General features: G+C 34.3%; 94 protein-coding genes, 1 tRNA gene and 1 pseudogene (1 of these 96 only partly in view). 52 read left to right on the forward strand and 44 right to left on the reverse strand.

Going from position 1 to position 109,152, the window contains the following annotated elements; genetic code table 11:
• The 6 genes from Q0951_RS13480 to Q0951_RS13505 form a co-directional block, all read left to right on the forward strand.
• Nucleotides 1-1,974 carry the 3' portion of a hypothetical protein gene (locus tag Q0951_RS13480; protein ID WP_299337756.1) on the forward strand. Its footprint begins 372 nt before the window's first position, so the window shows 1,974 of its 2,346 coding nt (coding positions 373-2,346); the start codon falls outside the window, past its left edge; it ends in the stop codon at nucleotides 1,972-1,974.
• Nucleotides 1,975-2,170: 196 nt separating this feature from the next.
• Nucleotides 2,171-4,579 (forward strand): hypothetical protein, encoded by a 2,409-nt coding sequence (locus Q0951_RS13485; protein WP_299337759.1) that lies wholly within the window; start codon nucleotides 2,171-2,173, stop codon nucleotides 4,577-4,579.
• Nucleotides 4,580-4,626: 47 nt separating this feature from the next.
• Nucleotides 4,627-5,466 carry an AraC family transcriptional regulator gene (locus tag Q0951_RS13490; protein ID WP_299337762.1) on the forward strand — a complete coding sequence of 280 codons (840 nt, stop codon included), beginning with the start codon at nucleotides 4,627-4,629 and terminating at the stop codon, nucleotides 5,464-5,466.
• Between the two features lie 372 nt (nucleotides 5,467-5,838).
• A complete protein-coding gene (locus tag Q0951_RS13495; protein ID WP_299337765.1) occupies nucleotides 5,839-6,387 on the forward strand; it encodes a carboxymuconolactone decarboxylase family protein in 549 nt (182 codons plus the stop codon).
• Between the two features lie 37 nt (nucleotides 6,388-6,424).
• Nucleotides 6,425-6,829 carry a cupredoxin domain-containing protein gene (locus Q0951_RS13500; RefSeq protein WP_299337768.1) on the forward strand — a complete coding sequence of 135 codons (405 nt, stop codon included), beginning with the start codon at nucleotides 6,425-6,427 and terminating at the stop codon, nucleotides 6,827-6,829.
• A 157-nt stretch (nucleotides 6,830-6,986) separates the two neighbouring features.
• Nucleotides 6,987-8,303, forward strand: a complete 1,317-nt coding sequence (locus Q0951_RS13505) for a T9SS type A sorting domain-containing protein (RefSeq protein ID WP_299337770.1) — start codon at nucleotides 6,987-6,989, stop codon at nucleotides 8,301-8,303.
• A gap of 76 nt (nucleotides 8,304-8,379) precedes the next feature.
• Here the strand turns inward: Q0951_RS13505 and Q0951_RS13510 are convergent, their stop codons facing one another.
• On the reverse strand, nucleotides 8,380-8,712 hold the full coding sequence (locus Q0951_RS13510) for a single-stranded DNA-binding protein (protein WP_299337773.1): 333 nt from the start codon (nucleotides 8,710-8,712) through the stop codon (nucleotides 8,380-8,382).
• A 164-nt stretch (nucleotides 8,713-8,876) separates the two neighbouring features.
• Between Q0951_RS13510 and Q0951_RS13515 the strand changes: the two genes are divergently transcribed.
• From Q0951_RS13515 to Q0951_RS13525, 3 genes are read left to right on the forward strand one after another with little or no spacing between them, the layout of a single operon-like run.
• On the forward strand, nucleotides 8,877-9,401 hold the full coding sequence (locus tag Q0951_RS13515) for a DinB family protein (protein WP_299337775.1): 525 nt from the start codon (nucleotides 8,877-8,879) through the stop codon (nucleotides 9,399-9,401).
• Between the two features lie 3 nt (nucleotides 9,402-9,404).
• Entirely contained in the window at nucleotides 9,405-9,755 is a 351-nt protein-coding gene (locus Q0951_RS13520) for a hypothetical protein (protein ID WP_299337778.1), read from the forward strand.
• 57 nt (nucleotides 9,756-9,812) lie between these two features.
• The gene (locus Q0951_RS13525; RefSeq protein ID WP_299337781.1) at nucleotides 9,813-10,502 is read left to right on the forward strand and encodes a hypothetical protein; all 690 of its coding nucleotides are present in this window, start codon (nucleotides 9,813-9,815) and stop codon (nucleotides 10,500-10,502) included.
• On the opposite strand, the gene Q0951_RS13530 is transcribed toward Q0951_RS13525, so the two are convergent.
• Nucleotides 10,503-10,970 carry a CBS domain-containing protein gene (locus tag Q0951_RS13530; protein ID WP_299337784.1) on the reverse strand — a complete coding sequence of 156 codons (468 nt, stop codon included), beginning with the start codon at nucleotides 10,968-10,970 and terminating at the stop codon, nucleotides 10,503-10,505.
• Nucleotides 10,971-11,079: 109 nt separating this feature from the next.
• Between Q0951_RS13530 and Q0951_RS13535 the strand changes: the two genes are divergently transcribed.
• Together Q0951_RS13535 and Q0951_RS13540 are read left to right on the forward strand one after the other, a co-directional pair.
• A complete protein-coding gene (locus Q0951_RS13535) occupies nucleotides 11,080-11,886 on the forward strand; it encodes a hypothetical protein (protein WP_299337786.1) in 807 nt (268 codons plus the stop codon).
• A gap of 70 nt (nucleotides 11,887-11,956) precedes the next feature.
• The gene (locus Q0951_RS13540) at nucleotides 11,957-12,649 is read left to right on the forward strand and encodes a hypothetical protein (RefSeq protein ID WP_299337789.1); all 693 of its coding nucleotides are present in this window, start codon (nucleotides 11,957-11,959) and stop codon (nucleotides 12,647-12,649) included.
• Between the two features lie 66 nt (nucleotides 12,650-12,715).
• On the opposite strand, the gene Q0951_RS13545 is transcribed toward Q0951_RS13540, so the two are convergent.
• Both Q0951_RS13545 and Q0951_RS13550 read right to left on the reverse strand, forming a co-directional pair.
• Nucleotides 12,716-14,779, reverse strand: coding sequence for a M13 family metallopeptidase (locus Q0951_RS13545; RefSeq protein ID WP_299337792.1), 2,064 nt, complete (start codon nucleotides 14,777-14,779; stop codon nucleotides 12,716-12,718).
• A gap of 113 nt (nucleotides 14,780-14,892) precedes the next feature.
• On the reverse strand, nucleotides 14,893-15,417 hold the full coding sequence (locus Q0951_RS13550) for a hypothetical protein (RefSeq protein WP_299337795.1): 525 nt from the start codon (nucleotides 15,415-15,417) through the stop codon (nucleotides 14,893-14,895).
• A 155-nt stretch (nucleotides 15,418-15,572) separates the two neighbouring features.
• Here Q0951_RS13550 and Q0951_RS13555 point away from each other — a divergent pair, with 155 nt between their 5' ends.
• From Q0951_RS13555 to Q0951_RS13570, 4 genes are all read left to right on the forward strand, one after another.
• Nucleotides 15,573-16,538: an NAD-dependent epimerase/dehydratase family protein gene (locus tag Q0951_RS13555; protein ID WP_299337798.1), complete on the forward strand. Its 966-nt coding sequence runs from the start codon at nucleotides 15,573-15,575 to the stop codon at nucleotides 16,536-16,538.
• A 69-nt stretch (nucleotides 16,539-16,607) separates the two neighbouring features.
• Nucleotides 16,608-16,808 carry a hypothetical protein gene (locus Q0951_RS13560; protein ID WP_299337800.1) on the forward strand — a complete coding sequence of 67 codons (201 nt, stop codon included), beginning with the start codon at nucleotides 16,608-16,610 and terminating at the stop codon, nucleotides 16,806-16,808.
• Nucleotides 16,809-16,949: 141 nt separating this feature from the next.
• On the forward strand, nucleotides 16,950-18,269 hold the full coding sequence (locus tag Q0951_RS13565; protein ID WP_299337803.1) for a vanadium-dependent haloperoxidase: 1,320 nt from the start codon (nucleotides 16,950-16,952) through the stop codon (nucleotides 18,267-18,269).
• A gap of 1 nt (nucleotide 18,270) precedes the next feature.
• The gene (locus tag Q0951_RS13570; protein ID WP_299337806.1) at nucleotides 18,271-21,633 is read left to right on the forward strand and encodes a VCBS repeat-containing protein; all 3,363 of its coding nucleotides are present in this window, start codon (nucleotides 18,271-18,273) and stop codon (nucleotides 21,631-21,633) included.
• A gap of 49 nt (nucleotides 21,634-21,682) precedes the next feature.
• On the opposite strand, the gene Q0951_RS13575 is transcribed toward Q0951_RS13570, so the two are convergent.
• On the reverse strand, nucleotides 21,683-22,258 hold the full coding sequence (locus tag Q0951_RS13575; RefSeq protein ID WP_299337808.1) for a hypothetical protein: 576 nt from the start codon (nucleotides 22,256-22,258) through the stop codon (nucleotides 21,683-21,685).
• Between the two features lie 201 nt (nucleotides 22,259-22,459).
• Between Q0951_RS13575 and Q0951_RS13580 the strand changes: the two genes are divergently transcribed.
• Nucleotides 22,460-23,332 (forward strand): AraC family transcriptional regulator, encoded by an 873-nt coding sequence (locus Q0951_RS13580; RefSeq protein WP_299337811.1) that lies wholly within the window; start codon nucleotides 22,460-22,462, stop codon nucleotides 23,330-23,332.
• Nucleotides 23,333-23,341: 9 nt separating this feature from the next.
• A complete protein-coding gene (locus tag Q0951_RS13585) occupies nucleotides 23,342-23,515 on the forward strand; it encodes a hypothetical protein (protein ID WP_299337814.1) in 174 nt (57 codons plus the stop codon).
• 81 nt (nucleotides 23,516-23,596) lie between these two features.
• On the opposite strand, the gene Q0951_RS13590 is transcribed toward Q0951_RS13585, so the two are convergent.
• From Q0951_RS13590 to Q0951_RS13600, 3 genes are all read right to left on the reverse strand, one after another.
• The gene (locus tag Q0951_RS13590) at nucleotides 23,597-24,256 is read right to left on the reverse strand and encodes an HD domain-containing protein (RefSeq protein ID WP_299337816.1); all 660 of its coding nucleotides are present in this window, start codon (nucleotides 24,254-24,256) and stop codon (nucleotides 23,597-23,599) included.
• Nucleotides 24,256-24,996 (reverse strand): 1-acyl-sn-glycerol-3-phosphate acyltransferase, encoded by a 741-nt coding sequence (locus Q0951_RS13595; protein WP_299337819.1) that lies wholly within the window; start codon nucleotides 24,994-24,996, stop codon nucleotides 24,256-24,258. Before Q0951_RS13595 ends, Q0951_RS13590 begins: the two co-directional genes overlap by 1 nt.
• 84 nt (nucleotides 24,997-25,080) lie before the next feature.
• Nucleotides 25,081-25,491, reverse strand: a complete 411-nt coding sequence (locus Q0951_RS13600; RefSeq protein ID WP_299337822.1) for a BrxA/BrxB family bacilliredoxin — start codon at nucleotides 25,489-25,491, stop codon at nucleotides 25,081-25,083.
• Nucleotides 25,492-25,843: 352 nt separating this feature from the next.
• On the opposite strand from Q0951_RS13600, the gene Q0951_RS13605 reads away from it, so the two are divergent.
• On the forward strand, nucleotides 25,844-26,638 hold the full coding sequence (locus Q0951_RS13605) for a TerB family tellurite resistance protein (RefSeq protein WP_299337825.1): 795 nt from the start codon (nucleotides 25,844-25,846) through the stop codon (nucleotides 26,636-26,638).
• Nucleotides 26,639-26,642: 4 nt separating this feature from the next.
• Here the strand turns inward: Q0951_RS13605 and Q0951_RS13610 are convergent, their stop codons facing one another.
• Nucleotides 26,643-26,783, reverse strand: coding sequence for a hypothetical protein (locus Q0951_RS13610; protein WP_299337826.1), 141 nt, complete (start codon nucleotides 26,781-26,783; stop codon nucleotides 26,643-26,645).
• Between the two features lie 89 nt (nucleotides 26,784-26,872).
• Between Q0951_RS13610 and Q0951_RS13615 the strand changes: the two genes are divergently transcribed.
• From Q0951_RS13615 to Q0951_RS13630, 4 genes are all read left to right on the forward strand, one after another.
• Nucleotides 26,873-27,196 (forward strand): TraR/DksA C4-type zinc finger protein, encoded by a 324-nt coding sequence (locus tag Q0951_RS13615; RefSeq protein WP_299337829.1) that lies wholly within the window; start codon nucleotides 26,873-26,875, stop codon nucleotides 27,194-27,196.
• Nucleotides 27,197-27,292: 96 nt separating this feature from the next.
• The gene (locus Q0951_RS13620; RefSeq protein WP_299337832.1) at nucleotides 27,293-27,838 is read left to right on the forward strand and encodes a sigma-70 family RNA polymerase sigma factor; all 546 of its coding nucleotides are present in this window, start codon (nucleotides 27,293-27,295) and stop codon (nucleotides 27,836-27,838) included.
• Between the two features lie 5 nt (nucleotides 27,839-27,843).
• The gene (locus Q0951_RS13625; protein ID WP_299337834.1) at nucleotides 27,844-30,003 is read left to right on the forward strand and encodes an energy transducer TonB; all 2,160 of its coding nucleotides are present in this window, start codon (nucleotides 27,844-27,846) and stop codon (nucleotides 30,001-30,003) included.
• 2 nt (nucleotides 30,004-30,005) lie between these two features.
• A complete protein-coding gene (locus Q0951_RS13630; RefSeq protein WP_299337837.1) occupies nucleotides 30,006-30,431 on the forward strand; it encodes a hypothetical protein in 426 nt (141 codons plus the stop codon).
• A gap of 2 nt (nucleotides 30,432-30,433) precedes the next feature.
• Here the strand turns inward: Q0951_RS13630 and Q0951_RS13635 are convergent, their stop codons facing one another.
• The 10 genes from Q0951_RS13635 to Q0951_RS13680 all read right to left on the reverse strand — a co-directional run bounded on the left by Q0951_RS13635 (nucleotide 30,434) and on the right by Q0951_RS13680 (nucleotide 42,320).
• The gene (locus tag Q0951_RS13635) at nucleotides 30,434-31,594 is read right to left on the reverse strand and encodes a metal ABC transporter permease (protein WP_299337839.1); all 1,161 of its coding nucleotides are present in this window, start codon (nucleotides 31,592-31,594) and stop codon (nucleotides 30,434-30,436) included.
• Nucleotides 31,587-32,717: a metal ABC transporter permease gene (locus Q0951_RS13640; protein ID WP_299338013.1), complete on the reverse strand. Its 1,131-nt coding sequence runs from the start codon at nucleotides 32,715-32,717 to the stop codon at nucleotides 31,587-31,589. Before Q0951_RS13640 ends, Q0951_RS13635 begins: the two co-directional genes overlap by 8 nt.
• 13 nt (nucleotides 32,718-32,730) lie before the next feature.
• Nucleotides 32,731-33,105 (reverse strand): four helix bundle protein, encoded by a 375-nt coding sequence (locus Q0951_RS13645; RefSeq protein WP_299337842.1) that lies wholly within the window; start codon nucleotides 33,103-33,105, stop codon nucleotides 32,731-32,733.
• A 41-nt stretch (nucleotides 33,106-33,146) separates the two neighbouring features.
• A complete protein-coding gene (locus Q0951_RS13650) occupies nucleotides 33,147-33,884 on the reverse strand; it encodes a metal ABC transporter ATP-binding protein (protein ID WP_299337845.1) in 738 nt (245 codons plus the stop codon).
• 4 nt (nucleotides 33,885-33,888) lie between these two features.
• Complete coding sequence (locus tag Q0951_RS13655) at nucleotides 33,889-34,806, reverse strand: zinc ABC transporter substrate-binding protein (protein ID WP_299337847.1); 918 nt, start codon at nucleotides 34,804-34,806, stop codon at nucleotides 33,889-33,891.
• Between the two features lie 10 nt (nucleotides 34,807-34,816).
• A complete protein-coding gene (locus Q0951_RS13660) occupies nucleotides 34,817-35,629 on the reverse strand; it encodes a transporter (protein WP_299337850.1) in 813 nt (270 codons plus the stop codon).
• Nucleotides 35,613-36,269, reverse strand: coding sequence for a metal-dependent transcriptional regulator (locus Q0951_RS13665; protein ID WP_299337852.1), 657 nt, complete (start codon nucleotides 36,267-36,269; stop codon nucleotides 35,613-35,615). The genes Q0951_RS13660 and Q0951_RS13665 overlap by 17 nt, the downstream gene beginning before the upstream one ends.
• 102 nt (nucleotides 36,270-36,371) lie before the next feature.
• Nucleotides 36,372-37,508 (reverse strand): efflux RND transporter periplasmic adaptor subunit, encoded by a 1,137-nt coding sequence (locus Q0951_RS13670; RefSeq protein WP_299337855.1) that lies wholly within the window; start codon nucleotides 37,506-37,508, stop codon nucleotides 36,372-36,374.
• A gap of 10 nt (nucleotides 37,509-37,518) precedes the next feature.
• Nucleotides 37,519-41,850, reverse strand: coding sequence for a CusA/CzcA family heavy metal efflux RND transporter (locus Q0951_RS13675; protein ID WP_299337858.1), 4,332 nt, complete (start codon nucleotides 41,848-41,850; stop codon nucleotides 37,519-37,521).
• Between the two features lie 71 nt (nucleotides 41,851-41,921).
• A complete protein-coding gene (locus Q0951_RS13680; RefSeq protein ID WP_299337860.1) occupies nucleotides 41,922-42,320 on the reverse strand; it encodes a hypothetical protein in 399 nt (132 codons plus the stop codon).
• Between the two features lie 121 nt (nucleotides 42,321-42,441).
• On the opposite strand from Q0951_RS13680, the gene Q0951_RS13685 reads away from it, so the two are divergent.
• Nucleotides 42,442-42,867, forward strand: a complete 426-nt coding sequence (locus Q0951_RS13685; protein ID WP_299337863.1) for a hypothetical protein — start codon at nucleotides 42,442-42,444, stop codon at nucleotides 42,865-42,867.
• Here the strand turns inward: Q0951_RS13685 and Q0951_RS13690 are convergent.
• The 4 genes from Q0951_RS13690 to Q0951_RS13705 form a co-directional block, all read right to left on the reverse strand.
• On the reverse strand, nucleotides 42,864-43,007 hold the full coding sequence (locus tag Q0951_RS13690; RefSeq protein WP_299337866.1) for a FeoB-associated Cys-rich membrane protein: 144 nt from the start codon (nucleotides 43,005-43,007) through the stop codon (nucleotides 42,864-42,866). The genes Q0951_RS13685 and Q0951_RS13690 overlap by 4 nt on opposite strands.
• A 30-nt stretch (nucleotides 43,008-43,037) precedes the next feature.
• A complete protein-coding gene (feoB, locus tag Q0951_RS13695; protein WP_299337868.1) occupies nucleotides 43,038-45,137 on the reverse strand; it encodes a ferrous iron transport protein B in 2,100 nt (699 codons plus the stop codon).
• A complete protein-coding gene (locus Q0951_RS13700) occupies nucleotides 45,130-45,363 on the reverse strand; it encodes a FeoA family protein (protein ID WP_299337871.1) in 234 nt (77 codons plus the stop codon). Before Q0951_RS13700 ends, feoB begins: the two co-directional genes overlap by 8 nt.
• A 72-nt stretch (nucleotides 45,364-45,435) precedes the next feature.
• Complete coding sequence (locus tag Q0951_RS13705) at nucleotides 45,436-46,104, reverse strand: SCO family protein (protein ID WP_299337874.1); 669 nt, start codon at nucleotides 46,102-46,104, stop codon at nucleotides 45,436-45,438.
• Between the two features lie 114 nt (nucleotides 46,105-46,218).
• Here Q0951_RS13705 and Q0951_RS13710 point away from each other — a divergent pair, with 114 nt between their 5' ends.
• From Q0951_RS13710 to Q0951_RS13725, 4 genes are all read left to right on the forward strand, one after another.
• A complete protein-coding gene (locus Q0951_RS13710) occupies nucleotides 46,219-48,153 on the forward strand; it encodes a M1 family aminopeptidase (RefSeq protein ID WP_299337877.1) in 1,935 nt (644 codons plus the stop codon).
• A gap of 79 nt (nucleotides 48,154-48,232) precedes the next feature.
• On the forward strand, nucleotides 48,233-49,558 hold the full coding sequence (gene rseP, locus Q0951_RS13715; protein WP_299337880.1) for an RIP metalloprotease RseP: 1,326 nt from the start codon (nucleotides 48,233-48,235) through the stop codon (nucleotides 49,556-49,558).
• A gap of 85 nt (nucleotides 49,559-49,643) precedes the next feature.
• A tRNA-Asn gene (locus tag Q0951_RS13720) sits at nucleotides 49,644-49,717 on the forward strand.
• A 630-nt stretch (nucleotides 49,718-50,347) separates the two neighbouring features.
• Entirely contained in the window at nucleotides 50,348-52,093 is a 1,746-nt protein-coding gene (locus Q0951_RS13725) for a T9SS type A sorting domain-containing protein (RefSeq protein ID WP_299337883.1), read from the forward strand.
• Nucleotides 52,094-52,358: 265 nt separating this feature from the next.
• Here Q0951_RS13725 and Q0951_RS13730 read toward each other — a convergent pair whose 3' ends face one another.
• The gene (locus Q0951_RS13730; protein ID WP_299337885.1) at nucleotides 52,359-53,384 is read right to left on the reverse strand and encodes a LacI family DNA-binding transcriptional regulator; all 1,026 of its coding nucleotides are present in this window, start codon (nucleotides 53,382-53,384) and stop codon (nucleotides 52,359-52,361) included.
• A gap of 166 nt (nucleotides 53,385-53,550) precedes the next feature.
• Between Q0951_RS13730 and Q0951_RS13735 the strand changes: the two genes are divergently transcribed.
• The 4 genes from Q0951_RS13735 (at nucleotide 53,551) to Q0951_RS13750 (ending at nucleotide 59,661) form a co-directional block, all read left to right on the forward strand.
• Nucleotides 53,551-56,184 carry a TonB-dependent receptor gene (locus tag Q0951_RS13735; protein ID WP_299337888.1) on the forward strand — a complete coding sequence of 878 codons (2,634 nt, stop codon included), beginning with the start codon at nucleotides 53,551-53,553 and terminating at the stop codon, nucleotides 56,182-56,184.
• 184 nt (nucleotides 56,185-56,368) lie between these two features.
• The gene (locus Q0951_RS13740) at nucleotides 56,369-57,628 is read left to right on the forward strand and encodes an MFS transporter (protein WP_299337891.1); all 1,260 of its coding nucleotides are present in this window, start codon (nucleotides 56,369-56,371) and stop codon (nucleotides 57,626-57,628) included.
• A 43-nt stretch (nucleotides 57,629-57,671) separates the two neighbouring features.
• Entirely contained in the window at nucleotides 57,672-58,754 is a 1,083-nt protein-coding gene (locus tag Q0951_RS13745) for a hypothetical protein (RefSeq protein WP_299337894.1), read from the forward strand.
• Nucleotides 58,755-58,764: 10 nt separating this feature from the next.
• Nucleotides 58,765-59,661: a carbohydrate kinase family protein gene (locus tag Q0951_RS13750; RefSeq protein WP_367179764.1), complete on the forward strand. Its 897-nt coding sequence runs from the start codon at nucleotides 58,765-58,767 to the stop codon at nucleotides 59,659-59,661.
• 38 nt (nucleotides 59,662-59,699) lie between these two features.
• Here Q0951_RS13750 and Q0951_RS13755 read toward each other — a convergent pair whose 3' ends face one another.
• The 8 genes from Q0951_RS13755 to Q0951_RS13790 form a co-directional block, all read right to left on the reverse strand.
• Nucleotides 59,700-60,632: a hypothetical protein gene (locus Q0951_RS13755; protein WP_299337900.1), complete on the reverse strand. Its 933-nt coding sequence runs from the start codon at nucleotides 60,630-60,632 to the stop codon at nucleotides 59,700-59,702.
• A 10-nt stretch (nucleotides 60,633-60,642) separates the two neighbouring features.
• Nucleotides 60,643-62,904: a hypothetical protein gene (locus Q0951_RS13760; protein WP_299337903.1), complete on the reverse strand. Its 2,262-nt coding sequence runs from the start codon at nucleotides 62,902-62,904 to the stop codon at nucleotides 60,643-60,645.
• An 11-nt stretch (nucleotides 62,905-62,915) separates the two neighbouring features.
• Nucleotides 62,916-63,815 carry a hypothetical protein gene (locus tag Q0951_RS13765; RefSeq protein ID WP_299337906.1) on the reverse strand — a complete coding sequence of 300 codons (900 nt, stop codon included), beginning with the start codon at nucleotides 63,813-63,815 and terminating at the stop codon, nucleotides 62,916-62,918.
• Between the two features lie 82 nt (nucleotides 63,816-63,897).
• On the reverse strand, nucleotides 63,898-65,055 hold the full coding sequence (locus Q0951_RS13770; protein WP_299337909.1) for a hypothetical protein: 1,158 nt from the start codon (nucleotides 65,053-65,055) through the stop codon (nucleotides 63,898-63,900).
• A gap of 31 nt (nucleotides 65,056-65,086) precedes the next feature.
• On the reverse strand, nucleotides 65,087-66,151 hold the full coding sequence (locus Q0951_RS13775) for an HBL/NHE enterotoxin family protein (protein WP_299337912.1): 1,065 nt from the start codon (nucleotides 66,149-66,151) through the stop codon (nucleotides 65,087-65,089).
• Nucleotides 66,152-66,372: 221 nt separating this feature from the next.
• Nucleotides 66,373-69,132, reverse strand: coding sequence for a CHAT domain-containing tetratricopeptide repeat protein (locus Q0951_RS13780; RefSeq protein WP_299337915.1), 2,760 nt, complete (start codon nucleotides 69,130-69,132; stop codon nucleotides 66,373-66,375).
• Between the two features lie 137 nt (nucleotides 69,133-69,269).
• Complete coding sequence (locus Q0951_RS13785; protein WP_299337918.1) at nucleotides 69,270-70,544, reverse strand: S8 family serine peptidase; 1,275 nt, start codon at nucleotides 70,542-70,544, stop codon at nucleotides 69,270-69,272.
• Nucleotides 70,545-70,630: 86 nt separating this feature from the next.
• Nucleotides 70,631-72,979: a T9SS type A sorting domain-containing protein gene (locus tag Q0951_RS13790; protein ID WP_299337921.1), complete on the reverse strand. Its 2,349-nt coding sequence runs from the start codon at nucleotides 72,977-72,979 to the stop codon at nucleotides 70,631-70,633.
• Between the two features lie 162 nt (nucleotides 72,980-73,141).
• Between Q0951_RS13790 and Q0951_RS13795 the strand changes: the two genes are divergently transcribed.
• Nucleotides 73,142-73,690 (forward strand): sigma-70 family RNA polymerase sigma factor, encoded by a 549-nt coding sequence (locus Q0951_RS13795; RefSeq protein WP_299337923.1) that lies wholly within the window; start codon nucleotides 73,142-73,144, stop codon nucleotides 73,688-73,690.
• A 3-nt stretch (nucleotides 73,691-73,693) separates the two neighbouring features.
• Nucleotides 73,694-74,506: a tol-pal system YbgF family protein gene (locus tag Q0951_RS13800; RefSeq protein WP_299337926.1), complete on the forward strand. Its 813-nt coding sequence runs from the start codon at nucleotides 73,694-73,696 to the stop codon at nucleotides 74,504-74,506.
• A gap of 34 nt (nucleotides 74,507-74,540) precedes the next feature.
• Here the strand turns inward: Q0951_RS13800 and Q0951_RS13805 are convergent.
• The 8 genes and pseudogenes from Q0951_RS13805 to Q0951_RS13840 all read right to left on the reverse strand — a co-directional run bounded on the left by Q0951_RS13805 (nucleotide 74,541) and on the right by Q0951_RS13840 (nucleotide 85,156).
• A pseudogene (locus tag Q0951_RS13805) lies at nucleotides 74,541-75,613 on the reverse strand (PA0069 family radical SAM protein).
• A 404-nt stretch (nucleotides 75,614-76,017) separates the two neighbouring features.
• The gene (locus tag Q0951_RS13810) at nucleotides 76,018-76,800 is read right to left on the reverse strand and encodes an enoyl-CoA hydratase-related protein (protein ID WP_299337928.1); all 783 of its coding nucleotides are present in this window, start codon (nucleotides 76,798-76,800) and stop codon (nucleotides 76,018-76,020) included.
• Nucleotides 76,801-76,814: 14 nt separating this feature from the next.
• On the reverse strand, nucleotides 76,815-78,269 hold the full coding sequence (locus Q0951_RS13815; RefSeq protein WP_299337931.1) for an ATP-binding protein: 1,455 nt from the start codon (nucleotides 78,267-78,269) through the stop codon (nucleotides 76,815-76,817).
• A 45-nt stretch (nucleotides 78,270-78,314) separates the two neighbouring features.
• Nucleotides 78,315-78,863, reverse strand: coding sequence for a CopD family protein (locus Q0951_RS13820; protein WP_299337934.1), 549 nt, complete (start codon nucleotides 78,861-78,863; stop codon nucleotides 78,315-78,317).
• Nucleotides 78,863-81,973: a glycosyl hydrolase gene (locus Q0951_RS13825; protein ID WP_299337937.1), complete on the reverse strand. Its 3,111-nt coding sequence runs from the start codon at nucleotides 81,971-81,973 to the stop codon at nucleotides 78,863-78,865. Before Q0951_RS13825 ends, Q0951_RS13820 begins: the two co-directional genes overlap by 1 nt.
• Nucleotides 81,974-82,022: 49 nt before the next feature.
• Complete coding sequence (locus tag Q0951_RS13830; protein WP_299337940.1) at nucleotides 82,023-83,375, reverse strand: MATE family efflux transporter; 1,353 nt, start codon at nucleotides 83,373-83,375, stop codon at nucleotides 82,023-82,025.
• Nucleotides 83,375-84,418: a ferrochelatase gene (gene hemH / locus Q0951_RS13835; protein ID WP_299337942.1), complete on the reverse strand. Its 1,044-nt coding sequence runs from the start codon at nucleotides 84,416-84,418 to the stop codon at nucleotides 83,375-83,377. Before hemH ends, Q0951_RS13830 begins: the two co-directional genes overlap by 1 nt.
• 138 nt (nucleotides 84,419-84,556) lie before the next feature.
• Nucleotides 84,557-85,156, reverse strand: a complete 600-nt coding sequence (locus tag Q0951_RS13840) for a hypothetical protein (protein WP_299337945.1) — start codon at nucleotides 85,154-85,156, stop codon at nucleotides 84,557-84,559.
• 156 nt (nucleotides 85,157-85,312) lie between these two features.
• Here Q0951_RS13840 and Q0951_RS13845 point away from each other — a divergent pair, with 156 nt between their 5' ends.
• The 4 genes from Q0951_RS13845 to Q0951_RS13860 are packed head-to-tail and all read left to right on the forward strand — an operon-like array spanning nucleotide 85,313 to nucleotide 87,897.
• Complete coding sequence (locus Q0951_RS13845) at nucleotides 85,313-85,915, forward strand: DUF6705 family protein (RefSeq protein WP_299337947.1); 603 nt, start codon at nucleotides 85,313-85,315, stop codon at nucleotides 85,913-85,915.
• 43 nt (nucleotides 85,916-85,958) lie between these two features.
• On the forward strand, nucleotides 85,959-86,582 hold the full coding sequence (locus Q0951_RS13850; RefSeq protein WP_299337950.1) for a DUF6705 family protein: 624 nt from the start codon (nucleotides 85,959-85,961) through the stop codon (nucleotides 86,580-86,582).
• Between the two features lie 38 nt (nucleotides 86,583-86,620).
• Nucleotides 86,621-87,229, forward strand: a complete 609-nt coding sequence (locus Q0951_RS13855) for a DUF6705 family protein (protein ID WP_299337952.1) — start codon at nucleotides 86,621-86,623, stop codon at nucleotides 87,227-87,229.
• A gap of 44 nt (nucleotides 87,230-87,273) precedes the next feature.
• The gene (locus Q0951_RS13860) at nucleotides 87,274-87,897 is read left to right on the forward strand and encodes a DUF6705 family protein (RefSeq protein WP_299337955.1); all 624 of its coding nucleotides are present in this window, start codon (nucleotides 87,274-87,276) and stop codon (nucleotides 87,895-87,897) included.
• 35 nt (nucleotides 87,898-87,932) lie between these two features.
• Here the strand turns inward: Q0951_RS13860 and Q0951_RS13865 are convergent, their stop codons facing one another.
• Nucleotides 87,933-88,853: a helix-turn-helix transcriptional regulator gene (locus tag Q0951_RS13865; protein ID WP_299337957.1), complete on the reverse strand. Its 921-nt coding sequence runs from the start codon at nucleotides 88,851-88,853 to the stop codon at nucleotides 87,933-87,935.
• 170 nt (nucleotides 88,854-89,023) lie between these two features.
• Between Q0951_RS13865 and hemA the strand changes: the two genes are divergently transcribed.
• From hemA to Q0951_RS13915, 10 genes are read left to right on the forward strand one after another with little or no spacing between them, the layout of a single operon-like run.
• A complete protein-coding gene (gene hemA, locus Q0951_RS13870; protein WP_299337960.1) occupies nucleotides 89,024-90,286 on the forward strand; it encodes a glutamyl-tRNA reductase in 1,263 nt (420 codons plus the stop codon).
• Nucleotides 90,279-91,853, forward strand: a complete 1,575-nt coding sequence (gene hemC, locus Q0951_RS13875; RefSeq protein WP_299337962.1) for a hydroxymethylbilane synthase — start codon at nucleotides 90,279-90,281, stop codon at nucleotides 91,851-91,853. Before hemA ends, hemC begins: the two co-directional genes overlap by 8 nt.
• Nucleotides 91,854-91,895: 42 nt before the next feature.
• The gene (locus tag Q0951_RS13880) at nucleotides 91,896-92,255 is read left to right on the forward strand and encodes a four helix bundle protein (RefSeq protein WP_299337965.1); all 360 of its coding nucleotides are present in this window, start codon (nucleotides 91,896-91,898) and stop codon (nucleotides 92,253-92,255) included.
• 42 nt (nucleotides 92,256-92,297) lie between these two features.
• On the forward strand, nucleotides 92,298-93,320 hold the full coding sequence (hemE, locus tag Q0951_RS13885; protein WP_299337967.1) for a uroporphyrinogen decarboxylase: 1,023 nt from the start codon (nucleotides 92,298-92,300) through the stop codon (nucleotides 93,318-93,320).
• A 12-nt stretch (nucleotides 93,321-93,332) separates the two neighbouring features.
• Entirely contained in the window at nucleotides 93,333-94,100 is a 768-nt protein-coding gene (locus tag Q0951_RS13890) for an EI24 domain-containing protein (RefSeq protein WP_299337970.1), read from the forward strand.
• Nucleotides 94,100-94,633, forward strand: coding sequence for a GNAT family protein (locus Q0951_RS13895; protein WP_299337972.1), 534 nt, complete (start codon nucleotides 94,100-94,102; stop codon nucleotides 94,631-94,633). Before Q0951_RS13890 ends, Q0951_RS13895 begins: the two co-directional genes overlap by 1 nt.
• Before the next feature lie 6 nt (nucleotides 94,634-94,639).
• Nucleotides 94,640-94,987 (forward strand): 5-carboxymethyl-2-hydroxymuconate Delta-isomerase, encoded by a 348-nt coding sequence (locus tag Q0951_RS13900; RefSeq protein ID WP_299337974.1) that lies wholly within the window; start codon nucleotides 94,640-94,642, stop codon nucleotides 94,985-94,987.
• A gap of 2 nt (nucleotides 94,988-94,989) precedes the next feature.
• On the forward strand, nucleotides 94,990-95,898 hold the full coding sequence (hemF, locus tag Q0951_RS13905; protein ID WP_299337977.1) for an oxygen-dependent coproporphyrinogen oxidase: 909 nt from the start codon (nucleotides 94,990-94,992) through the stop codon (nucleotides 95,896-95,898).
• Nucleotides 95,899-95,926: 28 nt separating this feature from the next.
• Nucleotides 95,927-96,916 carry a porphobilinogen synthase gene (gene hemB, locus Q0951_RS13910; protein WP_299337980.1) on the forward strand — a complete coding sequence of 330 codons (990 nt, stop codon included), beginning with the start codon at nucleotides 95,927-95,929 and terminating at the stop codon, nucleotides 96,914-96,916.
• A 2-nt stretch (nucleotides 96,917-96,918) separates the two neighbouring features.
• A complete protein-coding gene (locus Q0951_RS13915; RefSeq protein WP_299337983.1) occupies nucleotides 96,919-97,305 on the forward strand; it encodes a cytochrome c in 387 nt (128 codons plus the stop codon).
• 28 nt (nucleotides 97,306-97,333) lie between these two features.
• Here the strand turns inward: Q0951_RS13915 and Q0951_RS13920 are convergent, their stop codons facing one another.
• Together Q0951_RS13920 and Q0951_RS13925 are read right to left on the reverse strand one after the other, a co-directional pair.
• A complete protein-coding gene (locus Q0951_RS13920; protein ID WP_299337985.1) occupies nucleotides 97,334-98,545 on the reverse strand; it encodes a hypothetical protein in 1,212 nt (403 codons plus the stop codon).
• A 2-nt stretch (nucleotides 98,546-98,547) separates the two neighbouring features.
• Nucleotides 98,548-99,000: a hypothetical protein gene (locus Q0951_RS13925; RefSeq protein WP_299337988.1), complete on the reverse strand. Its 453-nt coding sequence runs from the start codon at nucleotides 98,998-99,000 to the stop codon at nucleotides 98,548-98,550.
• A gap of 247 nt (nucleotides 99,001-99,247) precedes the next feature.
• On the opposite strand from Q0951_RS13925, the gene Q0951_RS13930 reads away from it, so the two are divergent.
• From Q0951_RS13930 to Q0951_RS13950, 5 genes are all read left to right on the forward strand, one after another.
• A complete protein-coding gene (locus Q0951_RS13930; protein WP_299337991.1) occupies nucleotides 99,248-100,384 on the forward strand; it encodes a CNNM domain-containing protein in 1,137 nt (378 codons plus the stop codon).
• The gene (locus Q0951_RS13935) at nucleotides 100,384-100,857 is read left to right on the forward strand and encodes a methylated-DNA--[protein]-cysteine S-methyltransferase (RefSeq protein WP_299337994.1); all 474 of its coding nucleotides are present in this window, start codon (nucleotides 100,384-100,386) and stop codon (nucleotides 100,855-100,857) included. Before Q0951_RS13930 ends, Q0951_RS13935 begins: the two co-directional genes overlap by 1 nt.
• Before the next feature lie 62 nt (nucleotides 100,858-100,919).
• Complete coding sequence (locus Q0951_RS13940) at nucleotides 100,920-102,080, forward strand: serine hydrolase (protein WP_299337996.1); 1,161 nt, start codon at nucleotides 100,920-100,922, stop codon at nucleotides 102,078-102,080.
• A gap of 74 nt (nucleotides 102,081-102,154) precedes the next feature.
• A complete protein-coding gene (locus tag Q0951_RS13945; RefSeq protein WP_299337998.1) occupies nucleotides 102,155-104,386 on the forward strand; it encodes a S41 family peptidase in 2,232 nt (743 codons plus the stop codon).
• Nucleotides 104,387-104,416: 30 nt separating this feature from the next.
• The gene (locus Q0951_RS13950; protein WP_299338001.1) at nucleotides 104,417-105,130 is read left to right on the forward strand and encodes a 3'-5' exonuclease; all 714 of its coding nucleotides are present in this window, start codon (nucleotides 104,417-104,419) and stop codon (nucleotides 105,128-105,130) included.
• Between the two features lie 5 nt (nucleotides 105,131-105,135).
• On the opposite strand, the gene Q0951_RS13955 is transcribed toward Q0951_RS13950, so the two are convergent.
• Nucleotides 105,136-109,152, reverse strand: a 4,017-nt coding sequence (locus Q0951_RS13955) for a GEVED domain-containing protein (RefSeq protein ID WP_299338003.1), incomplete at its 5' end; no start/stop codon positions are given.

Consider the following 109,152-nt stretch of genomic DNA (forward strand, 5'->3'; position numbering starts at 1 on the left):
CAAGTATTTAATGTGTTAAACGCCGATAAAGAAACCGAAATTGACAATCCTATTGTTGATAATAATATTGATATTCAAATCTTAGGTGAAGGCGGACATTTAATTTACAACACACTCAATACTGCTGGTGTAATCGTCAAAAACAAATACGGCAAAGGACTAAAGAATGCTAAAGTTCAAATAGTGGATGATACCGAACAGGTCGTCAACGAATTTAGACTCAATCAATTTGGTATCGCCAAAGTATTCTTAAATCCAGAATCAGATAGAACCTATTTTGTTAGAGTATTTCGTTATGATAACTATGATCAAATTGAAATTAAGAATATTAAACCCATTGGATTCAATGTCTCAATCAATGAACTTAAAGATAAACTCTCATTACAGTTTTCTACAAATGAAGCCTCTATGAATGTTTTAAAAGCCAAAACTTTTAATTTGGCAATTCATAACGGTGGAGAGATTAAAGTGATTCCCTTTACGATGACCGATCTTAAAAAAACAATGCTAATCCCTAGAGAAGAGTTGTTTTCAGGTATAAATATCTTTACTGTTTTTGATGAAAAAAATAGTCTTGTTCTTGAACGACTTGCTTTTAATCATATAAATCTTGAAACAACAACAACTATGCTTGTTTCAACTACTCCCAAAAAAGATTCTTTACTGGTTAAATTAAGAGTTGAAAACCACAAGCCTGAGAGCTTTCAGAATGTAAGTATATCTGTGTTACCTAAAGACACTAAAAGTTATAATCATCAATATGATATTATTTCTCAAATCTATCTACAACCCTATATTAAAACACCTATTGAAGATGCTGGGTATTATTTTAAAACCAATGATAGAAAAACGCGATATGATTTAGACAATATGTTGCTTACACAAGGATGGAGTTCGTATGATTGGACTAACATTTTTAATTTTGATAATGTGTACAAATATGATTTTGAACAAGGCATCACTGTCACTTCTAATATCAATGGCAAAACAAAGCCAGGCGTATACATTACATATCCTCTTGAAAATAGTTCGTCCCAATTATTTACTATTACTGAAAATGATAAAGTATTTGCTTCTAAGGGTTTTATTCCAGTTGACGATGAACGCTTTAAAGTAGGTTATATCAATAAGAAAAGTGAACCGAGAGCGCCTGCAGTTTATCCGCAATTTAACCCGTCCACATTTCCCGAGTTTAAACGGTTGTATCAATATAATCAACCTGATATTTCCGAATTGACTCCTGAAACTGTCATTCCAAAAACACCGAGTTCTTGGAGTGAAATTGAAAAACTAGATGAAATCTTAATAACTGCAAAAAAAGAGAAAACCAAACTCGAAAAACTTCAAGAGAAAAAAACCAAAGGAAAAATCTTTGAAATTAATGATATCGAAAGATTAAGAGCAACCCCTTTGCATGTGTATTTAAATCAAATTGGGTTTGTTTCTAGCTACGACTATCTAAATGGCGTATTTACTATTGTCAACCAAAGAGTAAAAACTGGAAATCCTGTTCCAGCTGTATATTTAGATGATGCCCTCATCCAACAAAGTGACTTTAGCATTCTATCTTTTATCACCATAGAAACTATTGATTACATTGACGTGGACTACTTTGGTATTGGCGGTGGCTTTGGAGGTCAACAAGCGGGTTTCATAAAAATATATACTACAGGAGAATTTTATGGAAGAAATGCAGGTAAAAACAATAGTGTTGCAGAGTTCGAATTTCCTTTAACCTTTGATTCTAAAAAAGAATTCTATACCCCAAAGTATCAGTTTTATAATACCACTTTCTTTAACGAATATGGAACTATCGACTGGAAACCGAAATTAAAAGTGGACGATAACGGCATGATTAAGTTTAAGATTGTAAACTCTGAAACTGAGCAAATCAAGCTTTTTATTAATGGTATTGTAAATGACAATGCATTGCTATCTGAAACGAAAACTATAATAACATCAAAAACGAATTAGCATTTTTCTACCATAGGACTTTAGTCTTTTGACAATACTTAAGTTTTTAAAAATCAATCAAATAGGAAGTATAAAAATCAAATTTTAACTAGAAATTAATAGTTGATTTGTAAGAAAATATAACGTTATGTTGTAAATTTATAGTTGAAAACCATCAAATTACGTTTTACAGGTGTAATTTAAAAAAAACGATTGTATGCCTACCAACTTTAATTTCAGAGCTACTCTTACCAACTATTGTTTTTTAATTATAATTCTAAGTGTATTTCATCTTAATGCTCAAGAGCCATCAAATGATGAATATATTGTAGATGCTTTTGAAAATTACTCTGAAGCGCCTCGTGAACTTATCTTTGTTCATCTTAATAAATCCACTTATATCAATGGTGAAATGCTTGGTTTTACCGCATATACCTTTGACAAATCATCAAAACAACGCTCATCGTTAACAACCAATTTGTACTGTACTATTTCTGATCTTGAAGGAAATATCATCAAGAAAAAACTCATTCAAGTTAAAGATGGCATCAGTTCTAATGTGTTTTACGTTGATGATGGTTTAGCTGAAGGCACATTTATTTTTAAGGCTTACACCAACTGGATGCTTAACTTTGAAGAACAAAACCATTTTCAGCAAGTCTTCAATGTACTTAATGCTGATAAAGAAACTGAAATTGATAATTCTATTGTCGATAATGATATCGACATACAAATTCTAGGTGAAGGCGGACATTTAATATACAACACACTCAATACTGCAGGTGTGATTGTAAAAAACAGGTTTGGGAAAGGATTAGGAAATGCTAGAGTCCAAATTCTCGATGACACAGAACAAGTGGTCAATGAGTTTAGACTCAATCAATTTGGCATTGCTAAAGCTTTTTTAAATCCAGAACCTGATCGTAAATATTATGTAAAAGTATTCAGAAATGATACGTTTGACATCACTGAAATCACTAACATCAAAGCCAATGGTTTCAATGTAACCATTAATGAAATTAAAGATAAATTTTCACTGCAGTTTTCAACTAATAATTCATCATTAGCTATTTTAAAAGACAAACGCTTTAACCTTGCTATTCATAATGGTGGAGATGTGAAGGTGATTCCTTTCAGCATGGTAGATTTGAAAAGATTATTGCTCATTCCAAAATCAGAGTTGTTTTCAGGAATAAATATTTTCACAGTGTTTGATGAAACGAATGCACCTATTTTAGAACGCCTTGTTTTTAACGATTTCAATGTTGAAAGAGCATCTGCAACTTTTATGTCCACAACACCAAAAAAAGACTCCTTGTTGATAAAGCTTAGAGTCGATAACCATGTGCCTGAAAGTTTTGAAAACATTAGTATTTCTGTTTTGCCTTCTGGCACTAAAAGCTATAATCATCAGCACAATATTCTATCTCAGATCTATTTACAGCCTTACATCAAAACACCTATACAAAATGCTGCTTATTATTTTAAAGCTAACGACAGAAAAACCAAATATGACTTAGATAATTTGCTGATTACGCAAGGATGGAGTTCTTACGATTGGACTACAATATTTAATTTCGACAATATTTATAAGTACAACTTTGAGCAAGGCATTACTATCACATCAAATATCAATGGAAAAACTAAACCAGGCATTTATATAGCGTATCCTCTTGAAAATAGTTCATCACAATTATTTACAATAACCGAAGATGATAAAGTCTTTTCTTCTAAAGGTTTTGTACCAATAGACAATGAGTTATTTAAAGTTGGATTTATCAATAATAAAAGTGAACCAAGAGCACCTGCTATTTATCCGCAATTCAGTCCATCCAAATTTCCAGAATTTAAAAGATTATATCAATACGCTGAACCCAATCTTTCTAAATTAACACCTGAGACTATTATTCCTAAAACACCAAGTTCATGGAGTGAAATTGAAAAATTGGATGAGATCTTATTAACTGCAAAAAAAGAGAAAACCAAACTTGAAAAACTCCAGGAAAAGAAAACAAGAGGTAAGATCTTTGAACTTGATGATAACGAAAGGTTAAGAGGAACGCCTTTGTATGTGTATTTGAATCAAATAGGTTTTTATGCAGACTACGACTTCCAGAACGGCATATTTACAATTACTAACCCTAGAGTAAAATGGGGTAATCCTGTACCACTTGTCTATTTAGATGGTGCACTCATACAAGAAAACAACTTTGAAGCCTTGTCGATACTCACCATAGAATCCATAGATTATATTGATGTGGAGTATTATGGCTTTGGTGGTGGAATTAGAGGTCAAGCTGGTTATATTAAAATTTACACGACTGGAGAATTTTATGGAAGAAATGGAGGAAAAAACAACAAGATTGCAGAATTTGAATTTCCACTCACGTTTGATTCTAAAAAGGAATTTTATACTCCAAAGTACCAATTTTACAATACCACATTCTTTACCGAATATGGAACTATTGACTGGAAACCTAATTTAAAAATTGACGAAAACGGGATACTCAGTTTCAAAATTTTCAATTCTGAAACTGAGGAAATTGATCTCTATATCAATGGTATTGTTAACGATAATTCATTACTATCTGAAACTATCATTTTAAAGGTATCTGATTCAAATTAAGTTTTAAAACTTTGTAATGTTTTAGAAGTTAGTCAGACCATTAACCTATGATAAAAACGTTTTCCGAATTTTCTACCAATGCCATTTTAAAAGTAGGTAACGAACAGTTGTTGTCTAAATTTTCCACCTCAAAACCCATTGGTTTGTACACGTTTATATGGGCAACCACGTCTTCAGTAAATGTAGTTGTAGATGGTGTTCCCCTAAGCTTGAAAGCCAATCAAATATTATCACTTACGGCTATTCAGTACTTTCAATTCCTTGAAGGAGAAGATGTTATCGTCTATCAATTTAACAGAGAGTTCTATTGCATCAAAGATCACGATAAAGAAGTGGGATGTGTCGGATTACTATTCTTCGGAAACGAGCATATTCCTGTGATCTCATTAGATTCATCTGAACAATATAAATTCAATATTTTACATGAAGTGTTTCTGGATGAATTAGAAACAACCGATACTATCCAAGCAGAAATGCTTCGTATGTTAATGGCCAGATTTATTATTAAAACAACACGCCTTTTAAAAGCAGATACAAGTCAGGTTATCACTTTTAAAGGTAAGAATGACACTCTAAGACATTTTAATTTGTTGGTTGAAACCCATTATAAAGAAGCACATAATGTGTCATTTTATGCTGACAAATTGAACAAATCTCCAAAAACACTTTCCAATAGTTTTGCCAAGTATGGCAAGAGTCCGTTACAAATCATACACGATCGTATCGTACTGGAAGCCAAACGTCAATTACTATACACTGATAAATCTTCAAAGGAAATTGCTTATGACATTGGTTTTGATGATGCCTCACATTTAAGTCGGTTATTTAAAAAACAGACTACTTTAACACCTTCCGAATTCAAAAGAAACGCTAAAATCTCTTTATAGGGAAAAATTGACATTTCAAAGGGAATTACTTCTATATATTGAACAGTTCCTCTATTGCATCTTTGTACTGTAAAATCAAAACACTTATAAAGATGAATTTAAAACACATATCTATTTTCAATTTAATTGAAATATTCAGATCCAGTCAAAAAAAGGTTATTCAAACCATAAGCCCAAAAACGCATTGTGAGCATCGACACATTCACGATTACTATTGTGATGCAGAAAAACCTCATATTAGTTAAGTTTATTAAGTAAAAAATATTCATAGGGAATAATTGACAATTCAAAAGGAAAAAACACCATTTCAAAACCATAACACGCATTGCATCTTTGCAGTGTAATAATTAATACAAATTAAAAACACATATTATGAACACATTTAATGTACCAACAAGAGAAAACGTAAGCGAAAATAACCAAGTTATTTTTGACAATTTAAACAAAGCTTTAGGATTTGTACCAAACCTATATGCAACCTATGCTAATAGTGACACTGCTTTAGAGAACTACCTTAACTTTTCAAACGCTAAAACATCATTATCCTCAAAAGAAAAAGAGGTTGTAAATCTGGCTGTAAGTCAAGTTAACAACTGTATTTATTGTTTATCTGCACACACAGCTATTGGAAAAATGAATGGTTTTAACGACGAGCAGATCTTAGAACTAAGATCAGGTAGAGCATCATTTGACACCAAATTAGATGCATTGGCAAGATTAGCCAGAAATATCACTGAAAATAGAGGAAATACAGACGAGAATGTATTGGATAATTACTTTAAAGCAGGTTATACTAAAGCCAATTTGATCGATACCATTTCTTTGGTTGGAGACAAGACCATATCCAATTACATTCATAGCACAACTAAAGTTCCTGTAGATTTTCCAGTGGCACCTTCATTAGAAGAAGCTTTCGTTTAAACTTAAATTAATAATCATAATAAAACACATAAATAAGATGAAAAAGATAGTTTCAATAGTCGTAATGGTTTTAGCATTTACATTAACTACAAATGCCCAAGATAAGATGATGAAATCAGATAAGATGGCGTCAAAAACTGTAAAAACCGTGTCTTTAGAGCAAACTAAAGGTGCATTTACGCAACAAGAATTGACATTAAAAGAAGGGTCTTATGTATTTGAGATCTTCAATAATAATGTTGGTCATCAAGTTGGATTTGTATTAGTTCCAAAAGGAAAAGATGCATCAAAAACTGAAAACCATATTTCAACTGCCTATGTCACAAAAGCAGTAGATAACAATGCTAAAGAAACCTCAAACGTTACTGTTTTAGAAAAAGGCGAATATGTGTATTTCTGTCCTCTGAATCCTACGCCTCAATATACCCTTATTGTAAAGTAAATTCTTAATTGATTGATAGCTAAAGCAGTTCTACACAATAGAGCTGCTTTTTTTTTATTGCTGTCAGCGTAATGTTAATGTTTTTATATCGACTTAAGAGTAGTACTGACATATTTTGTAACTTTATTGCTAAATTAAAAATTAAAAAGAAAAACAAATGAAACAAAAAACTACTCATACTATAGATTATGTTCCAAAAGCATTAGTTAGACACACTGTTCTTACTTTCATTTTTGCCTTAGCATATTCTACATTCTCTTTTGCTCAAGACTATGTACTAACTGGTGAAGGCTATGAAGCTATAGGTCCAGTTTGTGAATATTATCCCGCACCTAACCAAGAGCCATATTCTATACCAAATACAATTGTTAGAGCAAGAGAAGGTAATGAAACTAATGGCACTGAATGCTCTAACTTTATTGTAACTTATAACGGATTTACGCCTGAAGCGCAAGCTGCCTTTCAATACGCTGTGGATATTTGGGCAAATACACTAAGCTCAGATCAGCCTATTAGAGTTGATGCCACATTTGCACCTTTAGCTCCAGGAGTTTTAGGAAGTGCAGGACCTACTGGTTTTTTAACCATTTTTGGCCCAGGAGTTCCACCAAGTACAGTGTTTGCAAGAGCACTTGCTGAGTCTATAACCAATTCTAATTCAAATGGAATTGATCCTGATATTAATGCTAATTTTAGTAGTACAGCAAATTTTTATTTTGGTTTAGACGCTAATCCACCAGCTAATCAAATTGATTTTGTATCAGTTGTGTTGCATGAGCTTGGTCATGGTCTAGGTTTCTTTGGTTTTGCCAGTGCTAATGGTGCGAATACAGAGGGATCACTAAGAAACAGTGGTTTTGTACACATGTACAGTCAATTTGTAGAAAATGAAAACGCCACATCAATTTTAGACTTTACTGACCCTTCAGCAGAGTTATTAAATCAGTTTACTGGAGGTAATTTATTTAGTAATAGTCCACTTGCTACTGCAGCAAATGGAGGAACCATACCAGAAATTTGGGCGCCACCTACTTTTAATGGAGCTTCAAGTTATAGCCATTGGGATGAGATTGTTTTTAATGCACTTAATCCAAATGCCTTAATGACACCACAAATTGGACAAGGTCAGGCCATACATGATCCTGGAGCAATTACAATTGGTCTTTTTGAAGATATGGGATGGGTTATTTGTCCGTCACTTAGCGTGGAAGAGTTTACACTAGAAAGCTTAGAAGTCACTCCTAATCCTTTTATTGATACTATTAGAATCACATTACCAGGAAACTATAACGATAGTGATTTCAATATTGCTGTATTTGATGTCAATGGAAGACAAGTATTTGATAAAGATGTATCTAGTATCAATAGAATAATTGATGTCAATTTATCTCAGCTCAATGCCTCTATCTATTTTATGACCTTAGAAGATGCTAATACAGGATTAACAGTTACTAAAAAGATTGTTAGACAATAAATTTAACAGCATATACATATTAAAAAAACCTACGATGCACATCGTAGGTTTTTTTAGTTAATCCTGTATTGATTTTTTATTTACTCAGCATCAACAACTCATTACATACAATCTCTGTCGTATAACGCTTTTGACCATCTTTGTCATCCCAAGAACGATTGGTAAGTTTACCCTCTATGGCAATTTCTTTACCTTTGGTAACATATTCCTCTACTACTTTTACAAGTCCACCTCTAACGACAATATTGTGCCAATACGCTCGTTCAACTTTGTTTCCATCCTTGTCTTTATAGCTATCATCTGTAGCTAGAGAGAATTTTGCCATTTTGTTTCCGTCTTCAAAGTTGATAATTTCTGGATCTTGTCCTAATCTACCAATCAACTGTACTTTGTTTCTAAGTGTGTTCATAATTTTAAATTTTAATGTTAAACAGTTAATACTATTGAACCTTCATTGATTCAACACTGCAAATATGCGACACCTTGCAAATTTTAGTCGGTTGTTACTTATTTAAAATCGTTTGTAAATGTTTGTAGTCGTTTGTAAATGGAAATTTGTACCTTTACAATGGTATGACATACAATATAAACAAAGCCATAGAGATATTAGCACAAACCCCTGAAACCCTGAAGTCTTTTTTAGGTCAACTTTCTGAGGATTGGATCTACAACAATGAAGGTGAACATACATGGAGCCCTTTTGATATTATCGGACACTTGATTCATGGTGAAAAAACAGATTGGATCAACCGACTTCAAATTATTTTATCCAATTTAGAAGATAAAACTTTCGAGCCTTTCGATAGATTCGCACAATTTCAAGCCTCTAAAGGAAAAACATTACACCAATTACTCAACGAGTTCGAATTCCTTCGGAATAACAACCTAGAAACCTTAAAACAACTCAACATAACCGAAGAACAATTACAATTAAAAGGCATCCATCCCGAGCTTGGAGAAGTCACCTTATCTCAATTATTAGCAACTTGGGTAACTCATGATCTGGGTCATATAGCACAAATCTCCAGAGTTATGGCTAAACAATATACATCTGAAGTTGGACCGTGGGTTGGTTATATTTCAATTTTAAATACATAAACTATGCAAAAAAAATGTCCGGAATGTGGTGAAAAAATAGTGGGTAGAATTGATAAAAAATTCTGTAGTGATGCTTGCCGTAACGCTTATAATAACGCGATTAATAAAGACAGCAAAAACCTTATTAGAAACACCAATAACCGATTGAGAAAAAATTACAGAATACTGGAAGAGCTCAATCCTGATCAAAAGAAAAAAGTATCCAGAGCTCGTATGGTCGAGAAAGGATTTGACTTTAATTACTTTACAAGTATTTACACTACAAAAGCCGGAACAATCTATTACTTTGTTTATGATCAGGGATATTTACCACTCGAAGGCGACTATTATGCTCTGGTGAAACGAGAAAGCTAAACGATGTAACGTTTTCAATATTTAGACTACTTATATTTTACAACCAAACTAACTTGCATGAGCACTCCCATCATCATTATTCTAATTATTTCCGCTATAGCCATTATTGCGTTTTTAGTCTATTACTATAATGAAAGGCAGGTGATCATAAGAACGCTTTCAAAAATACCTGTTAAACCTGCTTCTAGTTTAAGAACTAATGAACTCTCTAAAGTAAGCGGAAAAGCCTTGCATGTAAAAGAACCGCTTCTAGCACCTTACTCTCAAAGAAAATGCGTGTTTTATCAAATTGTTATTCAGCAAAAAGTAAGTAATGGTAAGAGTTCACATTGGAAAACTTTAGTCAAAGACGAACGTTTTCAGGATTTCTTTATTGATACTAACGGAGACTTTGTTATTGTAAAACCTACAAATGACCCAAGAAACTACATTAGTTATTTGGTAAAAGACAAAAAACAAACCTCGGGGACTTTTAATGACCCAACACCTCAATTTGAAGCTGTTCTAAGGCGCTATAATATTAGACCAGAAAACTTTTTTGGTTTTAATAAGCGCTTGCGTTACAAGGAAGGTGTTATTGAAATAGGCGAGCAAATTACTGTAGCCGGAATTGCAAAATGGAAAACATTAAACGAACCATTGCCTGAATATCCGTATTCTAAAATAGCTGAATTAGAAAGTAATGGTAATCAAAAACTAATCATTACCGATATTCCCGAAGTACTGCCACAAACCAGAAGGCGATAGTTATTTCCAGTTTTGCCCTTTCAGCTCAATAGCTGCTTTAAGAATATCTTTCTGGCTAATTTGTCCAACCAACTTCCCATTTTCAACAATTGGGAAACGACGAATTTTCGATTCTAAAAATCGATTTGCAGCATCAAATACATTCATATTACCATCAATGGTTTCAACATGTTTTGCCATTCTATTTTCAACTGTATGTTGTTCCATTGGCATATTGTAATATCTGCTTTCACTAATTTGCTTCAAACAATCTCCTTCGGAAATAATTCCTACCAGTTCATTGTTCGCATTAACCACTGGTCCTCCAGAAATTTTATTTTTTATTAATGTTTGAATCACTTCTTCGACAGTTTGCTCTGGTTTGAAAGTAATTAGATCTCGAGTCATAAAATCACTCACTTTAATTGCTACTGTTGTGTCTGCAGTATTTTGCTGCTTCCTTGCCCCTTGAAAACTTTTAATGCCCATAACCAATTTTTTTAGTGTTGAATTTAAAGTTACTGAAAATAAGTGAATTATACCAATACCAGATTCAGGGTAATAATTTGTAAATTTCGTATTCTTAAAAAACAGAACTTTGAGTCATAAAATTTGTGTTATTGGATGTGGATGGCTAGGATTTCCATTAGCAAAAAAACTTGTTGAAAGTCATTTTATAGTGCATGGCTCCACAACATCTTTTGATAAAATGGAGAAGCTTAAAAAGGCGAATATCATTCCTTTTTTGATAGAATTTACTTCGGATGGTATTCAAGGTGATATCAAAGCCTGTCTTTCAGGTTGCCATACACTTGTTTTAAATATTCCACCTGGACTGCGTAAGAATCCTGAAAGCAATTACGTTCAAAACATGAAACAGCTCATTCCACATATTGAAACATCTTCGGTTGAAAACGTACTATTTATTGGCTCTACTTCGGTTTATGATGACCAATACACTTCTCCTGTTATTACTGAAATGTCTAAAACTTCATCAGATCCAATTGCCTTAAAATTATTAGAAGTTGAAGCTCTTTTTCAGAATAATAAAACCTTTAAAACAACACTATTGAGATTTAGCGGACTCTTTGCTAAAGATAGACATCCTGCCACATTTTTATCAGGACGAAAAGAACTAAAAAATGGAAGTTCTCCTGTAAATTTGATCCATAGAACCGATTGTATTGAAATTATACTTTTAATATTAAAACAAAATATATGGAACATTGTCTTTAATGCTTCAACGACGCCTCACCCTTCAAAACAAGAGTATTACACAAGGGTATGCGAAGATATGGATATCCCAATTCCAGAATTCAAAACTGATACAGCAGATAAAGGAAAAATTATCAATTCTGAAAAGTTGGTACACCTTTTGAACTATGACTTCCAGGTAAAACTCTAATAATTAGCAGACTTTTAAGAATTAATGCCATTAATTTTTTTAGATTTGGCGCAATAAAATTAAGAAACTGATGAAAAAACTTATACTTCTTCTGGCAGTAGTAACAACATTTAATGTCTCAGGACAATCAAAATCTGAATTAGTAAAACATTTTGAAGCTTACTACAAACAAATGAAAGGGCAAGGTGATGTGCAAGGAGTGATCAATGCTATGACTCACCTCAATGTACTACAACCAAGTCAGGCTCGACTGGATACGCTAGCATATATCTATGCGTCTGAAGGTAGAAACCTTGAAGCACTTAACACTATTGGAATTGAAAAGAATCCAACAGATACTGATATGAATACTGAAGTCAAAGCAATTGCTTTAAAAGCACTCAATCAACCTGAACGCGCTATAGTATTTTATGAAGAATTATTTAAAAGAGATGCTAACTCTTATTTAGCTTATGAAATAGCTGATTTAAAAATCCAAATGCAAGATTTAGCTGGTGCAAAGGCAAAGATCGATTACGGATTAGTAAATGTTAAAGAGGATCAAAAACGTGGTTATTACGAATCGCAAAGACCATATGAAGTATCACTTAAAGGTGCATTGACATATTTAAAAGCTTTGGTTCTTTTTAATATGAATCAAACCGATAACCTAGATGCAGCAATTGCACTAATGGACGAAGCTCTCGCAATGGATGCTAACTTTAATTTAGCTAAATTGAGTAAGGACGCTTTACTAGCAAAAAAGACTGAGAAAAAAGAATAGTTTAAAAACAATTATACATAAAAAAGCACCCGATTTGGGTGCTTTTTTGTGTGATATAAATGGGTATTACCATATTCTTACACGCTCTTCTGGAGCTAACCACATTTTATCGCCTTCTTTAATATTAAATGCTTCATAGAACGCATCAATATTTTTAAGTGGCTGTATAGCTCTATAAATACCTGGCGAGTGAGGATCTGTTTTGATTTGAGTTCTCAACGCATCATCTCTGGTTAAAGTTCTCCAAACTGTTGCCCAGGACATAAAGAAACGTTGCTCGGCTGTAAATCCGTCAATATCATCAGGTCGTCCATTTTCAGCAAAATGTAATTGTAAACCATCATAGGCACCAAGAACACCTCCTAAATCACCAATATTTTCACCTAATGTAAATTTACCGTTGATGTATACACTATCCATAACTTCAATAGCACTGTATTGCTCAGCTAGAGCATTTCCTCGCTTAGTAAATTCTTCAAGATCTTGATCAGTCCACCAATTCTTTAGGTTTCCATCACCATCAAAACGTGCTCCTGAATCGTCAAAAGCATGTGAAATCTCGTGACCAATAACTGCTCCAATACCACCATAATTTACAGCCTCATCTGCTGTCCAGTTGTAAAAAGGAGGTTGTAAAATAGCTGCTGGAAAAACGATTTCATTATTTCTAGGATTGAAATATGCATTAACCATTTGTGGTGGCATTCCCCATCTTGATTTATCTACTGGCTCTCCAATTTCTGATAAATTTTTCTCCTTTTGCCAGTGACCAACCGCTAGCATATTTTCAGTAAAAGAATTACCTTCTTTTACTTTCAATTCAGAATAATCTTCCCACTCATCTGGATATGCAATTTTCACTGTGAATTTGTCTAATTTCTCTACAGCTTTCTTTTTAGTTTCATCTGTCATCCAATCTAACTTCTGGATTCTATTTTGGAAAGCTGTGATCACATTAGCAATCATTTTTTCTGCCTTTTCTTTTGCTTCAGGTGGGAACTTTGCATCTACATACAACTTACCAATAGCCTCACCAACAGTACCATCTACGGTTCCTAAAGCACGCTCATCTGCTGGACGCATTTTTTGAGCTCCATTTAAAGTCTTACCGTAAAACTCCCAATTTGCTTTTTCAATTTCAGTAGTTAAAAATCCTGCAGCGCCATTAATCGTACTCCAATCCATTAATGTTTTTATATCCTCTATTGATGTTGCTTGCAAGAAGTCGCTTAACGCAGCCATGTATGTAGGTTGCATCACATTGAGTGTTTCCATCTCTGCTGTAATCCCTAAATCTTTAACCATTTTACTCCAATCAATTGAAGGAGACATTTTTTGCAAATCCTCTAATGTGGTTGGATTGTTGTAATTACGAGCATCACGCATTGCTACTTTATCCAGTCTAGGCTCTGCTAATTTGGTTTCCATTTCTAAAACTTTAATAGCAGCCTTATCAGCATCTTCTTTACTGTAATTGATATATTGAAGCATTCTAGATACGTGATCTACGTATTGCTCTCTAATTTCTTTAGATTTTGCATCTTGATCCAAGTAGTAATCGCGTTGTAATCCTAAACCGCCAGGAAATACCCAAGCCATATTCATACTACTATCATTGAGGTTTGCACTAGACCCTATACCTGCAAAAGGTGCTGACACACCAATAGAAGTTGCAACAACAGTTTGCATATCATTAATATTCTTGATACCATCAATTTGATCTAAAAACGGCTGTAGTGGTTTTATACCTGCTTCATTTCTTGCCACAGTATCTAACTCTGTTTCAAAAATTAGAAGCGCTTTCTTTTGGTCTGTACCTTCTTCATACGTTCCAAGCTCCTTAGAAGTATTCATAATTTCAAGTACATCTTTTCTAGTATCTTTACGTAAAACACCAAATCCGCCCCAACGTGTTTCGTCTTCAGGGATTGTTGTTGTCTTTGCCCAATTACCATTAACGTAATTGTAAAAATCATCTTTCGGACTAACAGAAGTGTCCATGTTCTCGAGAACAATTCCAGGAATTTTCTCTGCCATGGCAATTTCTTCTTTTGGTTCTTCCTTACATCCTAAAAATGCAAAAAGCCCCAATACAGAAACCACCATAATACTTTTAATATTGGTTTTCATAATGTGTGTGAAAATTAAATTTGATTAAAATTAGTTATTAATAAGAAGCTTAAAAGCTCATTTTGTTACATATTAACAAAACATTAAGAGAAATAAATACTCGAAAAAACAAATTATTCTGATTTGATTACATTATTCTTTTCAAATTCAAATTTCTTATTAATTTGAAGATTAAGATTAGAAACAGCAACCAGAAGTTCCTTAATAGCCACTATTTTATTCTGTTTCTCAATATTATTAAGCCTTAATAAGCTATTTAATTTTTGTGCTTTTGTGTCTAATGCGGTTATTCTGGCTAGTATTTCATTGGTTTGAAGATTTACAGGCATTTCAGTTCTAAACTCAAGAAAAAATGTTTTTAGAAGCAAGCGCTCAGTACTAAAGAAATTCAAGTCTGCTTTCTTTAATGCTTCAATATGTGTAGTAAGCTCTTGGTATTTTTGCCAGTCGTTAACAGCCGTTTGAGAGTCTGCACTAAGTCCGAAATCAGCATATTTCAAATCAGAGATCTCTTTTTGAGTTATCGTTTTTGCATCAATCTGCTCTTGAGTTTCTTTAATAGCAGTAGAAGCCTTATCCTCATTACAATTGATTAGAAGTAAACAAAAACCAATATAAAAAAGCACATATTTTCGCATAATTATGACATCTTCAATTTGAGGTAAATATAGGCAAAGCGTATAAATCTGATACTCAATTAACAAAAATTAAAGAGTTGTTAATTTTACGTTTTTATGTTTTTTGTGGCCTTTATTCTTGTTATTTTTGAACTAAAGATCAAACACATATTTTTATGCCTAAAGTATTAATCATTGGTGCCTGTGGACAAATTGGTTCGGAGTTAACTTTTAAACTAAAAGAGATTCACGGTTCTGAAAATGTTGTTGCCAGTGATATTAATTACAACAATCTTGATGTTGTAAACTCAGGAATCTTTGAAATTGTTGATGCACAAGATTATAGTTCTGTTAGAGATTGTGTAGAAAAACATGATATAGACACTGTTTACTTAATGGCAGCTATGTTAAGTGCTACAGGTGAAAAATATCCTATGAGAGCTTGGGATCTTAATATGACATCACTTTTTCATGTCTTAAATTTGGCAAAAGATGGTTTCATAGATCACGTTTTTTGGCCTTCTAGTATTGCTGTTTTTGGTCCTACTACACCTGCAACAGAAACTCCTCAACATACCACCATGGAACCAACAACAGTTTACGGCATCACTAAACAAGTGGGAGAACGTTGGTGTGAATATTACCATAATAAGTATGGTGTAGATGTTAGAAGTCTTAGGTATCCTGGTCTTATCAGCTGGAAAACCAAACCTGGTGGAGGTACCACAGATTATGCCGTTGAAATTTATCATCAAGCTGTACAAGGTAATCCTTTTGAGTGCTTTTTATCTGAACATACTGAACTCCCTATGATGTTTATGGAGGATGCTATCAATGCTACTGTTAATATCATGAAAGCACCTTCCGAGACTATTAAAATTAGGTCGTCATATAATTTGGCTGCTATGAGTTTTACACCCTTGGATATTTCCGAAGTTATAAAAACACATATTCCTGATTTTAAAATCACTTACAATCCAGACTTTAGACAACACATTGCTGATAGCTGGCCTAAATCTATTGACGATTCTTCCGCAAGAGCAGACTGGAACTGGCATCATGAATATGATCTTGAAAAGATGACTACTGAAATGATTTCACAGTTGCGAAAGCAATACCAAGATTCAGAAATAAATTCCTAAAAACCCTGATGACATTTTTATGTGTTTAGAGATGTACCTGTAAAGAGGTATTAATCTAAACTGTATAAAATGAATTCAAAACTTATTCCCTTAGTTGTTACTTTAATTGGAGCCATTTGCTTTGGTGGAAGTTTCTTTATGTCTAATTCATCATCTGGTGATTTGGATGTAGACATTGATAAAACAGTATTTATAATGCCTGCAGCACATCGTGTTTATGGCAATCCAGATGCTTTGAACGGAAAATACCATGTATTATACTTGGCATAATTATAAGAAAAAAGCGTCATTCTAGTTAAAAACAGAGCTATCTGATTCACCTGTAGATATAACAGGTTAGTCAATATCATACAGTGGAAAAGTATAGTGCAATATTGTGCATTTTAAGCCTAAACTTTATATATTGCATGTATGACTAAATTCAAATTACTTTTTGTAGTTCTCTGTATGGTGTCATTGTCTTGCAAAAAAGAAGATAAGAGCATAAGTACACCTGTTTTTAATACTGAAGATTTAAATTCTGCTAACAGCGTATTACTTGAAAGTGTTATGGAAGACGCCTTTACACCTCCTGTTGCCAGTAGAATTTATGCGTATTCTCATTTGGCACATTACATCACATTGCAAAGCGTTGATCAAGATCAATTAATTGAGATTACTTCCAAGTTGAATGGATTAGATAATTTTGAAGTTCCTGAAATCAAGGATATCGATGCAAGACTTTCAGCATTACTATCGTTTTCTGCAATAGGTAAAAAACTTATTTATTCAGAGCAGTTCTTCGTAGATCACACAGAAGCTTTAAAAGACAAAGCTAAAGCTCGTGGTATTTCAGATGACATCATAAAAAATTCTGAAGCCTATTCTCAAAATATCACTAAACAACTCAGTGCATGGATTGATAAGGATATGTATACTGAAACACGAACATATCCTCGTTTTACCAGTACCAAAAAACCTGAAAACTGGCGAGAGACTCCTCCAGATTATGCAACAGGACTAGAACCACATTGGGATAATATTAGAACTCTAGTGATAGACAGTGCTAATGTGTATTCGGCAAAGCCACTACCTGCATACAGCACAGATAAAAATTCTGATTTCTACAAAATGGTCGATCAAGTCTATCAGGAATCTCTCAGGAAAACTGAAGAGACCGAAAAAATTGCTTGGTTTTGGGATTGTAATCCTATAATGACAGTACATAAAGGACATATGGTGACTACCATTCATAAGTTTACACCTCCTGGCCATTGGCTCAATATTGTTAATCAGATCACTCAAAAAGAACAGTCAAATTATTATACAGCTACAAAAGCCTATACATTCACATCAACTGCAATGTTTGATGCCATTATTGCTGCCTGGCATGTGAAGTATAAAACAGATTTAGTAAGACCTATTACATACATTCAGGAATATATTGATCCCGATTGGGAACCTGTTCTACAAACACCTCCATTCCCAGAATATACTAGTGGACACAGTGCTACTTCGGCCTCTGCTGCTGAAGTACTCACACAGGTTTTTGGTGATAATTATGCATTTACAGATCATACACAATTGCGATTTGGACTTGAAGAACGTTCGTTTAAATCATTTAGAGAAGCTGCAAATCAGGTCAATCTCAGTAGGTTCTATGGCGGAATTCACTATATGCAAGGTGTTGAAGAAGGTGGTAACCAAGGTGCTTATATAGCAAACCTTATATTAAAAAAACTACAACCATAATATGGTGCGACACGTAAGAGCTTTTATTGTATTTGGTTTTACAATACTGTGTTTTAATTGCAAAACAGATGAAAAGCATAGTACTACAGACTCAACAACTACGGAAGTAATAGACTCCAATGTTGAAACAGCTTTATTTGAGTACTTATCGCCATCTACAACCAATATTAATTTTAAAAATGAGATTGTTGAAACCGAAAATTTCAATATTCTGTTATATGAATATTTGTATAATGGAGGAGGTGTTGCTATTGGCGATATTAATAATGATGGATTAGACGACATCTATTTTTCAGGCAATGCTGTTGAAAATAAATTATATCTCAATCAAGGTGACTTTAAATTTAAAGACATCACAAATGATGCTCAGGTTAATGGTGGTTCTGGTTTTAAAACCGGTGTAACTATGGTAGACATCAACAATGATGGTTTATTAGATATCTATGTTTGTAAATCGGCTGTTAGTGAAGACGCATTGCGAAGAAATGTACTCTATATTAATAATGGAGATTTAACATTTACCGAAAGTGCTAAAGCTTATGGTCTAGACGATTCTGGGTATTCTGTACAGGCGTATTTCTTTGATTCTGATGGTGATAATGATCTTGATGCTTATGTTTTAAATCACTCCAGTGATATGCGTGAGTCTAATTCTTTAAAGGTGACTCAAAACGAAAACGGAGATATTGTCATGGCGACACCAAAATCTTTCGAAAATAGAACTGATAGGTTTTACGAAAATAAAGGCAACACATTTACTGACATTTCAAAACAAGCTGGTGTATTAAATGATGCCTTTGGTCTGAGTGCAGTCATTGGCGATTTTAATAATGATTTTAAACCTGATATTTATGTCTGTAATGACTATATGATGCCAGACAGACTTCTCATTAATAAAGGAAATAATAGGTTTGAAGATGATATTGAATCTTATTTTAGCCATACCTCTTTTTCATCAATGGGTTCTGATTTTGCCGACATTAATAATGATGGCCATTTGGATCTATTCACTTTGGATATGTCTCCTCAAGACAATTACAGGCGAAAAATGATGATGATGACCCAAAACTATGATAAGTACGAAAAAATGGTACAGTATAAGTTTGGTGTCCAATTCTCAAAAAACTCCTTACAACTAAATCTAGGTTCTGGGCAGTTTTCAGATATTTCTTTTATTGATGACCTGGCACATACCGAATGGAGTTGGAGTGCGCTTATGGCCGATTTTGATAATGATGGGTTAAAAGATATTCATATTACCAACGGTATCAAGCGAGATTTTACCAATAATGATTATTCCCGATTTGAAATGGATGGTCTTCAAAAGCAACTCAACGCTAAAGAAATCAATCTTAAACAATGGGTAGATCAAATTCCAAGTCAGCCAGTCTCAGCATTTCTATTTCAAAACACAGGAAATGCGAGATTTAAAAACGTATCACAATCTTGGAATAGTGGTACACCAAGTTTCTCTAATGGATCTGCTTATACCGATTTGAATAATGATGGGTATCTGGACCTTGTTGTTAATAATATCAATGAAGTGCCTTTTATCATGAAAAACAGAGGAAAAGAGCTTCTTCAAAATAACTATCTCACCTTAGAACTTGCACACCAAAAAGGACAAGTGAACATAGGAACTAGAGCTAATTTGACTTTATCTGACGGAACAGTTCTTACTGAATACTTCACACCAACACGAGGCTTCTTGTCATCTTCTCAACACAAGTTACATTTCGGAATTAAGAAAGAGCTCACTGCAGAAAAACTAGAAATCATATGGCCTGACAAAAAGGTTCAAGTCATTGAAAATCCTGAGCTAAATCAAATTCTTGAGGTTAAGAAAGCATCAGATACAATACTTAAATCACAAAAATCGAATGCCTTGTATTTTAAAGATGTTAGCGAAAAACTAAATGGTGATTTTACACATACTGAAAATAGTTTTATCGATTTTAAACGCGAAATTTTATTACATCATAAATATAGCGAGGAAGGACCAGCAGTGGCCATTTCAGATGTAAATGCTGATGGTTTAGAGGATATTTATTTAGGTGGTGCGCTTGGCTATCCAGGTAAACTATTTATTCAAACTACTGCAGGAGGATTCAAATTGAATACAGTATCTGACTTTGAAGCAGACATCATATACGAAGATACTGATGCCTTATTTTTTGATGCCAATGCTGATGGCTTTCCAGATCTGTATGTCGTTAGTGGTGGCTACGCTCATGCTTCTGGTTCTGAGAATTACAAAGACCGATTATATCTCAATGATGGTAAAGGTCAATTTACAAAAGCAAAGAGTGCCTTACCTGATATTTATGAAAGCGGAGCTGTTGTTAGAGCTCATGACATCAATAACGACGGTCAGTTAGATTTGTTTGTTGGTGCACGTGTTACTCCAGGACGTTATCCTGAAACACCTAAAAGTTACCTCTTACAAAATACCAACGGAATATTTACAGATGTTACTTCAGCGTGGTCTACAGGACTTTCAGATTTAGGAATGATTACTGATGCCGAATTTTCAGATATGGATAATGATGGTACTAAAGAATTGGTTCTTGCAGGAGAATGGATGCCAATTTCGATCTTTAAATTTATAGACGGTAAGTTTACAAATAATTCATCTAATTATAAGTTAGATAAGAAAATAGGTTGGTGGAGATCTCTTACTATTGGCGACCTCAACAATGATGGTTACAATGATATTATTGCTGGAAATTTAGGACTGAATTCATTTTTTAAATCCTCTAATACAGAGCCTGCGACGTTATATTACAGTGATTTTGATAAAAATGGAAGTGTTGATGCTGTATTATGTACTTATATTAATGGCGTGAGTTATCCTGTTCATAACAGAGACCGAATGCTTGACCACATAGTGATGCTTAAGAAACGGTTTACGCGCTATGAACCTTACTCCTATGCCACTATCACTGATATTTTTACTCCTGAAGAATTAAAAACTGCTAAAATATTGAAGGCAAATGATTTCCATCACACTGTATTTACAAACAAGAATGGGACATCTTTTAACGCTACTTCTTTACATAAAGACACACAAGTTTCAGTACTTAATGACGCTGTTATTTTAGATCTTGATAACGACGGAAAAAATGACATCATTAGTGGTGGAAATTTCTATGGCACTGATGCCGAATTTGGACGTTATGATGCATCTATTGGTTCAGTACTTATTAATGAAGGCAACTCTCAATTTAAATCTTTAGCTTCCAAAAAAAGCGGATTAAGTATAGGTGGTAATGTTCAGCATATAAAACCTTTTACTATTGGTAAGACCAATTACTTACTCATTGTTAGAAATAATGAACCTGTAAGTTTATTTGAACTGAAATAAAAAAGCGCCCTACACAAGGCGCTTTTAAAATGTTTTAAACTTATTTTAATTACAATTCAAATCTATCATAGAAATAACGATCTCCAGATTTTAAAGAGACGTAATACTCTCCCCTTTCTTCTTTAGACAATTTATAAGCACGTTCTAATACCTGACCTCCTTTTAATTGATCAGAATAAATGAGTTCATCATTATAAAATAACTCAACATCTAACGGCATTGTATCAAGGGTTAGTTGAGATATCATCAATGTATTATTGTCAACCCTTACTACAGGTTTAAAAGCTTTGGTTTCTCTATCCTCTAAAAAGAATACATTCTGCTTTTTAATTTCAAATGGCCTGATCACAATTTCAAAATCCTTACTGATTTCTAATGTATAAAGACCATCTTTTAAGTTTGAAAAATCAAACTTCTTAGAGTACGTGCCGTCTTTTTTAATAGTTCCTGAATAAATGGCATACCCTTTATTATCATTGATTGAATATTTATGTCCTTTTTTAACATTTGAGAATTTTAAAATTGTAATGGATTTTGAAGGGACATTAATACAATTTTCATTAGCGTAACCAGCTACTATTGTTAACATGATTACAAATACTAGTACATTTTTAACTGCTTTCATTACATATAGGTTTTAATGATTAACACTGCAAATGTATTCTGGATTAAGCTTTTAAAAAACAACTGATTTAGCCTATTTATATACTAAATTACCCTGTTAATAGTCTAAATATTTTTTATTTGTTAATATAGCATACTTTTATGCTAATTCTGAATAGAATTTTAAAATGCTATAACTTAAATTTGTAAGTAACGAAAGCATATGAAACAAAGAAAACCTACACTTGAAAAAATAAGTCCAAATTTTGGAAGTTCTGTTTTTGTAAGAAAGAGTTCTTCTGTAGATACCAATCGCACACCCTTTTGGCATTTTCATCCTGAAATAGAATTAATCTATGTTAATAAAGGCCAGGGTAAACGCCATATTGGTAACCATTTGTCTTATTTTAATAACAGTCAACTCATACTGATAGGTTCTAATTTACCACATAATGGGTTCACTGATCGATTGACCCAACATGGATCTGAGGTGTTAGTGCAGTTTAAATCAGATTTTTTAGGAGCTGGTTTTTTTGATATTCCAGAGATGTCCAATATCAACACACTCTTTGAGCGTGCTAAAAGTGGCATTATTTTCAAACCAGAAACTAAAAGACGTGTTGGAAAAAAAATACAAAAACTTAATGATCTGGAAGGATTTGAAAGGATTTTACTTTTATTAAAAATCCTTAAAAAACTAGCCGATGCAAAAGATTATGAAATCTTAAATGCTAATGGATTTGTTTTTGAAACCGAACTGCAGGATAGCGCAAAAATTGACATCATATACAAACATATAAATGAAAATTTTCAAAATCACATAACGTTAGATGACATTGCAGATAAAGTAAGTATGACGGTTCCTGCATTCTGTAGATACTTTAAAAAATCAACAGGTAAAACATTTACTAAACTTGTTAATGAGTACAGAATTGTTCATGCTACTAAGTTACTATCAGAAAGCCAAATGAGTATTGCTGATGTTGCTTTTGAGTGCGGATTTAATAATTTTTCTCATTTCAATAAGCTATTCAATGAATTTACTGGTAAAAGTGCATCAAAATATAGAAGCGAGTTAAAATCAATAGTTAAGTAATTACAAGAAATGAAAGATAAAATAGAGGCAACATTAGAATATTACAATGTAAAAGAGGAACAAATCTTAAAGGCAGTTAATTCTGGTAAACCTTTAACAACTGATGAAATTATTAGCTATGGACAACAAATGACAGAAATCGTACATAAAATTACAGCTTTAGAAGTAGCCAAGGAAAACTAAAACATCTCATTTTAATTAATAAAGTTTAATAATATCACTACTGGAAATCCTGTAAACCTTATACTTTTTGAGTGAGTATTTTTATTTTTCTCCATCCCACTCGGCATAGAACTGATCTAAGAATTGTTCCATAAAACGATGTCTGTTTGAAGCAATTTTTTTACCTGTTTTGGTATTCATTCTATCTTTTAAAAGCAATAACTTTTCATAGAAATGATTGATCGTTGGTGCTGTTGAGGCTTTATATTCCTCTTTTGTCATGTTTAACTTGGGTTGAATCGAAGGATCAAAGATCTTCCTATTCTTAAATCCGCCATAATTAAATGTTCTCGCTATCCCAATCGCTCCAAGCGCATCCAAGCGATCTGCATCCTGTATCACATCCAATTCAGGAGATTGAAATTTTTGTGGTTCATTTCCGCCTTTAAAAGAAATATGTGATATTATATTTACAACATGTTCGATTACAGCCGAATCGATATTAATTCCAAATAAAAACTCACGAGCCTTTTGAGGTCCGACACTTTCATCTCCATCATTAAATTTACTATCTGCAATATCGTGTAGTAAAGCTCCAAGAGCCACTATAAAGTGATCTACGCTTTCAGTTTCAGATATGAGTAAGCAATTTTTAAACACCCTTAGGGTGTGAAACCAATCATGTCCGCCTTCAGCATGCTCTAAGGTTGTCTTTACAAAAGTTTTTGTAAGCTGTATTTGATCTTGTTGCGTCTTTGTCATTATTCTAAAATAATAGCACTGGTTATGGTGTGCTCTAAGCCTTTTATCAATTCTGAATGATCATCAACCTCACTTAATTTGATAGGTTGATGTACTTTAAATCTTATATGATTCCCAATTCCCATTGGAAACTTTCCGTAGCGCAACATCTTCCAGGAATTATTAACTGTTATGGGAACAATCAATGCCGAAGGCACGCGTTCAAATAATAATTCGAGCCCTCTAGTTTTAAACACTTTGGGTTGACCATCTTTGCTTCTTGTTCCTTCCGGAAAAATAACAGCAGCGCGATTGGTATCTTCAATATAATCACCAAAGGTTGTCATTGCTGAAAGTGCTTGCCTTGGGTTTTTTCGATCGATCAATACTGAACCTCCATGACGCAAATTGTATGATACACTTGGAATTCCTTTACCTAATTCTTTTTTTGACACAAACTTTACATGATGCTTACGCATGTACCACATTATTGGAGAAATATCATACATACTCTGATGATTAGACACAATGAGTAAAGGCTGGTCTTTAGAAATTGTATAGGTATTGTCCCAACTAAATCGAGTTCCGAGAACATTTAAACAGCGCATCAAACAAAACTGAAGCGCATCAACACTTTTTTTATGAGCTTGATAGCCAAATACGTTAAAACAAAACCATTGTATGGGATGAAAAACCAACAATGTAATTCCAAAGACCATGAAATACAAAACCGTTAATGGATAGGCCAAAAGTTTTCTCATGAAGCAAAAATAAATCAATGCCTTACATACACAAAAAAAGCCACGATTAAATCGCGGCTTTTTTTCTAAAATTTGAATCTTGTATTAACAATGATCGTTATACGCATCCATTAAGTTCTCAGCAATTAATTCTGCTGGACGACCTTCAATATGATGACGCTCTAACATGTGCACTAATTCACCATTTTTAAATAAAGCCATACTAGGAGAACTTGGAGGAAATGGCACCATGTGCTCTCTTGCTTTATCTACTGCTTCTCTATCTACACCTGCAAATACAGTTACAATATGATCTGGACGTTTAGCATTTTGTAAACTTTGTCTCGCTCCAGGACGAGCATTAGCAGCTGCACAACCGCAAACAGAGTTAACAACTACTAACGTAGTTCCTTCTTTTGCTAAAGCAGCATCAACAGCATCTGCTGTATGTAATTCTTCAAAACCAACTTTGGTTAAATCCTCACGCATCGGTTTTACTAATTCTGCTGGATACATATATTTTTGTTTTTTAAATTAATATTTTGAGTTGCAAAGATAACGAAAATTTATGGTGGTTATTGATTATTTGGTAAGCAGTTTGAATGGCATCATTCAAGTTTTCAATGGTATTATATGTCTGAAGAAAACAAAAATTTACCCCTTGAGGATGTATAAAAATCCATCATTGTTACTATTATAGATACAAACATAGCAATCATTAATAAGCATATACCTCACTTCATAATGAGATTGGTTTTTATTACAAAGACATAAAACCCGTAAAAAGGTTATGTGTAATAGTAACAAAAGTGAAAAATATCTACTAACAAATAGTATATTTGAAATCAACTATTAATAACATACATACATGAGTTTTGCAAAATGGATTGGAGGTGCTTTAGGTTGGTCTTTTGGTGGGCCAATTGGTGCTATAATTGGCCTCGCCATAGGAAGTGTCATTGATGGTGCTTCTGAGAGAGGTGGCTTTTTGTTAGGAGAAGGAAACCAACGACAAAGAAATCGCCCAAGACAGTCTACATCACGTTCTGGAACAAGGTCACAAACACGTAAACGATCACAAACTCAATCTGGAGATTTTGAAGTAAGCCTTTTGATCTTAGCTTCTGTAGTTATTAAAGCAGATGGTATTCAAGATCAACGTGAGCTCGATTACGTGCGACAACAATTTGTTAGTATGTATGGAAAAGACAGAGCTAATCATGCATTTAAACTGTTTAAGAACATCAATAAACAAAGTATTCCAACTAGAAAAGTGTGTGTGCAAATAAGACAGATGATGGATCATTCGTCAAGGCTACAACTCCTTCATTTTTTATTTGGAATTGCTAAAGCTGATGGTATGGTGACTGACAATGAGGTCTCTCAAATTTATATGATTGCTGGATATCTTGGGATAAGTTCTCGGGATTATGAAAGTATTAAAGCCATGTTTTACAATAGTAGTAATAATGCTTATAAGATTTTAGAAGTTGATAAAAGTGCAACTGACGAAGAGGTCAAAAAAGCTTATCGAAAAATGGCAAAAAAATACCATCCTGATAAAGTTATCCACCTTGGAAAAGAACACCAAAAGGGAGCCGAAGAAAAGTTTAGGCAAGTACAAAAGGCTTATGAGCAATTACAAAAAGAACGTGGATTTTAAAACACTAATCTTTATTGTCTAATCGCTTCTCAATATCCTTAAAATAACGTTTTTCTTTATACTTTCTGTAGATAAACACGACAACAACAATTAACGCCAGAATCATCATTCCGCCTTTGCTTGTGAAATAATCAATGAGTTTCATAATAGTAGGTTGAGCATTTTATAGTCGGGAATAAAAATAAAACTTTCATTTTAATCCTTTACTTTAGAGGTATTAGACAACCAAATATCATGGATAAATCACAGGTAAAACAAACTATTTTAGATGAAATTTCTAAAACTGAAGCATCCATAGAACACTATAAAGACTTAACCAAACCCATCTCTCCAAGTGATGCAATTGGTCGAGTGAGCAGAATGGATGCCATTAATAATAAAAGTGTCAACGAAGCATCCTTACGACAAGCCGAACAAAAACTCATCAATTTAAATCGTGTACTATCAAAAATTGATGATGACGATTTTGGGATATGCTTAAAATGTAAACAATCTATCCCAATTGGTAGAATCCTTATCAGACCACAAAGTTTACTCTGTGTTAATTGCGCGAGATAGTACCATTTAAAGAACTTGGTATTATAATTGAGACTAATATTTTAAAAAAATTAGGAGACCTTTTCAACTTTTGACCATTAATAAGTAAAACAGTGTATGAGTGATCAAGACATTTTAGAACTTTTCAAGAATGGACAAAGAGATAAGGCATTCAAAAAACTCTACAGACTCTATCCCAGAATAGAGAAACTAATACGCTCAAAAGGTGGCACTAAGGCAGATGCCAAAGATGTATTTCAAGAGGCATTAATCATCTTAAATAGAAATTTAGAGACTTCAAATTTTAAACTCACCTCATCATTTTATACTTATTTATATTCGGTCTCACGATTTGTATGGTCTGATATTCAAAAAAGTCTCACCAAACAACAATTACAAAACTTAAATGCACAGGATGTTCAAATATTTCAAGAGGTCATAGAAGAAAAAAAATACCAACTTGCAGAACATGCTTTTCTAGATATAGGAAAACGATGTCAACAACTTTTACAACTGTTTTATCACAAAGCCATGTCGTTTAAAGACATCGCAAAGGTGATGCAATTCAAATCAGATAAGATTGCTAAAAACCAAAAGTATAAGTGTTTGCAAAAAGCAAAAGACATCTATCAAACCAAATTAAAATCGGTTAATCTAAACTAGGACGTATGGAAACTTACAATCAATATATAGAATTAATAAACCAATACCTCAGTAATCTACTATCTGATGAGTCAAGAATAGCATTTGAATCAAAGTTAGAAAACGATCCAGAATTCAAAACCATTTACGAAGAACATATGGTTTTTATTAATGGTCTACAAAGAGTTCAGGTTAAAGCCGATATCCAAAAAGGACAACGATCGTATTATACCGAAAAGTGGGTGAAAATTTCAGGGTTCTCCATTCTGGTCTTAGGTCTTTTGGTTATGATATATACATTGGTTTTCAAAACTTCGGAAATTGAACCAACTCCAAACAATGAGAGTATTAATGTTGTCAACATTGATTCTGTATCAACCCAAAAAGACAACAATGATGTTTCAGTAGCTATTTCCGAAGAGAAGCCAGACAGTACTAAAACTACATCTCAACATGTAGTTAGTTACACCACAACTACAATTCAAGAAAAATTTGGTGGTATTTCTGAAACCAATATTGATATTAAAAAGAAAGCTCAAATGGTTAAGATCAATGTTCAAAACGATACAACCATTACATGTAAAGAAGGCACTGTTTTGAATATCTCTAAAGGGTCGTTCATCAATCCAAATACTGGAAAGACGGTTACTGGAGTAATTGATTTAAACGTTACCGAATATTACAAGTTATCAGATATTTTGATGGCTAATTTATCAACAGTATCCAACGGAAAACAACTAGAAACCGGAGGTATGATTTACATTGAAGCTTCTCAGGGAACTACAACACTAGAATTGAAGGATAATAGGTCTCTTGAAATTTTATTCCCGACACCACAAAAGAAATCTGGTATGCAACTATTTAATGGTGAGTGGCAAGAAAACAATATCAACTGGTCTCTGACTAACACCACTGATTTAGAAGTTATTGATATTGATGAAGCGCATATCGATGTTCCGTTTAATGTTGTAGAAGTTGTACCTACATTTCCTGGTTGTGAGTCTGAAGATAATGACATTAGAAAGCAATGTACAACAGCTGCCATTTCTAAATTTATAAGTCGGAAATTTAATACTGATGTTGCTCTCGGACTCGGATTATCAGGACGACAACGTATTCTTTCTATGTTTAAAATTGATGAAGACGGAAATATAACCTTCATTCAATCCAGAGCTGCTCACCCAAGATTAAGTGAAGAGGCAGATAGAGTGATCTCATTATTACCAAAAATGAGTCCTGGATTACAACGCGGAAAACCAGTGACTGTGCCTTACTCCTTACCTATCAATTTTACAGTTGTAGAAGATGAGGAATTGACACAAAAATATATAAGCTTAATAGAGGTTGATAGTGTTTCAACTAGTACTAGTCTAGTTCAGGCCAATGATATTATTGTTAGACCTACTGAAATGGATACGGTTTATACAACACGTCGTGGGATGGTTGAACTGATAAGAGAAGTGATGCACGATAAAGATTTCCTAGTAGATTCTCTGTTTATTCAGAAATGGCAAACGTATGAAAAGCAGAAACTCATTCGTAAACTGGGAAGGTTGGATAACGAACGTTATATCCTAAGAAAACCATTATTTGAAATGGATGATACCAGATTTAAAATTCTAGAAGACGATTCGATTACACGTGGCGGACATGTGATCAGATTTCCGTGGAATGAAACACAAGTACCAACTACGACGCAAATCATGACTATTGTTCCTAAGCAACAATTCTCGGCAGGTGGTGAAATTGTATCTGTAGAAGAATTTGAAACACGATTAGGTGACGAAGCCGACACAAGTATTTCTACAAGTGATGCTACTTACTACGCTTTAAGCACTACTAAATTAGGTTGGATCAACTGTGATCGTTTTATCAACGGAAGAACCAAACGCATTAAATACAAACTCAAGATTAAAAATACCGATGGTGCCAGTGTGAATATGGTGTTTAAATCATACAACTCGATTTTACCAAGTTGGTACATCAATGGTGCCTATGATTTCAAAACGGTTGGTCTTGACGAGGAGGTTATCTTAGTTGCTATCAAGCGCACAAACGGAAAATTATACTACGATACTATAGAGACTAAAACAGAAGTAAATCCACAATTAGATTTTGAATTTAAAGAGGTAAGTATTGAGGAATTGAAAGAGGAGTTAGAGAAATTAAATAGTATCTTTAATTAATTATGAAATATGTATTATTAACACTATTCTCTGTCGTTTCATTTTTTTTAAACGCACAAGATGTTGTTGGAGTCTATCAAATTAGATCTGATTCTGAAAACTTCAGCTCAACACGTACCCTAACTATAAAAAATGATGGCTCCTTTGAATTTTATAACTATCGCCGTGTTGAAGATGGTATTCCAAAAGAAACACATAATTATGGAAAAGGGACCTGGACTAAACATAAAAAAGTCATTACTTTTTCTGCGGAAGCATCAGATTTAGATTCTAAGTACACGCTCAATTTCAATAATTCCAAAGCTCGATTTAACACCAAATCTCCAAGAGATAAAACGAATCGGGTTATTGCAGATTTTATAGTTTTTTATGATACTGAGGTGGATATTGCTAAACGATTAAAATTATTTAAATCGTCTTCCTTTTAAACTTAACCCCTAAACAAAAAGAAATCCTCTTTCATATCCTCAATCTGAGCATCTTCATTGGTGATGATATAATCAATAGCCTTTGTGGTAAATTCATCCCCTTTTTCTGTGAGTGATACAATGCTATTGTCAATACGGATCATATTGTTTTTTAGTGCCAAGTCTAAAACTGTTTTGGAGCGCACTTTTTGCCAGTTGATATGCTCATTCAAATGATTGACATGTCGTTCTCGTACATCATCATGATTTTTTAAATGCAGTAAAAATGTCAAGAGCGATACTTCTGTACGTTGTTGCTTTTCTCTGTATAATACAGCAATAATACCTTTACTTGGTGCAAATAAATAAACAACTAAAAACAGGAGTCCAAGCATGGTTGTTATAGATCCTGCTATGGAGGCATCTAACCAGTGCGCCAGCCAATATCCAGAGATGGCACTAAACACGCCAAAACTAATAGAGAGCCAAAGCATTTTCTTTAAATCGGTGGTTAATAAATATGCTGTGGCTGCTGGAGCGATCATAAGCGCGACCACCAAAATAGCGCCTACGGCATCAAAAGCGCCTACTGTTGTTACAGAAGACACGGTCATTAAACCATAATGAATGATTACTGGAGAAAACCCTAATGAAGCCGCTAAGCCTTTATCAAAGGTGCTCAGCTTTAATTCTTTGAAAAAAGCAAACAATAATATGATGGTAAAGATCAAAATAGTTCCAATAATCCATAACGACTTAGGTCCTACATCAACTCCAGAAATAATCAAACGATCAAAAGGAGCCAGCGCCAATTCACCAACCAATACCGCATCAATATCTAAATGAACATCATTAGCTTTTTTAGCAATCATGAGGACACCAATACTAAACAATACCGGAAACACTAAACCTATAGCAGTATCCTCTTTTACTAGTCCGGTTTTTTGAATATACTCTACTAAAACTACTGTAATAACACCTGTTAATGCTGCTAATACTATCAATAGTGGAGAATTTAAATCTTGAGTAATAAAAAATCCTATTACAATACCTGGTAATATCGAATGACTTATCGCATCACTAATCATAGCCATTTTCCGAAGTACTAAAAACGTACCTGGAATAGCACAAGCAACAGCAACTAAACTTGCAATAAGTTGTATTTCAATTTGAGCACTACCCATCGTTTTCAGTTAATTGGTTATATAAATTTGATGCCGATTCAAAACCTTCCTCAGTTAAACTCCATGTTGATCCTTGAAGTGTTACATAATTCTTCTCCACAAGTTTTTTAAGAGTCCCTTTAGTAAAGCCTTGAAAATTATTCAGGATTTTGATCTCATGAGGATGTGAAATATTTTCATGTGTTTCTGCAACAATATCGTACATAAAAGCTAAGGTCTTATGAAGCTCAAGATCACGACGGTTTTTAATAAAGCGAATTTGTTTAAATAATAAGCCTCGACTTGGAGAAAACACAAATGAAATCAATACAAAAACTGCTGCTACCAGAACAATCACAGGACCTGTTGACAAATTATCCTGACTTGCACTAATAGCTGTTCCGAAGACTCCTGAAAATGCTCCAAAAACAGCTGCAAGAAACACCATGGTTGCTAAACTATTTGTCCATTGTCTCGCTGCTGCTGCTGGTGCCAAAAGCATAGCACTCATCAAGACAACTCCAACAGTTTGCAATCCTAGAACAATAGCCAAAACTATAAAACTGGTAATTAAAATATCAATAGTTTTAGTATTAAAGCCAAGTGTTTTTGCATAGTCTTTATCAAAAAGTAAAATTTTAAATTCTTTCCAGAACAGCAATAAAACAATGAGACAAATTCCTGTCACAATAGCCATCAACCATACATCACTCTCCACTAAAGTTGCTGCCTGACCAAAAAGGTATTTATCTAATCCTGCCTGATTGGCATTAGGTTGTTTTTGTATGAAAGTCAGTAATAGCATTCCGAAGCCAAAGAACAAGGATAAAATTAAACCCAATGCAGTGTCTGATTTTAAATGTGTTTTGGTGATGATTCCTCTAATCCAGAAGGTGCCAATTAACCCACTAACCAAAGCACCAAGTAATAATGTATTACTGTCTTTTGCTCCTGTGATTAAGAAGGAAATGGCTATTCCTGGTAATGCAGCATGAGAAATGGCATCGCCTAAAAGACTTTGCTTCCGCAATACAGCAAAACTTCCCAACATACCGGTAACAGCACCCAAAATTGCAGTTCCGAGTGTTATAGTACGCAAGGTGTAGTCTGAAAAAACGAGTTGTATGTATTCTGTTAAGTCTATAGGTCGTTAGAGATTAGTGGTTAGTTTTTGTTTTTAGATATTTTTGTAAACTAGTTATCATTTTAGATAATTCTACAAGCTTTTGTCGTATTTCATTATCCAATTCAGCAGAAAAATAGTCTTGTCTTTTAGCAACAGTTGAGCAAACCACACATTCATTTACAGAATCTAAGGCCATTTGCAAAAATCTATTAAATTGTTTATCAGTGTCAGAAGAACCTTCAGCAATATTTAGGGCAATAGATACTGCTGCTCTAGTAAATTGAGAAGAAAGAGCATAACGTTCTGTCTTAGGAAAACTTTCACATGTTTTATAAACCATGTCGATAAACTCTAAAGCTTTATTGTAGACTTTTAAATCTTCAAATTTGAATTTTGTGTTTTTCATAATCTCAATTTTCTATCGGCTATCCTCTACTAAACTATCAACTATTCCTGTATACTAACTTTATAATTTATGCCGTAGGTTTTAGTGAGGTTATCATCGTTAAAAATATCCTTCACAGGTCCTGTGGCTATTTTTTTTACATTAAGAAAGGTTACCCAATCAAAATATTCTGGCACTGTTTGAAGATCATGATGTACAACAACTACTGTTTTTCCTGCTTTACGTAGTTCTTTCAGAATATTAATAATAGCGATCTCAGTTGTTGCGTCTACCCCTTGAAAAGGCTCATCCATAAAATAAATGGAGGCGTCTTGTACTAAAGCACGCGCTAAAAATATACGTTGTTGTTGTCCGCCAGACAATTGGCTTATTTGTCGGTTTTTAAAAGGTAACATCCCAACTTTTTCTAAGGCTTCTAAAGCCGCTTTCTTTTGTTTTTGACGCGGACGTTTGATCCAGCCTAAACTTCCATAAGTTCCCATCATGACCACATCTAAAGCTGTAGTAGGGAAATCCCAATCTACACTTCCTTTTTGAGGCACATAAGCCACTAAAGAACGTTGCTTTTCATAAGACTTACCATAGATGGATACACTTCCTGCAATAGGTTTTAGAATTCCTAAAACAGCTTTAATAAGTGTAGATTTTCCAGCACCATTTGGACCAACAATAGCCATGAGAACGCCTTCAGGAATTTCCAAATCAATATCCCAAAGCACAGGTTTGTAGTTATATGCTACGGTTAAATCGTCTACTTTTACTGCTGTTTTTTGTTCCATTTTTTTATTTTAAAGCATTCACGATGGTATTGACATTATATTCAAACATCCCTATGTAAGTCCCTTCAACTGTTCCTGCATTTCCTAAGGCATCAGAATATAAGGTACCTCCTATTTCAACCTGATGACCTTTTGATCTTACTGCAGCTTGAAGCGCTTCAATGGTTCGTTTTGGTACTGAGCTTTCTACAAAAATGGCTTTGATATCTTTTTCAATGATAAATGCAGACAGTTTTTGTACATCCTGAACACCTGCTTCGGTAGCTGTAGATAAGCCTTGTAAGCCTACAACTTCAAAGTCGTATGCTTTTCCGAAGTAATTAAAAGCATCGTGAGCAGTTACAAGAATTCTTTTTTCCTTCGGAAGGATATCGATAACGCTTTTTATTTTTGCTTGAAGCGTGTCTAATTTTGTTAGATATGCAGACTCATTGGCTTTAAAGTTTTCAGCATTAGTAGGATCTTTCTCAGAAAGTACCTGAGTTACTTTTGATGCAAACTGCTTAAAATAATTGATATCAAACCACACATGCGGATCGTAATTTGATGCAAAATAATCAGATCCTATTAACGTGCTTTTATCCAACTCTTCTCCCAATGCAATTGGTGTTTTGGTTGCACTTCCCATTTTTTCAAAAACTTCTACCAGTTTTCCTTCGAGGTGAAGACCGTTATAAAAAATTACATTAGCTTCAACCAGTTTGGTGACATCACCTTCACTAGCTTTATAAAGGTGAGGATCTACACCACTTCCCATTAATCCTTTAACATTTACATAATCACCACCAATATTTTTTACCAAATCGGTAATCATGGTTGTTGTGGTTACAATGTTTAGTTTTCCGTTAGTTTGAGTCTCATTCTTACAGCCAAATACTACTGTAATAAGTAAAATTATCGAAAGGCGTTTTAATATTGTCATTTGTCTTTTTCTATTTTGTTGGTAATCTAAAACTCACACCAGCACTGAGCAATAGGTCTTGACCTTCAGTAATACTGGTTCCAATTGTTGCATCCAGCTGCACATTATTTGAAATCAAATAGGTTAACCCTGTATTCCAGAGGTGGTTAGATTTACTGTCTTCAGGAAGGTTTCCATACACTTCTAAATAGGTTCCCAAAGTATCTGAAATACTATAGCCATAAGATAAGGAGTAGAGATACGCAGCTTCAGGAGAATCATCTTGCCATCGTGCTCCTAGGTTGTATCCAAGACTTGATTTTTCGCTTAAGGTATGGGCAAATGAGAAAATAAAATCGACACCTGTTGTTTCAGGTCTGTAATCTTCACCAGCAGTAAAAGGCAGGTAAATATGACCTAAAACACCTATTTCTGGTCGCCATCCCTTTTCTTCGGAAATCGCAATTTTAGTTCCTAATAACAATGGATTAAATCCACTGGCTACATCATTAAGTCGATTCCCATTTACAGAGGTTCTCCCTTCAACAAAATCCCAACCAACTCTGAATTCGAGGTTATCTAAAAGTCCTAATCTAACTAAAGTTGTATTATAGGTATAGGTTTCAAATTTGATGGAATTATCCTCAAAACTTTCATAAAACGCTCCTGTTTCCACCTGAACAAAACCTGGTGTAATAGTCGTAGGAGATTCGGTAGCATCAGGACGATCTGTAACTAAAGGTTCTGATGCTATGTCAGGCTTGGTCTCATTCTGTGCAAATGCAACTCCAGAATAAAGACATGATAATCCAAGCAGGTATATTGTTCTAATGTTCTTCGACATAAATATTTTTTGTAAAATCTTCGTTTAATACAATTGTGTTTGTTCCCACTAAAATTTGGGTCATTTTATTACCACTAAATTGTTTTGTAATGGTTAGTGTATTTCGGTATTTGATCCCATTTTGAGTGCAAAACTCAAAAAACTCTTTATCATCACTCATTAATCTGGCAATGGTATAGGTTTTTCCCTCCATGGCTTCAGAGAGCGAAATGGAAGTGTCTTTGGTTGTTATTTCTCCGTTTGCATTTGGAATAGGGTCTCCGTGAGGATCGAACTTTGGATGTCCTAAGTATGCACTGATTTTCTCAGCTAATAAATCAGAGGTTTGGTGCTCTAATAATTCGGCTTCGCGATGAATGTCATGTAAAGACATGTCAAACATTTTAAATAAAAATGCTTCCCAAAGGCGATGTTTTCTTATCACGTTTAAAGCCATTTTCACACCTTTATCTGTAAGTTGTAGTTCCTGATATTTTTCGTAATTGAGTAAATCTCTAGCTGCTAATTTCTTAGCCATATCTGTTGCAGCAGCATTAGATATTCCAAGTTTTTTAGCAATATTCCCAGGTTTGGTATCCTTAATATCATGTTTGTCATTGTTGTAAATGGCTTTTACAAAATTTTCTACAGCTACAGACATTTTTAATTACTTTAATTTTATTTTTAAGTAAGCTTAAATATTTTACAAATGTAACTAAAATTTTATTTTACAACAACTATTACACGTATTCGTGTTTATATATCATTCTGTACCTATTAAACCAAAGGCACCATTTAAAAGAAGTTGATCTGATGTTTTTTGAAATATATTATCTTTTAATTCCATAAAGCCATTTGCTGTATGACCAACCTTGATTTTTTTTGTGTTGAAGTAGTAATTAGTTTCATCGGTTTCATCTAGTACCAAAACAAAATAATCTCCATCAACCTCAACAACAGCTGTTTCTGGTAAAACAATAGCTTTTTTTTCATCAGTAATAATTTGGGCATTGACAAACATTCCTGTTAAAAAGCTGTGCTCTGAATCTAATGGATGACCATGTACTTTAATCGTTCTATTAGCGCCAATAGAGGTGCCAACCAGATGTACTTCGGCCTCAAATGTATCATTAGACGCTTCAGGGATTTGAAAACTAATTTTCTGTCCTTTCTTTATCTTCATAATATCTTTTTCAAAAACCGATAATTCTATATGAATATGTGCATTGTCTATGATCTCCATAATCGATGTTGCAGGAGAGACATAAGTCCCTTTAGTAACATTGACTTCGGTAATACTACCACTAATTGGCGCGTATAAATTAATAACAGAAGTTATAATTCCATTTTCAACATTTGTTGGTGAAATATTAAGCATTGTGAGTTGCTTTCTCAAGCCGTTATATCTGGCCTTAGCTGTTTTGTAACCACTCTCTGCTTTTAAAAAGCTCTTTTGAGAGGTTATTTGTTCCTCCAGCATTATGTTTTGGCGGTCAAATTCGGATTTTAAATAATTCAGTTGTTCTTTAACTTCCATATATTCTTGCTGAATGGTAACAAATTCAGGGTTTTCAATAGATACTAATACTTGGCCTTTTTTAACACTATCCCCTTCTAAAAAAGGAGTTGTTTTAATATATCCTCCCATTGTTGAGTTAACGACTGCTCTATTTTCCGGAGGAACATCTATCATTCCATTTACTGAAACCGTTACAGGAAAATCCTTTTCTTCAATGGTTCCTAAAACCATGTTGTTTTGAGTAAATTGTGCTTTAGACACTTTGATGCGATCATCTGTAATTTCCTTAATTGTATCTCCTGAAGTTTTTTCAGTATTAGCGCACCCAAATAACAGGATAAACAAAAAAGCTGTATAAATTTTATATGTGTGACGTTTCATAACGTTGATTTTATAGGGTTAAATAATTGATATTTATAACGGTTTGATTGTAACTATTTAGTTTTTCAATGTGCTGGAGTTGAATGTCATAAGCATTTTCAACACTCAAAATGTATTGATAGAAGTCAATTTCACCATTCTTAAAACTACTATTGGCAGTTTTAAGAATTTCATTGGCTAATGCTTCACCTTCAGTTTCAAAATATTCTAAAGCTTTTTCATGCTGAATTAACTTAGCGTTTAGCTCCCTATATTTGGTGTCGAGAATGATCTGATACTCTTGTAATTCTTCTTCAGCAATGTTCTGTGCAATTTTAGTCGCCTTAATCCGTGATGATTGCCCGTTGAACAGTAATGGAATTTTTAAACCCAATTGATATCCTATCAAGTTTGTATTAATACCAGAATTGGTTCCTTGAAAATAGTTGAGACTTATATCAGGCAATAATTGTTGTTGTTCAAAGTTACGTTTAGCTTTAAAAAGAGATTTTCGATTCTCATAATATTGAAGTTCAGTGTTGGAGGCTAAATCATTTATTTGAAGTGCTAATTTAGCTAGTGATTCTATTGTGATGTTTAATGAATCTTCACTCTGAACCACCTTTACTATTTGATCGTAAGCGATATTAGCATCTTGTTGAGCATCAATTAGGTTAAGGTGTATTTGTTTTTGTTTAGACTGTGCAGTAATCTTTTCTAAATAATTAGTTTCACCCAATTCGAAACGTCGTTTAGCGATAGCCGCAAAATTTGCATATAAGCTATCCAAACGTTCATAGATCTGTTTCTTTTCACAGGTATATAAATATTGATAATACCTTGAGGTAACCTCTCTTTTTAATGTTTTTTCTTTGATTGTATAATTAGAAAATTCTAAATCATAATTAGCCTCATTTAGTTTTTTTCCAGCAAAATAAACCGTTGGAAACTTAAAATCCTGTTGTATTCCAAAAACACCAATAGGCCTATTGTTAAAGGCCAAATTATTTTCATCATAAGCATAATAAACTTCAGTTTTATCAAAATCAAAAGCTGTTTTGATTAAGGTTTCCGATTGATCTACTCGCAGTTTATAAGCCTTAAGTCCGGCATTATTCTCAACAGCTTTGGAAATTAATCCATCAAGAGTTACTGATTGTTGCTGACCAAAACTCAGTGTCGAACACAAACTCATCAATAAAATGATTCCTAAAGTTTTATTGGTTTCTAAGTTGATTGGTTTCTTATTCAGGGTACTGAAATACGAATATAAAACCGGAAGCACGACTAACGTAAGTAATGTTGCAGTAACCAAACCACCAATAACTACAGTTGCTAATGGTCTTTGTACTTCTGCTCCTGCATTAGTTGAAATAGCCATAGGTAGAAACCCGAGGGCTGCTGCCATTGCAGTCAACAATACTGCTCGTAAACGGTCTTTTGTTCCCTGTTTGATTAGTGTTTCCATAGTGTCAAATCCTTGTTGTTTTAATTCTTTAAAATGTTCTATTAATACAATACCATTGAGTACTGCAATTCCGAATAGAGCTATAAATCCTACGCCAGCAGAAATACTAAATGGCATATCACGAATCCATAGAAATAATACGCCTCCTACTGCAGCTAAAGGAATTGCAGAATAGATGAGAAGTGCTTCCTTGATAGAATTAAAGGCAAAATATAGCATTATAAAAATGAGAATGAGGGCAATTGGTACAGCTACTAAAAGTCGGGATTTAGCATTTTGCAGATTCTCAAACTGACCACCATAAGTTATGGTGTAACCAACTGGCAGTTTAATGTGCGTATTGATCAATTCCTGAACATCATTAACAACAGATTCCAAATCTCGATTTCTTACATTTATCCCAACAACAATTCGTCTTCTAGTATCATCTCTCGATATTTTAGCCGCACCTTTTTGATAGGTAATTGATGCTAATTCACTCATAGGAATTTTTCCACCGCTTGGTAAATCCACATATAAATTTTTGATATTGTCCAAGTCTTTTCGTTTTGACTCATCTAATCTAACAACGAGATCAAATCGCTTTTCACCTTCAAAAACACTACCAACTGTTCGACCTGCAAAACTCATAGATAGCATATTATTCAGATCTTCGATATTAAGTCCGTAACGTGCTACTTTAGAACGGTTATATTCCACACTCATTTGAGGTAAACCATCAATTTTTTCTACGGAAATATCTGCAGCTCCTTTTACGTTTTCTATTAAGGTTTTGATCTCACTTCCTTTTTTTGAAAGTATCTCCAGATCTTCACCAAAGATTTTAATGGCAATATCTGCTCTAACTCCTGTGATTAGTTCGTTAAAGCGCATCTCGATAGGCTGTGTGAATTCTACCTCCATTCCAGGAATAATGCCTAAGGCCTCTTTAAACTTATCGGCTAGTTCATCTTTTGAAGATGCAGAAACCCATTCCTTTTTGGGTTTCAGGACTATAATAACATCACTCTCTTCCATCGACATTGGATCAGTAGGTACTTCGGCAGCACCAATTCTGGTCACCACTTGTTTTACTTCTGGAAACTTATCCAATAATATACGCTCAATCTTTGTAGTGATTTCAACAGTGTTACTAAGAGATGTTCCTGTTTTTAAAACAGGCTGTATAACAAAATCACCCTCATCCAAGGTAGGCACAAACTCACCTCCCATTGTTGTAAAGAGATACACTGTAACTAGCAAAAGACCTGTTGCGACTCCTAAAACCAGCTTTTTACTATGTAAAGCCCAATTAATAACAGGCTCGTAGATACCATTTAACCAACGCATTAATCGAACAGAAATATTGCTTTTTGAAACCTTTGTTGGCTTCAGAAAAAGTGAAGCTGCAACTGGAACATAAGTAAAACAGAGGATCATTGCTCCAATCAATGCAAAACTGAATGTTAATGCCATTGGTTGAAACATTTTTCCTTCAATGCCACTTAATGAAAGAATTGGAATAAAGACAATAAGAATAATAAGTTGACCAAAAATAGCAGAGTTCATCATTTTTGATGCGCCCTTGTAGGTAATCTCATCTTTTTGCAATTTTATTTCATGTGCATTCAATCTTGAAAGTTCGTCTTGCTTATTAGTAATTTTAAAGGCAATAAACTCAACAATAATAACAGCTCCATCGATAATTATTCCGAAGTCAATAGCGCCCAAACTCATTAAATTGGCATCTACTCCAAACAAATACATCAAGGATAAAGCAAATAATAAACACAGCGGAATTACAGAAGCTACCACCAAACCCGATCTCCAATTTCCTAAAAGTAAAACCACTACAAAGACCACAATAAGACAACCTAAGACAAGATTTTCAGTCACTGTAAAAGTTGTTCTGGCAATGAGTTCGCTTCTATCAAGAAATGCATTGATATAAACGCCTTTTGGTAAGGATTTAGAAATGGAGGTCACGCGCTCTTTTACAGCTTCGATCACCTGCTTAGAGTTTGCACCTTTGAGCATCATGACTTGTCCTAGGACTTTTTCCCCTTCGCCATTACCTGTGATTGCGCCAAAACGTGTTGCATTACCAAAGCCAACTTTTGCGACATCTTTTATATAAACCGGAATACCTGACGTGTTTTTAATCACGATATTCTCAATATCTTTAATACTCGCAACCAATCCATCACCTCTTATAAAGTAAGCCTGATTTACTTTCTCAATATATCCACCACCAGCAACACTATTGTTAGTCTCCAGCGCTTCAAACACCTCTTTTGCTGTGATATTCATTGCATTGAGCTTCTCAGTAATTAATGCTACTTCATATTGTTTTAAGAAACCTCCCCAAGTATTGACCTCTACCACTCCAGGAATTCCAGATAATTGTCGTTTAACAATCCAATCTTGTATGGTACGAAGATCTTCTGCAGTATAATCGTCTTTATACTCTGGTTCAACATCTAAAATGTATTGATAGATTTCTCCTAGACCTGTAGTTATTGGACCCATTTCCGGAGTACCAAAACCCTCAGGGATTTTCTCTGAGGCCGATTTGATCTTTTCTGCAATAAGCTGTCGTGGCAAATACGTACCAATATCATCATTAAAGACAATAGTAACAACCGACAAACCAAATTTTGAAACTGAGCGAATTTCCTGAACACCAGGAAGATTAGCCATTTCTAACTCCACAGGATATGTGATAAACTGCTCCATATCTTGAGTTGAAAGATTACGCGATGTGGTAATCACCTGAACTTGATTATTGGTAACATCAGGAACAGCACCAATAGGAATTTGTGATAACGAATACAATCCGAAACCAATAATAAAAAGTGTAAATAGCAGAATTATAAATTTATTCCGCAGACTAAATTTGATGATATGAGATAACATAATTCATTGATAAAGTGAGTACCAACCCATTGAAAAACAAGTCGACAAAATCATTAATTAACTGAAATGAACTATGCGTATATAGGTGGCTGAAAAAGCCCCTTTTTATGTAATGTAGATAGTGATGAGCGATAATAGAAATTTGAATCTTTCATTTCAAAGAGTTCAATAACCTCTAATTCTGAACTATGAGCTTGAATGACGAACGCTGTTATAACCACCATGTGATCCTGACACTGAAATGGTAATTGCTCATGATCGGTCTTTTCTTCTTGATGATTTTGGCTATGCTCATCCTTTAGCTCTCCATAATGTTTTGAAATAAACACCAAAAAATTGTCTCCATACTCCGCTTGATGGAATTGAGCGTGCTCAATCAACTCATCCAACTGAGCAATATCATCGTAGTCAATGCGTAAGCTCTGAACAAGAACAAGTGAAGATAACAGTATGGCAACTAATTTACTCATCGTAACAAAGTTAAGAAAATTAGTGTTAAGTTAGACATTCAAAGCTCTTCAAGCTTTTAAAGCTATTTTATGGAATTGCAACACTCTTAAATCTTTATCGTCTTTATATAAAATTATAGCTATGAAATATGTCTCTTTATTATTCTTTTTTGTGTTCTCACAAACGGTATTTTCTCAGACAGGGTTTACAAAAGACTCGTTAAGTGTAAGTCGTGTTATTAGTTTTCAACAGAAAGCAGATTTTAAGGATTATCAAGTCCAATTTAAGGATGTTGTATCAGATTCGAGATGTCCAAAAGATGTGATGTGTGTAAGAGCTGGCGAAGCGAAAGTTGCACTGTCTATTTACAAAGAAGGCGTATTTATTAAGGATAAAGAGATCATTATTGATGCTAGCGGATTTGTTATTGAAGCGAATAATCTCGCTTTTGATGCCAATGATTTTAAAGTTTATGGTATGACCTTAAAACCCTATCCTAAAACCAGCAAAGCGATACCGAAGGAAACTTATAGTATTGAAGTTATATTTCAGCCTAAAACACTTTAAGAACAGCCACAACCATCACTGCCACAAGCTTTGGTGCTTGCTATTTTCTTCTTAGGAAGAACACCAAACCTGCATAACAAAAACCATATGGCTAGAGCCACTGCTGTAAAGACTAATATGTTTTGTACTATGGCATTCATGATGTTTTGGTCGTTTAAATACGTAAAACTTTACTTTAAAAATTGATAAGCTATCAGTGCTACAATATAAGCAAAAGCACTCATAATGACCAATTGTAGCATTGGCCATTTCCAGGTATTGGTTTCTCGCTTAACAATAGCCAAGGTACTCATACATTGCATGGCAAAGGCATAAAACAATAATAGTGATATTCCTGATGCTAATGTAAACAGCTTGCCTCCAGTAACACGATTAGTGTCTTTGGCCATTCGGTTTGTTATGGTATCTACATCTTCACTTTCCACACTGTAAATAGTTGCCAAAGTTCCAACAAAGACTTCACGAGCAGCAAATGAACTAACAATAGCAATCCCAATTTTCCAATCATATCCCAAAGGTCTGATTGTTGGCTCGATAGCTCTTCCTGTAATACCAATAAACGAATGTTCTAACTTATGAGATGCTATTTTTTGTTGAAGTTCTTCTTGAGATAAGTTTTCTGAAGCATATTCTGTAGTTACAATCTCTTCGGCATTATTAAACTCCTCACCTGGCCCATAGGATGCCAGGAACCATAAGATAATCGATATGGCTAAGATAATCTTACCTGCTCCAAACACAAATGATTTTGTCTTTTCTAAAACAGTAAGAGCTACATTTTTGATTAGCGGAAGTTTATAGTTTGGCATTTCTACCACAAAGAAGGTTTTACTTCTGATCTTTAGGATCTTGTTTAAGATCCATGCTGAAAGCACAGCCGTTCCGAAGCCAATTAGATACAGTAACATTAAGGTCAAAGGCTGATAGCCTAGGCCTAAAAAACGGCCTTCAGGAATCACCAGTTCTATGATGATCAAATACACAGGTAAACGCGCTGAACAGGTAGTAAAAGGCGTAACTAAAATAGTGATAAGCCGTTCTTTCCAACTCTCAATATTTCGTGTCGCCATAATTGCAGGAATAGCACAGGCTGTTCCAGAAATTAACGGAACAACACTTTTTCCGCTCAATCCAAATCGTCTCATAATGCGATCCATTAAAAAGACCACACGACTCATATAACCACTTTCCTCTAGTATGGCAATAAATAAAAACAAGAACGCAATCTGAGGAATGAATATAACTATTCCTCCAAGTCCAGGGATAATTCCGTCAGCTATCAAATTAGTAAACGCACCATCAGGCAAGATGTTTTTTGTCCATTCTCCTAATGATGCAAATGCACCATCTATAAATTCCATGGGCACTTGAGCCCAATCGTAAATGGCTTGAAAAATAGTCAATAAGATCACAAAAAAGATAAGATAGCCCCAAACCTTGTGCGTCAATATCCTATCGAGTTTAATTCGTAGGTCTTTAGCCGAATTTAAATCTATGGTTTGTCCTTTTTTGAGCGTATTGTTTATAAACTGATAGCGTTTTATTGTTTCCTTTTGCTGTAATCGTTTGAGATCTGCTTTTCCTTTGGTCTTAAAACTATTAATAGCATCAACCTGATTTCTATCAATTTTTCCGAAGTTAACATCCTGAGTAATGACCAACCAAAGCTTATATAATAACTGGTTTGGAAATGCTTTTCGTAGTTTCTCAAAATAGTCATGATCTATTTCCGAAGCATTCAAACATGGTGTCATTGATAACTCTTTGTAACTTGTTATCAATTCTTTGAGCTCATCAATACCTTTATTTTTTCTGGTACTGATCAAGGCTATTTTTGTTTGAAGCTCTTGCTCCAGGTAAGGAATATCCAACTTTATACCTTTGTATTCCATGCGATCTGACATATTGATCACTAAAATTGTTGGAATTTCCAGGTCCTTGATCTGTGTGAAGAGTAGCAAATTTCGTTTTAAGTTTTCAACATCACTTACTACAACAGCAACATCAGGGAAATCTTTGTCTTTTTTATTGAGAAGTAGTTCGATCACTACATTTTCATCTAATGACGAGGCGTTTAAACTGTAAGTTCCGGGTAAATCAATGATATGCGCCTTTACTCCTCTTGGAAGTTTACAAATGCCTTCTTTCTTTTCTACCGTAATTCCAGGATAGTTTCCTACTTTTTGGTTTAAACCCGTAAGCGAATTAAATACAGATGTTTTACCTGTATTTGGGTTTCCAATAAGTGCAACATTGATTTGTTTACTCATTAGAGATCTGGATTAAAATGTGAATAGCAGTTTCTTTTCTAATTGCCAAATGAGTTCCGTTGATGTTAAGATACATTGGATCGGCAAAAGGCGCTACTTGAACAAGCTCCACCATATTACCTGGTAAACATCCCATTTCCAGAAGTTTAAGAGGAATATGAATTGAGGAAACATCAGTAATTATAGCTGTTTGACCTCGTTTTATATCTGCTAATGTGACTTGCAAGCTTATTTAGATTGATTTTAAAGAAGCAAAAATAAAGGAAAAAATTAGTGTAAAAAAATTGTGATGCTAAAACTATTGATATTCCTTTTTTAGTCGCTTAATATCTTGTATTAATGAGTCTACAGATGTAGGGCTAATTCCATTGTATAACCCTCTAATCTGTTTGTCTTTATCTATAAGTGCAAAGTTTTCGGTATGCACCATTCCGTAATCTTCAGAATTATCATCTTTAACAACTAAGTATGATTTTCTAGCCAAATCGTAGATTTGTTTTCGATCTCCTGTAACCAGATTCCATTTTTTATCATTAACACCCTTTTCTAAGGCATACTTTTTTAATTGTGCTACGGAATCTATTTCTGGTGTTACAGAATGTGACAATAACATCACCTCATCATCATTGATAATTTCTTGCTGAACCCGATACATTTGATCAGTCATTATTGGACAAATCGTTTGACAAGTTGTAAAAAAGAAATCAGCAACATAGATCTTATTTTCGTAAGTATCCTGAGTTATGGTATCTCCATTTTGATTAATCAAACTGAAATTGGCTATGGTGTGGTACTTCTTTTTATGTTGAATTGTACTATCAACCAAAGACGCATCTACACGATTTGGTTGATAAATTGGTAAAGGTTTTTCAACATCTAGAATAGAATAAATAATTGAAATGATAATAGCAGAGACAAGTAGTAATACAATGAAAAAAACTTTAAACTGCTTAATATAGGCTAACATGTGTTGAACTTTAAGGCTTTATAATTAAGATTTGAGTGCAAAAATACGACACAATCTCAACAAAATCACTACTTTTAACATGCTATATAGTAAAAAAAGAAAAAGATTATCACCATGAAGTTACGACTACTTATCCTTTTGGGACTGGTTTCTACAGTGTCATTTTCACAAGACTATAATGAAACACTAAATACCATTCGTGAGGCAGAGGCTAAATCTGCTTTAAATCGTATCATGCATCGTGCTAATCTCAATACTGGCAACTATGATCTCAAATATCACCGACTTGAATTAGACATAGACCCTTCGGTGTCATTCATGTCTGGAAATATCACCTCTTACTTCGAAGCAAAAAGCGATATGACCACGATAACTTTTGATCTTGCCTCTAATATGACTGTTAATCAAGTTCTACAACGTGGTAATTCATTAGTATTTCAGCATTTAGGAGACGAACTGATTATCACACTGCCTTCCATTCAAAACACAGGTGTATTAGACTCGCTTACGGTAAGTTATTCTGGCAATCCTGATACCTCTGGTTTAGGGTCCTATGAGGTGAGTCAACATAATGGAGACCCTGTACTCTGGACCTTATCTGAACCTTATGGAGCAAAAGCCTGGTGGCCATGTAAACAAGACCTCATCGATAAAATTGATTCTATAGATGTCTTTTTAACAACACCAAGATTCAATCCTTCAAACGAAGAATATATTGCCGTATCCAATGGTGTTCAGCAAAGTGCTGTTTTAAACGGAAATGAGAAAACTACACATTATAAACATCGTTATCCTATACCAGCTTATCTCATCGCAATTGCTGCAACTAATTATGACGTCTATTCGCATACAGTTCCAAATAACGGAAATCCTTTCGATATTGTTAATTATGTCTATCCAGAAAGTTTCACTTCAGCTCAAGCCAGCACTCCTGTTACTGTTGACATTATGAACCTCTTTACAAATCTATTTGAAGAGTACCCATTTGCAAATGAAAAATATGGGCATGCTCAATTTGGTTGGGGAGGTGGCATGGAGCATACCACAGTATCATTTATGGGAAATTTTAATCGTAATTTAATTGCTCACGAATTAGCACATCAATGGTTTGGAAATAAAATTACCTGCGGAAGCTGGAAAGACATATGGCTCAATGAAGGTTTTGCAACGTATCTCTCTGGTATAGTTATCGAAAATTTAGATGGAAATAATGAATTTACAACCTGGAAACAACAGCGCAATAATTCAATTACTGCTGCGCCAAGTGGCGCTGTTTATTTAACAGATAGTGACACCACAAATGTTAGTCGGATTTTTAATGGAAGACTAAGTTATAACAAAGGTGCAATGGTATTGCACATGCTTCGGAAAAAGTTGGGTGATGCTGTATTTTTTAATGCACTTCAAGAGTATCTAAGCGCTCCACTATTAGCATATGATTACGCAAAAACTGAGGACTTTATCTCCATAGTTGAAAGTGCTTCAGGAGAGGATCTTACAGAATTTTTTAACGACTGGTTGTTTAATGAAGGTTATCCGAGTTATACAATCTCGTGGTATCAGCCCGAATCAAATCAGGTCTCAATCAAAATTGAACAAACACAAAGTCATCCCTCAGTCTCATATTTTGAAGCACCTGTACCCTTACGAATAACAGGTACACTTGGACAACAACTAGATATTATTTTGGATAATACAACAAACCAACAAACCTTTCTGGAAAGTGTTGGTTTTGACATATTAGCTATTACTTTTGATCCTGAATCTGATTTAATTTCGGCAAATAACACTGTAACGTTAAGTACTGAAGAATTTGAAATAGATAATCAATTACTACTTTATCCTAATCCAACATCAGACCTGTTACATATCGAAAAACCTGATACTATAGATATTTCAGAAATAAAAATTTATAACACATTAGGTCAGCTTATTGATCGATTGCAATGGAATTCTAGTCTCGATACATCGTCATGGTCAACAGGACTACTGTTTGTACAATTTCAAACCAACCGAGGAGTCATTACTAAATCGGTGTTAAAAAAATAAGTATATAACTGATTATAATTTTCTAAATCAGCCTAAAACACTACTTTTGTCGCTTAGAATTTTTTATGATTAACGATACATGGAGTTTGTAATAAGAATATCTCAATTTTTACTGAGTCTTTCATTACTAATCGTTTTACACGAATTAGGTCACTTTATACCAGCAAAATTATTTAAAACCAGAGTCGAGAAATTCTATCTTTTCTTTGATGTAAAGTTCTCTTTATTCAAAAAGAAGATTGGAGAAACCGTTTACGGAATTGGATGGTTACCGCTTGGTGGTTATGTGAAAATTGCAGGAATGATAGATGAAAGCATGGACAAAGAGCAAATGGCTCAACCCCCTCAACCATGGGAATTTCGCTCAAAACCAGCATGGCAACGTCTGATTATCATGTTAGGCGGTGTAACTGTTAATTTTATTTTAGCCTATGTGATCTATGTCTTTGTTGCTTTTATTTATGGCGATAAAACCACTAAGATAGAAAGCTTAAAAGATGGATATTGGATAGAGAATAAATTACTACAAGATATAGGGTTTAAAACTGGAGATAAGATTGTAAAAGTTAATGACCTGAAGGTAGTTAATGATTATGATGTGCGCTCAAACATTATAGGTGCAGAACAAATAACGATTAGGAGAAACGGCCAGGAAAAGGTTATAAATCTTCCTGAAGATTTCTTAGGGCAATTCTCATCAGCAAAAAGCAGAGATCTATTTGAACGCAGAATTCCGTTCATGATTGGAGCAATTCGCGATTCATCTTTGAATAAAACAGCAGATGTGAAAGTTGAAGATATCATTACCTCTATTGATGGGAAAGAACTCAAATACTTTGATCAACTTGATTCTTTAATGTCCAATTATAAAAACCAGACATTAACTGTAAGACTATTAAGAGGCGATGAAAAGATTACTCGTGACCTAAAGGTGGATAAGGATGGTAAGTTTGGGTTTCAGCCTGCTTATGACGACGACCGTTTTGCCGAATTAGGTTACTTTGACATCACGACTCAAACTTATAGCTTTGGTGAGAGTTTTGCAGCTGGAGGGCAAGATTTTGTAGAGACCATGCAAAAGTATGGTGCACAACTAAAAGCCATTTTTAACCCTAGCACTGGAGCTTACAAGGGTGTTGGTGGTTTTAAAGCGATATATAGTATTTTTCCAAGTGTATGGAGCTGGCAAGCATTTTGGATGTTAACAGCATTTCTATCGATCATGCTTGGTGTCTTAAACCTTTTACCTATACCTGCATTAGATGGTGGTCATGTGATGTTTCTATTATTTGAAATCATATCCGGACGTAAGCCTAGTGAGAAATTTTTAGAGCGCGCACAATTGGTAGGATTTGTGATATTGATCACATTAGTATTGTTTGCCAATATCAACGATTGGATTTAGAAAAAAATTAAATAATTTTTTAAAAAAATTGTTTTTTTAAATATAAAAAATAGCATATATTTGCGCTCGCTAAAGCGATAAACACTCCTCTTTAGCTCAGTTGGTTAGAGCATCTGACTGTTAATCAGAGGGTCCTTGGTTCGAGCCCAAGAAGAGGAGCAACATTAAAATCCAGTCTTTTTTAGATTGGATTTTTTCATTGGTATAAACTTGGTCTCTCCCAAGGCCATAGCGCCAGCTGGCACCTTCATTAAAAATGTCCACTGTACATTTTTTTAACTTTCGGTCCGGTTCGAGCCCAAGAAGAGGAGCAAACAAAACCTGTCACGAAAGTGATGGGTTTTTTTGTATAATAAATTCATATCAAAACTGTAGCTTTTAAGTAAGCAAATAAGAGAGCCACAAAAAAGTTCATTACTTTAATTATGAGCTTTGACACTAAAATTATACAGTTTCCACAGCTTCGAAGTGGCCACTATATGTTGCCTAAGTGTAATTTGTTTTCTTTTTTCAAAATCACTCTATTCAATAAACATACTTTTTTATCCAACTCCATTAAACAGAAATTTATTCAAATACGCCTATTAATTGTTTGCATTCAACGGAAATAAATTGGATGTTTTCTGTCTTAGATTTCTAGTCTAACTTTATGAATATAAGTATTAGAATTAGCAAAAAATATCATTGGCCAATGGTTTATCTCAGTTAATCTTCTCATCCTTTGGGTTGTATTTTCTATTCTCTTACCTATTAGTAATTATTGTTTATATCAACTAAAAATTAACAACCATGAAAAAATGTATTTTACTTTTTGTTTTAATATGTACTCATTATTTAATGGGACAAAACAATTTAATAGAAAACCCTGGATTTGAAATCGGTTCTACTTCAACCACTATTAACCAAGTAGATCACGCCACTGGATGGAGTAACGGCTGCCGAAAACAAAATCCAAATGCAAATTGGTGTAGTCCAGATTTATATGATAGAAACGGCTACAAGAGTTGTTACACAGAAAGAGCACTTCTTCCTCGCAATAACGGACAAATAAATAATCGGTATGTACACATGTTTAATCAATCGACAAATCCTACTACTGGAGAATCTGTGAAAGCGACTATAATAGAACCTTTATCTGTAGACTATTCTTACGAAGTATCTTGTTATGTGTCAAGAGAAATCAATACTCATGATGACGATGAAGGTCAATATGAAGCACCTCTTCAGCTAGAATTTGTTTTAAGAAATGATGATAACTGTGATATTGAAAAAATTGTGCATACCAGCACATATATTTCAGGGCAATTCTATTTTAATAATTGTAGTAATCCGCCTTCACAACCCTCTTCAGCATGGAACCAAAAGAAAGGATATTTCAACTTGAGCGAAGGTGACATCATTGAAAACTACAATAGATTAGAAATAAGGATTAAAGGAAACGCAGGTGGAGCCAATGACCCTATTTTCATTGATGATGTTAAACTCATAACAATACCAAAAGTAAAAGCATGCTTTGAAATAAAAAATATTGACAAAGAATCTATCTTACGATCAGATTATGGGCCACAATATGTTAAAGAGCTTTGTTTGCCTAGAATTGAAATTGATGGTAGTTGTAGTGAAAATGAAGAGGGGTACCATCTAAGAATTTCAGAATTTAGTATGTCACCTTGGGGATTCGTTGATGATTATTATGAGGGCTGGGTTGCTAGTGGAACTGCACCAAGTACTATTGACCTAACAAATCTTATTGGGATTCCATCTGCAAATAATGGGTGGACCTCTAGAACTTTTGATCCTACAAAATTGTATTCGGTTAGTTTAAGTGTTGGGTCTATTTGGGATTCAGCACCATTACAGTTCTTTAAAGTAAAAAACTGTAACGAAATTACGGCCTGTTTTGAAATAAAAAATATCGTCGATGAGCATATGGAAGAGTCAGAATATGGACCACAATCGGTTAAAGAACTTTGTTTACCTAAGATTGAAATCGATGGTAGTTGTAGTGAAAATGAAGAAGGATACCATCTAAGAATCTCAGAATTTAGTATGTCACCTTGGGGATTTGTTGATGATTATTATGAGGGCTGGGTAGCTAACGGAACTGCACCAAGTGCCATTGACCTTTCAAATCTTATTGGGACTCCATCTGCAAATAATGGATGGACCTCTAGAACTTTTGATCCTACAAAATTGTATTCGGTTAGTTTAAGTGTTGGTCCTGTCTGGAATTCTGCTTCGCTGCAGTTTTTTAGAGTCAAGGAGTGTCAAAAAAATGATCGTGAAACTTCCGAAGATAGCATACTAAAAATTCATCCAAACCCAACTCAAGGTAAATTTAATGTCACTGTAACAAACAATGTAGATAAAGGAATCATAGAAGTATTGAATATATATGGAAATGTTATTTTTGAAGGAACTTTTTCAGGAGAAGAAAGTACTCCAATAGATATATCTAGAGAGCTACCTGGAGTCTATTTTGTAAAATTCTATGTTAAAGGAGAGACTTTTACAGAAAAAGTAATAAAAAAATAAGAAAAGGGTTTCTACATGAAAAACAGTGGTATACTTTAATATCACTGTTTTTACTTTAAATCAATTAGACTAAAAATGTGTAATAGAATGTTTATGATGTTGATGAGTATTCTTTAAAATAGGTGATTTGAATAGTCAAATATAATCGGTTTGATAGTAGACTATGTAAAGGAGCAAACAAAAGTTCAACAGCAATGTTGGACTTTTTTTGTGTAACGAATTGAGCGAGAAGTTTATACTGAGTATATAAAAAGCAATCCTGATATTATTTTGTTGAATTTCTTTTCACTAATGAAGTTTCTAACTCAATAATTTTAGGATGTATCTCTTTTCCTTTTTTAATGGCTTTCAGTTCCTTATATAATTGTTTGAATGCTATTTTACCCATTTGAAAGCCTGGCTGGTCTATAGTTGAAAGCGATGGTGTTATTGCTGAGGACATAAACCAATTACTAAATCCAACAATTGCAATATCATTTGGTATTTTAATCCCTCTATCATTAAATTCTGTAATTGCTCCAATTGCTACCATATCAGTATTTATAAAAATACCGTCAACATCGTCGTGATCTTCTAATAATTTTGAAGCATTCTCTTTACCCTCTTCAAAACTCAAATCGCTACAATCACATATATAAACCAATGAAGGATCATAAGGTAAATTATTATCTAGTAAAGCTTTTTTATATCCAAGGAAACGATCAATAGAATTTTGAGGCAATAAAGGCCCTCTGAAATGTGCAATTCGTTTACAGCCAGTATCAATTAAGTGTTGTGTTGCAATATAAGCTGCTTTTCTATCATCAATAATAACCTTAGAGCAATTGACAATTTTTGCAATTTTGTCAAACATAACTATTGGTTTGCCTTGATCAATAATATCTGTTAAATGCTTGAAATCGGAAGTTTCATTAGCAAGCGAAATAAGGATTCCATCGACATGCTTGCTTAATAATAAGTCAATCTGCTTTTTTTCAAGTTCGTAAGATTCGTTAGACTGTAAAATAATAACTAAGTAACCTTTTTTTTCTGCTTGTGCTATAATACCTTTAATAACTGTAGAGAAAAAATGATGAACTACTTCAGGAATAATTAAACCTATTGTTTTAGATTCTTTAGTCCGCAAATTTACTGCAAAAGAGTTAGGTCTATAGTGTAGTTGCTCTGCTGTTTCTCTAACAAGTTTTCTTGTTTTTTTACTTACATCAGGGTAATCTTTAAGTGCTTTAGATACTGTTGTAACAGAAATACCTAATAGTTCAGCAATTTGTTTTAAGGTAACTGGCTTCAATGTGTCATAATTTATATTGCAAATTAATGAAAAAAATCAAATCGAAAACGTTTTCGCTAAATCGAAAACGTTTTCGATTTATTAATCTCGCATTTTAAAGCGCGTTTATTATAGATTTATCAATAATTAACCAAAATAAATATCAAATTATTAAAATAGACTAAAAATGATGACAACTAAAAAATGTTACAGTTTATTACTTCTGCTGCTAATGTCAGTTTCAACTGTTATAGCTCAGTCTAGTATATCAGGAAAAGTATCTGATGAGTCTGGTATGCCTTTAGGAGGAGTTAATATTATTCTTGAAGGGACGACCCAAGGCGCAGTTTCAGATTTTGATGGAAATTACACCATCACAAATGTTGAGAATGGCACGTATATTTTAAATGCTACATATTTAGGGTATTCCAAATTTACTCAAAGTGTAACTATTGATGGTGAAAATATAACTATCAATATTTCAATGAAAGAAGATGCTGAATCACTAGATCAAGTTATTGTTACTGGTGTAACTAATCCGAAGTCTAGAATTGAGTCTAGTGTTTCTGTTACTACTATGCGACCAAATGTCATTCAGCAATCAGCACCTAGAACAACAGCAGAAATTTTCAGAACCATTCCTGGAATTCGTTCTGAGTCTTCAGGTGGTGAAGGTAATTCAAATATAGCAGTACGTGGTGTGCCAGTATCCTCTGGTGGATCTAAGTATGTACAGCTACAAGAAGATGGTTTACCTGTATTGTTATTTGGAGACATTGCTTTTGGTACCGCAGATATTTTTACCCGATTTGATTCCAACATTTCAAGAATAGAGGCTATAAGAGGTGGTTCTGCTTCAACATTGTCCTCAAATTCTCCTGGTGCAATTATTAATTTGATTAGTAAAACTGGGAAAATAGAAGGTGGCTCCATAGGAACATCTTTTGGATTAGATTATGGAAATTTTAGAACAGATTTTGATTATGGCGCACCTATTGGTGAGGGTCTATATTTCCATATGGGAGGATTCTACAGAGTAGGTGAAGGTGTTAGAGATGCAGGTTACACTGCAAATAATGGTGGACAATTTAAATTCAATTTAACTAAAGAGTTTGATAAAGGATATGTTAGAGTGTATGCAAAATACTTAAATGATAGAGCTATCGCTTATTTACCTAATCCAATTAAAGTAACAGGTACCAATGACGATCCGAACTATGAAAACATTCCAAATTTTGATGCTAATAACCAAACGTTACACACACCTTATTTAGATCAAAATGTTGGTTTAGGCGCTAATGGTGAATTGAGACGATCTAATGTGAGTGACGGTATGAACCCAATCTCAACATCTTTTGGAATGCAGGCTTCTTTTGAATTAGGAGATGGTTTTAAGATTACAAATAATGGTAGATTTTCATCTAACAGAGGTGGATTTAATTCTCCTTTTCCTGCTAGTGTCTCAACAGCAAGCGATTTTTTAGCTGGCGATTTCGCAACAAGTAATGGTTATGACTCACTTGCGTATGCAAATGGAGATGGAGCTGTTAATGGAAATGCCTTAATAACTCCTGTTGTATTATTTGATACACAACTAAATAATTTCAATAATTTTATGAACGATATCCGCTTAACTAAAAAGTTTGATAAACTTGATGTTACAGTGGGATACTTTAAAGGAATTCAAAATGTTTCTATGTCTTGGTTATGGAACTCTTACTTATTAGAGGCTTCTGGTGAGGACGCAAGATTAATCGATGCTTTAGATGCAGGTGGAAACCCGTTATCAGTTAACGGACTTGTGGGATATGGTGCTGCTTTTTTTGGTAATTGTTGTCAACGTAGCTATGATACGAAGTATAATACTTCTGCACCTTATTTAGCATTAGCTTTTGAGGCTTCTGATAAATTAAATTTTGATGCTAGTATTCGTTTCGATAATGGTCAGGTCGATGGATCTTTTGCAGGACCTGTAACATCACAATATGATATTAATAATGATGGACAGATTTCCTTACCTGAGCAAACTGTACAATCTATAGATTTAGCAAATGCAACTACCGTAAATTATGACTATAACTATGTGTCTTTCTCAGTAGGTGCTAACTATTTGCTTAAAGAAAATGAAGCAGTATTTGCACGTTACAGTAGAGGTGGTGCAGCAAAAGCAGATCGTATTTTATTTGCTGGATTAGAATACACAAACAGTGATAGAATCAACGCTTTAGACTTTATTAATCAAGCTGAATTTGGTTACAAAAGAGGATTTGAAAAGGGAGCACTTTACGCTACAATATTTTTTGCAAAAACTATCGAAGAAGGTGGTTTTGAAGCGACTTCAAATAGTATAATTGAGAACGATTATAAGTCTCTTGGTATAGAAATTGAAGGGTCATATAGATTTACTGATGATTTAAATGTTAGAGGTGGACTAACCTTCACAGATGCTGAAATCGATTCAGGAGATAATCAGGGAAATACACCGAGAAGACAACCAGATTTTATTTATAACTTAATTCCAACCTATACATTTGGAAAAACTAAGCAAAATTCTATTGGATTAAGTTTTATTGGACAATCGAAAGCGTATGCTCAAGATTCTAACGAATTGGTAATGCCTGGATTTGTAATTATAAACAGTTTCATAAACTTTGGAATTACTAAAAATTTAAATGCTAATCTATCGGCAAATAACATATTCGATACATTAGGTATTACCGAATCAGAGGAAGGAAGTATTGTAGAAGGTCAAACCAATTATTTAAGAGTGAGACCAGTTCCAGGACGTTCTATATCTCTGGGACTTAATTATAGTTTTTAATAAATTTTAAGTGTTAACAAAATTTATTGAGTTTTAAATTGATTGATTTGAGTTTAGAGTCAATGCCTTTACATCGCATTGACTCTTTTTTCTAAGATTTAAGTACATTACACGTTTTAACGTATTATAAATTACGATGGATATATTAAGGAAACCGAAATTGAGCTTTTGGCAGATTCTAAACATGAATGTTGGATTTTTTGGAATTCAATATAGTTTTGGACTTCAACAAAGTGCTGTCACTCCAATTTATGATTTCTTAGGAGCTAGTCCTGATCAAATACCTTTACTACATTTAGCAGGTCCAGTTACAGGTTTACTGGTTCAACCTATTGTTGGAGCTTTGAGTGATAAAACATGGAGTCCAAGATTTGGAAGACGTAAACCTTTTTTCTTAATTGGAGCCATATTATGTAGTTTAGCATTACTAGCTTTTCCTTTTAGTAGTTCTTTATGGATGGCTGCAGGTCTACTATGGATATTGGATGCGGGTAATAATACAGCTATGGAGCCTTATCGTGCACTTATCGCAGATAAGTTAGATAAAGACCAACAACCTTTAGGATTTCAGATGCAAAGTTTCTTTACAGGTTTTGGACAAGTATTAGCTAACTTATCATTATTCGTTTTTCCATTAATTTTTATCGGAACCACAGGGTCTTTGCCAACTTGGGTATATGCTTCTTTTTTCTTAGGAGCAGCATGTTCTATAGGAACCATTCTATGGAGTATTAGTAAAACTAAAGAGATCCCTCCTACTGAAGAAGAATTAGCTAAGCTTAAAAGTGAAAAGAGAAGCGTTTTAGGTCCGATAATAGAAATTTTTTCTGCCATAAAAGACATGCCAAAAGTGATGTGGCAATTAGCATTAGTTTATCTATTTCAGTGGTATGCGCTTTTCTGTTATTGGCAAAACTCGTCCAAAAGTGTAGCCTTATCTGTTTGGAACGCCACTCCTGATAATAAAGAAGCTTATAGTGAAGCGGTAAGTTGGACAGGTTTAGTAAACGGTTGGTATAATGTTGTCACATTTTTAGTTGCTTTTGCACTGGTTGGATTTGCAAAAAAATACAGTCCTAAAAAAGTTCATGCCTTCTGTTTAGTAATTGCAGCGATAGGGTTTTTAGCATTTCCTCATATTGAAAATAAAAACTTACTATTCTTCGCTATTACAGGCTTTGGAATTGGATGGGCTAGTATGATGGGTATTCCTTATTTGATGGTTGTTGCTGATATTCCCAAAGAGCGCTATGGTGTTTACATGGGAATAATTAACATGATGATTGTAATACCAATGATATTACAAACATTGTCTTTTGGATATATTCTAAAGAATTTTTTAAATAATGACCCTCGTCAAGCCATCACTTTTGCTGGAGTATTATTGCTTATTGCAACAGTATGTACACTTTTTATTAAAAGTAAAAAAGTAGAAACAAATTAGTTATTAATAATAATTATTACTTAACAGAAAATAAGTACTATTTATGATGAATCAGATTACTGATATCTACCAAAAGAATTTTATAAATGGCATTCGTCATCCACATCTTTATTTGTGGGATTCTTGGTCTTATGTTGAAGATAACACGATACATTTATATTGTTTAGCTATTTCACGTCATAAAATTAATGGCGAAGAATTGAATCCTAATGAGCGTAATGACTTTCCGTTTCATATCAGACATTTTATCTCAAAAGATAATGGTATTAGTTGGAAAGATGAAGGCTGTTTTATGAGTCCTCAAGATATTTCAAGTCTTAATTACAGAACCATATGGAGTGGTAGTGTTGAGCTTTTACCTAATGGAAAAAAATTAGTAGCGTATACAGGTCTTGAGAATATAGATTCAGGTCGAGATTTTCTTCAAAGTATTGCCATTGGTATTTCTAATAATGGTTTTACCGTCGATAGTGTTTATGACAAAGTACTATCATCTCCAATAAGAGACTGGAAGGAGATTACAGAAAAAGGTTATTATCTGGATATTAAAGACCAATTAGGAAGTAATCTTGGTGAAGAAGGAGGTCCTATTATGTCATGGCGTGATCCTTTTATATTCCATGATAAAAATGGTGAATTGAATTTATTTTGGGCAGCTAAAGTAAAACCTAGAGTAGGTGCTATTGCTCGAGCAACATTAAAAGCTGTAGGAGATTTTTTTGAAATAGAACAATTGCACACTCCAGTCACAGTTCCTGATAAAGATGATTTTACTCAGTTAGAAGTCCCAAAAGTATTATATGACGACCATAAAGATTGTTATTATCTTATTATTTCAAGCTGTAATAGATTATATGAAAATCAGCCAGATTCAGAAATAAAAAAAGAAATGAGGTTATATACTTCAAAACATATTGATGGGCCATGGACATCTCTTGGTGACAAAATCCTTGGCGAAGAACATTTGTTTGGGCTTACCGTATTAAGATCAGATTTTAAGAACAACCGATTACTCTGTATAGCTCCATATACTGAAGCAGCAGACAAAGATTTAATGCTTTCTTTTGCACCTGTTTTTTATATTTATTTGAATCCGTTAAGAGTTGAATTTTTAAATCAATTCTAATTAGATGAACATGAAAGAATCAAAAATCACCTGTTTTGGCGAAGTACTTTGGGATGTCTTCCCAACTCACAAGACTATTGGAGGCGCACCATTAAATGTAGCTTTGAGATTGAAATCTTTTGGCAATAATGTTTCTATAATTAGTAAAGTAGGAAAAGATAAATTAGGTGATTTACTATTAGAATTCATAAAAGAAAAAGGTTTAGAAACTAAAAGTATTCAAATAGATCCAGAGTTAAAAACAGGAAAAGTTGATGTTAATTTGGATGAAAATGGTTCGGCTTCCTACACTATAATGTATCCTCGAGCTTGGGATAATATAGTACTAACTGAATTAGATATAGCATTGGTTGAGTCATCAGATGCATTCATCTTCGGAAGCTTAATAGGTAGAAATAGCCAGTCTTTAAACACATTGACAGAATTACTTGAACATGCAATCTACAAGGTCTTTGATGTAAATTTAAGACCTCCTCACTATACCAAAGAACTCTTAATTGAATTAATGACTCGAGCCGATTTTATTAAATTTAATGATGACGAATTATTAGAAATAAGTGCCTATTTAGGTTCTCCATTAGAATCAATTGAGCAAAATATTTCATATGTTTCAAAAAAAACTAATACTCAACATATTTGTGTGACACAAGGAAAGCATGGAGCTGTTTTATTTTACGAAGATGAGTTTTATTACAACAGTGGATATTCAGCAAATGTTGTGAATACAGTAGGTGCTGGAGATTCTTTTTTAGCAACAATAATAAACTATTTACTTAAAGATGAGAAACCGCAAAATGCTATTGACTATGCTTGTGCAGTTGGTGCTTTAGTAACTCAAAACGATGGCGCTACTCCTGAAATTACAAGAAACGAAATCAAAAGTATGATTAACCAAAAGGCTATTTAAATAAGCTAACTATATCTTTTCTTGATTTTGAGCTTTACCTAAACACTATAAGGGCTTAAACCTACCGAAAACTCTAATGGATTGCTGGTAGAAATTTTAAAGCTCAATACACTGTGTATAGGAGGTAAATCATCAACAGTATTTACAGGTTTGGTGAGTTGTTCATATAATTGCATATTACCATCTAATTCTCTAGCTAGTTTTTTAATTTTCTTAATAGATTGAGTATTATCATTAAATAGTTCAGGAGCATGAAAAAATACAGTTACCACTGGAACATGATTAGTAACTTTTAAGCTTAATCCTGTTTTAATTTCTGACAAAGCATCTTCATAAGGTTTTGCTCTAAGTGCTGCGATGTGTGATAACAAAAAAAAAGTTTGACTTTGAACTTCTCCAATTTTCAACAATTTAAAAAGAATTGCCTCATTGATATATCCAAATGAAAAATAAAACTCAGGATGAGATTCTTTAGAGATGGTATGGCCTATTAGTTTAACTTCAAATGGAATTTCATTTAGCATTGGAAAATATGACTCAACAAGATGCCTAGCCCTATTTTGTGTATTGTGTGTGACTTCCTGATAAATTTTATAATACGTGTTGTCTAAAATATGTCTTACAGACAACCATAAACCAAATTTTTGACTTTTGTCTTTTGCAAAAGGCAATAACTCTGGAAACTTGTTCTCTAAAGATAGCTTCAGAAGATCATTGAGAAAAGACCACTTATTAGAAGGAGATTCTAGAGCATCTAAAACCTCTATCGTGTAGGACAAAGATGGTGTTTTAAAATTATAGCTGAACTCAACTGGGTATTGGCTTGGTGTTAGCAAACTAGTATTAAATCCAGAAACTGACCATGATTTAGTCAGTTTCTGGATACTTTCTTTAAAAGAACCTTGTTCTTTGTCAAAATAAGAACTGTAGATGTTTATAAAGTGATCTATTGGTTTATTAGTCGTATTCATGTCTGTCAATTCAACTTAAAGTTGCAGGGACATCAAATACTGGAGATGTTTGATTTTTCAAAGTCTTCTTAACAGGATTTTGTCCCTTAGTAATATAAACCACTTCCAAATCATACGTTACTGTATCTCCATCCTGATAACCTTGTGTGTGATATTTTGAATCCACTTCACTTGTATTCCATTGTATGCCAGTATCTGGCGCAGGAAACGTCTTGGTTGTTCCATCGGATTTCACAGAAAATTTAGGAATAACCTGAATAGCGTCATAAGTAGCAGTACCCCAATCAATAGATGCTAAATTAACTTCTAAGGTAAAATATCGCTGTTTTGCTGATAAAAAAACCGAAGCTGTATTTTGCATCAATTTTTGCGGAGGAATATTAATTTGACCCTCAGCAGCAGTTATAGAAGCACTGTAAACCAATGGAGAATTAGCTATTTCCACTCCTATAAACGTCTCATGCCCTATAATATTAGTTCCTTGTTGACTAGGTGTAATGGTAAAAACTGCCGGACTATTTTTATTCGGATTGTTTGAAACATTGTCAGGGGTTTTGCTCGGATTATCAAACCACATTTTAACGTCAACTTCCAAAATAGGATCGTTAGCAGCTTCTTCGCCTTTTACAAAAACAATCAAATTGGTCGAACTTACCGCATTTACTGCATCAATAATTTGCTTAAACCCTGTTTCACCTGACTTCAATGGTGCTGAATATTCTACGCCATTATAGTTATAAGTAACTTTATAATTATACCCATTTGTAATTGGTAAAGGTTGTAAGCTCTGAACCGACTGGACATAAGATTGATCTGCTTTCTTAAATGTCAATTTCTGGTTAATGTTTTTAAACGATCCTCCTTTTGAATTCACAAAACTGAAATCAACAACAACCTCATCAGGTTTAGGCATTTCATTATTATTAAATGCAGGAGTTGCATCAAATTCAACAGACAAAACTCCAATTTGAGCAAGCTTTAAATACTGTTGAACTGTTGTTATATTTTTGATGCTTCCTGACATAGCAGGCACACTAGAATCAACATAATTTACTTTATATTCCAGACTCCATTCTGGTCCAGCGGTTGGATCATAAGGTGCCAGAAATATATAACTTTCATTCTTTGTGAACTCATAAGTGCTATGAGCTTCTGACAATGTTGGATATTTAACGGTAACAGAGATAGATTTTATTTTTACTGGATTTGATAATCCCTGACTTATAGTTCCGCCAGCACTGGGAGAATTGGAGGTGCTAATAGTATGTCCGTCAAATGGCACATTGGCAGTAACAATCATTTGCTGTTGTCTTTTATTGACCGTTTTTTCAAAATCTGAAATTGATAATCCCATATCCTGAAATGATGGCAATGTAGCTGTAGGCTGAATAGACCAGTCTACGACCATGTTTTCAGAATAATTGGAAGTAAAACTTTCAACTTCACTAATTTTAAAACTTCTACTACTTGTAATTTTTTGTAATGCTATTACTTTTTTTACGGCAGCAGTAACTAAAGTTGCTAAAGTTGTGTTGGCCCAATCTGTAACTGTTTTCTTTAAACTTTCAGAAGGGTTGTCTATTCCCCAAGTAAGTTCAACATGTGAGGATTGAGACGACTTCAAAAAGCCTTCAGCAGAACCAGGACTGGTTTGGTCTCCCCAACTATTATATGTTGGCTGCGTCACTTGATAGGTATAAGCTTCGGCTGAATTAAATTTCAATACTGCAGAAACACTTTGTAATCGTGCTGAAACAGTTAAATAATACTTAATGTTCAAAGCTCCTCCAGATGTTGTAAAACTGGCTTTTAAATTTTTCATTTGTGAAGCCGTAAGCTTCATTAAAAATGATGCTGTATCTCCTCCATAGTTTGAAGCCTCTGCAACATAATCAATAGTATCATCACCATCTGCAAAGGTAACCACAGCTTTACTTCCAGCTTTTAAATCTAAGGTCTGAAAGTTTGGATTTGTTACACCTGGAAATCGAGTAGAATTACCTAATATCTGAGTTTTAACTGCGGCCTCAACCTTTGACGGTATGGACAGCTCAACGTCAAATCTACAGAAACCAGAACCATTGTCGGCTCCATCTGTAGCATAAGTGTGAAATTGTATTGATGGTTTGTTATTATCAAAAACAAATTGTGGTTTTGGAATAATATAAAATGTATTAGGGTCAGGGTTTGGTCCTTTTTGGTCATCTCTGTAAAAGTCCCAACTATATCCATCTGGATCCTGATACGTGCTTTTTGCGTTGTAGTCTAACATAATATTTTAGTTTAATTATTAATAATTGAATGTCCCTCTTGAGGTAAAGATTGTTTTACAAAATCAGCAAGTGCTTGCCAATCTTTCTTCGCTTGGTTTAGATCTAATGATTCAATGACATTTACATAATCGTCAGCCGATGCACTGTTTAAATCTTCAATAACTGTTTGATAATCCAATATCATAGTATTCCATAAATCATAAAAAGATTGTAAAGGCACTTGAATAGCCTTAATATTAGAAATCATATGATCTACAAACTGACTTATAAAAGCATAGGCTAATACATGAGGTTTAGAATTTATCTGATTGATTTTAATGGAGACATTGATATCTAAACTGACAATGACATTGCATGGTCCCAAAATGGTATTATTCATGAAATGATCTGTCATCACCGATTGAATTGCCAGTATTCCATCTGCATCAACCTGATCATTAGATTTAATAGTATTAAGATCATTAGATAAAGTAGCTTGATCTGCATTAGCTTTAACAATGAAATCTTTTAATTTTTTGGTAATAGAATCTGTTACATTTTGCTGAACCTTTAAAGCTGACAAAATCGAATCAAACAAATTGTTTATTTGTGTTTTTTGCTCTGCTGAAACATTACCATTTTCTGCACTGCTAAGTATCGATTGAATCTTTGATATATTAGATTGAAACGTTGGATTAAACGCTGTTATAGTCCTAGGAAGATGTAGTGTGGCATCTGGACATAAGACATCTAGCCAGTTTTGCGCATGATCTTTAGTTGTCGTTATATCAACAGATATCTGCTTATACCATTGTGGTATATCCGTTAAATTAGGCACAAGAGTAACAGCTGCCTGAGCATAATTACTTATTTGTTGCGCTGCTGATATCGTATCTTTAACGTCGGAAGTTGAAAGTGATGGCTTATTCATTGTATTGCTTTTTTACTTAATGTTATAGTGAAGAGTCATATCAAATTTTATTAATATGACTCTTATGAATTATAGAAAGTTGTTAAGCAGCCTCTGAAGAACCTGAGTCGTCCTTATTAATAGAAATTACTTTATTTACAATAGTAGTTGCTGCAACTGCCCATTGGTTAGCATAGGTTTCTAACTGACTCCAATCTTTCTGCGCTTGTATCACATCAAGTTTCAAATCAAACCATTCTTTATTTGTAAGATCTGATGATGCTTCTTCAATTTGTGTTGCAACAGTTGATATAGATTCAGCAGTATTACTAAACCAATCTGTTAAATCCTGAAGTGAGTTTTGCATTTGTGTATTTAAATCTACTAGCTTTCCAATAGAATTATTCAATATCACTAATGACGCTACCTGCTGCTTTTCTTCGTTTAGATGCTGTGTGTCTGCAGCAAGTTTTTTACGTGCAGCGTTTAACTTTGGAATATACACAGCAAGAACAGCTGCAAATTGAATAGCTGCAGCAGCCATGATAAGACCTCCAATAACCATTGCAATTGGAGCCGCTGGTCCAGATGCAGCTGCACCTAATCCAAGAACAGATACTCCTACAAAAAGTCCAACACCAGCAGCTATTCCTGATGCAGTTATCGCAGCTTGGTCAGCAGCTATATTAGCATTGTCTGTTGCAATGTCTCCTTGTAAACCAATGATTAGGTTTTGATCATCTAAGATTGCCTTTTGAATAGAGTTTACACCCGATGTTAGTGCTTTGTTATCAGTATCAGAATTTGCTTTAAAAGTATCAAAATCCTTTTTCACAGCTGCAAGCGCATCGCTTTCTGCTCCGATATGCTTACTTATCCAATTTAGACTTTCTACAATGGTTTCAATTTCTCCAGCATTAGGAACATATTGCTTCCCATCTGGTGTTGTTTTATTCAAAATATCTAGTATCTGATCTGTACCTGTACCAAATCTTGAAGCCATATTAGATATAGAGTGTGGAAAATGACTTGTAATACCAGGTTCTACTGTTGTTTGCCAAGGAGCTACATGTTTCTTTGCTGCGTCTAAGTGTTTGCTTAATTCATCGTACCAGCTTGGTTTTGGATCAATGGCATGAATTTGTGTATGCTCAACACCTAATACATATCCACGTATAAAAGCAAGAACACTTAGGTTTTTAGCCATATCTTCTTTTTGCTTTTTAATATTTTTTGGAACTAGTGATTTAATCTGTGTCATAATGATATAATTTTAATTGGTTAATTGATTTTTAATTATTATCGAGTTTAATTGGCTCTCCAGACTTAATTGTCGTGGCAGAGATTTGAATATTCGTTGCGGTTTTTGCAATCTCACTCCATGCGTTTGCCGCTTTGGAAATCGTCTGAATTGGCAGGAGAGACTTAAAATCAGTTCCTGTGTAGATTTCTAATTCCTGAATAGCAACATCGAGTTTATCAGACTCCTCAGTCCATATAGGTCCGAGGTCAACAGAATCATGAATGGCAATTAAGGTCTTATCGAGGTTATTGAGCATTGTGTTCATATTGGTTAACAATACAATTTGTTGATCCTCTTTATTTACTTTAACAGCAAGAGTTTTTATTCGTTTTAAGTTTTCAGCGATACGTTGCTCATTGATAGCTACTTCAATGGCATCATAAGTGAGTCCTCCAACCGCAATTATTATTCCTACTACTGGTACTTCAGCCGAAGACGTGGCCACTAAAAATCCGTATTCTAACATTGTGTATGCCAATTCTGCTCCTCCTGTTGCCATATTAGACATTGATCCAGAGACCTTTTCGGTTTCTTCTGCAATATCCTGATACAAAACACTAATTTGATTTTGAAGATCTAATACATCTGCACGATCTCCTGTTATTTGTTGGTTGGCTTTGTCAATCGATTCATCAATTATCTTGATATAACTTTTAAATTCTGTTGAAAACTGTGAAATATTGCTTTGTAATGTAGATGTGTTTTTATCGTAGGATACTAAATGAGATTTTAGCCATTTAAGAGCTTCAATAGCTTCCTCTTTACTAAAATCTCCAGTTAATGTTTCACATACATCTTGAAAACGGTTGCTGTATTCAATAAACATTTCAGGAATTTGACTAATAATACTTGGTTCTTTTTCATTAGACCAATTGCTTGATAATATTTTCGATTTATTAAAAGCATCCTCCAGATTTTTTATATAATCTGGTGTTGGTGAAATTGGAAGAAATCTAGAATGACTAATAGAAATAGATGCAAATCTTACAGATATTAATGATGAAAAAAAGCTCTTTAGAAGTTGTGTCGTTAATTTTATATTAGGTGCTAGCATAATTGAAGATATTTTTATTTCTTCCAAAATTATACACTAACCCATGATCATTATAGGGTATAAATACCTGATTGTCAGATTTAGTAATAATACTTAAAACTAAATTTGACCTAAACCTATTAACGATTATTCTAATAAATTAAATGATTGAGTTTCTAAAAAATCACGAATCATCATCTTTAGATATTACATCCGTTTAGTTTATTGATGACGTAATTGTATTAACTTGATTTTTTGATAAATTTTGTTTTTAATCTGTTACCTAAATAGATTAAAAGAGTGCAGAGAACTAAAGCAACTATTAATATCCATAACCAGTCATAAGTCACAAACACTTGACTTGAATCTCCTGTTAACACTAAAGAACTCCAATAAAAAGGAGAGGCCTCACTTGTGTTTTTATGGTTGTTTATATATGTTATTTTGGCATTTCTTAGTGCTTCAGATTTAGTGCCTCCTTCTTTAAGATTTGAATAGAATGTGGTAATTATTTCGTTTGTTGATCTTTGATTGATATCCCATAGCGAAGACACAACACTTTTAGACCCTGAATTTATAAAAGCTCTTGCTATACTCATAACGCCTTCTCCTTTTTTGAGTTCACCATGTGATGTTTTACAGGCACTCAATACTACTAAATTTGCTTTTTGGTTTTTGAAGTAAATATCATTCAGCATCAACTTTTTATCGTTAAATGAAATCCAGGGTTTATCATTTAAAATGCCTCCATGTGTTGAGATATGAACCACCTTTGATGTTCCATATTCTTTCAGAAATAATTCTTTAGTGGCCTTTTCACGGGAAACCATAATTGTATTCAATGTCGATTCAATATTTGAGATATCACTTTTAGAAATAGTTAGGCTAGATAAGGATCTATCTTTAAAAACTGATGGGCTAATGGCAAAGAAGTCTTTTTCAAATTCGTCTGTATACGAGATATTTAAAGAGGAGTAGGAGTAAGCATAACTTATATCACAAAAGTTGATTAAATAAGATGCTGATAACGCTTGATCCTTAGTTGTAACAAACGATTCAAAAGGCACATAATGCAACCTGTTGTCTGGGATGATGATTAGTTTTTTATCAACATATGTTTTAGAGTTGGTCTTTAGAAACGGAGATAATGAAAGATAGAGCTGATAAGATACTTCTTTAAAAAGTTGCTGATCGTTATTATCAACAAAAGGCTTACTGATTAAATGACTATACTGATTGAGAAGGTTATGGATTTTAGAGATATTGTTCAAACGAAACACAGCTTCTGATGATTGTGTTATCAGGACAACAAAACCTTTGTCTTTACTCAACTTATATTGTAAAACTATCTCGTTTTTTTTAAGTGATTCTCGAACCATTTTAGAATCATATACTGTAATATTTTTCTTAAAACGATGATAACTTGGGTAGGCAATTTCTAAAGAATCAATAAATCGAGTGTAATCTTGTTTTCTAGAGAACACAATATTTTGAAGACTATCAGTCAAAATGTTTTGAGCTGTTTTTTTTAGTGAAAATAGATTATCTTCAGCTTTTTTAATCCCATTGATAAGATCGTATTCACGGTTGATCAAATGTTCAGGAAGATTTACCAATGCTTTGGCTTTACTGGTTGTTATATTCTCTAATAGGAGAATGGCTTTGCTCTTTTCAATATAATAAAAAGCCTCTTTAGGTTTATTTAAAAGATAAGCAGCTTCGGTAGCATTTAAATAGAAGTTTGAAGCTTCCTCTCTCCAAAACAATTTTGAAAAATCTTCTCTACTCTCAAAATAAATGATGTCTGCAATCTGATCAGACAACCCATATATATTCAAAGCTAATTCTAAATACTTAGTCTGAAATTCGTTATCATTGATCAACAACAACATATTGGCCTTATCAATAAGGTAACCTAATAGGTCAACTTTATTATCAACAGCATTTAACGATTTGATATCGGGAACATCAAAAACACTCCTATTTTCAATTTGAAGTAAGGTAGAAACCGCAAGATTGTAATATGATAGCGCCTGTTCATAGTTGTTTGACTCTTTGTATACATCGGCTAGATTATTGTATAAAGAGGCTTTCTTCTGATGGTTATCATTGATGTAAGGCATAGCAGAGAGTAGTTTTTCTTCTGCAACCTCCAAATTATTCTCTTTTCTGTAAGCTATTCCTAAATTGATAAGTGATTTTGATATGTTTAATGAATCTGATAACGTTTTAGATAATTCTAATGATCTTGTATATTTCTTTTTAGCATTGTCATAATCTTTTATACAGTCAAAGAAAGCACCAGCATTTAGCTCTTTCTTTAGAATATCCTCATCATCAAATTCGTACACTTTACCGATATCATCAAAACGGACAATAATATCAAAAACATCATCCTGAAGTTTCGGATCATCTAATTTCACATAAACATCTAAAAGATTGATTAACGTTCGTCCCTCTTCTTTTAACTCCTCGTATTCTTTAAATATATAGATGGCCTTGTTGTAATGGGCAATGGCCTCCTTAAAATCCCCTAAATCATTATACGAATTCCCAAGGAACCTGTACACAACTGCTTGGCGGACATTTTCAGAAGGATGTTTTTTTAAGAACTCCTTACCATGTAGAATCGACTTACTGTAGGCACCTTTCAAATACGATAGAAAAACAAGGTTTTTATCATTCTTAAGATAAAAATTGGTCGTGTCGTTTAAAGTCTCACCAATGGTTCTAATTTTTTTAGCATAATTAATAGCGAGATCAACATTTGTCTTGTAAAACGCTAAGAGAAGTTCATAATAGGTATGTGCTAATTCATTTTGATCGAAATCAAGTTTTGACTTCGTTACTAAGCTGTCTAAAAGTTTTTGTTTACCAAACTTATCTAAATCCTTAGTTTCACTTAACGCTCGGTAAATTTCTAATGGTGTTTGAGTATTTTGAGCAAGCAGCACACCTGAACAAAATAGAAAAACAATAGCAAAATAAAATTTGCGAAACATAGACTTTAAGCGGTTTAAAATTTGCGTCTTTAATATAAGGATAATGATTTTATAAAAAGAAAAAGAGGAGTCCGTAAACTCCTCTTTTGAGTTTAAACGTAAGATTTACCTAAACTTTTATTTAAACTGTGCTATAATCAATCATCATATATATATGCTGAATATTTAATATTGAATAACTCTGCTGAATAGGTGCTGTTATTTAAAACTTGTGCCTTTAGCATTTCGGCTGACATTCCATTTTGATAGTATTTAGCACTAAAAAATGAGGTGTAAGCTGCCGAAAAAGATGTTCCGTTATAGTAAAAGGTTTCATTATCATATACAAATGGAATATTCTCACTAACTGCCGCTATATCAACAGAATTTGTTCCGAAATTTGAAAAGTAACTCAACCCTCCTACTCCAGAGCCATTAGTTCCGTTTACAATATCGTTATAACTACCAGCCAGTCCTGTTACTGATATGATATTATTAGACTCATAAGATGATGGGTAATGTGGTTGAATATCATTATTCTGACCACTATTACCAGCTGAACACACTACTAAAATCTCGTCTTCTACTCTTTCTATAAATTTGTTTAATAATTCATACTCTTGATCATACCAGCCAAAACTCATGTTGATAATCTTGATGTTTTGTTTTTTTGTTGCATACTGAAACCCACAAAGTGCGTCAAAATAATTAATACTTCCGTTTTCATTGGCAACCTTAACGGGTAGAAGTTGATATGGTACGTTATTGTTGTCTAGGTTAGACGTTATAAGATGGCTTACAACTGTTCCATGCATGCTAGGATGATCATCATATGGATTATTATCGTTGTCCACAAAATTCCATCCAAAACGTTCCACATAGTTGTTATCTATACAAGGATCATTCGTACTATTGTATAAATAGCTATCTGAGAACCCATCGTAATAATAATTTATTCCTGTATCTAAGACTGCAATGGTTATATTTTGATTTACATCAACTATTTGAGATAAGGCATTATCCAAAACTCCTGACGGATTAAAATTAAATGCAAACTGATCAGGCTCTATACTAATTATAGGGTTTAGATCTACACCTTCAATCTCTTCATCAACTTTAGCAGTTTCCTTTTTCTCTTCAATATTTATTCCATTACCAGTACTACCAGTAAAAATCCATAACTCCAGATTTTCCTCTGCACAATTACATTGTTTGTAATCTGTTATACCATACTCCAATCGTTTTTGCTGCTTCTCAAGCTCTGTAGTTCCTTCAGGATATAAAATTATCAGTTCACTACTTGCACTTGCTCCTTTTGTTAATATGGTTCGGTTCTTTACATTTTCAATATTGTCTTCTATCAAGTTTTCTTTTTCGCAGCTACAAACAAATGCAAAAATAAATACGCATAAAATTCTTAATATATGTTTCATTGTTGTTTAGTTTAAATTAATGTGTTTAGGTAAAAAATAAGTTTCGGTTTGATAAAATACCAAACCGAAACTCTCTTACAAAATAGTTATTCTATAATAACCCTTTTAGAAATAACGCCTTCTTTTGTTTTGAAATTGAACAGATATAACCCTGTTGGTAAATCTAAATCCAATCCAAACTTCAAGTCTGCCCCTTTGGTTTTCTCCTTTGTAACGGTTTTAACCAATAATCCATCGTAACGGTAGATATCTAGTTCTACGAATGAGCTACCTTCCAACTCTACCTCAATACTCATCTGACCCTTATTTGGGTTTGGATAAATTGTCACACGTTGCTTAACGCCTCCTCCATCAGTAACCAATGTTGGTAAATGACAAGCCTGTTCTGATACTACTGACTGAGTACCATCTGCACAAACCGCTGTTACCTGCCATACAAAACACTTGCTCTGTAAACTTAATGGTAAGGTATACGAGGTTGATGTTGTTGTGATTGGTGCTATTGAAACTCCAAATCTACAGCATTCTATTCGTATCACACTTGGTGAACTGATGATGTACTCTACGGCACCTGGAACTGGATCCCATGTCAACGATGAGCCTATAGCCTGTAAATTTGTTGGTGCTGTAAGTCCGTCACATTCTTTCGTCTCACATTCATAATAGAAACAATCTGAATACGTACATTCATAACCAAGATCATTGGTCTTCGTTGCTGTAAAACAAACCTCTCCAGACATTGGAAGATCAAAAGCTCTGGTCGTACCTGAACCGCCATCAGACCACGTAAGAGAATCATACATCGACAAACTTATCGGATCTCCTGCAGCATCTACCAATTCTATAAATACAAACCCTAGTTCACATGGATCACAATCTTCTCCCGCTTTGCGCTTAGCAATGTAAGTACGTAATCCAGCCAATAAATCTGCTGACCTACTATCTCGTCTCGCCATAAATTCTGCGCTAACCTGAGCTTCATATTCTGCTAATTGGGCTTCTGTTGGACAGTCTAAAACATTGATGAAAATATCATCATCACAACATTCTTCTAAATATGTAATCACATAAACACATCCATTTGGATAAGTAATTGTAGCTTGCCAGTTCTCTAATGGTGATACATAGATCCAATCGCCTAATATATTCTCATCTACTGCTGTATCCAGATTATCCCAAGAAATCACAACCCCTCCTGCTGATGTTATGGTGCTTCCATCACCACTAAGTACATGTACTGGCCACTGATCTGAATCACAAACCACATCAGGACAGTTTGGATGCTGCCAATAAGGCTCTACATATGGTTCATCAACACAACAATCCTCTTCCAAAGTTACTAATACACTCTCATTGTATGGATCACCACAAGAGTCAGTTCCCGTTATATAAGCTGTAAAACTTGTAATATTACTTCCCGGAGGCACACAGAACAATCCGTTGAGATCTGTTAAGACTGGATCACTTGTATTATAAACCGCACCCGTTATGTTGGTTGCATTTATTGTCACACAAGTCTCTCCACATGGTATCTCATAGGTTAAAGTTGAAGTAACATCTGTGCCATCAGCTGTGATAGTCACAGGATCTGGTGTAACCGAAGTTATGGTATGACTCAAATTATACTCTAAAAATTCAAATTGACCATTGACTTCATAAGCAATTAAAATTTCGAAATGATAAGTCCCTGTCGCACCTATGTCATGACTTAAAGGATCTCCTGTATCATTAAAAAGTTCAGCAATTTCATCGCCATTGTCGTCGGTTATTATCACGTTAAAAAATGCGATATCCAGATTAAGATCAGGATCAATTGCCACGGTTACTTCACCACAGTTATCTTCGATTGTAACAACTGGTTTACCAACTCTAATATCATCAACAACGATATAGTTTCCCACACCACCATGACAAGTTCCTGTTTCAGTACAGGCGAAAAAGGAGAGTTCTTCATAATCTGTGACACTTGGGTCAAGAATAATAGAAATATCTTCGCAGGTATCGCTTGCGTTAGGACCTGCTTGACCTACAACATCCCAATTGTATTGTCCAGCGTATCGTCCTATTACTTTTACTACACCATTAGAAGCTCCATTTGAAGACCGATTTACTGTTAGATCTATTGTAAAGCTTGTATCTGTTGTTAAACCAAAAAATGGATTATTAGTTCTGATAGAAGAACCAGGTGATCCAGAGGTACTTACTAGTAGCACTGAATTATTTCCATTACATACCAGATTTGGTTCACAATTTGTGTTTTTTAACGGAACTATACCTTGGGTATAGTCTGACCACCAGCCATCTACACATGACATTTGTCCGTTTGCAGGATCACAGTCGTTGATACAGGATGTATCTTCGAATCCGATGTTTTCGAATTCTTGACCGTATATCAACCCACTGAACATTAAGAAAAGAAAAATAACTTTTTTCATAATTACATTGGTTTTAATTAGCTCCTACTCTGTTCTTTGAAGGTTTTTCAGATTTCACCTTTTAATTGAATCGATTCACAATTAAGAGGCTTTTATGCTTTTTTGTTACCCAATATTTTTAATTACCTTACACGTAATTAACCGCTAACCCATATTTTTTGCATGAAAAACGATGATTTTATTCGTCAGTTTTTAGAGGGAAATCCAAAAGTACTTGACCGCATTTATACTCAAAATTTTAAGTATGTATTGCATTATATAACAAGTAGAGATGGTAATAGATCAGATGCTGAAGACGTTTTTCACAATGCATTAATCATTCTTTATGTGAAAATAAAAAACGATAAGATCCAGGTTCAATCTTTTGATAATTACTTATTTACAGTTTGCAAAAACCTTTGGAAACGAGAAAATTCAAAAAAGAAGGTAACAAATACAGGTGTTTTACCTCTAGTTAGTGAAGAGATTGATTTAGCTTCATTTTATTTAGAACATCAGCAATGGGAATTGTATAAAGAAAAATTCGAATTGCTTTCAAAGCAATGTAGAGATATACTCAACATGATATTTCAGAAAAAAACCTATGAAAGCATTGTAAAAAAGTATTCTTATTCGTCCCAAACTGTAGCGAGACAAAGGGTCTTTAAATGCAAAAAGAAACTGACACAATTGATTAAAGAGGATCCTAGATACTCTAATTTTAAATCTTAATAAATGAGTTTTAATAAAGATACCGAACATAGGATTATCAACTATTTAGACGGTAATATGACATCAGAAGAAATGGAAGACTTTGAAAATGAGCGTCTAAAAAATAAAGACTTAGACGACATGGTTACTGTCATGGAACGAATGTCTGAAATTTATGGAGATGAAACATGGACTTCTATTGAGCACGATGCTGATCAATTAAAAACAGCTGCTCATGTTTTTAGTGAAGATGATGTAAAAGATTTTTCTAATACGATCAAAACAGCTCAAAGTCGGTATAATTCAAAAGGGGCAAAAAATACAAGTAAAGTCATAAAATATATAACTTCGGTTGCAGCAATTGGTTTGATTGCTTTTTTTGTAAACTATTTTTTTATACCTAACTACACTTCAGAAGGTTTATTCGAATCGTATTATTCCACACAGGATCTACCCTCATTTGTGCTTCAGAACACCACTGAAAACAAAGAAACAATAGCTGAACAACTATTTAGAGATGATAAATACACTGAAGCCCTAGAGGTTTTTACGCATATAGATAAAAGTTCAAATGAATTAAACCCTAATGTAACTTTGTACACTGCATTATGTTATTTAGAATTAGAGAACTACACTTCAGCCTTAGATCAACTGGAAGATCTAGAACAGAGTAATACTATAGATTTCCATAAAGCGTATTGGTTTAAAGCTCTTGTTTATTTAAAACAAGACCAAAAACAAGATGCCATTGAAAATTTAAAGATCATTTCAGAAAACGAAACTTATTTCAATTATTTGAAAGCTATTGATTTGCTGGACAAGTTAGAGCAGATTTAATCTTAAAACATTTGATTATAGAACACTATTTATATCAAAACAATCTCATCTGCCCATCTTTATAAGTTATATGTAAATCTGTATTTAGCTTAGGCATTGATTTATCTTTGAAATATTTCAATCGTGCTAACTTAATCAAGTCATTAATTTGTTTGGCTATTTGTCCTTCACCTCGCATACGCTTACCAAATCGCGATTCGTTTAGCGTACCTCCATGACAATTTTCAATTTGATGTAATACTTTAGCTGCTCTATCTGGCATGGTTTTATGAATCCAGTCTGTAAAAATTTCTCCAATGGCACCATTTAGTCGAACAATAGTGTAAGCAATACTCAATGCACCTGCATCTGATACAGCTTTAGCTAAAGGTAAAATCTCATGGCTATTAATAGACGGAATAATTGGTGCTAGCATAACATTAACAGGAATACCATTTTCACTCAAAACCTTTACGGTCTCTAAACGTTTTTTTATAGTTGCTGTTCTAGGTTCTAAAATTCTCCGTGTCGTTTCAGATAATGATGTAATTGAAACATTAACACTTACCAAACCATCTTTTGCCAATGTCTTAAGGATATCTAAATCTCGAAGAATTAGTGCGTTTTTTGTAATAATACCAACTGGATGTCTGTACTTCAAAAAGACCTCTAGACATTGTCTAGTAATCTCAAACTTTTGCTCTGCAGGTTGATAACAATCTGTATTACCAGACATTACTATAGGATAAGCTTTCCAGCTTTTCCGTTTTATAAATGCTTCTAATAATTTGGGAGCATCTTTTTTTACTAAAATTCTACGTTAAAATCCAAACCTGCACTAAATCCCCAAAATTCATGACTATTTCTAGCATAACAATAGATACACCCATGTTCACAACCTTGATACATATTCATTGAATACGCCATTCCAACATCTGGACTTGTTACTTGATTGACTATAGTTTTTGGAAAAACTGGAAGATATAGCGTTTTATTTTTATCAACTTCTTCGCCTTCTTTTGCACAGTATTCTAAAAAATCATCGCGTTGCTCATGACTCAATTCAAAAAAACGATTGTGTACGTTTTTTTGAGCACCACGACCTTTAATAGATTGATTTTTTAACATATTATTGATTTTTTGTAAAATTACAAAATTAGATCAATACTTTACCGATAGTGCCTTGATAATTTTAGGCCAAATCAATCAAACTCAGTCAACCATTATGCGTTAGAAATAAGATTATTACTCTTTTAAGCTGTGAATTTTGAATATAAATCAGATAAAATCCTTGTGATATTTACCAATTGTTGATTGTAAGTTTACAATAGTATTTTTATTAACTCAAATTTCAAGCTATGACAGTATCAAGACAAAATGTAGTATTGATAACTTTATTAAGCCCTGTTCTTCTGGCTTCAATTATTTTAATAAGTCCTTTTTATTTTTTTTATAAGTGTGTAGAAAAGATGTCCTTATATTTAGACTAATTAAAATAATACCAAATGCAAAATCTTAAATTTGAATTGAAGTTATTCTCCAGGGAAGTCAGCTTTACGCTTTTCTAAAAAAGCTGTTGTTCCTTCTTTAAAATCTTCGGTCCCAAAACATTTTCCAAACTGTTTGATTTCTGTTTTATATCCATCGATACCATCTTTGAAATTAGCATTAATAGCTTTGATGGCTCCCTTAATAGCAACTGAAGAATTACGCATAATCTTACCTGCAATTTTTTCAGCTAAAGCTATCAATTCGTCCTCTGTAGTAACATGGTTAACGAGACCATATTCTAAAGCTTGAGCAGCATCTATCATTCCAGCAGTCATAACCATTTCCATAGCACGTCCTTTTCCAACCAGCTGTGGTAATCGTTGAGTTCCTCCGTAACCAGGTATAACGCCAAGAGAGACCTCAGGCAATCCCATTTTAGCATTAGTGCTCGCAATTCTAAAATGACAAGCCATTGCAAGTTCTAATCCTCCTCCAAGAGCAAAACCATTAACTGCTGCAATTACTGGCGTTGACAAATTTTCGACATAATCAAATAATATTTCTTGTCCTTTTGCAGCTAGTTTCCCGCCATTTTCAACATCAAAATCTGCAAATTCGCTAATATCTGCACCAGCAACAAATGCTTTTTCTCCGCTGCCTGTAACAATAATCACCTTGGTGTCTTTGCTTTTATTTGCTGCTTTGAAAGCCTCATGAAGTTCTTGAATTGTCGCCTTATTTAAAGCGTTAAGCTTATTTGGTCTATTAACGGTAATCTTAGTAATACCATTAGTTGTTGTAGATAAAATATTTTCGTAGCTCATTGTATTTAGTCTTATTAAATCTTCGGAAATGTCACTGTAAAAGTTGTTCCAACACCTTGTTGAGATGTAAAGGTAATATTTCCCTTATAAGTTTCCACAATATTTTTTACCATTGCCAGGCCTAGTCCCATTCCACTACTTTTTGTAGTAAATTTTGGCTCAAAGATCTTGCTTTCATTCTCTTCGGAAATTCCATTTCCATTATCCTCGACAGTTATTTTTACCATATCATTTTCAGAAGTGACCTTGACTGCAATTCTTGGAGTTTCTTTATCTAGAGGGATAGCCTGAATACCATTTTTTACCAGATTAGTCACCACTCGTATCAACTGAGTACGATCAAAGTTTGCCATGATCTCTTCATCTTCAGAATAAAATTCTATATAATCTTCACTAAAAATATCCAAACCTAACTTCACTATAGAAGAGACATTGAGGGTTTCACTCTGTTGTGCTGGCATTTTTGCAAAATTAGAAAAGGCTGAGGCAATAGAACTCATTGTGTCAATTTGTTGAATGAGTGTATTGCTGTATTCATCTACTTTTTGGTGAATGTTCTCATCTTCAGGATCAAATTTTCTCTGAAAACTTTGTACACTTAATCGCATTGGTGTTAATGGATTCTTGATCTCATGAGCTACCTGTTTTGCCATTTCTCTCCAGGCTTGTTCACGTTCGCTTGTGGCTAACTTTACTGCACTTTCTTCAAGCTCATCAATCATGCTATTATACGAATTAACCAATGTAGAAATTTCCTCACTAGACGAAGCTATATCAATTTTCTTATTTCGTTTTTCTAATCGAGTTTCATTAATCTTATCAGCAATAGTTTTTAGCGTACTCGTTATATACTTTGATAATAATAAGGCTAATATAATGGCAATAAGCATCATAAAGAGGTAAGCATAGCCCAAACGCTCCAAAAACTCATTAAGTTCTTTATTTAGAAAATCATCATTCTCCAGATACGGGAGGTTTAGTATGGCTAATGGCTTAGATTTAGTATCTAGAATATAAGTGTATAACGATTGAAATGTTTCTCCATTTTTCTTATTTTTAACTACATATCTATGCTCTGCCGAGTTAGACACCTCATTTATAATATTGGTGTCGATGCAGGTATATATCGAATCGTTAGTAAAACTCGCTTTAGAAGTGATAAGTAGAGTCCCATCAATATCATAGAGGTTGATCCTTAAACTGTGAATTTCTGCAATTCTGTAAATTTCTTCCTTAAAAATTAGTGGAACTTTTTCAGTTTCTACAGGGTATGTTGTTTTTCTTATAACATACTCTATATCACTCATTATGGCACGCTCCTTACGCTCTAAACGTTCTTTGTGATAATCTCTGGCTTCTTCATTATATTGATAAATTGTTACTGCTGCAATTAATATAGAGGCAATGAGTACCAATAGTATCATGGCAAAGAAAATGCGAACTCGTAAAGACAGTTTTTTTAACCTCATCTTAGTTTTTGTAGTGCAATAAATGTAACAATAATTAAGCCAATGTTAAGCGTCTGGATTTTTACTTCTTATATTTTTGTAGACTTTAAATCCTAACATTAAGAGAATTCCCAGAACTAGAATACCAATAACACCAAATATCCAATTGATGGCATTTTTTAAGATCACAAGGAAAATAACTGCAAATAAAATAAAAGTAGCGCCTTCATTCCAAAGCCTCATGAAATTTGATGACTTCCTAACAACATCGCTTTGCAGCTGTTTGTAATACTGATGTGTTTTTAGATGATATAAAATCAAAAGAACAACAAAACTTAATTTAACATGCATCCATGGTTGCTCTAATAAATACGGATTCAATACAAGTAACCATATCCCAAAACCTGTCGCCAAAATTGCCGAAGGCCATGTAATGATATTCCATAAACGCTTGGCCATCAACTTCAATTGTTTTCCTAATATTTCTTTGTCTGGCGATGGTTTGTCAAATGCCTCTATTTGATATACAAAAAGCCTGGGTATGTAAAATAAGCCTGCAAACCAAGTGACAATAAAAATAAGATGAAGGGCTTTTATATAAAAGTAATATTCCATTAATCTTCAACAAATAAATAGTTCAATTGTTTTGAGTTGAACGCCGCATTAAAAGCACTAATCTCATCACTAATCAATGTGTTAAAAGCATCTAATTGGACCTTTATTTTTGCTGTAAGTTCATTTTTAACAGCTATATCTTGATCTGTAGGTGCAAAATCACCCATGCCAACTAAAGAATTTAAATGCCCTAATTTATTGGTCAATCTAATAGGAAAATTCAACGGATCCTGACCGCTTCTGTTTTTTGTTTGGTATAACGCTTCTTCTATTTTTGTAAACGCTTCCTTCAATGTTTTTGACTTCTCTAAGAGTTCTTTTACATCGTCGTTTCCTTTATACTGCGTTTCAAAAGCTGTTAACTGCTTTTTGATTTTCCTTATTTTTTTGATGGACTTATGAGCATCATCCATGGTTTTATTGACATCTTTAATGAAATCAAATTGTCGTTGCATATCTGCCTGAGAGCTTTCTGCTCTTGGGTCGGCAATAATATTAAAGGATTGTGGCATCTCGACTGCGCTCGATGTGACATCATTTTCTATATTAAGATGTACTTTATAAGTGCCTGGAATAGCTCGTGGACCACTTAAACTTGCCCACCATAAGATCATTCCATCTAATCGTTCTGCACCATCATAAGTCATATTCCAGACAAATTGGTTCATTCCTTTTTTGACCTCTAGCTTATCTTTCTTTTTGTTTTTGGTTGAATAGGTTTTTATCGTATCGCCTTTAGGATCAAAATACGTTAGTGAAACCTCATCATTCTTAGCATCATAGTTTTTTAAGTTGAAATAGGTAATCACTCCATTAGGATGATTGGTTCCAGCTGTTTTACTTCCTTTACGACTTCCGCCACGCATTCTATACGTATCTTTTGGCTTAAATAATGTATGTCCTTCGGAATTAGAATTATACAGCTGATGTAAAACCGTTAAATCATCAATGATCCAGAGGCTTCTTCCTTGAGTCCCCACAATCAAATTATTTTCTTTTATGGTTAAATCGGTAATTGGAACAATAGGTAGATTTAACTGAAATGGTTTCCAGTTCTTTCCATCATCAAATGAAATATACATTCCCGTTTCTGTTCCTGCATACAATAAGCCTTTTTGCTTTGGATCTTCTCTAAGCACTCTTGTAAAATGTTCGGAATTAATCCCATTAGTGATTTTTTTCCAAGTCTTTCCGTAATCTGTTGTTTTATAAAGATAAGGCGCAAAATCTCCTGTTTTATATTTTGTACCAGCAACATAGCAGGTTCCTGCGTCAAATGCACTTGGCTCAATACTATTAATCATCATCCATTCTGGCATACCTTTAGGGGTTACATTTTCCCAGTTTTGTCCACCATCTTTTGTCACATGAATGAGTCCGTCATCACTACCAACCCAAAGCAAACCTTCAGTTATTGGCGACTCCTGAGCTGCAAAAATAGTACAGTAATATTCTACTGAGGTATTGTCTTGAGTGATTGGTCCTCCTGAAGATTTTAGCTTTTCAGGATCGTTTCTTGTAAGATCCGGACTAATAATTTTCCAGGACTGCCCTTCATTTTCTGTCACATGAACATGTTGCGAAAAAGTATACATACGGTCTGGATTATGCTTTGAGAATATAATTGGGAAATTCCACTGAAAACGGTATTTCATACCTTCAGCACCATGACCCATTGGGTTGTCTGGCCAAACATTAATTGCTCTTACGGTTCCTCGCTTGTGATTCACTCTGGTTAAATAACCATCATAACTTCCACCATACACGATATCATTATCTTCAGGGTCTACAGCAATGTGTGCCGATTCTCCTCCTGCTGTACTTTCCCAGTCGTCTTCAGTAATCGATCTACCATCTGTCCTGTGAGGAATTCGAACTGTTGAGTTATCTTGTTGTGCTGCATAAATTCGATATGGAAAATGGTTATCAGTAGTCACACGATAGAATTGAGACGTTGGCTGGTTTCGGTAAGTACTCCATGTTTCGCCTCCATCATAAGTCACTTGAGCACCTCCATCATCTCCTATAATCATACGGTTAGGATCCTCAGGCGCAATCCATAAATCATGATGATCACCATGTGGTGCATTATACGTACTGAACGTTCTACCGCCATCTGTACTCTTATGGTAGCGTACATTTAATACATATACCACATCGGCATCTTTAGTATCTGCATACACTCTAGTATAATACCATGCGCGCTGACGTAATTTTCGTTCGCTATTAACTTGTCGCCATGTGTCTCCTCCATCTTCACTGCGATACAAACCACCTTTATCTTTATTTTCAACAATGGCCCAAACACGTTGGTTATTTACTGGAGATACTGTGACACCAATAATTCCAAGTGTTCCTTCTGGGAATCCTTTTTTATCTGAAATTTTAGTCCATGTTTCTCCTTTATCTGTACTTTTCCATAATGCTGAACCTTCACCACCTGAACTCAAACTGTAAGGTGTTCGTTGTACACGCCAGGTAGATGCATATAAAATTCTCGGGTTCGTTGGATCGATAATCAAATCGACAACTCCTGCGTGTTCATTAGAGAACAAGGTTTTCTTCCAGGTTTTTCCACCATCAGTACTCTTGTAAACACCACGTTCCTGAGTAGGTTTATAGATGTTTCCTAGAACACCAGCATAAACTATGTTATGATCTGTAGGATCAACTGCAATTCTTGGAACATGACGTGAGTTTTTTAATCCCGCTGACATCCAAGTTTTTCCGGCATCTACACTTTTCCAAATTCCGTAACCAGACGATACATTTCCACGAACTGTTTTTTCGCCACCTCCAACATACATCACATTAGGATCGCTTTTAGACACTGTAATAGCTCCAATACTTCCGCCAAAAAAGCCATCAGAAATATTATCCCAACTTCGTCCACCATCCAACGTTTTCCAAATCCCACCACCTGTAGAACCAAAGTAGTACAAATTGGGTTTGTTTGGAACACCTGTTACCGCAGCACTTCGTCCGCCTCTAAACGGACCTAGAAGACGATACTCCAGGGCATCGTATTGGGATTCATCAAAAGATTGAGCTTCTAGTGTTGTAAAATTTCCGAAGCATAAAAAACATAAAAATGTAGTGATTAGTCTCATTATTTTAGATGGTTTTATTACTAGCTTTAAAAATAAGCATAAAAAAATATTATGTAGCCGACTTGAGTAATTTTAACTTCACTTCGCGATGTAAAAAATAAGCAGTTACAATCGTTGATAATACATCTGCAATTGGAAATGACATCCAAACACCTAATTCTCCATAAAATTGAGGAAGAATAAAAATCAACGGAATAAAGAACAACCCTTGTCTGGTCAAGGTCAATAGTAATGCAGGAAGGGCTTTCCCAATGGCTTGAAAATAGGCGGCTCCAATTAATTGAACTGCAATAATAGGTGTAGCAGCAAACACCCAACGCATTGCTGAAGGTGTCTCTTTTATCACCTCAGCATCAGTTGTAAACAATCGCGTAATAGATTCAGGAAAAAGCATCAACATGATAAAAACTACCGTTGCTAATCCTGCAGCATACTTTAATGCTGTGGCTATAGTGAGTCTGACACGTTCGTATTTTTCGGCACCATAATTAAATCCTGCAATGGGTAAAAATCCTTGTGTGATTCCATATACAGGAAATAGCGCAAACATCAACATACGTCCTACAATAGCATAAGCGGTCACAGAGCTTTCGCCTCCAAGATCAAACAATATATTGTTCATGAACAAGTAAGTAATACTTACCACAGCTTGTCTGGCCAACGTTACAAACCCTAGCGCACCAATTTCTTTTACAATTGGTAATCGTAAACGAAACTGACATCTGGTGAGTTTCAATTCGGAGTTTTTAGACAAGAAAAACCAAAGAATAAATGCCAGACATAAAATGTATGATCCTGTTGTTGCCCAGGCTGCGCCTTCCATTCCATAACCCAACACATTGATTAGCAGGTAATCTAATACAAGATTTCCAACTGAAGGAATCATCATGGCATACATGGCAAATTTTGGTTTCCCTTCGGCTCTAATAACCGTATTACCCATCATACAGAGTGCTAAAAACGGTACGCCATAAAGCACAATGGTATAATAAATTTTAGCAGGATCGAAGATGGCTCCTTTTCCACCGAAAGCAGGAATGATATCATTAACAAACACCAATCCCGGAATAACCAATGACACCGTAAACAATAAAGTCAATGTGATTTGATTTCCGAAGGTCTGTAAGGCTTTCTTTTCGTTATTCGCGCCGAGTGCTCGTGAAATGATAGACGATCCTCCAATACCTATACTCATTCCTAATGCCGCAATAAAAAACGAGACCGGAAGTACGACATTAATGGCTGCAATAGCTGTGGAGCCTATCCATTGACCAACAAAAATAGTGTCGACTAAAATATTGAGCGACATCACTAAAATTCCAATAGAAGCAGGAACCGCTTGCTTAATCAAAAGCTTACCAATAGGTTGCGTTCCTAAGTCCTTAGAATTTGTTTTTGCCATTATGCAATCACAGTTTCGGTCATAGCCCACTCGTTGATCCAGTTGGATAAGAGGTCAACAAATTCTTTATCGTCATTTAAACATGGAATGGTTGTAAACTCTTTTCCTCCAACTTCATGAAAAATCTCTTCACCTTCCATGGCAATTTCCTCAAGCGTTTCCAGACAATCACTGACGAATGCTGGTGTAACAATAGCCATATTTTTGATACCTTGTTTCCCGAGACGCTCTATGGTTCTGTCGGTATAAGGTTGTAACCATGGGTCAAACCCAAGTCGCGATTGAAACGACGTAGAATATGTACCTTCTTTAAGTTTTAATTTTTCACCAACCAAACGAGTCACTTCTTTACATTGATGCTTATAACAAAACTCATGTGCTGGTGATGGTGTCTTGCAACAAACACAATCTATTTTATCACTGGGTTTGCAATGTGATTTTGTGATATCACTTTTTCGAATATGACGCTCAGGTACACCATGATAGGAGAACAATAAATGCTCGTAATTTTTACCTTCTAAATGTCTGGCAATGGAATTTGACAAGACTTCAATATAGTTGTCGTTGTTATAAAACGGTTTTAGGTCTTGTATGGTAATCTGCGGAAAATGGGCTTTTCTGATCTCTTCGGCCAATACCAAAATAGTTTCCGTAGTCGCCATAGCATATTGTGGATAGAGCGGAATTAAAAACACCTCATCCACACCTTTATCCACCAATTCCTGTAATCCTTTTTTAATGGTCATGCTACCATAACGCATGGCGAGAGCAACAGGACAATCCACCTGTTTTTGAATTTTATCTTGTAGGCGTTCTGACAGCACAATTAATGGCGATCCTTCATCCCACCAAATTTTTTGGTAAGCTTTAGCAGAAGCTTTCGGACGCGTATTTAAAATGATGCCTTTAACGAGTAAGTTTCTTGCCCATAGCGGCACATCAATCACACGTTCGTCCATTAAAAATTCGCCTAAGTACTTCTTGACATCTTTAGGTTCTGGTGTATCTGGAGAACCTAAGTTTACGAGTAAGACTCCTTTCATTTAGTAATTTTTCTTTAGCAATTTTTATTTCGACTAAGAGGAAACCTAACTGTCACATTGAGCGCAGTCGAAATGTGACAATAAGACCTAAATTTCAAACTATGGTTGAAATAACAGGTGAACTTCCTTTCAGTAGTTTTATTTTTCTTTAAGCAATTCTGTTCTTACAGCTTCAGGAACAATAGAATTGGTGATTTGCGTCATCGAATCATCATTACCTATAAATTTCCAGCCATCATATTTTGGATCATTGATTGCAAACATGTTAGCATCCATGTTAATAACTAATGACATGTCTTTAACATCTGAGGTCACGTTGCCTTCGCCAAACTGGGATTCCATAGTGCCTTTCATAAACCCTAAAAAGCTGGCTTTATCGTCTTCTGGTTTATCTTGTTCTGATACAAAAGTCATTTTCATTTTACTGTTATAAAATACAGCTGCATAGGTGATATCATCAACCTCTTTTTTATCACTCACGCTCTGTACCTCATTGGAGATGAATTCAATTTTCATCTCTTTAGAGTTGAACATTTGGTCCATTGCCATTTTCATTTGATCTCTTGGTGCAAAATCAAAAACTTTTGGATACATATAATCAAAAACGCCGTCAAAGTTTTTGTTTTCCATATGCTTGTAATACGTTTCTGCCTCTTTGGTAATTTCCGTTTTGTAAGATTGTGCTAAACCTGAAGTCGTGATCAATAATGCAATCAATAATGTAGCTAAGTGTTTCATGTGTATTAAATTAAGTTTTTGCAAAAATACAACAGTATTTTTTAAGTTAGTCTTGCCTTGCTTAAAATTAGGGTTCACTTAACATTTAATAGCGTTTGCTCATTTTGGGTTTGAATGATTTAAAACATATCTTACATTTACTCCTTAAAGTAAACCATGAAAACTCATTTAATAAAACTACTATTAATTATTTCCTTTTACTCTTGCAAAGCGCAAACAACAATTCTAGCTTTAGAAGAAAAAAACATACCTGATGACTTAACAGGAGTTTATTTTAAAGACCTAAATAATGAATTAAACAAATTTGAAGGCACTTGGCTTTATCAAAATGGCAATACTTCTTTAACTGTAACTTTATTTAAAAAAGAAGAAGTTTTTAATGGTGAATGGTATAATGATGAATTGCAGGGTGAATACCAATACGTAGAAAATGGTATTGAAATTTTAAATTATCTCACACGATTAAATGACCCTAATATTTTTAACGCCTTACATACTATAGATGGCAACAAAGTAGTTTATCCTGATTATTATCCTGAATGTACTGACTGTCAAGCAGGAGAAAAGCGTTTTGTAATGAACTTTACAGATTTAGATAGAAGGTACTTAAACAATCAGATTTTAGTACAACATATTAATGATAATGGTATAGAAAAAATAAAAATTCACATTGGAAGTAGCGGTTCAATTGTCATACCTCAAGGAACACCAGCAGAAACTAGAGTCCCATATGGAGAATACATTTTAATAAAGCAATAACCTATATATAAAACTTCAAGTCATTCTTTAAGCTTTTTAAACCATGAAACCCACCATAGTCCTCATATCATTTTTAATTGCTTTAGTTTGTAAAGCACAAAATTCTATAGTGTCTATTTATGACAATGAAGATTATGGAAGTGACAACGTATACTATAAAGATATTAGTAATGATTATAATACTTTTGAAGGGACATGGATATATACTGATGGTAATACATCTTTAACTGTAGTACTTGAGAAAAAAACCATGAAACATATCCAAGATACTTTTTCAAATTATTATGAAGATGCTTTAGTTGGTGAGTACCAATACATCGAGAACGGTACAGAACTACTGAACACGTTATCTAATTTAACTACGGATTATGATGATTATTATAAATATAATATGCGAGGAGGTACTATAAGTAAATATGGTGATCCATTATGTCATGATTGCGACCCTAATAATATAAAAGTCTATGGCTCATATAAAGAACCTGATTGTGATATACGAGTGGCTTCAGACAATATGATATTTCGATATTTCACCGAAAATGGCATTGAAAAATTACACATAAACTTTAGAAGCGGTCAGCAACTGTTACCTGGTTTAAATGAACCAGACCCAACGTGTACTGGATTTAAATTACCGTTTGGCGAATACATTCTAATAAAACAATAAATAAAAAAGCTTCGACTCACCTTGAAGCTTTTAAAACCATGAAAACTCATTTAATAACATTAATATTCATTATTTCCTTTTGTTCTTGCAAAGCACAATCTCCAATTGTAGATATTGAATCAAGTTCAGAGGGATTACCTACTGGAGCTTATTTTAAAGACAATCTTAACAAGCTAGGTAAATTTGCTGGTACTTGGACGTACACTAACGGAAATACATCATTTACTATTCAATTAGTCAAAATTGAACAATATCATCAACGTGAGGGACAAGGAAAGTTTTTTGAAGATGTCCTAATAGGTGAATACAAGTATGTCGAAAATGGCATCGAAATCATTAATACGCTATCAAATATTAACAACACATCTATTAACCCTTATAGCCATTTAATCTCAGGCAATATTATTGCTGCAAGGAAAAATTCCTTTACACCTTGTGAAGACTGCTCTCCTGACGAAAAAAGAGCTGCACTTTCAATTAGAGATCCTTTAAGGGATTATTTAACGTCTCATCGGATAATACTCAGATATATCAATGATCAGGAAATAACAGCAACAATTGTGGCCACTCATGGCGTGATGATTAACGAAGGAGATCCTATAGAATTGCGAGTGCCTAATGGCGAATATACCATGATTAAACAATAACCTATACATAAAAGCTTCAAGTCAGCCTTGAAGCTTTTAAAACCATGAAATCAATAATCATCCTCATATCATTTTTAGTTGCTTTAGCTTGTAAAGCACAAAATTCTATAGTGTCTATTTATGACAATGAAGATTATGGAAATGATGGTGTTTATTATAAAGATATTGATAATGATTATAATATTTTTGAGGGCACCTGGGTTTACACCAATGGAAATACTTCCTTAACAATCGTATTAGAAAAAAAAGAAATGAGCCATATTCAAAACACCTTTTCTAATTATTATGTAGATGCAATTATAGGAGAGTATAAGTATATTGAAAACGGTTCAGAGCTAATAAATACATTAACCAACCTTTTTGTAAATTTTCCTGACCATCACAATTATAATATACATGGAGGCTATATTAGTAAATATGGTGATCCATTATGTCATGATTGCGACCCTAATAATATAAAAGTCTATGGCTCATATAAAGAACCTGATTGTGATATACGAGTGGCTTCAGACAATATGATATTTCGATATTTCACCGAAAATGGCATTGAAAAATTACACATAAACTTTAGAAGCGGTCAGCAACTGTTACCTGGTTTAAATGAACCAGACCCAACGTGTACTGGATTTAAATTACCTTTTGGTGAATACATTCTAATAAAACAATAAATAAAAAAGCTTCGAGGTGTCTTGAAGCTTTTTATTTAACTCAACGACATCAAATATTTTTTAGGTGTCGTGCCGTATTTCTTTTTAAATGCTGAAATAAAATGACTCGAAGTACTGTAACCTACTTTGAGTCCAACCTCATTGACGTTGTGGTCGCCTGCCTCGAGTAACTTTCTCGCTACTTCCATTTTGTAATCAAACAAAAAACTAAATACCGAATCGCCATAGATCTGTTTAAAGCCTTCTTTTAGTTTTTTTAGAGACAGTCCGATTTCTTCAGACAGCTCCTGCAAGGTTGGAGGTTCAGCCATTCGAGCGATCATAATATCTTTAGCTTGACGTATTTTGATCACGTTAGTTTCATCGACTAAAAACGGACATTGCTCCACATTGGCATCTTCATTCCTGTTAAAATACAAGCTCAATAACTCCAAAGCTTTCCCCTTAAAATAGAGTTGCTTAATGGAGGCATTCAAATTATAATTAATGATCTGGTTAAGTGCAATGGCCATGGATGGTGAGATCTTTCCATCTTTATAATATTTTTTATCCTTATTGTCTTCACTTAAAAACGTAATATAATCAGCCTCCTGAGAGAAGAGTCCGTGAAATTTTTTAATCGATACTAAAACCGAAACCAACCAGGATTTGGGATGCACGTCTAAATGAATAGGTAGATCACGTTGCGGATTATACAACAACAACGAATTCTCCTCCTCGATCTTTAGTCGGTAATTACCATTATTGAATACAAACTCGCTCGAGCCTTTGATACAAAAATGAAATTGGATAAAACTACTATCGATCTCACGTTCAACGGTTTGAACAGCACTGTCTTCATTTTGAAAGGTAAGTACGAAAAATCCGTCAGCCAGTTTTGTTTCCTCAAATGAACCTCTAGCGATATTTTTTGAGACTGAAAAATGATTATTATTTTTGTTGTTATTTAGATTCATTCTAAACTAAGGCGTTTTAAAGCGTTGATTTTACTGCAAAAGTATGACATTTATCATATTAATTTAAGAAAGTGCTTTAAAAAACCACAAACGATACTAAAAGTTCTTCTAGCGTTGTTTTTTATCGTTGATGCTTTTTATTTTTGCTATCGTAATTTTCCAAATCAGGTATGGAGCACTACACAATGTCGAAAGGCACTACATTTTACGCTATAGGGCTCAGCTACAAAAAAGCTGATGCTGAAGTGCGTGGTCATTTCAGTTTAGACGACACTTCAAAACTTGCGGTTTTAGAACAAGCCAAGCAGAATGGTATTGAAAGTCTTGTGGTGACCTCAACATGCAACCGAACCGAGATTTATGGATTCGCTGAACATCCATTTCAGTTGATTCAACTCCTTTGTGATAATACGAAAGGTACTGTTGAAGAATTTCAAAAAGTGGCTTATGTTTACAAAAACAGAGATGCCATTTCTCATATATTCAGAGTTGGTTCTGGTTTAGACAGTCAAATTCTTGGTGACTTCGAGATTATCAGTCAGTTAAAAGTCAGTGCACGTCTGTCAAAAAAACACGCTTTGCTCAATCCGTTCTTAGAACGATTAATAAATGCTGTCATTCAGGCATCCAAACGCATTAAGACCGAAACTGAAATTTCCTCTGGTGCAACATCTGTATCCTTTGCCTCTGTTCAGTATATCATGAACAACATTGAGCGCATTTCGGAAAAAAATATTTTACTCTTCGGAACAGGGAAAATTGGTCGAAACACTTGTGAAAATCTGGTTAAACACACCAAGAATGAACACATCACGTTGATCAATAGAACCAAAGATAAAGCCGAAGCTATTGCAGGAAAATTTAACCTCATTGTTAAAGATTATGCCAACCTTCAGGAAGAGATCAATACTTCAGATATCCTCATTGTAGCCACAGGTGCGCAAAATCCAACGGTTGATAAACACTGTATTCAATCAACAAAACCCTTGTTGATTTTAGATTTGTCTATTCCGAAGAATGTCAACAATAATGTAGCAGATTTAGATCATGTTACTTTAGTACATATGGATGATTTGGCACAGATGACTGATGAAACTTTAGAGCGTAGAAAAGCACATATTCCTGTTGCAGAAGCCATTATTGAAGAAATTAAATCCGATTTCAATGCGTGGTTATCCACTCGAAAATTTGCACCAACAATCAAAGCATTAAAACATAAATTAGCTGATTTTGCCACAGCCGAACTAGATACACAACGCAAAAAGATGAGTGATTTTAACGAAACTCAGGCAGAAGTGATCAGCAACAATATTATACAGAAGATTACCAATCATTTTGCACATCATTTAAAAGGTGACGATGTCTCAACCGATGACAGCCTTGAACTCATAAAAAAAGTGTTTCAACTAGAAGCAACTACAGACAATGTCTAAAACAATCAGAATTGGAACACGTGATAGCGAACTCGCGCTATGGCAGGCCAAAACCGTACAACAGCAACTCGAACATTTAGGCCATAAAACAGAATTAGTGCCTGTAAAATCTACAGGAGACCTAGTACTCAACAAGCCTATTTACGAACTTGGAATTACAGGCGTTTTTACGAAAACGCTGGATATAGCCATGCTTAATGAAGAGATTGATATTGCTGTGCATTCGCTTAAAGATGTACCAACATTATTACCAAAAGGTATTGTACAAGCAGCCGTTTTAAAACGTGGGAATGTAAGAGATTGTTTGGTCTATAAAAACAATGAGGAGTTTTTGTCGCAACGTGATGCGATAATCGCCACAGGAAGTTTACGGCGTCGTGCGCAATGGCTCAATCGTTATCCAACTCATACGTTGGTTGATCTCCGCGGAAATGTAAATTCTCGATTACAAAAGCTGGAAGACAACAATTGGAACGCAGCCATTTTTGCTGCAGCTGGTTTAGGACGTATTGGATTACGGCCAGAAGAGACCTTTAATTTAGACTGGATGATTCCCGCTCCTGCTCAAGGTGCCATCATGATCACTGCATTAGAAAGTGATGAAGAGGTATTAGCTGCCTGCGCTGAAATTAATCACGAAGAAACAGAAATTTGTACAACCATTGAGCGTGAATTTTTAAATCGTTTAGAAGGTGGATGTTCGGCACCAATTGGAGCCATAGCCTATATTAAAAATGAAGAAATTCACTTTCAGGGTGTGTTATTGAGTCTCGACGGAAGTAAAAAAATAGAAGTACAGAAAACCGCTGCCTTAGGCAAACATGACGAGCTTGCGCAGTTTTGTGCCGATTTCATTATTGAACGTGGAGGTAAACGCCTGATGGACGACTTAAAAGCATCGAATAAAACGGTTAATATCTATTCTACCAAAACACTTACCGATGACCAAAAGCAATTGTTTCATGATGATGTGGTTAGTGAAAGTTCTGATTTTATAAAAATAAGTTTGAACCGAATGACACAACAGGTTCTGAGACCAATGCCTAAAAATGTAATCATTACCAGTAAAAATGCTGTAGAAGCGTTATTGATGAATTTTGCGCCTCATGAATTACAGTTTGAAAACATCTACTGTGTTGGAAGAAGAACCAAACGCCTAGTAGAGCGTAAAATTGGCAAAGTCAAACATACTGAAACTAACGCTAAAAAATTAGCCGAACATTTGGTTGAATATATAGAAGGTACTAATGTCACTTACTTTTGTAGTGCTATACGTTTAGATGATTTGCCTACAACTTTAAAGAACAATCATATAGAAGTTAATGAGGTTATTGCCTATGACACAAAATACGATTCTGTAAAAATTAAAGATTCGGTTAAAGGCGTCATGTTTTACAGTCCGTCAACAGTACAAAGTTACAAACAAGAAAATAACGATGATGTAATTGCATTCTGCATAGGTGAAACGACTGCAAAAGAAGCAAGCAAACATTTTGAAGATATAAGAGTAGCTAAAGTGCCAACGGTTGAAAGTGTGATAGAGTTGGTGAACGAGTTTTTTGTTTAGCTGTTAGCTGTTAGCAAAAAACAGATATAAGTTTGAAATGAAATGAGAGATTTTAGGAAACTTGACATATGGAAAAACGGTCTTGACATTGTTAAGTTCGTTTATCTCCTAACTGACAAACTGCCTTCAGAAGAAAAGTTTGGCTTAAGAAGTCAACTCACTAGAGCTTCAGTTTCAATCCCTTCAAACATTGCAGAGGGTTGTAGTAGAAATAGCGATATCGAGTTCAAACGATTTCTAGAAATTGCTATGGGATCTCTTTTTGAGGTCGAGACACAACTACTAATTGCTCAAAAATTAGAGTTTTTAAACAAAGAAGAATTAAAATCCATTTTAGAACTTCTAAATACAGAAGCAAAAATGATCAATAGTTTAATAAATAAAATAAAAAACAGCCAATAGTCTTTTTCCTAATCGCTAAAGGCTAACAGCCAATTACTCCATATGAAAAACGATTTATTTTTAAGAGCCTTAAAAGGAGAAACCGTTGAGCGCCCACCAGTATGGATGATGCGTCAGGCAGGTAGATATCTCCCTGAGTTTATGGAAATCAAAGCGAAATATGATTTCTTTACACGTTGTCAAACTCCAGAATTAGCAAGTGAAATTACTGTGCAACCCATCAGAAGATATGGTATGGATGCGGCTATCTTGTTTAGCGACATTTTAGTGATTCCTCAGGCTATGAATATTGAGGTACAAATGAAACCGAATTTTGGACCTTACCTGCCAAATCCGATACGCTCACAAAAAGACGTAGATAATGTTATTGTTCCAGACGTTAAAGATGCATTAAGTTATGTGTATGATGCTATTAAAGCCACAAAAGAAAAACTCAATGATGAGATTCCGCTAATTGGCTTTGCTGGTTCACCATGGACTATTTTATGTTATTGCGTACAAGGTCAAGGTAGTAAGAACTTTGATAAAGCTAAAGAGTTTTGTTTTACCAATCCTGTTGCTGCTCACGGACTCCTTCAAAAAATTACAGATACCACAATTGCTTACTTAAAAGAAAAGGTAAAAGCGGGTTGTAATGCTGTACAGGTTTTTGATTCTTGGGGAGGTATGTTATCTCCTGTTGACTATCAGGAATTTTCATGGCAATACATACAGCAAATCATTGACGCATTAAAAGATGATGCACCTGTAATTGCCTTCGGAAAAGGATGTTGGTTTGCTTTAGGCGAAATGGCAAAATCTGGTGCTTCGGCTCTTGGTGTAGATTGGACCTGTTCACCACAAAATGCACGTTATCTCACAGGTGGAAATATCACTTTACAAGGCAATTTTGACCCAACACGATTATTTTCTCCGCCTTCAGAAATCAAAAAAATGGTCACGCAAATGATCAACGACTTTGGTAAGGATAAATATATTGTAAATTTAGGTCATGGTATTTTACCAAATATTCCATTAGACCATGCCAAGGCATTTATTGATGCTGTCAAGGAATACAAGGCATAATTATTTATAACGATGATACAGAATATTTTAAAAGGAATTCAGGCGTATTCAGGCGCTTTAACTTTGATCTCTAAGTTGAAGTTATGGAAATTCTTTTTCATCCCAATTATCATCAGTGTGGTCACAGCACTCATTATTGGCGTATCTGCTTACGGTTTGTCAGATAATATTGGAAACTTTATCGCTCAAATCTGGCCTTGGGAATTTGGTAAAGACACATTTACGTCGATTTCAACATTTATTGGTGCCATAGCTGTTTTAGCGATAGGCCTTATTTTATACAAGCATATTATTATGGCTCTTTCAGCGCCTTTTATGAGTCCGGTTTCAGAAAAAATTGAAGCACATCTCACAGGCGTTGACAAACACCACCACAGAAAAACAACGTTTCAAGAACAATTATGGCGTGGTATTAGGATCAACTTGAGAAACTTAGGAAGAGAACTATTAATTACCATACCTATTTTACTACTTAAGTTTATTCCTGTGGTCAATATATTTTCTACGGCTCTTCTTTTTCTAGTCCAGGCCTATTATGCAGGTTTTGGTAATATGGATTATACCTTAGAACGACACTTTAAGTATCGTGAGAGTATTCAGTTTGTTAGGAAACGCCGAGGGATTGCTATAGGAAATGGCATTGTGTTTATTTTATTTTTATTGATTCCTGTTGTCGGGATTATTCTAGTGTTGCCAATGAGTGTTACCGCTGCATCGTTGAATACGGTTAAACAGCTTCAGAATGATCAACAGCTTGGAGCACAAAACACCCTTGTGTAATGGTTGCCCAATTTAAAGGTTACGAGATTAATCCGGTTCATGAAGGTGATGCCTGGAAAATTTGTGATCTCATGATTGCCAATGCTGATCGTTTCAAACGCTATTTTCCGAAGACTTTAGAACAAAATTTGAATCCGACTCTTTCACAGTTATTTGTAGAGAAAAAATTGAACGCTTATCATAACAAAGAGGAATTTCTTTTTACTATAAAACAGTCTGAATCACGAGAACTTGTCGGACTTGTTTACATTAAAGAGCTAGACTGGGACAAGCAGCAAGGAGAATTTGCCTATTGTATTGGTTATACTTTTGAAGGCAAACGATTGATGTCCACATCCATTGATATACTTACAAATTATGCTTTTGAAACTCTGGGTTTGAAAACACTACAGATCATTAGTCATAAAGACAATGTATCAAGCATAAAAGTTGCAGAACGAAATGACTTTACATGGATCAAAACACTAAAAAAAGGGTATACTCCTCCAGGTGAACAGCCCTTGGATATGGAATTATATGAACGTTATAAATAAATTATTATGCCTCACTTTGTAATTGATTGTTCAAAAGATATTATGACAATAAATGATCCGGAACATACGCTTGCTGTAGTACATGAAGCTGCAGTCAATTCTGAACTTTTTGATAAAAATGATATTAAGGTAAGATTGAATCCTTTTAACGAACATTATATTATTGGAGGAAAGAAGGAGGGCTTTATTCACATTTTTGGGAATATTATGGAAGGCAGAACCGATGAACAGAAAGCTAAACTATCAAGAGCAATTATATCAGAGCTGAAACATATTTTTCCCACTATCAATTTTATAGCCATTAACATTAGAGATTTTGAAAAATCCAGCTACTGTAATAAATCAATGGTATAATTATGAAAGATAAATTCTTTAAGTACATACACGAATTGCAGGACACTATCACTTCTAAATTAGAAGCTATTGATGGTAAAGCCAGGTTTAAAGAAGACCTATGGAAACGTCCTGAAGGTGGCGGAGGAAGAACTCGCGTTATAGAAAATGGAAACGTATTTGAAAAAGGAGGCGTCAATATATCTGGTGTTCACGGAAAACTCCCTGAAAGTATGCAAGCGTATTTCGGTGTTGAGGATGCTGATTTTTTTGCTTGTGGCTTAAGTCTGGTACTTCATCCTAAAAACCCAATGGTACCTACAGTTCATGCTAATTGGCGCTACTTTGAAATGTACGACCAAAATGGAACCATTGTTGACCAGTGGTTTGGAGGCGGACAAGACCTTACACCCTATTATTTGTTTGAAGAGGACGCTATACATTTTCATAAAACCTGTAAAACAGCTTGCGATAAACACCATCCAGAATTTTATCCAAAATATAAAGCACGATGCGATGAGTATTTCTATAATACACACAGAAATGAGGCTCGTGGCATTGGTGGTTTATTCTTTGATTATTGTAAAATTTCTGATGATATGACCATGCAAAACTGGTATGATTTTGTAACTGAAGTTGGTGATAGTTTCTTGGAGGCTTATGTCCCAATTGTAGAAAAACGTAAGGATTTAGAATACACTAAAGCTCAACGAGATTGGCAGGAAATAAGACGTGGTCGTTATGTTGAGTTTAATTTAGTTCATGACAAAGGAACACTTTTCGGGCTTAAAACTAACGGACGAATTGAAAGTATTTTAATGAGTCTACCACCTCATGTGCAATGGGTCTATGACCATCATCCAGAAACTAGTAGTGAAGAAGAAAAATTATTGCATGTATTGCAAAATCCTATTGATTGGATAAACGTATAAACAAATTAGCAACTAAACATTTTTTAAAATGTATCCATTAAGAAGAAACCGAAGATTAAGAACTAACGACGCTATTAGAAGTCTGGTTCGCGAAACCATAATTTCACCAAATGATTTTTTAGTACCACTTTTTATTGTTGAAGGAAAAGGCATCAAACAAGAAATTGCTTCAATGCCTAATTATTACCGCTATAGTTTAGACTTACTAGAAAACGAGGTAAAAGAGCTTTGGAAACTAGGTTTGAAATCGGTATTACTTTTTGTAAAAGTGCCAGACAACCTCAAAGACAATAAAGGAACAGAAGCTTTAAATCCTGACGGACTCATGCAACGTGCTATCAAAACGGTTAAGAATGTTTGTCCAGATATGTTGGTCATGACAGATGTGGCACTTGATCCTTACTCGTCTTATGGCCATGATGGAATCATAGAGAATGGAAAGATTATCAATGATGCTACAGTTGATGTTCTAGCCGAAATGAGCCTATCTCATGCTCAAGCTGGAGCCAATTTTGTTGCGCCTAGCGATATGATGGATGGACGCATTTTAACCATAAGAGAAGCTCTTGAAGACAATGGGTTTATTGATACAGGAATCATGAGTTACTCGGCAAAATACGCCTCTGCATTTTATGGGCCTTTTCGAGATGCATTAGACTCTGCTCCTGCAGATGTGCAAGACATTCCGAAGGATAAAAAAACTTATCAAATGGATTTTGCTAACCGCTTTGAAGCCATCAAAGAAACCGAAATGGATATCGATGAAGGTGCAGATATTGTCATGGTTAAACCAGGCTTGTGTTATTTAGATATTGTTAGAGAGATCAAGAATGACGTTGATGTGCCTGTTGCGGTGTATCAGGTATCAGGAGAATATGCTATGTTGAAAGCCGCAGCTGAAAAAGGATGGTTGGATCACGACGCAGTGATGTTAGAACAACTTACAGCCATAAAACGTGCTGGAGCAGATATTATAGCTAGTTACTTTGCTAAAGATGTGGTGAAATTGTTATACTGATTTTGAAACGCTTATTATTCATATCAAGCTTTATTATTCTTGCTGGTTCTGGAATTTTATTTTTAGCACTAAAATCACCAGAGCCTTTACCTGGTTGCGATGTTAAAGACTATATTTTTTTCTGCGGAACCCACGCATTTAATGATGAAACTAGCATGGCTGGTAAGCAACTCTTTAATGCTAATTGCGCTGCGTGCCATCAATTAGATAGAGTTATGACAGGTCCTGCACTAAGACATATTGGTAAACGCTATGATTCCATTTCTATTATAAAGCATGTAAATGGTAAACAAAAAATTAAAAGTAAGGGATTTAATCATTTTTGTGTATCATTTCCAAGCCTAAGTGATGAGGATATTAATAATATATTAAAATACACAGATAGATAAGAAGCTCTACCTGTGTGTATATTTCTATTTAGTTTGAAGATACTGATGATCCAGAATCCAATGACCAATTAATTCCTAGTAACGACACTAAATTATCTTCTCCAATAGGAAAGTCTTTACCAAAACCTCCAACCAGACTCATTTTCTTATTGACTTGATAAGTAATATTACCAACAGATCTGTATTTTTCGTCATCGCCATCACGTTGTAAATATTCATATGATAAATTGAATTTACCAAGCTCCAACTCAAGTTTTCCTCCTATATCCCAAAAACTGGTCTCAAAATAATTCTGATCTCCATCTACATTAAAGCCGTTATCAATATATCGACTTATACCATATAGATGGAAGTAATTTTTATCATTGAATGGAAGTGCTAAATCCAGAGTAACCCATGCTCCAATACGTTTAGCGGTATTACTCTCAAAACTATTTTCTTTAAATAGTAAACTATATGCCATTGCACCATCTACTCGTAAAATAGGCTTAATGTTTTTCGGGTTGTAATAAAACTTTACAATTCTTGCAGTAATCTCATCAAAGTAAGCTGTTGCCAAACTTTTACCATCTGCATACTTCGATTTATAGTTTGGATTTTGACTTAATACACTATTTGCTGTGTCAATATAATTTTGCGGTATTGTTTTATTCTTGACATACTCATCGGCCATTTCTCTCGTTACAATATCATTGGAAAACACCAAGGTACCATTATATTTATTGAGTGCGTCATCTGAATATGGTTGGCCTGTATCACTTAGGATATTGGCAATTTTATCAGTTTGCTTTCTACTAAATAGTTGAACAAGTGTTGTTCTTAAACCAATAGCTGCAACTTTTTTTTCTTCCTCAAACCCCTGAAATTCTTTATTGGTATAGGCTACAGAAAAAGAGGTATTAGTCTGAAGTGCTTTGAAAGGATCAATAACATATTCTCCTTTTCTGTTTTTCTTTAAGCCGCGATAATCCTCATATGATTTGTCCTTTGTATTGGGTATAAGCCAATATGGATTAGTCTCTAAAGCTATATTTCCGTTAGAAAACCCATTAGACACATAGAGCGCTAAGCTTTTAAGGTTATCTGGTGTGTTAATAGCAGTTGGTGATTCTTCAATGATTGTAAATGCTGGGTTTGCAGTACTTTCAAAATTAAAATCATTAACAGATGCTTCGTTTTCATTTTGTGCATTTATAACAAATACACTCAGAGTAAGTAAAATGATGACAACTCTTTTCATAATTATTGATTCAATGATTTTACAAATTCTCTGTGGTTACTCTTATGGTCTTCATTTAAAACAATTTCAATATTCTTTTCAACTGAAAACTGCTCAGCAGAAACATCTTTGAACTCATTTGAAAAATCTACAAAGGAAGTGTAATAAGTTTTACGATTGTCTTGATCATAAACACTATATCGAATCAAGGTTCGTTCTTTTGCTCTTTGTTTGTTTGGCTCTTGATTCATATCTAAAATAAAAACAAATTTAGCTGCCAAAATTGTACGTTGTTTAGCCTGTTCTTTTGAGAAAGATGCAGAATTAGAATCGTTATTCAGAATTTCAAAATCTGTAGGATCATTCTTTTTTTTAAGTGCAAAGACTGTGGGTCCTATTTGTTTTGCAACAGACTCCACATCTGTAACATTTAGTGTAATCTTTTGATTATTATCAAAGGTTTCAAAAGTTTCCATAATTATATAGTGATTATTGATTGGTTTCTATTTTATATTTACTACAAAATATACAGCCACTCCTCCAGGAGTAACATGTTACTAAATTCTATATTAGGGAGAGAAAAATCAATACCAGCTAAAGGGTACAATGATCATGGTACTAAAGTTACAAATAATTATGTATACAAAATCAATAATTCTATTATATTCAATCTGTGTTCTTTTGAATTATATTGTAAATTAGCAACCAACTAAATTACTTTTAATGGGTTTACTTGTTTTTTACGCAATCATTTCTATTTTCTTTTCCTTTTTGTGCTCTATATTGGAAGCCGTTCTTTTAAGTGTTACACCAACATTTATCAACTTAAAAAAGAGTGAGGGAAAATCTTATGCTTCAGATTTGGAAACACTAAAAAAAGATGTTGATCGTCCTTTAATTGCTATTTTAACATTAAATACCATTGCGCACACAGTTGGTGCCATTTTAGTAGGTGTGCAGGCTAAAGTAGCTTATGTAGAGCTGTATGGTTCTCAAACACGATCTGTTTTTGGTATCGAATTTACCGAAGAACTAATGGTTGGTGTTGTATCAACTATTATGACTATTCTAATTTTGGTTGCCTCAGAAATCATTCCAAAAACTATAGGTGCTACCTACTGGAAACAGCTCGCAAACTTTACAACCAAGGCGCTAAATATCTTGATATTTCCACTTAAGTGGACAGGCATTCTATGGATTTTACAACTCACAACAAAATTAATTGGAGGTAAAGGTCACGGAAGCGTTTTAAGTCGCGAAGGGTTTTTAGTCATGGCTGATATGGCACATGAAGAAGGTGTGTTTCAAGAAAATGAAAGTAAAATCATCAAAAATCTGTTAACTTTTAAAGAGGTATTTGCAAAAGATATTATGACACCAAGAACAGTGATGAAAGCAGATGATGAAAATACCACTGTTGAGGATTTTTTCAATAAGAATATGAACCTTCGGTTTTCACGAATTCCAATATATGTTGATAGTCCAGATAATATTAAAGGCTTGGTTCTAAAAGATGAAGTATTCAAAGAAATGGCTTTAGGCAACGGTTCCAAGAAGCTTTCAGAACTTAAAAGACATATCATTGTTGTAGAGCGTAACTTACCCATTCCTAAATTATTTGAGCATTTGGTTGAGAGTAGAAACCATATGGCTTTAGTTGTGGATGAATACGGCTCTGTGAGTGGTTTGGTGACTATGGAGGATGTGATTGAAACATTACTAGGATTGGAAATCATGGACGAAAGTGATAATGTATCTGACCTTCAATATATGGCAAGAAAGAGCTGGGAAACAAGAGCAAAAAAGCTAGGAATTCTTGACGAAAAATCTTCCGAAGACACAGAAGACACAAATGACTAATGGAAACATGCATCATCAAATCACCTTTAGGTTTTACCAAAATTGTTGGTGATATTGATGGTATTGCCCAAGTAACCGTTTTAAATTCCGAAGAAAAAGAAACAGATATTATTCCTTTGGAACTGGAAGATTGTGCTATTCAACTCAAAGAATACTTTGAAGGCTCCCGAAAGCAATTCAACTTAAAACTTAATGCGCAAGGTACCGACTTTCAAAAATCGGTGTGGACATTCTTAGAGCAAATTCCTTATGGAAAAACAATGTCGTATTTGGAGCTTTCTAAACAACTAGGAGATGTCAAGGCTATTAGAGCCGTCGCTAATGCAAATGGTAAAAATCCATTATGGATTATTGTCCCTTGTCATCGCGTTATTGGGAGTGATGGAAGTCTGACAGGCTATGCTGGCGGACTTCATAGAAAACAATGGTTACTAGAGCATGAGAGCCCTTATAAACAACAATCCCTTTTTTAATACTAATGTATTTAAACCTACACTTAAATTTTTTCTATCTTTAATTATCTAATAGCGTCTACATGAAATTTCTCAAAAAACTTTTAAAATTCTTAGTTGTATTCTTCGGTTTAATAATCATCGTTTTATACATAACAGATACCGATTATCTGATTAAAGCAGTAAGAACAATTTATCTTAAAGGTCATACTACAGCATTTTTGGAAGATTATAAAGAGTTTGACAACCAATCTATTGAAGGCTCTGATGCACCTCAGCCATGGATAAATCACAAAGATTATAATTCGGTTACTACAACACCAAAACTTGAAAAAGCAAATCAGGATTGGGGAACTATTGCTTATCTCATTATAAAAAATGATAGCATTTGGTTTGAAAAATATTATGATGGATTTGGAGAAGATTCAAAATCCAACTCATTCTCTATGGCAAAAAGTTATGTCTCCGGACTCATGGGAAAAGCCATTATGGAAGGTTATATTAAAAATTTAGATCAGCCTGTTTGTGATTTTCTACCAGCGTTTTGTGATGGAAAAGCAGCTAAAATGACCGTAGGAGATTTGTCTTCTATGGCTTCAGGAACTAATTGGGATGAAGCCTATTATTCGCCGTTATCTATAACTACTCGTGCTTATTTTGACGATGATCTCGCTAAAGTCATGAATGGTTTAAAGGTGGTTAATGAGCCAGGACAAGGTTTTAAGTATGCCAGTGGAGACACCCAAATGCTAGCAATGGTGATAGAAAAAGCAACTGGAAAAAAACTATACGATTATTTTGAAGAGAGTTTCTGGAAACCGCTTGGATCAGAAAATTCTACACTTTGGCAAGTTGATAGTGAAGATCACGACCTCGTCAAAGCCTATTGCTGTATTGCCAGTAATGCCAAAGACTTTGCGCGTTTTGGAAAACTCTACAAAGACCACGGAAAATGGAATGGAAAACAAATCTTGGATTCGGCTTTTGTAGCAAAATCCGTTCGACCACGCTTTCCTGAAAGCCCTGAATATGGCTATGGTTGGTGGTTAAGACAAGTTGGCGACAAACACTTTTTTATGATGAGAGGTCATCTGGGACAATATGTATTTGTAGAACCTAATGACAACATAATTATTGTAAGGTTAGGTCATCAAAAATCACCAGATATTGGCACAAAAACCTTCACTGACGATATTGGATTGTACATTGAAGAAGGCTATAACATGCTAAATACGAAGTCTTAATATTTTGTTATTTAACAAATCGTTAGAGTAACTAATATTCAATTTTTGCGTCATTTATGACAAATTAACCAATCATGAAAAAATTACTTTTTAGCTTAGTACTGCTATCTGTATGCATTGATACAAAAGCGCAAAACGATCTCAACTTAGACTTCGAAACTTTAAAAGATGCCAATACTTCGGTAGGCTGGAGTTCCTTCGGAAATGGTGATTATCAAATTACATACGACACAAAAATTGTTAAAAATGGTAAGGTGTCTGGTGCGATAGAAAGTACTGGTGATAATATTGAATTTAAAGCCTTAAGTTATAATATACCTGCAAATTTCGGTGGAAAAAAAATAAAGCTTACCGGATATCTCAAAACTGAAAATGTTGAAAATGGATGGGCAGGTTTATGGATGCGTATTGACCCTCAAATAGCTTTCGATAATATGCGATCAAGAAAAATTGATGGTACAAACGACTGGAAAAAATATGAGATTGAATTAAAGCTTAATAACAGAGCACAGCAAATTGTTTTTGGTGGCTTATTATCAGGATCTGGTAAAATATGGGTGGATGACCTCGAAATTACTGTTGACGGGAAACCCCTTAATCAAGCGCCAGAAAAAGCATTAGATAAAGTGCAGTCTGATAAAGAATTTGATAAGGGTTCTAATATCTCATTTGGTACTTTAGATGCCAAACAAATTGAAAATCTTGAGCTTTTGGGACGTGTTTGGGGATTTTTAAAATATTACCATCCTGAAATTGGAAAAGGAAATTACAACTGGGACTACGAATTGTTTAGAATACTTCCAAAATACCAAAAAGTAAGCTCTAATAGTGAGCGTGATAATCTACTGCTAAACTGGATCAATGGTTTGGGCAAAGTAGAACCTTGTAAAAAATGTAAACCAACGTCTGAAGATGCCTTTTTAAAACCTGATTTAGAATGGATGACAACTGGCAACATGTCTGAAGCGTTAACTGAGAAACTACAATACATTCAAAACAACAGACACCAAGGCGAACACTACTATATTGGTGTAATACCAAATGTTGGAAATCCAGAATTTAAAAATGAGAATCCTTATGCGGATATGACCTATCCTGATGCTGGATTTAGACTCCTCTCGCTTTACAGATATTGGAATATGATCAATTATTTCTTTCCAAATCGTCATTTGATGGATAAAGATTGGGACACTTGTCTGGCTGAATACATTCCTAAATTTCTAAAAGCTAAAAACGAACTTGAATATGAAATAGCAGCTATCAAAATTATTGCAGATATCAAAGATACTCACGCCAATCTTTGGGGCGGAAATGATAAAGTGCAAGAACAACGAGGAACATTTGTACCTGATGCTCATGTTAAATTTGTTGAAAACAAGCTTGTTGTAGATGCATATTTTAATGAAGATAATACGAGCAGTAGCGGATTAAAACGTGGAGATATCATTACACATATCAGTGAAAAATCTGTTGATGACCTCGTTAAAGATCTACATGATATGTATCCTGCGTCAAATCAACCTACACGTTTGAGAGATATGAGTTTTGACCTGTTACGCTCTACAAATAACACATTAAACGTCACTATTCTTCGCGATGGAAAAACACTGAATACAACATTAGACCTCTTTAATCGTGATGAAATTTCTGGATATTACCGATGGTACAAATCAGAAAAAGACAAACCTAGTTTTAAGATGCTTGACAATAATATTGGTTATGTCACACTAAAAAATATTTCTCAGCTTGACGTCCCTGAACTGAGAAAAGAGTTTAAAGACACAAAAGGAATTGTGGTTGATATTCGTAATTATCCTTCAGCGTTTATGCCCTTTTCTTTAGGATCTTTCTTTGTGTCTAAATATTCAACTTTTGTTAAGTTTACCAATGCAAATCTCAATAATCCAGGAGAATTCAACTACGGAAAAGATCTATCTATTCCACCAAAAGGACGATTTTATAAAGGAAAAGTTGTAGTTTTAGTCAACGAAACATCTCAAAGTCAAGCAGAATATACAGCTATGGCATTCAGAGCTGGTGATAACGTTACAATTATTGGAAGTACAACTGCTGGTGCAGATGGCAATGTCTCAACGATTTACCTGCCAGGTGGAATGCGAACCATGATTTCGGGAATTGGTGTACATTATCCTGATGGAACCGAAACACAGCGTGTTGGTATTGTTCCAGATATTGAGGTAAAACCTACGATTGATGGTATAAGAGATGGTCGTGATGAAGTGCTTGAAAAAGCCATGGAAATCATCAACCAAACCATTACAACAAACGAAACGATTAAAGATTAACCAAAGATTTCTTTAAAAACTGAAATAGTCATGATTACAAAATTAAATATAGAAAATATTCTATTTTTAGATATTGAAACAGTTCCTGAAACCGAACATTTTTCTGAATTGAATAAAACGAAGCAAGATCTATGGGAACACAAATCGCAATACCAACGGCGTGATGAATTTACTGCTGAAGAATTTTATGAGCGTGCTGGTATTTGGGCAGAGTTTGGTAAAATTATTTGTATTTCCGTAGGTTATTTTAAAATGGAAGGTGACGTTAGAACCTTCAGGGTCACCTCGTTTTATGGTGAAGAAATTACAATTCTGAAAGATTTCAAAAACCTATTAATTACACATTTCAGTAGTAATAAGCATTTACTTTGTGCACATAATGGTAAAGAATTCGACTTTCCTTACATTGCGCGACGTATGATCATTCATAACATAGAGTTACCTTACAAATTAAATCTCTTCGGAAAAAAACCCTGGGAAGTCCCACACCTCGACACCTTAGAACTTTGGAAATTTGGAGATTTTAAGACTTACACCTCTTTAAAACTTCTCACCAATGTATTAGGTATTCCATCACCTAAAGATGACATTGATGGTAGTCAGGTATATCAAGTATATTACAAAGAAAAAGAACTCGATAGGATCATTACCTATTGCGAAAAAGACACCATTGCAGTAGCTCAGATTTTCTTAAGGTTTCGCGGTGATGAACTGCTACATGATAACGAAATCATTCATGTATAGTGTCCTTAATTAATAATTACTTTTTGAGTTTTCTTTTGAAAATCATTTTCTAACGATACTATATAAGATCCAGAACTAATACTAGTTACATCAATAACATGTAAGTTTTGCGAACTATTTAAAGTTATGTTTTTAATCAATCTACCTTGTAAATCGTAAATAGACAACTCTGAATTTTGTAACAACTGTCCTTTGATATGTAATGCTTTAGGTTGTGTAGTTGTATAAATTTTTAAATTATCTAAATTATTAATATTTGTGCTTAACGTTTCCTCATTAAAACGAAGGTAATAACGTCCTATTGAATTTAAATTCTCATTTGGAGTTATAATATAGTCGCTATTATTTAACAAGGTGAATGTATTATTTAAGGTATCTTCTAAATACACTTCTATATTTTCAGGTAAATCACTTTCTGATATACTCAATACTATTTGTTGTCCCTGCGGAAAATGGACTCCTAATGGAATCACAGCATTAGATAAGGCATCAAATCCAAGCGATTGTATCGCCATATCAATTCCTATATTTTCCTCTAATAATTGTGAGTAAATAGCAAAATCTGAAGGTGCTTGTTCACCATAAATACTCGCGTCATAATTAAAGTCCATACCGTTAGAAGCATTATCAGTAAAATAGAAATCTGTTTTATAAATTCCTTCCACAGGGTTTTCTAATTTAAGTTGTAAGTGCTTAATATTTGTGTTTCTTCCGAGGATAAAATCATCTGCATTACCAATACGACGCATGTCTGGTGTAAAATTGATTTGACCATTATTTGTTGCTGAAGCAATTAAGAACCCTTGTCCTGGCGTAATAATAGCATCAGGGTTTGCATCAGAGTACGCTTGGTTCCATATCGTCCAACCATCTGAAGCATAACCATCGTAACCATAGATTCCTGCACTTTGCAAATCAAACTGCGAGCTATTAGCTAGAAGAAAATCAGATAGCTTAATATATGAAGGATATGGGTTACCTACTAAATTCCACTCTGGATTTGTTGGTCCATCATTGACTATTGGCACACTTACATCATCTGTTTCTACGAGTCCGTTAAATGTAAACGTACCATCATCTGTAGAAGCAGCTCTATAACCAGTTCCTGCATTTAATGTTGCTGTTTCTGTATTACTATAAATTAAATATGTGTCTGTGACTTTATCAAAAGGTCCAAATAAGAACAACGTATTAGCAGAATTGCTCAAAATGTTTGGGTTATCAGCTCTAAAATCTATAAATGATTCGCCATAAACTGGAGGAGCAATTAAATCATTACCACCTACACTTGCTGTTGTATTGACGTGTCGTTTATACTGTGCTTTTCCAACGACAATACCGTTAACAATTAAACTTGAATATTCATCTGAATCTGATTCTAAAACAACATCATCATTGGTAACAAAATCACCGTTCACTGTCATAGATTTCGCTTTTTCTATCACTATACCAGCACCATCATTAACTCTAATGTTGTTAATCTGTATGTCGTCTAATACTGTATACGTTCCATCTAAGATAATCGCATTTTCTGATACTGTAGTTGGCGAAGGCCCATAAGGTGTCCAAGCACTATTAGAGTAAATCAAATCATCAGATCCATAAAGGGTTACTGAATAATCTTCAACTTCTCCAAAATCAAACGTTTCACATGGTGTTGGAACCGCATTATATTTCATTGATACGCGCATTCTTGTTTTTTGCCTTGAAGTCCCTGTTGGAATTGTAAAGGTTCCAGTTATTAATGCGGCTTGTGTATTACCTTGGGTAAAAACCTGCTCACCAGCATCCTCAAAATCACCATCTCTATTGAAATCAATCCAAACAGAATAAGCTTCATTATAAACTGTTCCCGTCCAAATTGGTGTTATTGAGATTGTATATTGTTCACCCTCAGTTAAAGGTGTTGAAATACTTGTAAAATCTGAATATGTTTGTGATCCTGAAACATTATCAATAGTATTCAATTGGACTCTGCTTATATATTCTTCACTTGCATTATTACTCGCAGAACCACAATAGTTAAGTACTACGTCTAAAGTTGTAAAATCAATTGCAATGGTATAAGATGAGGTAAATTCACTAGAACATTTACTTCGAACTTGAACAACATATTGCGTAAGTGGTGTTAAAGATGTTAATATTTGTGTATTTGTTGAAATATCTAAAATATCAATCCAAACAGAACTACCAACTTCACGATATCTTAAGTCAAAATCTACTCCTACCAGGGAATCCCAGTTAATAGTTGCTCCAGTAGCGGTAATAGAAATAGCATTCAATCCTGTTGGCTCGGCTGGCAGTGTCCCTGTTATTTCCCAAGCACATGTGGTATTATTAAACGTTGCAGTCTCGTAACACTCAGTTGCTGGCTCTGCAGGTTGGGTTCCTGTGATCTCCCAAGTACATGTGGTGTTATTAAACGTTGCTGTCTCGTAACACTCTGTTGCTGGCTCTGCAGGTTGGGTTCCTGTGATCTCCCAAGTACATGTGGTGTTATTAAACGTTGCTGTCTCATAACATGCTGTTGCTGGTTCTACAGGTTGTGTTCCTGTGATCTCCCAAGCACATGTGGTATTATTAAACGTCGCAGTCTCGTAACACTCAGTTGCTGGCTCTGCAGGTTGGGTTCCTGTAATCTCCCAAGTACATGTGGTGTTATTAAACGTCGCAGTCTCGTAACACTCAATTGCTGGCTCTGCAGGTTGGGTTCCTGTGATCTCCCAAGTACATGTGGTGTTATTAAACGTTGCTGTCTCGTAACACTCTGTTGCTGGCTCTGCAGGTTGGGTTCCTGTGATCTCCCAAGTACATGTGGTGTTATTAAACGTTGCTGTCTCATAACATGCTGTTGCTGGTTCTACTGGCTGTGTCCCTGTAACTTCCCATGCACAAGTTGCATTGTTAAAGGTTGCTATTTCCCAACATTCTAATCCTGTTGGTTCTGCTGGTTGTGTTCCTGTAATATCCCAAACACATGTTGTGTCATTAAAAGTTGCTGTTTCATAACATGCTGTAGCTGGTTCTACTGGTTGTGCCCCTGTGATCTCCCAAGCACATGTTGTATTATTGAACGTTGCTATCTCCCAACATTCTAACTCTGTTGGTTCTGCTGGTTGTGTTCCTGTAATGTCCCAAACACATGTTGTTTCATTAAAAGTTGCTGTTTCATAACATGCTGTAGCTGGTTCTGCTGGCTGTGCTCCAGTTACCTCCCAAGCACAAGTTGAACTATTGAACGTTGCTATCTCCCAACATTCTAATCCTATTGGCTCATCAGGTTGTGTTCCTGTGATATCCCAAGTGCATGTTGAATAATTATAAGTTGCCGTCTCCCAACACTCTAAGCCACCAGGTGGATCTTGTATTGTGACAGTAACCACAGCAATGCATGAATCTTCATTCCCGTTCGAATCTTTAATAGATAGTGTTACATTATTGGCTCCTTCATCAGCACAAGTAAATGCAGTTTTGGATACGGAAATAGATGCAATTCCGCAATTATCCGAAGACCCATTATTTATATCACTACCTGTAATTATAGCATTTCCAGTAACATCCAACTGAACCGAAATGTTTTGACATACTGCAACAGGGTTTTGGTTATCAACGACAACATTTACATTAAAAGATGCTGTATTTGTATTTCCAGAATCGTCAGTTACAGCATAACTAATTATTGTTGTTCCTGAAGGAAAAACATCTCCACTATTAAGTCCGCTACCATCAGTTCTTACGACAGTTAGTGTCGTATCACAATTATCAGTGGCAGTAGGATCAGTGAATGTAGGTTGATTATTTCCGCAGGTTAAATTAATATCACCTGGAACATTTATAAATTCTGGATCAATTTGATCTACAACTGTAACAGTTGCGATACATGTATCTGTTTGACTATCTCCATCAGTAACTGTTAAGGTAACATCCACAGGTGTTCCTATGTTACTACAATCAAAAGTATCAATATCAATACTTAGGTTTGTAACAGCAACATCATCTGAAGATCCACCATCGACATCGGC

It is taken from the genome of uncultured Psychroserpens sp. (genome assembly GCF_947501425.1).
Classification (GTDB): Bacteria; Bacteroidota; Bacteroidia; order Flavobacteriales; family Flavobacteriaceae; genus Psychroserpens.

Coding starts and splice junctions, on each gene's coding strand:
- Q0951_RS13485 (WP_299337759.1), top strand. CDS start 2,171: ATGCCTACCAACTTTAATTTCAGAGCTACTCTTACCAACTATTGTTTT.
- Q0951_RS13490 (WP_299337762.1), top strand. CDS start 4,627: ATGATAAAAACGTTTTCCGAATTTTCTACCAATGCCATTTTAAAAGTA.
- Q0951_RS13495 (WP_299337765.1), top strand. CDS start 5,839: ATGAACACATTTAATGTACCAACAAGAGAAAACGTAAGCGAAAATAAC.
- Q0951_RS13500 (WP_299337768.1), top strand. CDS start 6,425: ATGAAAAAGATAGTTTCAATAGTCGTAATGGTTTTAGCATTTACATTA.
- Q0951_RS13505 (WP_299337770.1), top strand. CDS start 6,987: ATGAAACAAAAAACTACTCATACTATAGATTATGTTCCAAAAGCATTA.
- Q0951_RS13510 (WP_299337773.1), bottom strand. CDS start 8,712: ATGAACACACTTAGAAACAAAGTACAGTTGATTGGTAGATTAGGACAA.
- Q0951_RS13515 (WP_299337775.1), top strand. CDS start 8,877: ATGACATACAATATAAACAAAGCCATAGAGATATTAGCACAAACCCCT.
- Q0951_RS13520 (WP_299337778.1), top strand. CDS start 9,405: ATGCAAAAAAAATGTCCGGAATGTGGTGAAAAAATAGTGGGTAGAATT.
- Q0951_RS13525 (WP_299337781.1), top strand. CDS start 9,813: ATGAGCACTCCCATCATCATTATTCTAATTATTTCCGCTATAGCCATT.
- Q0951_RS13530 (WP_299337784.1), bottom strand. CDS start 10,970: ATGGGCATTAAAAGTTTTCAAGGGGCAAGGAAGCAGCAAAATACTGCA.
- Q0951_RS13540 (WP_299337789.1), top strand. CDS start 11,957: ATGAAAAAACTTATACTTCTTCTGGCAGTAGTAACAACATTTAATGTC.
- Q0951_RS13545 (WP_299337792.1), bottom strand. CDS start 14,779: ATGAAAACCAATATTAAAAGTATTATGGTGGTTTCTGTATTGGGGCTT.
- Q0951_RS13550 (WP_299337795.1), bottom strand. CDS start 15,417: ATGCGAAAATATGTGCTTTTTTATATTGGTTTTTGTTTACTTCTAATC.
- Q0951_RS13555 (WP_299337798.1), top strand. CDS start 15,573: ATGCCTAAAGTATTAATCATTGGTGCCTGTGGACAAATTGGTTCGGAG.
- Q0951_RS13560 (WP_299337800.1), top strand. CDS start 16,608: ATGAATTCAAAACTTATTCCCTTAGTTGTTACTTTAATTGGAGCCATT.
- Q0951_RS13565 (WP_299337803.1), top strand. CDS start 16,950: ATGACTAAATTCAAATTACTTTTTGTAGTTCTCTGTATGGTGTCATTG.
- Q0951_RS13570 (WP_299337806.1), top strand. CDS start 18,271: ATGGTGCGACACGTAAGAGCTTTTATTGTATTTGGTTTTACAATACTG.
- Q0951_RS13575 (WP_299337808.1), bottom strand. CDS start 22,258: ATGAAAGCAGTTAAAAATGTACTAGTATTTGTAATCATGTTAACAATA.
- Q0951_RS13580 (WP_299337811.1), top strand. CDS start 22,460: ATGAAACAAAGAAAACCTACACTTGAAAAAATAAGTCCAAATTTTGGA.
- Q0951_RS13585 (WP_299337814.1), top strand. CDS start 23,342: ATGAAAGATAAAATAGAGGCAACATTAGAATATTACAATGTAAAAGAG.
- Q0951_RS13590 (WP_299337816.1), bottom strand. CDS start 24,256: ATGACAAAGACGCAACAAGATCAAATACAGCTTACAAAAACTTTTGTA.
- Q0951_RS13595 (WP_299337819.1), bottom strand. CDS start 24,996: ATGAGAAAACTTTTGGCCTATCCATTAACGGTTTTGTATTTCATGGTC.
- Q0951_RS13600 (WP_299337822.1), bottom strand. CDS start 25,491: ATGTATCCAGCAGAATTAGTAAAACCGATGCGTGAGGATTTAACCAAA.
- Q0951_RS13605 (WP_299337825.1), top strand. CDS start 25,844: ATGAGTTTTGCAAAATGGATTGGAGGTGCTTTAGGTTGGTCTTTTGGT.
- Q0951_RS13610 (WP_299337826.1), bottom strand. CDS start 26,783: ATGAAACTCATTGATTATTTCACAAGCAAAGGCGGAATGATGATTCTG.
- Q0951_RS13615 (WP_299337829.1), top strand. CDS start 26,873: ATGGATAAATCACAGGTAAAACAAACTATTTTAGATGAAATTTCTAAA.
- Q0951_RS13620 (WP_299337832.1), top strand. CDS start 27,293: ATGAGTGATCAAGACATTTTAGAACTTTTCAAGAATGGACAAAGAGAT.
- Q0951_RS13625 (WP_299337834.1), top strand. CDS start 27,844: ATGGAAACTTACAATCAATATATAGAATTAATAAACCAATACCTCAGT.
- Q0951_RS13630 (WP_299337837.1), top strand. CDS start 30,006: ATGAAATATGTATTATTAACACTATTCTCTGTCGTTTCATTTTTTTTA.
- Q0951_RS13635 (WP_299337839.1), bottom strand. CDS start 31,594: ATGGGTAGTGCTCAAATTGAAATACAACTTATTGCAAGTTTAGTTGCT.
- Q0951_RS13645 (WP_299337842.1), bottom strand. CDS start 33,105: ATGAAAAACACAAAATTCAAATTTGAAGATTTAAAAGTCTACAATAAA.
- Q0951_RS13650 (WP_299337845.1), bottom strand. CDS start 33,884: ATGGAACAAAAAACAGCAGTAAAAGTAGACGATTTAACCGTAGCATAT.
- Q0951_RS13655 (WP_299337847.1), bottom strand. CDS start 34,806: ATGACAATATTAAAACGCCTTTCGATAATTTTACTTATTACAGTAGTA.
- Q0951_RS13660 (WP_299337850.1), bottom strand. CDS start 35,629: ATGTCGAAGAACATTAGAACAATATACCTGCTTGGATTATCATGTCTT.
- Q0951_RS13665 (WP_299337852.1), bottom strand. CDS start 36,269: ATGTCTGTAGCTGTAGAAAATTTTGTAAAAGCCATTTACAACAATGAC.
- Q0951_RS13670 (WP_299337855.1), bottom strand. CDS start 37,508: ATGAAACGTCACACATATAAAATTTATACAGCTTTTTTGTTTATCCTG.
- Q0951_RS13675 (WP_299337858.1), bottom strand. CDS start 41,850: ATGTTATCTCATATCATCAAATTTAGTCTGCGGAATAAATTTATAATT.
- Q0951_RS13680 (WP_299337860.1), bottom strand. CDS start 42,320: ATGAGTAAATTAGTTGCCATACTGTTATCTTCACTTGTTCTTGTTCAG.
- Q0951_RS13685 (WP_299337863.1), top strand. CDS start 42,442: ATGAAATATGTCTCTTTATTATTCTTTTTTGTGTTCTCACAAACGGTA.
- Q0951_RS13690 (WP_299337866.1), bottom strand. CDS start 43,007: ATGAATGCCATAGTACAAAACATATTAGTCTTTACAGCAGTGGCTCTA.
- feoB (WP_299337868.1), bottom strand. CDS start 45,137: ATGAGTAAACAAATCAATGTTGCACTTATTGGAAACCCAAATACAGGT.
- Q0951_RS13705 (WP_299337874.1), bottom strand. CDS start 46,104: ATGTTAGCCTATATTAAGCAGTTTAAAGTTTTTTTCATTGTATTACTA.
- Q0951_RS13710 (WP_299337877.1), top strand. CDS start 46,219: ATGAAGTTACGACTACTTATCCTTTTGGGACTGGTTTCTACAGTGTCA.
- rseP (WP_299337880.1), top strand. CDS start 48,233: ATGGAGTTTGTAATAAGAATATCTCAATTTTTACTGAGTCTTTCATTA.
- Q0951_RS13725 (WP_299337883.1), top strand. CDS start 50,348: ATGAAAAAATGTATTTTACTTTTTGTTTTAATATGTACTCATTATTTA.
- Q0951_RS13735 (WP_299337888.1), top strand. CDS start 53,551: ATGATGACAACTAAAAAATGTTACAGTTTATTACTTCTGCTGCTAATG.
- Q0951_RS13740 (WP_299337891.1), top strand. CDS start 56,369: ATGAATGTTGGATTTTTTGGAATTCAATATAGTTTTGGACTTCAACAA.
- Q0951_RS13745 (WP_299337894.1), top strand. CDS start 57,672: ATGATGAATCAGATTACTGATATCTACCAAAAGAATTTTATAAATGGC.
- Q0951_RS13750 (WP_367179764.1), top strand. CDS start 58,765: ATGAAAGAATCAAAAATCACCTGTTTTGGCGAAGTACTTTGGGATGTC.
- Q0951_RS13755 (WP_299337900.1), bottom strand. CDS start 60,632: ATGAATACGACTAATAAACCAATAGATCACTTTATAAACATCTACAGT.
- Q0951_RS13760 (WP_299337903.1), bottom strand. CDS start 62,904: ATGTTAGACTACAACGCAAAAAGCACGTATCAGGATCCAGATGGATAT.
- Q0951_RS13765 (WP_299337906.1), bottom strand. CDS start 63,815: ATGAATAAGCCATCACTTTCAACTTCCGACGTTAAAGATACGATATCA.
- Q0951_RS13770 (WP_299337909.1), bottom strand. CDS start 65,055: ATGACACAGATTAAATCACTAGTTCCAAAAAATATTAAAAAGCAAAAA.
- Q0951_RS13775 (WP_299337912.1), bottom strand. CDS start 66,151: ATGCTAGCACCTAATATAAAATTAACGACACAACTTCTAAAGAGCTTT.
- Q0951_RS13780 (WP_299337915.1), bottom strand. CDS start 69,132: ATGTTTCGCAAATTTTATTTTGCTATTGTTTTTCTATTTTGTTCAGGT.
- Q0951_RS13785 (WP_299337918.1), bottom strand. CDS start 70,544: ATGAAACATATATTAAGAATTTTATGCGTATTTATTTTTGCATTTGTT.
- Q0951_RS13790 (WP_299337921.1), bottom strand. CDS start 72,979: ATGAAAAAAGTTATTTTTCTTTTCTTAATGTTCAGTGGGTTGATATAC.
- Q0951_RS13795 (WP_299337923.1), top strand. CDS start 73,142: ATGAAAAACGATGATTTTATTCGTCAGTTTTTAGAGGGAAATCCAAAA.
- Q0951_RS13800 (WP_299337926.1), top strand. CDS start 73,694: ATGAGTTTTAATAAAGATACCGAACATAGGATTATCAACTATTTAGAC.
- Q0951_RS13810 (WP_299337928.1), bottom strand. CDS start 76,800: ATGAGCTACGAAAATATTTTATCTACAACAACTAATGGTATTACTAAG.
- Q0951_RS13815 (WP_299337931.1), bottom strand. CDS start 78,269: ATGAGGTTAAAAAAACTGTCTTTACGAGTTCGCATTTTCTTTGCCATG.
- Q0951_RS13820 (WP_299337934.1), bottom strand. CDS start 78,863: ATGGAATATTACTTTTATATAAAAGCCCTTCATCTTATTTTTATTGTC.
- Q0951_RS13825 (WP_299337937.1), bottom strand. CDS start 81,973: ATGAGACTAATCACTACATTTTTATGTTTTTTATGCTTCGGAAATTTT.
- Q0951_RS13830 (WP_299337940.1), bottom strand. CDS start 83,375: ATGGCAAAAACAAATTCTAAGGACTTAGGAACGCAACCTATTGGTAAG.
- hemH (WP_299337942.1), bottom strand. CDS start 84,418: ATGAAAGGAGTCTTACTCGTAAACTTAGGTTCTCCAGATACACCAGAA.
- Q0951_RS13840 (WP_299337945.1), bottom strand. CDS start 85,156: ATGAAACACTTAGCTACATTATTGATTGCATTATTGATCACGACTTCA.
- Q0951_RS13845 (WP_299337947.1), top strand. CDS start 85,313: ATGAAAACTCATTTAATAAAACTACTATTAATTATTTCCTTTTACTCT.
- Q0951_RS13850 (WP_299337950.1), top strand. CDS start 85,959: ATGAAACCCACCATAGTCCTCATATCATTTTTAATTGCTTTAGTTTGT.
- Q0951_RS13855 (WP_299337952.1), top strand. CDS start 86,621: ATGAAAACTCATTTAATAACATTAATATTCATTATTTCCTTTTGTTCT.
- Q0951_RS13860 (WP_299337955.1), top strand. CDS start 87,274: ATGAAATCAATAATCATCCTCATATCATTTTTAGTTGCTTTAGCTTGT.
- Q0951_RS13865 (WP_299337957.1), bottom strand. CDS start 88,853: ATGAATCTAAATAACAACAAAAATAATAATCATTTTTCAGTCTCAAAA.
- hemA (WP_299337960.1), top strand. CDS start 89,024: ATGGAGCACTACACAATGTCGAAAGGCACTACATTTTACGCTATAGGG.
- hemC (WP_299337962.1), top strand. CDS start 90,279: ATGTCTAAAACAATCAGAATTGGAACACGTGATAGCGAACTCGCGCTA.
- Q0951_RS13880 (WP_299337965.1), top strand. CDS start 91,896: ATGAGAGATTTTAGGAAACTTGACATATGGAAAAACGGTCTTGACATT.
- hemE (WP_299337967.1), top strand. CDS start 92,298: ATGAAAAACGATTTATTTTTAAGAGCCTTAAAAGGAGAAACCGTTGAG.
- Q0951_RS13890 (WP_299337970.1), top strand. CDS start 93,333: ATGATACAGAATATTTTAAAAGGAATTCAGGCGTATTCAGGCGCTTTA.
- Q0951_RS13895 (WP_299337972.1), top strand. CDS start 94,100: ATGGTTGCCCAATTTAAAGGTTACGAGATTAATCCGGTTCATGAAGGT.
- Q0951_RS13900 (WP_299337974.1), top strand. CDS start 94,640: ATGCCTCACTTTGTAATTGATTGTTCAAAAGATATTATGACAATAAAT.
- hemF (WP_299337977.1), top strand. CDS start 94,990: ATGAAAGATAAATTCTTTAAGTACATACACGAATTGCAGGACACTATC.
- hemB (WP_299337980.1), top strand. CDS start 95,927: ATGTATCCATTAAGAAGAAACCGAAGATTAAGAACTAACGACGCTATT.
- Q0951_RS13920 (WP_299337985.1), bottom strand. CDS start 98,545: ATGAAAAGAGTTGTCATCATTTTACTTACTCTGAGTGTATTTGTTATA.
- Q0951_RS13925 (WP_299337988.1), bottom strand. CDS start 99,000: ATGGAAACTTTTGAAACCTTTGATAATAATCAAAAGATTACACTAAAT.
- Q0951_RS13930 (WP_299337991.1), top strand. CDS start 99,248: ATGGGTTTACTTGTTTTTTACGCAATCATTTCTATTTTCTTTTCCTTT.
- Q0951_RS13935 (WP_299337994.1), top strand. CDS start 100,384: ATGGAAACATGCATCATCAAATCACCTTTAGGTTTTACCAAAATTGTT.
- Q0951_RS13940 (WP_299337996.1), top strand. CDS start 100,920: ATGAAATTTCTCAAAAAACTTTTAAAATTCTTAGTTGTATTCTTCGGT.
- Q0951_RS13945 (WP_299337998.1), top strand. CDS start 102,155: ATGAAAAAATTACTTTTTAGCTTAGTACTGCTATCTGTATGCATTGAT.
- Q0951_RS13950 (WP_299338001.1), top strand. CDS start 104,417: ATGATTACAAAATTAAATATAGAAAATATTCTATTTTTAGATATTGAA.